Raw genomic sequence first — 110,669 nt, forward strand, 5'->3', positions numbered from 1 at the left:
TGGCAGGACATGCCGCTGACCGAGGCCGCCCAGACCGTGCAGGTCTCGGCCTACCCGGACGCCTACGCCCAGTGGGAGCAGCAGGCCGCCGACATCGTCGCCCACCACTGGAACAGCTGAGCCAACGCGCTGGCCGGCACCCCGAACATGGGGGTGCCGGCCAGCGGCGTCTCCGGATCTTGGCGAGTTGCCGTCCGTCACCAGCGAACGGCAACTTGCCAAGATCGCGACACGTCGGAAGCCCCATCCGGGTGAACGCGGCGGCGTACCCGCGGTGGGGGCGTCGCGGGCGGGGGTTGGATGCGGGCATGGACGAGGTGGACGCCGCGGCGTTGCGGCGGGCGTACGAAGAGGTGCTCGCGGAGGTGGACACGGGCGGGTTCGGGCCGCCCCCGGACGGGGAGTTGAGCGCCGAGCAGATCGTGGCGCACCTCGCCGCCAACGACGAGCTGATGAGCGAGGCGACCGAGGCGGTGCTGGTCGGCTCGCCGTTCGCCTACTACGACCTGGAGACCATCCACCGGCCGCAGCTCGACGCGCTGGTCTCCGAGTGCGGCGGCCTCGACGGGCTCGCTGCGCTGCTCCGGGCCACCAGCCAGAAGCTCTGCGCCCTCGCCGACCGGCTCGGCCCGGCCGCCGAAACCCCTGTCGACACCGTGCTGCGGGAGGGCTTCGACCTCGACGTGGACGATTCCCTGCCCTGGGGCCGGGCGCTCGACCTGCACACCCGCGTCCATCTCCCCATGCACCTGGCTCAGCTCCGCGCCCTCCGCCGCCAGCCCCACCTCGCCTGACCCGCCGAGCGGCCAACGAGGCAGCCCGCCGCCGCGCCTCGCCGCCACCGCGCCGTCCATCGCGCCGCGCCGTCCATCGCGCCGGGCCGCCACCGCACTGGGCCGCCACCCCGCTGGGCCGCCACCCCGCTGGGCCGCCACCGCGCTGGGCCGGCACCGCGCTGGGCCGGCACCGCGCTGGGCCCGGCACCGCGCTGGGCCCGGGCACCGCGCTGGGCCGGCACTCCGCCGCTGTCGCGCGGCGCCACCCCGCGGCCATCGTCGGCGCCGGTCCACCATCCGACCAGCCGCCGGGCGAGGCGCCGGGTCAGGCGGTGGGGCGGAAGGCGCGGCGATAGGCGCTCGGGGCCACCCCGACCCGGGAGTGGAAGTGCTGCCGCAGGGCCGCGGTGGTGCCGAAGCCCGCATGCCGGGCGATCTGGTCGACCGTGAGGTCCGTGGTCTCCAGCAGCACCCGGGCGTGCTCGGTGCGCTGCTGGAGCAGCCACTGCGCCGGGCTGAGCCCGGTCTCCGAGCGGAAGTGCCGGGTGAAGGTGCGCACGCTCATCCGCGCGTGCGCGGCCAGTTCGCGCAGCGCGACCGGTTCGTGCAGCCGCTGCCGCGCCCACTCCCGGGTGGCCGCCGTGCCGGTCTCCGCGGTCTGCGGCACGGGGCGCTCGATGTACTGGGCCTGGCCCCCGTCGCGCCACGGCGGCACGACGCAGCGCCGGGCCGACCGGTTGGCCACCGCGCTGCCGTGGTCGGTGCGGATGACGTGCAGGCAGAGGTCGATGCCGGCGGCCACCCCGGCCGAGGTGAGCACCCCGTGGTCGTCGATGAAGAGCACGTCCGGGTCGAGGTCCACCCGCGGGTGGAACCGGCGGAACCGGTCCGCGTACGCCCAGTGGGTGGTGGCCCGGCGGCCGTCGAGCAGGCCGGCGGCGGCCAGCACGAACGCGCCCGTGCAGATCGACATGATCCGGGCACCCCGGTCGTGGGCGGCGCGCAGCGCGGCCGCCACCGGAGCGTCCAGCGTCCCGTCGGTCAGTGGCGGGCCGTCGTGGATGCCGGGGACGATCACCGTGTCGGCGGAGTCCAGCAGCTCCAGGCCGTGATCGGGAACCACCTGGAAGCCGGCCGTGCTGCGGACGGGCCGGCCGCCCGGGGTGCAGGCCTCGACGCGGTAGAGCGGCGTCAGGTCCCCGGTGCGGGCGGTGCCGAAGACCTGGGACGGGGTGCCCAGGTCGAGGCCGACCACGTCGTCGAGGGCGAGCACCGCGATCCGGTGGGGCGCGACAGTCATGGCCCGATTATTGCGCATGATGGCTTTCCGGCCACTCGTCGCGCCGGCCCGGCCCGCCGAGACTCGGAACGTGACCCGATACCGTCTGCATCCGGCCTGGCTCGTGGCCGGCGTCTCGTTCGTCGCCCTGGTCGGCGCCGCCGGCTTCCGCGCCACCCCCGGGGTGCTGCTGCACCCGCTGCACGCCGAGTTCGGCTGGCCGCTGGCCACCATCTCCGCGGCGGTCTCGGTCAACCTCATGCTCTACGGGCTCACCGCCCCGTTCGCCGCCGCGCTGATGGACCGGTTCGGCATCCGCCGGGTGGTCGCCGGCGCGCTGCTGCTGGTGGCCCTGGGCAGCGCGCTGACCGTGGGCATGACGGCGAGCTGGCAGCTGATCCTCTGCTGGGGCGTACTGGTGGGGCTGGGCACCGGCTCGATGGCGCTGGCCTTCGTGGCGACGGTCACCGGACGCTGGTTCGTCAAGCGCCGGGGCCTGGTCACCGGCGTGCTCACCGCCGGCGGTGCCGCGGGCCAGCTGGTGTTCCTCCCGCTGGTCGCCGTGCTGGTGCGCGACCACGGCTGGCGGGTGGCGGCGCTGGTCGTGGCCGGCGCCGCGCTGGCGGTCGTACCCCTGGTGGTGTGGCTGCTCCGCGAGCACCCGGCGGATCTCGGCCTGCCCGCCTACGGCGCGACCGAGGTGGCGCCACCGACGCCGCCGGCCGGCGGGGCGGCGGCCCGGGCGATCGGCGCGCTCGCCGCCGCGGCGCGGACCCGGCCGTTCTGGCTGCTGGCCGGCGGCTTCGCGATCTGCGGCGCCACCACCAACGGCCTGGTCGGCACCCACTTCGTGCCCGCTGCCCACGACCACGGCCTGCCGGAGACCACCGCGGCCGGCCTGCTCGCCCTGGTCGGGCTCTTCGACATCGTCGGCACGGTCGCCTCCGGCTGGCTCACCGACCGGGTGGACAGCCGGCTGCTGCTCGGCGCCTACTACGCGCTGCGCGGCGCCTCGCTGCTGGTGCTGCCCAGCCTCTTCGCCGACTCCGCGCGGCCGAGCATGCTGGTCTTCATCGTCTTCTACGGCCTGGACTGGGTGGCCACCGTGCCGCCCACCGTGGCGCTGTGCCGGGAGTGGTTCGGCGCGTCCGGCGCGGTGGTCTTCGGCTGGGTGTTCGCCGCCCACCAGCTCGGCGCGGCGCTCGCCGCGACCGGGGCCGGGCTGGTCCGCGACCGGCTCGGCGACTACGCCCCGGCCTGGTACGTGGCCGGCGCCCTCTCGATCGGCGCGGCCGGGCTCTCCCTGCTGCTGCGCCGCCGGGGCGATGAGCCCGCGTTCGCCCTTCCCGTGGCGGTCGGCCGCCGGGCCTGGAGCTACCGGGGCTGACGGGTCAGCCGACCGCCCACTGCTGCTCGGGGGCGCCGTTGCAGGGGGCCTGTTCGAGCTTGCTCCCGGCCTCGGTGCCCGCGTCGTCGACCTGGCCGCACTTGCCGCTGTGCACGGCGACCAGCAGCACCGGGCCGGACCCGGTCGGGTGGAGCTTCCACTGCTGGTTGGCCTGGCCGTTGCAGGACCACTGCACCAGGTCCGTGCCGTCGTCGGTGCCCTGCCCGAACACGTCGAGGCACTTGCCGCTGCTCGCGTTGACGAGCACGTAGGTGTCGGCGGCCACCGGGGTGACCACCCACTGCTGCTCCGGCCCGCCGGTGCAGTCGGCCAGCGCCGCCTTCGCGCCCTCGGGGTCGTCGCCGGTCACCCCGAGGCAGAGGTTCGAGGGGATCCCGCGGATGACCCTCGGGGTGGCCGCGGGGGCCGCCGGTGTGGTCGGCGCGGCGCTCGGCGAGGGCGCCGCCGTCGTGGGGGCGGGCGCCGTCGTGGGCGCGGCCGCGCTCGACTCGCTCTCCGCCGGGGTCGGCACGGCCGCTGCCGGCACCACCGGCTCGTCACCACCGCCGCCGAGCACGCCGGTGGCGAAGAACACCCCCAGGAGTACGCCGACCACGGCGACGCCCAGCGCGATCCGCATCAGCGGGTCCTGCGGCAGCCCGCGGCGGGCCGGCCGGCGGCCGCCGTAGACGGTGCCGGACGGATCGGAGCGTGGGTCGGCCATGGGGGCATCCTGACCCACCGGGGCCGTCGAGGGCCAGTCGCCCCGGCGGCCGGGTGACTCAGTCGACGACCCGCACGTCCTTCCAGAACGCCACCCGGTCGCGCACCATCTCCGCCTCCGGCTTCGGGTCCGGGTAGTACCAGACGGCGTCCGGGCTGGTGGCCCCCGCGTGTTCGAGCGTGTAGTAGGAGGCGGTGCCCTTCCACGGGCAGACCGTGTGGGTGTCGGAGTCGCGGATCAGGTCGTCGCGCAGGGCCGAACGCGGGAAGTAGTGGTTGCCCTCGACCAGCACGGTGTCGTCACTCTCCGCGACGACCAGGTCGTTCCAGACGGCTTTCGGCATGCCCCCACGCTATGCCGGCGTCGGGGCGGCGGCCACCGCTCAGCGCGCCGGTTCCGGATCGGTGACGTCGGCGACCGTCGCGTCGAGCGCGGCGAGGGCGGCGTCGGCGTCGACCGCGACGGCCACCCCGTGCTCGCCCGCGCCGAGGGTGATCTCCCGGCCGCGCAGCCGCTCGTCGGCGACCACGGGCCAGGCCGTGCTGGCGCCGAACGGGGTGATGGTGCCCCGCTCGTAGCCGGTGGCCGCCCGCGCGGCGGCCGCGTCCGGCATGGACATCCGGCTCACCCCGAGCAGCTGGCGCAGCTTCGGCCAGGAGACGACCCGGTCGCCGGGGGTCAGCACGAACAGGTGGTCGTTATCGCCGCGCCGGACCACGATCGTCTTGACCACGTCGGGGACCGCGACGCCGCGCGCCTCCGCCGCCTCGGCCAGGCTGCGCACCGGGCCGTGCCGGATCACCCGGTAGGGCAGGCCGGCGGCGTCCAGGGCGGTGAGCGCGGGGGAGGACATGCCCGCCACGGTAACCCGTGGATCTCCGGGCGGCCTCCAAAAGGCCACCGTGGACATCCCACGAATTGTCGTACCCAGGCGTAAGGTGATCTCATGCACGCTGTCCGTGATCATGAGCGGGCGGTGGACGCGCTGCGACGGTCGTACGCCGCGGTGCCCGCCGGAGAACCCGTACGGCTGGCCAAGCAGACGTCCAACCTCTTCCGACCCCGATCCGCGCCGCGCACCCCCGGCCTGGATGTGAGCGGGCTGACCGGGGTGCTGTCGGTCGATCCGGATGCCCGGACCGCCGACGTGCAGGGCATGTGCACCTACGAGGACCTGGTCGACGCGACCCTGCCGCACAATCTCATGCCGCTGGTCGTGCCGCAGCTGCGCACGATCACCCTCGGCGGGGCGGTGACGGGGCTGGGCATCGAGTCCACCTCGTTCCGCAACGGCCTGCCGCACGAGTCGGTGACCGAGCTGGACATCCTCACCGGGGCCGGCGAGCTGGTCACGGCCCGGCCGGTGGGCGAGCACGCCGACCTGTTCCGGGCCTTCCCCAACTCGATGGGCAGCCTCGGCTACTCCACCCGCCTGCGCATCGAGCTGCAACCGGTCCGCCGCTACGTGGCGCTGCGCAACATCCGGTTCAGCCGGTTGGAGGAGCTGACCGACGCGATCGCCGAGGTGGTCGCGAAGGGCTCCTGGGAGGGTGAGCCGGTCGACGGGATGGACGGGGTGATGTTCAGCCCCGGCGAGGCCTACCTGCTGCTCGCCACGTTCACCGACGAGGCCGACGGCCCGCCGAGCGACTACACCGGGCAGGACATCTACTACCGCTCGCTGCGCCGGCGCACCCGCGACGTCCTCACCACCTACGACTACCTGTGGCGCTGGGACACCGACTGGTTCTGGTGCTCGGCGGCGTTCGGGGTGCAGCACCCGGTGATCCGCCGGCTCTGGCCGCAGCGCTACCGGCGCAGCGACTTCTACCACCGGCTGGTGCGGCTGGAGCACCGGCACCAGGTGGCCGCCCGGATCGACCGCTGGCGGGGCCGGCCGCCCCGGGAGCGGGTCGTGCAGGACGTGGAGATCCCGCTCGCCGGCACCCCGGACTTCCTGCGCTGGTTCGCCCGGACGGTGCAGATGACGCCGGTGTGGCTCTGCCCGCTGCGGCTGCGGGAGCCGGCCGGCCCGGGATCCGCCCGGGCCTGGCCGCTGTATCCCCTCCAACCGGGCGAAACCTATGTGAACATCGGTTTCTGGGGGAGCGTGCCGATCGCCGAGGGCGCCGCCGACGGCGACGTCAACCGGGAGATCGAACGCGCGGTGTCGGAGACGGGCGGGCACAAGTCGCTCTACTCCGACGCGTACTACGACCGGGCGGCGTTCGACCGGCTCTACGGCGGGGAGACCTGGCGCGCCGTGAAGGAACGCTACGACCCGGACCACCGGCTGACCGGACTGTACGAGAAGGCGGTAGCGCGAGCATGAGTCTGACCGACCGAACTCCCGGGGCGGCGAGTGCCCCGGCCGGCCCGCCGGCGGGGGGCCGGCGTGGCGGACCGACCGTGGCGGATGTGGTCCGCGCGGTCACCACGGGCGACCTGCCCGTGCGCATCACCGGATACGACGGCAGCGCGGTGGGCCCGGCCGACGCCGGGATGACCCTGGCGATCCGCACCGAGCGCGGGCTGTCCTACCTGCTCACCGCCCCGGGCGACCTGGGCATGGCCCGGGCCTACGTGAGCGGCGACCTCGGGCTGGAGGGCGTCCACCCGGGCGACCCGTACGAGGCGTTGCGGGTACTCAAGGACGAGATGCCCCTGCGGATGCCGCCGGTGGGCGAGGCGCTCGCCCTAGTCAAGGGCCTCGGCTGGGAGCGGCTGCTGCCTCCGCCGCCTCCGCCGCAGGAGGCCGCCCCGCGCTGGAAGCGGGTGGTCAACGGGCTGCGCCACTCCCGGACCCGGGACAGCAACGCCATCTCCCACCACTACGACGTCTCGAACGCCTTCTACGAGAAGGTGCTCGGCCCGTCGATGACGTACACCTGCGCGGTCTTCCACAGCCCCACCGACACGCTGGAGGAGGCGCAGCGGGCCAAGTACGACCTGGTCGCCGGCAAGCTGGCGCTGAAGCCCGGGATGCGGTTGCTCGACGTCGGCTGCGGCTGGGGCGGCATGGTCCGGCACGCGGCGCGCGAGTACGGCGTGAAGGCGCTCGGCGTCACCCTGTCGCGGGCGCAGGCCGAGTGGGCGCAGGCCGCCATCGAGCGGGAGGGGCTGGGTGAGCTGGCCGAGGTGCGCCACCTCGACTACCGGGACGCCCCGCGCGAGCAGTTCGACGCGATCTCCTCGATCGGGCTGACCGAGCACATCGGGGTGCGCAACTACCCGGCCTACTTCGGGGCGCTGCGCAGCCGGCTCAAGCCGGGCGGCCGGCTGCTCAACCACTGCATCACCCGGGCGGACAACCGGGCCCCGCACCGCTCCGGCGCGTTCATCGACCGGTACGTCTTCCCCGACGGCGAGCTCGCCGGCCCGGGCCGCCTGATCAGCGAGATCCACGACGCCGGGCTGGAGGTGCACCACGAGGAGAACCTGCGCCAGCACTACGCGCTGACGCTGGCCGGCTGGTGCCGCAACCTCGTCGAGCACTGGGACTTCTGCGTCGGCGAGGTGGGCGCGGGCACCGCCCGGGTCTGGGGGCTCTACATGGCCGGCTCCCGGATGGCCTTCGAGCGCAACGGCATCCAGCTGCACCAGGTGCTCGCCACGCACAACGGCCCGGAGGGCGTGAACGGCTACCCGCTGCGTCCCGACTGGACGCCCTGACGGTTCCCGTCCCACGAAAGGCCGCGCGATCCGCGCGGCCTTTCGTCGAACCTATTGACAAAGAAGTTTTGTACGTACAAACTGATTTTGCCATGAGAGACGTCCTGTACCTGGAAGAGCGCGAGCAGGCCGAAGCCCTGCTCAAGCCGCAGCGCATCGAGGTGCTGCGGCAACTCGCCGAGCCCCGCACCTGCACCGAGATCGCGGCCCGGCTGGAGCAGACGCCGCAGCGCGTCTACTACCACGTCAAGCAACTGGTTGCTGCCGGGCTGGCCGAGCAGGTCGCCGAGCGGCGGGTGCGCGGCATCAGCGAGGGCATCTACCAGGCCGTCGCGCGGTCCTACTGGCTCTCGCCGCGGCTGGTCGGCCGGATCGGCGGGGCACGCCGGGCGCAGGACGAGCTGAGCCTGGGCTACCTGCTCGATCTCATGGAGGAGGTCCAGGCGGACATCGCCGCGCTGGACCGCACCGCCCCCGAGTTGCCGTCGATCGGTGTCTCCGGCGAGATCCGGGTGCCCGCCGAGCGGCGGCAGGAGTTCCTGCACGACCTGCAGTCGACGCTGCAGGACCTTTTCACGCGCTACGGCGGCGCCGAAGGGGACGCCTTCAAGCTCGCCGTGGCCTGCTACCCGAAGGGCGACAACCATGAGTGACCTGCTGACCGTCCGGGCCCGCCTCGCCGCCCCGGTCGAGACCGTGCGCCGCGCGCTGACCGACCCGGCCGAGCTGCGCGTCTGGCTCGCCGAGCACGCCGAGGTCGAGCTGCCCCGGCGCTACGAGTTCTGGGGCCGCCACACGCCGGAGGGCGCCGAGCCGCACCAGCGCCTGCTGCACGCCGACGAGCGGACGCTGCGCTTCGCCTGGACGCTCGACGGGGTGGAGACCACCACCGAGTTCGAGCTGACGCCGGAGGACAAGGACACCCTGCTGACCCTGCGGCAGAGCCACTTCAGCTTCGAGGAGGCGATGAGCGGCAGCAGCATCCGCGGGGTCCTGCAGACCTTCTGGGCGCTCTCGATCGCCAACCTCAACGCCCACCTGGAGGGACGTCCGCTGCTGCCGCGCACCGACTTCACCTCCGCCGACCTGCGCGGCGAGGTGCTCATCGACGCGCCGATGGACAAGGTGTGGACCTCGCTCACCGACTCCGAGCAGGCCAGCGCCTGGTTCGGCTTCCCCATCGGCATCGAGCCCTGGGTCGGCGGCCGCTACGCCATGGGCGGCTTCGACGCCGGCTACGCGGCCAAGGTGGTCGACCTGACGCCGGGCAAGGCGCTCTCCGTCGACTGGGGACCGACCGGCGTCAGCACCTGGGAGCTGGCCGAGTCCGGCGGCCGGACGAAGCTGACCTTCGTGCAGTCCGGCTTCGACGCGAGCAACCCCCCGTACGCGGCCTGGACCGGGAGCGTGGCCGGCCTCGCCGAGCTGCGCCGCTTCCACGAGATGGCCGACTGGCAGCCGATCTGGCTGGCCGAGGAGATGCCCAGCAACGCCTGAGCCCCCCGGGTGCCCTGGTCCCGCCCGCTCCCGGCGGAACCAGGGCACACCGGAACTCCACAGGTAGGGCACAAGGCAGCCCCAGATCCCCGCGCCACGGTGGAGTCATCACCGAAGCGAGGAGGATCCATGCGCAGCACCGACCCGACCGCCCCCACCGTCACCGTGCTCGGCGACCCCGGCCGGATCGCCGGGCTCGCCCGCCGGCTGTCCACCGCCTGGCGGGTGCGTCACACCGCGAGCCTCGACCACGTACAGCCCGGCGAGCTGGTGCTGCTGGTCCACCCCGTGGTGGCGGCGGTCGCGCGGACCCGCCGGGCGTTGCCGGCCGGGTGCGCCCTGGCCGTCCTCGTTCCCGGCGACGCCGACACCGCCACCATCGCCGACGTGCTGCTCGCCGGCGCTGACGTCTGCGTCCGCGACGGCTCCACCGCCATCCTGGCCGGTCATCTCGTCGCCTGTCACCGGCGGCTGAGCCGGGCGCCGTCACCCGGGGTCGACCGCGACCCGGTCCCGGCCGGCGCCCGCCCGACGGCGGTGGCCCGATGACCGACACGATGGCCCGCCCCGCCGCTGCCGTCCCCGCGCCGGCCCCGGCCGAACCGCCGGAGCCCGGTTCCGGCGCCGGCTGGCCGCCCGTCGCGCCGCCGCCGGCGCCGGCCGATCCGGAGACGGTTCCGCCGCCCCGCACCCGGCGAACGGCCCGCCGGGTCGTCGCGGCCGGCGCCGCGCTGGCGCTCATGCTCGGCGGAGGCGCCTCCGGCGCGCTGGTCACCGACCGGCTGCTCGACGACGGGACGGTCGCCACGGCGGTCCGGGTCGTCCCCGCCTCGACCAGCACGATCGACAGCCTCTCGGCGGTGGTCGCCGGGGTGTCGCCGAGCATCGTCACGGTCACCGCCACCGGCACCGGCGGCACCAGCCTCGGCTCGGGCGTCGTCCTCGACGCCGACGGGCTGATCCTGACCAACGCGCACGTGATCTCCTCCGGCGGCAGCCTCGCCGTCGAGCTGGCCGACGGGCGTACCGCCCCGGCCACCCTCGTCGGCAGCGACACCGGCGCGGACATCGCGCTGCTGCGCGTCGACGGGCTCACCGGGCTCACCCCGGCGACGCTCGGCTCCGACGCCACCCTTCGCGTGGGCGACCCGGTGGTGGCCTTCGGCAGCCCGCTCGGGCTGGAGGGGACCGTGACCTCCGGCATCGTCTCCGCCCTGGACCGCTCGGTGGACGACATGAGCGGCCTCATCCAGACCGACGCCGCGATCAACCACGGCAACTCCGGCGGCGCGCTGGTCGACACCGCCGGCCGGGTGGTCGGCATCAACGTCGCCATCGCCACCACCGGCCAGGACGAGGGCAGCATCGGGCTCGGCTTCGCCATCCCGGTCGACACCGTCCGCGCCGTCGTCGAACGCCTCACCCAGCAGTAGGGAAGGGCCGCCTCCTGACGTCTCAGGAGGACAGTTCGGCGGCCCGGCGCAGCAGCGCCCGCCGTTCCGGATCGGAGCGGACCGCCTCGGCGGCGGCCCGGAACAGCGCGGCGGCGCGCACCGGGTCGCCGCGGCGGGCGGTCAACTCGGCCTCGGCGGCCACCGCCGGCGGGTAGCCGTCGAGCGCGCCGCCGGCCCGGGCCTCGGCGAGCAGGGCCAGCCCGGCGGCAGGCCCGTACGCGAACCCGTGTGCCACCGCCCGGTTGAGCCGGACCACCGGGGTCGGCTGGTGCGCGAGCAGCGCGTCGTAGCAGCCGGCGATGGCCGGCCAGTCGGTCTCGGCGGCGGTCGGTGCGGTGGCGTGCACGGCGGCGATGCGGGCCTGGAGGGCGTACGGGCCGTCGCCGGCCCGGTCCAGCAGCGCGACGCCCTCCGCGATGGCGGCCCGGTCCCACCGGGCGCGGTCCTGCTGGTCGAGGGTGCGCAGGTCGCCGGACGGGTCACGGCGGGCCGCCCGGCGGGAGTGGTGCAGCAGGAACAGGGCGAGCAGCCCGGCCGCCTCCGGCTGGTCCGGCAGGAGCGTGTGCAACAGCCGGGCCAGCCGGATCGCCTCGGCGGCGAACGCGGGCTCGCCGTCGGCGTCGTACCCCCGGGTGAAGAGCAGGTAGAGCACGCCCAGCACGCCCGGCAGGCGCTCGACCAGCGCGGGCCCGGTCGGCACCCGGTACGGGACACCGGCCGCGGCGATCCGGGCCTTGGCCCGGGTGAGCCGGCGGGTCATGGTCGACTCGGTGACCAGGAAGGCGCGGGCGATGTCGGCGGTCGGCACCCCGGCTACCGTGCGCAGGGTCAACGCCACCCGGGCCTCCAGCGCCAGCGCCGGGTGGCAGCAGGTGAAGATGAGCCGGAGCCGGTCGTCCACCACGTCTCCCTCCGGTCGTGCGGGCGCGGGATCGGTCAGCAGCGCCAGGTCGCGCAGCTTGCGGCGTTCCACGCTCGCCCGGCGCAGCACGTCCACGGCCCGGTTGCGGGCGGCGGTCATGAGCCACCCGCCCGGGTTGTCCGGCACGCCCTGCCGGGGCCAGCGCTCCAGCGCCGCCGCGAGGGCCTCCTGGGCGCAGTCCTCGGCGAGGGTCCAGTCGCCGGTGACGCGGATCAGGGCGGCCACGATCCGCGGGTACGCCTCAGCACCCGCGTCGGCGACCGCCCCGGCCGCGTCGGTCACGCGGATCAGTCCTCCACCAGCGGGCGCAGTTCGATGCGCCCGGCGTAGGCCATCGGGTGGGCGCGGGCCACCTCGACGGCCTCGTCCAGGTCGGCGCACTCCAGCAGGTCGAAGCCCACGATGACCTCCTTGGTCTCGGCGAACGGGCCGTCGCTGAGCAGCAGTTCGCCGTCGCGGACCCGGACCGTGGTGGCGGCCGAAGGGGGTGCGAACCGGCTGCCGGTCAGCCGCTGGCCGTTGGCGTCCCGCTCGGCCACCCACTTCTCGATGTCGGGCGCCGCGTCCGGGTTGCGGTCGGGCTGGGTGTCGGTGCAGACGAGCATCATGTACTTCATCGCTTCACTCCTGTCTGTCGTGCTTCCAACCACCCTGACGAACGGGCACCGCGCATCCGGACAGCCGTGGCAAAAATATCGGTGGTGATTTCCGGGGCCCGGCGGGGTAATGCCGGGCGATGTTCTTCATCTTCGGGCTCCGGACCAAGGTCGACCGGTCCGGCGTGGTCACCCAGGTCTGCCGCAACTGCGGCAACCGGGCCGCCCAGGTCATCACCCGGCGCGCCACGAAGTTCACCCTCTTCTTCATCCCGCTGATCCCCGTGCGCACCCGCTACGCGCAGCAGTGCACCTTCTGCGGCGCGGAGTACGAGGTCTCCCGGGCCGAGGCCGAGCGCCTCCCGGTCGGCTGACCGTGGCCCGTTTCCTCTGCTGGCTGATCGGCCGCCAGCCGGTCACCCCGCCGGCCGCGCCGGTGCACACCGTCTCCCGGCCGCCGTGCACGCCCGGTCGCCGGCACCACCGCCGCACCCGGCCCACGGCGGGCGCCCAGTCGCCCCGCTCACCCTGGAACCGGTCCGCCGGCCGCTAGCGGTGGGGCGCGGCGGCGGCCGTGGCGGCGGGCAGCGCCTATCCTGGCGGATCATGACGGACACCGCGCAGCGCCTGGCCGAGATCCGGGGTGGCGTGCCGCCCCGGCGGCACAACGCCCGCACCATCGCCGCGCTGACCGGCAACCCCGGCTGCACCCGCCGTGCCGTGCTGGACAGCGCCGGGGTCGACAAGCCGAAGCTGGCCGAGCGGGTCGGCTTCCCGGCCCGGTTCGGCCAGTCCCGCTTCGCCATCACCCGGGGCAACGCGTTCGAGGCCCAGGTGAAGGCCGACGGCGGCGCGGAGCTGCTGCGCCTGGTCGCGGAGCGGCTGGGCGTGCCGGTGCCGGACGGCGCCACCTGGACCGACCTGGGCGGTGACGAGGACCGGCCGGAACGGTCCCGCGCCGCGCTCACCGCGCCCGGGGACGGGCCGGCGCTGTTCGACCACCCGCTGCTCGGCCTGGACGTCGCCGGCCGCCGGGTGCACCTGGAGCCGGACCTGGTGGCCGCCCGGCTCGCCGGCCGCTTCCACGTCGTGGAGGTCAAGTCCTTCCCGGTCATCGACGGCCAGGCCGACCCGGCCAAGGTCGCGGCCGCGGCGATCCAGTCCGCCGTCTACGTGCTGGCGCTGCGCGACCTGCTCGCCGCCGACGGCCAGGACCCGGACCTCGTCTCGCACGAGGTGGTCCTGGTCTGCCCGCGCGACTTCGCCAACCGGCCGGTGGCCAGCCTCCTCGACGTGCGCAAGCAGTTGCTGGTGCTGCGCCGCCAGCTCGACCGGATGGCGCGGATCGACGACCTGCTCGCCGCCGTGCCGGCCGGGTTCACCGCCCAACTGACCGCCGACCCGGCCACGCTGGCCGGCGCGCTCACCGGCGTCCCGGCCAACTACGCGCCGGACTGCCTGGCCGCCTGCGAGCTGGCGTACTTCTGCCGGCACGAGGCGCGCGGCCACACCGGCGCGCTGGGCCGGCCGGTCCGCGAGGCGCTGGGCGGCGTCGCCGAGGTGGCCGAGGTGCTGGCGCTCGCCGAAGGCGTTCGCGCCCCCGAACCGGAGCAGGCGGAGGCCGCCGCGCTGCTGCGCGCCGCCGCGCGCCTGCGCGCCGACGCCCTCACGGGCCACCCCGCATGAGTACGCCCCGACGCCCCGCCCGGAGGATCCGGTGAGCACGCTGCGTGCCCTCGCTCAGGCGCAGGCGGTCGCCGCCGGGGTGGCCCAGCCGGTGGCCACGGTCCGGCACCTGCACCTGTCCGACCGCCCGCTGGTGCTGGTGCCGCTCGCCCTGGCCGGCGAGGCGAACGCCCCGCTCGCGGCCCTGGTCGGCGCCGCGCCCGACGAGGCGCGGCTGCTGGTCGTGCCGCAGCCCCGCAACCGGGACCAGCGCTTCGCGTTCGCGGCCGAACTGGCCGGGATCGTGCTGCCCTACCTCGACGAGTTCCGGGACCGGACCGAGGCGGTGCCGGTCGACCGGGGCAGGGACGTCCGGCACCGCTACGTCGACGCCCCGCAGGTGCTGGTGCCGAACCCGGCCGGGATCACCTTCCTGCGGCTGTTCGGCCGCTCCACCCGGTTCCGCCGGCCCGACGGCGAGCACCCGGTGCATCCGTCCGTGCCGCTGCTCGGCCGCTGGCTGACCTTCTTCGCCGAACGTGCCGAGCACCCCGGCTCGGCGGCGCTCGTGGCGCTGACCGAGGCGCTGACCCTGCACTGGGCGACCGGGCAGAGCGCCGTGGAGGACCTGCACCTGCCCGCGCTGCTGGGCTGGCTCGACCCGCCGCCCGGGCTGACCGGCGCCGAGGCGGCCGCCCGCGCCGAGGACCCGGCCCGCTGCCCGCCGGCCGGCCCGGCCACCGACCCGGACTTCGACAACCACCGGCTCGCGCCCGCCATCGAGGCGTACACCCGGGCGGAGGACGACCCGGCTGCCCGCGCGGCCGCGTACGCGGAGCTGGAACGGCTGCTGCGCGACCAGCTGACGCCCACCTGGGAGCTGATGTGGCGCGGCGTCGGGTTGCTCCGCGCGCTGCCGCCCGGCGCGCGGGTCGCCGGCCGCTGGGACGGCGACAAGGACGCCTTCACGGCGCACGCCGAGCACGTCGACGCGGGCGGCGGCCCGCAGCCCCGCCGGGACGGCGCGGTGGCCGCGGCCGCGCGCCTGCACCGGCTGGAGCGGGCGCTCGCCTCCTACGCGGTCCAGCGCGCCTACGACGACCCGCTGGTCATGGCCGAGCACCGGCTGACCGGGGAGGCGTTCGTGGGCGACGTGACCCTGGCCGACCCGAAGCGGGTGGACGACACCGGCAGACGGCCGGTGCTGCGCCCGCGGATCCAGGTGGTCACCACCGAGCCGGTGCTCGTGCCGGTCGGCGCGACGCTTCACTCGCCGGCCCGGCCGGGCCAGAAGGCGAAGGTCGTCTTCGTGACCCCGGCCGCGGACGGCAAGACCGAGGTGGTGCTGGAGCTGTCCGGCGGGATGGGCCGCGGGCTGACCGCCGCCCCCGGCAGCGTGCCGGAGGTGGGGGAGCGGCTCTGCCTCACCACCCTGTCGGACGGCTTCCTGCCGGCCGGCGCCTTCCCCGCCCCGGAGGAGACCCCGTGGACCCACGGCGGCCCCCCGGCCGGGGCGCCCGCGCCCGACGCCTCCGCCGAGGAGTGGTCCTGACGCGTCAGCCGAGGGCGGCCAGGGCGTCGCGCGCCTCGGCGGCCGCCGGCCCCTGACGGTCCGCCGCCAGCAGGGCCTCCAGCGCCCTCCGGTACGCGACGTCGCGCGCCGCCCCGGCCGGCGTCTCGACGTCGGGGACGACCCCGCAGCCCTCCCAGTTGGTGCCGCTGACCGCGTTGACCGGCCGGGCCACCGGCACGGTCAGCTCCAGGTGCGGGTGCAGCCGGTGCCCGATCCGCGGGTGCGCCCCGCCCCGGGTCCGCTCGCCGACGACGGTGCCCCGGCCGAGCTGCTGAAGGTCGTACGCCAGCTCCTCGCCGCCGGAGAACGTCTCCGGGCCGGTCAGCACGTGCACCGGCTTGTCCGGGGCGTAGCGGGGCACGGGCAGCCAGGCGGCGCTCCAGTACTGGTGGGTGGTGCCGGCCCGCTCGTGCATGGTGTGCAGGTGGGCCGGCTCGGCGAAGAACCAGCCGCAGACCAGGGCCACCATGTCCGGGCTGCCGCCCCGGTTGCCGCGCAGGTCGAGCAGGAGCGCGTCGGTGCCGGCGAGCAGCCGCAGCGCCGCGACCACGAGGTCACCGGCGAGCTGCGGCGGGAAGAGGTAGGGCGCGATCTCCAGCAGCCCCACGTTGCCGGGCAGCCGCTCCACCCGGGCCACACCGCCCATGGTGCGCGCGGCGAGCTGGACGAACTGCTCCTCGGCCGGGTCGCCGGCGATGTCGGCCAGGGGCGTCTCGTGGTGCTTGAGCCGCAGGTGCAGGTCGCCGTTGGCCTCCTGCAGGTCGGCGGTGACCAGCGCGCCGAGCGCCGCCGCGTCGGTCGCGGCGGCGTAGGCCCCCGCGCGGAGCCGGTCACCGAGGTGGGCGGCGATCCGGCCGGCGACCTCGGGAAAGACGTACTGCTCGGCGACCAGCTTCGCGGCCCGCTCGACGATTTCGGTGATCTCATCCTGCTGCATGTCCCGAGTAGAGCAGCCCGGTTGACAAAGCGTCAAGAGAATTGGACGCTTTGACGGTGAAGCACGAGACCGAGCTGGAGGTCCGCACCCCGGCCCACTTCAAGGCGCTGGCCCACCCGTTCCGGCACCGGCTGCTCTTCGCGCTCGGGTCCGGGCCGGCCACCATCAGCCAGCTCGCCGCCGCACTCGGTGCGGCCAAGGGCACCGTCGCCCACCACCTCAAGGTGCTCACCGAGGCCGGCATGGTCCGCACCGCGCACACCCGCCAGGTCCGCGGCGGCACCGAGCAGTACCACGAGCGCGCCTTCCGCCGCCTGACCGGCGAGACGGTCGACGCCGGTGCCACCAGCGCCCTGTTCGGCGCGGTCGCCGAGGAACTGGCCGGCGACCCCGACCCGCTGCTGCACCTGCGCCACCTGCGGCTCACCCCCGCCCAGGCGCAGCGGCTCCGGGCCACCCTCGACACGCTGGTCGGCGACGCCGAGGAGGCCGACGCGGACCAGCCCCGGTACGGCGTCCTGGTCTCCCTCTACCGCCACGGCGGCCCCACGCAGCCCGGCCCGTCGGGGCGCTGACCCACGCCGAACGGCCCTGGCGGCGGCACCGGGGCCTGACTAGGCTTGCGCCGTCCGCAACCCGGTCCTCACCGTCGAGGGTGCACGCCAGAGAGAGAGCCGGAGCGAATCCGTTGTACCGCAGCACGACGTGAGCCTCGCCGCCGTGGCGCCGGCCCGTCGCACGCTCTCCGGCCGTGTCGGGCTCGTCGCGGCCGCCCTCGTCGTACTCGGGGAAGCGGTGTGGCTGGTGGCCCGCCTGCCCGGCGGAGCCCTCGTCAGCGACCTCGGCGCCGTGGCGCTGTCGAGCTGGGCGGCGGTGGCCTGCACGCGCGCGGCCCGGCGGCACCCCGCCCCGCTGCGCCGGTTCTGGGTCCTGCTCGCGGCCACCATGGTCCTCGCGGCGCTCGGCCGGACGGTGTGGACGATCGAGCGGCTGGGCGGGCGCGAACTGCCGCACACCGCGCTGGTCGGCGGGCTGTTCACCGCCGGCATCGTCACCGGCACCGCCGCGCTGCTCTGCTCCACGGCCGCCCCCCGCAGCCTCGTCGGGCAGGCCCGCACCCTGCTCGACGGGGTGATCGTCGCGCTGGCCCTCATCCCGATCGCCTGGGTGGTGGTGTTCCGCGACCTCGCCGCCGCCGACCTGGCCGATCCGCTGCGCACCTTCGGGCTGCTCTACCCGATGCTCGACCTGATGCAGCTCACCATCCTGGTGGCGGTCGCCGGGCCGGGCCGTCCGATGTGGCGGGCGCTGACCGTCATCGGGATCGGCCTGGCCACCCGCGCCGCCGCCGACGCCGTCTACGTCTCGCTCGTGGCCCACGGCAGCTACGCCCCCGGCCACCCGATCGACGTCTGCTGGCCGCTGAGCTACCTGCTCGTGGGCCTCGCCACCCGCTACCCGCCGCCGCCCTCCTGCGAGGGGGAGGAGGAGACCGGCGAGTCGCCGCTGCCACCGTGGTGGCGGGTCGCGCTGCCCTACCTGCCGGTGGGCGGCGCGATCGTCGCCGTGGTCCTCGCCCGCCGGCCCACCGGGCAGACCCCGCACCTCATCTTCCTCGGCATGATGACGCTGCTCGGCGTCCTCGCGCTGCGCCAGGGGCTGGCCGCCAACGAGAACCTGCGGCTGGTCGCCCGGCTGCGCCGGCTCGCGTACTCCGACCAGCTCACCGGCCTGCCCAACCGGCTGACCTTCACCCGGCGGCTGCGCCGGGCGCTGCGCGACGGCGGGCCCGTCGCCGTGCTGCTGCTCGACCTGGACGGGTTCAAACAGGTCAACGACCGCTTCGGGCACGCCGCCGGCGACCGGCTGCTGAGCACCATCGCCGAGCGGATGCGGGACGCCATCGGCCCCGACGGCATGATCGCCCGCCTCGGCGGCGACGAGTTCGCCGTGCTGGTCGCCGGGGACCGGCCGGTGCCGCCCGAGCGGCTCGCCGTCCGGCTGCTCGCCGCCCTCGAACCGCTGCCCGGCGAGGAGGACCTGGGCGTGCACCCCTCGGCCAGCATCGGCATCGCCGAGTACGGCCCGCAGCACACCTCCCACACCGACCTGCTCCGCGACGCCGACATCGCCATGTACGCGGCCAAGGCCGCCGGCAAGTCCGCGTACCGGACCTGCACGCCGCAGCTGCGGGAGTCGGCCGTGACCCGGGCCGAGCTGATCGCCGACCTGCGCCGCGCGGTCGACGAACGGCAACTGCTCATGGAGTTCCAGCCCATCGTCGACCTGTCCACCGGCGCGGTCCGCAGCGCCGAGGCGCTGGTGCGCTGGCGGCACCCCCGGCTCGGCGTGCTCACCCCGGCGCGGTTCCTCCCGCTGGCCGAGGAGACCGGGCTGATCCTGGCCGTCGACCGGTGGGTCATCCACGAGGCGTGCCGTGCGGCGGCCACCTGGCGCGACCACGCCCCCGAGGTCACCGTGGCGGTCAACATCGCCGCCGCCCACCTGCGCCGGCCCGACCTCATCGCCACCGTCACCGAGGCGCTGGGCGCGGCCGGCCTGCCGCCCCGCGCGCTCACCCTGGAACTCACCGAGTCGGCGCTCATCGAGGGCAGCGAGGCCGTGCTCGACCGGCTGACCCAGCTCCGCGACCTCGGGGTCGGCATCGCCATCGACGACTTCGGCACCGGCTACTCCTCGCTGAGCTACCTGCACCGCATCCCGGCCACCGAGCTGAAGATCGACCGGTCCTTCGTGGCCCGCCTCGACGCCGACGACGCGCGGGCGTACGCCACCGTGGAGATGGTCAACCGGCTGGCCGGCGCCTTCGACCTGGCCGTGGTGGCCGAGGGCGTGGAGACCGGTGACCAGCACGCCGCGGTGGCTGCGATCGGCTGCCTGCACGGCCAGGGCTGGCGCTACGGCCGCCCGGTCGCCCTGCCCGACCTGCTCCACGCGCTCGCCCCGGTCGACGCGGCCCGCTGACCGGCCCGGCCCGCGGCGGGTCGAAGGTCCCGGGCAGGCGGGGGGTTCGGCCCTGCCGGCGGTGCCGCACCCGCCGCCACGATGGTGTCGCAACCAACGAGAGACACCATCCACACGGGAGCCAGAGATGAAGCGACGGACGCTCGACCTGTTGTTCAGCATCGGTGGGCTGGGCCTCGCGGTCCTGCTGCTCGTCGTGGGCGTCGTCCTGACGACGAACGCCAACTTCGCCAACCGCTACGTGCACGACCAGCTTGCCGCCCAGCACATCAGCTTCACCCCGGTCGACAAGCTCAGCAACGAGGAGAAGAAGGCGGACTGCCTGCGCGAGTACGCCGGCCAGCCGCTCACCACCGGCAAGCAGGCCGAGTGCTACGCCAACGAGTACATTGGCCTGCACCTGACGTCGATCGGCGGCGGCAAGACGTACGCCGACCTGGGCGCCCCGCAGACCGCGCTGCGCGAGCAGGTGGCGCAGGCCGAGCAGGCCAAGGCCGCCAACCTGGCCGACCTGCAGAAGCAGCTCGCCGACGTCACCGCCCAGCGGGAGACCGTGTTCAAGGGCGAGACGCTGCGCGGCCTGCTGCTCACGTCGTACGGGTTCAGTGAGTTCGGCCGCAAGGCCGAGCAGGGCGCCCTGGCCATGTACCTCGGCGCGGCGCTGCTCCTGCTGCTCTCGGTCGCCGGCCTGGTGCACGCCTTCCGGACCCCGGCCACCGCGACGTTCGCCGCCCCGGAGAGGGAGCGGGTCACCACCTGACCCGGCCCCCGATCGCCCCCGGCCTCCCGCACCCCCCGGCGGAGGCCGGGGGCGATCGCCGTTTCCCGCCGGCCGGGCCGCGCGGGCCGCAGAATCGGGCTTGACCCTCACGCAACGGGAGGCGGGAGCCTTGGTCGCGGAAGGGAGGAACCATGGCGTACACGGTGGGTCAGGTGGCGCGGGCGGCCCGGGTGACGGTCCGGACGCTGCACCACTACGACGAGATCGGGCTGCTCTCGCCGAGCGGCCGCACCGCGGCGGGCTACCGCCGCTATGACGACGCGGACCTGGAGCGGTTGCAGCTGATCCGTGCCTACCGGGAGCTGGGGTTCCCGTTGGAGGAGATCGCCGAGATCCTCGACGACCCGGGCGGCGACCCGTTGCCGCACTTGCGCCGGCAGCACGAGCTGCTGACCGGGCGGATCGGGAAGCTGCGGGACATGGTCGCGGCGATCGAACTCGCGATGGAGGCGAGAAAGTTGGACATTCAGCTCACCCCGGAGGAGCGGTTCGAGGTGTTCGGGGACTTCGACCCGGACGAGCACGCCGAGGAGGCCGAGCGGCGCTGGGGCGGCACCGAGGCGTACCGGCAGTCGACCGAGCGGGCCGCCCGCTACTCGAAGGAGGACTGGCTCCGGAACAAGGCCGAGAACGAGGAGTGGGGGCGGCGGATCACCGAGCTGATGGCGTCGGGCGCGCCGGCCGACTCGCCGGAGGCGATGGCGCTGGCCGAGGAGCACCGGCAGCTCATCAGCCGGTGGTTCTACGACTGCTCCTACGAGGTCCACACCGGCCTGGCCGACATGTACCTGGCCGACCCGCGGTTCACCGCGTACTACGAGAAGATCCGGCCGGGGCTGGCCGCGTACCTGAACGAGGCGATCCACGCCAACGCGATCAGCCGAGCCTGACCGGCCCCGGGTGCCAGGATGGGCCGGACGGCACACCCTCCGGGAGGTCACGTGATCATCGTCGCCGGCACCCTCTACGTCGACCCGGCCCAGCGGGACGCCTACCTGTCCTCCTGCACGGAGGTCGTCCGGGCGGCCCGCTCGGCGCCGGGTTGCGTGGACTTCGCGGTCAGCGCCGACCTGGTCGAGCCGGGCCGGATCAACGTCTACGAGCGGTGGGAGTCCGACGAGCAACTGCTCGACTTCCGCGGCTCCGGCCCGGACGGGCAGCAGGCGGCGATGATCCTCGGCGCCGAGGTGCACCGGTTCCGCATCTCCGGCGTCGAGGCGCCGTGACCGGTGGCGCCCGTTTCGACCAACATCCACACCAGCACGCCGAGGTGGGGCTGTTCTGGCCGCACGAATACCGCCTCATCGCCGAGCTTGTGTCGATCTCGATGCGTTCTGGGTGGGCGACGCTCACGCGTTCGCCGCTGCGGGCGTGAGTCACCCACATCATCAAGTTCCTAGGCGCTCACCGGGACATCCCCGGCCGGTTGGCGGCCGTCCGCACGGAGGGCGCGGCCCGTCGAGTCGTTCCCGACGCCAGCTCGACAGGCGGTGGGGAGCGGGTGCCCGACCAGCCTGGCCGGGCGCTCGCCCGCGACGAGTACCCGCTACAACACCAGGTCGAGCAGGAGGACGCCCGCGAAGCCGACCACCGAGATGATCGTCTCCATCACCGACCAGCTCTTGATGGTCTGCCCGACGGTCAACCCGAAGTACTCCTTCACGAGCCAGAAGCCGGCGTCGTTGACGTGCGAGAAGAACAGCGACCCGCAGCCGATGGCCAGCGCCAGCAGCGCCACCTCGGGACCCTGGAGGGTCGCCGCGAGCGGCGAGACGATGCCGGCCGCCGTGATGGTGGCGACGGTGGCCGAGCCGGTGGCCACCCGGATGCCGACGGCGACCAGCCAGCCCAGCAGCAGCGGCGACAGGTTCGCGCCCTCGGCGGCGTCCGCGACCAGGTTGCCGACGCCCGCGTCGACCAGCACCTGCTTGAAGCCGCCGCCGGCGGCGACGATCAGCAGGATGCCGGCGATCGCCGGCAGTGAGCCGCCCAGGAAGCCGGAGACCTGGCTGCGGCTGAACCCCGTCCGGTAGCCCAGGAAGATCATCGCGAAGATGACGCCGGCGAGCAGGGCGACGATCGGGGTGCCGATGATGTCGAGCGCCTTCCGGCCGCCGGTGTCCTCGGCCAGGGTCAGCTCGCCGATCGCGCGCAGCAGCATGAGCACGACCGGCAGCAGCACGGTGACCACGGCGGCCCAGAGCGCCGGCTCGCGGCGGGCACGCGGCCCGGCCGGCTCGTCGATCGGCGCGCCCGGGCGGCCGGCGCCCGGGTTGACCAGGTCGTCCTCGGTGACCAGGTCACCGTCGGCGTCGAGCCGGCCCTCGCCGGGGCGGGTCGGCCGTCGGTCCCCGCCGACGGCGAGTGGCCGCCGGGTCGGCAGCAGCGCCTCGGGGGCGGTGGCCGGCACGTAGCGGGCGATGAAGTTGCCGAAGACCGGGCCCGCGATGATCACCGTGGGGATCGCGACCAGCAGGCCCAGGGCCAGGGTCTGGCCGAGGTTGGCGCCGAGCGCGTCGATGGCGACCAGCGGGCCGGGGTGCGGCGGGACCAGACCGTGCAGCACGGACAGGCCGGCCAGCGCCGGGATGCCGATCTTCATGAGCGGGACGTCGACCCGGCGGGAGACCAGCAGCACGATCGGCACCAGCAGCACCACGCCGACCTCGAAGAAGAGCGGGAGGCCGATGAGCGCGGCCACGCCGGCCATGGCCCACGGCAGCGCGCCGCCGGAGACCCGGCCGACCACCCGTTCCACGATGCTGTCCGCGCCGCCGGACTCGGCGAGCAGGCCGCCGATCATCGCGCCGAGCGCGATCAGCAGGCCGACGCCGCCGACGGTGGATCCGACCCCGCCGCTGAACGAGGTGACGATCTTGTCGGCGCTGACCCCGGCGACCACGCCGAGCACGGCCGCGCCGAGGATCAGCGCCAGGAAGGGGTGCACCTTGCCCCAGGCGATGAGCACCACCACCACGGCGATGCCCAGCAGGGCGGCGATGACGAGCTGGGTGTCACCGGCGTTCGTGAGAGGTTCCGCCGGTGCGGCGAGCAGTGTGACCACGGCAATCACGACCTTCGGTAGTCGTCCGTGCCTCCGGGACGGGCGATCACTGGGGAGGAGCGGTGGGTGGTGGCTCCGGCGGCAGGCTCGGTGCCAGCCGCCGCAGCGACGCGAACGTCGGCACGAGCGCGTCGTACAGCTCGGAGAAGAGCGGCAGCAGGGCCGCGTACGTGGCGGCGGAGGCGGGGTTCGGGCGGACCGTCTCCTCGATCCGGACCAGGTCGGCGGCGACCTCGATCGACTCGATGAGGCCGAGCGCCTGCATGCCGAGCAGGGCAGCGCCGAAGCTCGATCCCTCGTGCCCGGCAGGGAAGCGCACCGGCATGCCGAGCGCGTCGGCGAGGATCTGCCGCCACAGCGGGCTGCGGGCGAAGCCGCCGCTGGCGCGGATCTCGCGCACCTCGTTGCCGGCCGCCCGGACCGAGGCGAGGACCAGGGCGAGCTGCTGGCAGACGCCCTCCAGCGCGGCCCGGACCAGGTGCGCCCGGCCGTGCCCGTGGGTCAGCCCCACGTACGCGCCGCGGGGCAGCGCGCTCCAGTGCGGGGCCCGCTCGCTGAGCAGGTACGGCAACATGATCAGCCCGCCGGAGCCGACGGGCGCCTGGGCGGCCAGGTCGAGCAGCTCCTCCTCGGCGTGCTCGCCCAGCTCGGGCGCGAGTGCCTCGTTGGCCCACTGGAGGACGATCCCGCCGTTGTTGATCGCCCCGCCGACCACCCAGCGGTGCTCGGTGAGCGCATAGCAGAAGACGCCGCCGAGCGGGTCGACGCCGGGGCGTTCCACCATCACGCGCATCGCCCCGCTGGTGCCGATCGAGCAGGCCACCTCGCCGGGGTGCACCGCGCCGAGGCCGAGGTTCGCCAGCGGCCCGTCGCCGGCGCCCACCACGATGGGGGTGTCCGCGGGCAGGCCGGTGGCCCGGGCCGCCGCGGCGGTCAGGCCGGGCAGCACGTGGGTGGTGGGGACGAGCTGCGGGAGCTGCTCCTCGGTGATCCCGGCGATGCGCAGCGCCTCGGCGTCCCAGACCAGCCGGTGGATGTCCATGAGGCCGGTGGCGGAGGCGACCGAGTGGTCGGTGACCAGCGCTTCGGCCAGCCGCAGCAGCACGTAGTCCTTGATGCTCACCCAGTGCGCGACCCGCTCGTGCAGCTTCGGTTGCTGCTCGGCGAACCAGACCAGCTTGGGCAGCGGCGCCATGGGGTGCACCGGGGTGCCGGTGCGGCGGTGGATGGCCAGCCCGGAGGGCACGGCGCGCAGCCGTTCGGCCTGCGCGCTGGCCCGGGAGTCGGCCCAGGTGACCGAGGGGGTGAGCGGGGTGCCGGCGGCGTCCAGCCCGATGAGGCTGTGCATCGCGGTGCTGAACGACAGGCCGGCGATGGGCCGGCGCAGCTCCTCGACCACCGCACGGATCGACCCGACCACCGCGTCGAAGATCCGGGCCGGGTCCTGCTCGGCGTACCCGGGGTGCGGCTCCTCGAGGGGATAACCGACCGAGTGGGTGGCGAGCTGCCGGCCACCGGTGTCGTACGCGACCGCCTTCGTGCTGGTGGTGCCGATGTCCACCCCCACCATGACGGCCGGGTCGCCCACCGGTGCACCTCCTCGCGTCCCGGGGTCGCGGCGCGTCCCGCCCTGCGGCTCACGTTACCGAGGGGCCGATCCCGCCGCATGGCGAAGCAGGGAAGGCCGTCATCGTCGGCGGTCGATCGTGGGAGCGCTCCGGTAGCGGTGGGCGTCGCGCTTCGCATCGATATCTTCGGCGGGGAGAGACAAGGCAAGACAAGGGAGCACGTGATGGCCGTCGTCGTCCTACCTGAGGTGCGCCAGGAGTTGCGCGTGTCGCAGAGCCTGCTGCTCGAGGTGCGGTCCGGCGACGGCCGGCTCCCCGCCGCGATGGTCGCCGTGCGGGACGTGCTGCTGCGGCTGGAGGCGCCGGGGGCCGACGGCGGCGCAGAGCGGGTTGCCTTCCTCCCCCCACCGGTGCCCCTGCCGGGCCGGCACCTCCTCGCGGTGGACTTCGGTTCGCTGCCGGACGATCAGGTGCTGGCCGTACCCGACCTGCTCCTCGCCGAACTGCGACGCGCCGGGGTGGGTGACGCCGAGGTCGGCGTGGCCCACCCCGGCGACCTGGACAACCGTCCAGGGCTCACCCCGGCCGTCCGGGCCTACCTGCGAGGGCCGGTGGCGGCACCGTTCGGTGACGTGCCGGCCGGGCCGCCGGTGGCGTTGCTCGACCTCGCCGCCGGCTGGGTCGCCAGGCACAGCGTCGGCCGGCTCAGCCTGGTCGTGTTCGGGGTGGAGACCGCCCTGCCGGCCGAGACGGCGCCGGGGGTGGCCCGCAGCGCGCTCGCCACCGCCGGCCAGACCACCACCGTGAGCCTGGTCGCCGACGGCGCTCCGGTCGCCGCGGCGACCGTCGGGACAGCCATGCGTGACGCGGCGCCGGCGGCAGCCCTCACGCTGGCGCCGGCCACCCCGGAGAGCATGCGCGAGCTGCGGGAGCTGCTGAGGGCGCACGCCGACACGGTCATCTGGGCCGGGGTGGCGGCCGAGCCCGACGCCCGCCGCCTGCTCGACCACGGCTGGGCCGCACGTGCGGAGCCCGGCCAGGCGCAGCCACCCGACGTGGCGATGCTCGCCGACCTGCTGGTGCCGGAGCCGATGTGGTACCAGGTTCTCTCGGCCGGCCACCTGGAGCGCCTCGGCGGCCCGCCGCCCGGGGCGCTGCCGCTGCCCGGGGGTCGGGTCGAGTTGACCGTCGGTGGGCCGGAGCAGTGGCTGCCCGGGCATCCGGACGCCACCGCGGTCCGCCGCCGGGCGCGCGACCTGCTGGCCGCCTGCCTGGTCGACCAGGGCCAGGCGGCCGGCATGATGGCGGCCCGGCTGCGCCGCTGAGCGGAGAGACCGACGTCCCGGCCTCCGCCGATGGTATGGGTCAATCACCCGATCGGTTGGATTCGCAACTTGCGCGTGTCTTGGCACCCCCGCGTCGCAGTTGACATGAATGACACCCCGATTGGTGGGCTCGCGCGGCGGAGGAGTCGGCGTGGCGATGACTGATTCGACGGGTTCCACATGGCGCTACCGGTGGGCGCACCGGCACAACGACCGGCGGCAGCGGGCGTTCCGCGCGGCCGATGAGGCGTGGCGACGCCGCGACGAGGAGCTGCGGCGGCTGCGTACCCTCGCCGGGTCCTTCCACGGCTCGACCGAGGCCGGCGCGGGCCTGCCCATCGAGCTGGCCCCCGGCGAGGTGGTCTTCTGGACGCTGCCGGCCGCGCAACTGGTCGAGGTGCGGCACACCGCGGTGCTGCCGGCCCCCGAGCTGACCGTCGACCCGGAACCGCCGGTGCTGCGCCCGCGCCGCCCCGAAGGGGTCAAGGTCGTCGACGCCGGGCTCGCCGTGCTCACCAACCGGCGTCTGGTCCTGCTCGGCGGGCGCGGCCGGCGCGACTGGACGTACGGGCGGATGACCGGCCTGTCCCACGACCCGGCGGCGCCGGTCACGCTGATCCAGGTTCTCGACCGGCGGCGTACCTCCGGCCTGCTGCTGCCCACCGGCGCGGTGGCCGACTTCCGGTTCAAGCTCACCCTGGCCTTCGCCGACGCGATCGAGCAGCGCGCCGCGGTCGTCGCCCAGCTCGACGAGCTGATCGCGGAGCACGAGGCGGAGCAGCCGGAACGGCCGGCCGTGCTCACCCCGGCCCAGGCCCGGCTCTCCGGGCTGCTGCCCGGCGGCCGGCGGACCGTCGCGGTCGCCCTGGCCCTCGCCCTGATCGTGCCGGCCATGCTCTTCGAGTCCGACCCGCCGGTGCGCCCCGGCTCGGACCGGGCCGCCGCGGCCACCCCGGAGGCCACCGCCACCCCGGAGGCCGCCGCCACGCCCGCGCCACCGCCGATCGCCCCCGCCGTCCAGGTCAAACCCCGCCCCGGACCGCAGCACACCAAGCCCGCGCCGGCCGCGCCCCCGGCCCGCGGCACCACGCCGCGGCCGGCCGCCGAACGCCGCTGCGGCGCCCCGGCCAACCCCTACGGGTACGACTTCTGCGGCGGCTCCCGCATCCGCAAACCGGCCCCGGGGATCTGCGACTGGTTCGAGTGCGTGCCCGGCTTCTGGTCCGGCCGCGGCTGGCTCGTGCAGTGCCGCGACGGCACGGTGAGCCTGACCGGCGGGCGGCGCGACGCGTGCGCCGGCAACGAGGGCTTCCGCCGGACCTTCTGGACCTGACCGTCGAGCCGGGACCCTAGCCGAGGCGCGGCGGCCGGGCGGTCGCCCGCAGCGGGAGCAGACCGGTGAGGACCAGGGCCGCGCCGACCGGCAGCAGGTCCAGGTTCACGGCGATCGCCACGAACCCGACCAGTGTCAGCACCGGCGCCCACACCGGCAGCAGCCGCGCCGCGGCGGCCCGGTACAGCAGCACCAGCAGGCCCACCTCGAACAGCGCCGGCCCGCCCAGCAACACCAGGTCCGGCGTGTCCACCGCGTCGGCGAAGCGCGGGAACAGGTCACCCAGGATCACCCACACGAATGCGGCCGCGCCGACCAGGCCGGCCAGCGCCGCCACGTCGTCCACCGCCCGCAGGCGGGTCGAGCGGGTACGCAGCACGCCGTGCAGGCCGACGACCAGCGCGGCGAACCCGAGGATGCCGAACAGGAACATGGTGTGCCCGGTGTTCCACGCCCAGGCGCCCTTGTCGCTGTGACCGTCCAGCCGGTCGATGAGGCGGAGCAGGCCGTAGCCGAGGAGCAGCAGCGACGCGGCCACGGCCACCGGCCGCAACCAGGGGTACGCGGGACGCGTCCGGATATCGGTGAGGGTCATGGCCTCAGCCTCGTCGCCGCGCCGGCCGGGGACATCCGGGCTCACCCCCCACCGGCCCCCCGGATTAACCGTTCGCGCCCCTCAGGGACGCGCGGCTAGCGTCCGGCACGTGTCCCGCACCGTGACCCTGGTCCTCGTCGACGCCGACGGCCGGCCCCTCGGCGCCCTGCCCCCGTACGACGTGCCCGAACCGTGGTGGCAGGAGGTCGGCTCGATCGTCGACGAGGCCCGCAGCCGGTACGGCGTCGACGTGGCCGTGCTGCGGCTGCTCACCGGCGACCGCCCCGAACCGCCCGGCGGCCACGTCGCCTACCTGGGCCAGGTCACCGGGCCGCCCGCCGTACCGCTGACCCCGGCGACGGTGGACCTCACGCCGCACCCGCTGCGCGCCCCGTACGCCGAGCCCGGCGGCCCGGCCCGCAGCGTCGCGTGGGCCACCGGCGAGCTGCGCCGGGTCGGCCGGGCGGTGACCGCCGTGGCGCAGCAGCGCACCTGGAACCTGTCGGCGATCTGGCGGCTCGACGGTCCGGGCGGCAGCGCCTGGCTCAAGCAGGTGCCCCCGTTCTTCCGCCACGAGGCCGCCGTGCTGCGCTGGCTCGGCGCCGCCGCGCCCACGACCGCCCCCACCCTGCTCGCCGCCGACGACACCGGCCGGACCCTGCTCGACCACGTGCCCGGCGAGGACCGCTACGGCGCCGACGAGGCCGAGCGGGCCGCCGTCGCCGCCGACCACCACACCGTCCAGCTGCGCGCCGTCGAAGCGGCCGACACACTGGTCGCGGCCGGCGTACCCGATCTGCGCGGCCCGGCCCTGGCCGGCTGGATCCGCGACCGGCTGGCCCCGCACGACCCGACCGTGGTCGCCGACCTGCTCGCCGGCCTCGACGACCGGCTCGACCGGGTCCGCGACTGCGGCCTGCCCGACACCCTCGTCCACGGCGACCTGCACCCCGGCAACGTGCGGGGCGACGGCACCCGGCGGACCGTCATCGACTGGGGCGACGCGTTCGTCGGCCACCCCGCCTTCGACATCCTGCGGCTCACCGAGACGCTCGCCCCGCCGGTCGCGGGCCGGCTGCGCGAGGCCTGGGCGGCGCGCTGGCGGGCCGACGTGCCGGGCAGCGACCCGCAGCGCGCCGTCGAACTGCTCCGCCCGGTCGCCGAGCTGCGACTGGCCGCCGTGTACGCGATGTTCCTGGCCGGCATCGAGCCGAGCGAGCACCCCTACCACCACGGCGACGTGCCGGCCTGCCTCGCCCGAGCCGCCGCGGCGACCTGACACACGGGGGTCGGCCGCTGGCGCGGGTGTCGCACCATGGCTTCGTGATCATGCGGAAGCGACGCCACAAGAAGAAGCACCGGGACTGGTGCAACTGCGACGTCCCCGACTGTGACGGCCCCGGCTGCTGCGACCTCGGCCTCTTCTCGCTGCTGCTGACCCTCGGCTCGGTCGCCGCCGGCGTGGTGCGCCGCCCGGCCGTGGACCGCGCCGGCCGTGCCGCCATCCTCGGGTACCGCCGCTGGCTGTCGCACCGCTGGCCCGCCCAGTGCCGCTACACGCCCACGTGCAGCGCCTACGGGCTGGCGGCGGTCGAGCGGTACGGCCTCGCGGCGGGCGGCCGGCTGGCCGCCGACCGGGTCCGCCGCTGCCGGCCCGACGTCCCGCGCGGCACCCACGACCCGCTGCCCTGACGGCTCAACCCAGTGGCGCCGGCCCGCCGAACACGACCGGGATGCCGGGGGAGTAGAGCACGCTCACCGGCGGCCCGGCCGGCGGCGCCAACCCGGCCGCGGCAACGAGGCCGTCGTCGAGGTGCAGCAGTTCGGCGCGGTGCAACGGCCACCGCGGATGCCAGTTCGGCAGGTGCAGGGTGCGCCCGTACGCCCGGGTGTGCAGGCCCCAGCGGGCGGTGAGGAAGTGCTCCAGCGGTGTCGGGTCGGCGATCGGCTCACCGATCCGCACCTCCATCCGGCTGGCCGCGCGGACCGGCCCGGGCCAGCGGCGCCGGCAGCGGTAGGTCAGGCGATCCCCGTCCCGGTCCAGCCGCATCGCCGACCACTTGTACGGCAGCCGCAGGCTCAGCTGCGCGACCAGCACCGGCACCAGCCGGGACGCGTCCAGCGAGCGGAACACCACGGCTCGCCGCCCGGTGCCGTCGACCGAGTAGAGCCGGACGTTGGTCTCCCAGAACGTGCCGAAGTACGGCACGCCCGGCCCCCTTCCGAAACCCAGCCCCACCATCCGGAAGCCGATCAGCCCGACGTAGCTGAGCCCGTCAAGGGTGTCGGGCCGGGTGCCGGCCGGCAGCAGCGGCGCGACCCGCTCCGGCTCGACCGCCCAGTGCAGGAAGGTGAGATCCTGCCAGCGCTGCCGCAGCCAGGCACGCGGGAACGCCCGCACGGGCGCGCAGTCGACCGGCTCGACGTCCACCTCCCCATCGTGCCCCTCGGCGTTCACTCGGGCCGGTGGCACACCGCCTCGACGTTGTTGCCGTCCGGGTCGCGGACGAACGCCCCGAAGTAGGTCGGGTGGTATTCCGGCCACACCCGCGGCGCGTGCAGCACCTCGGCGCCGGCCGCCACCGCGGCGTCGTGGAACGCCTGCACGGCGGCCCGGTCGGGGGCGGTGAAGGCGATGTGCGACTCCAGCGGCCCGCCGGCGTCGGCGGGCGCGGGAACCAGCCAGAAGTCGGGACTGTCGACGCCGTAGCCGATCGGGCCGGGCTCCATGATCCGGCGGCCGCCCAGCGGGGCGAGCACCGCGTCGTAGAAGGCGGCGCTGGCCGGCAGGTCGCGCACCATGACGGAGAAGTGGTCGAGCACGTCGCCTCCCTGCGATCGTCGATGACCGCGCCAGGCTACGAGCCGCCTACGACACTTCCCCGCCCGTGCAGTGCCGGACCACACAGAGGCTGGCGGAACGTCGGTCTGACCTGCTGTGATGTGGCCGTGGGGGAGTCCGAGGCGCGGCGCACCGTCGAAGCCGTGTGGCGCATGGAGGCCGCCCGGGTCGTCGCCGGCATCGCGGGCCTCGTCCGCGACGTCGGCCTGGCCGAGGAACTCGCCCAGGACGCGCTGGTCGCCGCGCTGGAGCAGTGGCCGCGCGACGGCATCCCGGCCAACCCGGGGGCGTGGCTGACCACCGTCGGCAAGCGCCGCGCCGTCGACACGCTGCGCCGCCGGCAGACCCAGCAGCGTACGCTCGCCGAGCTCGGCCGCGACCTCGACGAACAGGTCACCCCCGACTTCGACGCCGCCCTCGACGAGCACATCGAGGACGACCTGCTGCGGCTCATCTTCGTGGCCTGCCACCCGATCCTGTCGCCGATCGCCCGCGCCGCGCTCACCCTGCGACTCGTCGGCGGCCTCACCACCGGCGAGATCGCCCGCGCCTTCCTCACCACCGAACCCACCGTCGGCCAGCGCATCACCCGCGCCAAGCAGACCCTCGCCACCGCCCGGATCCCCTTCGAGGTGCCCGGCCCGGCCGAGCGCGCCGAACGCCTCGACTCGGTCCTCGAAGTCGTCTACCTCATCTTCAACGAGGGCTACTCCGCCACCGCCGGCGACGACTGGATGCGCCCCACCCTCTGCCAGGAGGCCCTGCGGCTGGCCCGGCTGCTCCAGGGCCTCATGCCCGGCGAACCCGAGGTGCACGGCCTCGCCGCGCTGCTGGAGATCCAGGCGTCCCGCACCCCCGCCCGCACCGGACCCGACGGCGCACCGATCCTCCTCAACGACCAGGACCGCGGCCGCTGGGACCAGTGGCTCATCCGGCGCGGCCTCGCCGCCCTCGACCGGGCCCGCACCGACCACCCCGGCCCGTACACCCTCCAGGCCGAGATCGCGGCCTGCCACGCGCGGGCGCGTACCCCCGAGGAGACGGACTGGGCGCGGATCGCCGCCCTCTACGCGGAACTCGCCCGGCTCGTGCCCTCGCCCGTGGTGGAGCTGAACCGGGCCGTCGCCGTCGCCCAGGCCGACGGGCCCGCCGCCGGGCTGACACTGGCCCGGGAGCTGGAGTCCGAGCCGGCGCTGGCCGGCTACCACCTGCTGCCCAGCGTGATCGGTGACCTGCTGTTCAAGCTCGGCCGGCTGCCCGAGGCCAGGGCCGAGTTCGAGCGGGCGGCCTCCCTGACTGGCAACGCGCGGGAGCGGGCGCTGCTGCTCGACCGGGCCGCCGCCTGCGGCTCGTAAAAAATCTTGAGAAGTCATGTCGGATCCGGGTCGGCCCGATCGACGCGTCAGCGAGAACCGATGACGAGGAGATCGAGATGACCAGCACGACGCTCACCCGGGCCGGCACGACCCGGGGTGTCCGGACCGCCACCCTGCTCGCCGCGGGCGCCGCCGCCGGGCCGCTGTTCCTCGGCCTGGGCCTCGCCCAGGCGTTCACCCGCGACGGCTTCGACCTGAGCCGGCAGCCGCTCAGCCTGCTCTCCCTCGGCGAGCACGGCTGGCTCCAGATCGCCAACTTCGTCGTCTCCGGGCTGCTGGCCCTCGCCGGTGCCGTCGGTTTTCGGCGGGCGCTGCGCGGCGAGCGGGCGGGGACGTGGGGGCCGGCGCTGGTCGCGGTGCTCGGCGTCGGGCTGATCGTCGCCGGGGTGCTCCGCGCCGATCCGAGCATGGGCTGGCCGGCGGGTGCGCCGGAGGGCAACCCCGAGACGATGAGCTGGCACTCCTACGGGCACGGGGTGGGGGCGATGCTCTCCTTCGGCGCGCTCACCGTCGCCTGCCTGGTCTTCGCGCGCCGCTTCGGACGGGCCGGGGCGCTGTCATCGGTCCTCGTCGCCCTGGCGACCGTCGTCGTCATGGCCTGGCCCGACCAGGGCAGCGTCAGCGTGCGGTTGGTGCTCGGCTCGGCCCTGGTCTTCGGCTGGCTCACCGCCGTTTCCCTGCACACGATCACGACCATCGAGAGGAAGCACTGAGATGCGATTCATGATGATGCACAAGCTGGACGAGGCCGTTCCGGGCAACTTCGAGCCCACCCCCGAGTTCATGAAGACGATGGGCGCCTACATGGAGGAGGTCGCCAAGGCCGGCATCCTGGTTGCCGCCGAAGGGCTGTGCAAGAGCAGCGAGGAGTCGGCGCGGATCACCGCCACCAAGGGCAAGAAGACCGTCACCGACGGGCCGTTCACCGAGACCAAGGAGCTGATCGCCGGGTTCGGCTTGGTCGAGGTGCGGTCGAAGGAGGAGGCGGTCGAGTGGGCGAAGCGGTTCGTCGACGTCTTCACCGAGCACGGCATCGACGTCGAGGTGGATGTGCGGCGGGTGAGTGAGGGACCTCACGAGGGCTGACGGCGACATCCGGGCGCCCGGCGGTCACACCGCCGGGCGCCCGGCCGTCTCCCGGGCATGACTGCACTGGTACGTGGTACGGCCGCCCTGCTCGGCGCGGCGTCACTGGTCGTCGGGGTGTGGGCGCTGGCCTGGGCCGACTCGTTCAGCTCGGCGGTGAACTTCCCGCCGCACGAGCACTTCGTGCACGACGTCGGGGCGTTCCAGTTGGGCATCGGCGCGACCCTGCTGCTGGCGCTCATCTGGGGGGACGCCCTGGCGGTCGCGCTGGCCGGTTACGTGGTCGGCGCGGCGGCGCACACCGTCTCGCACGTGGTCGACGCCGACCTGGGCGGCAGCGCGGGCCAGACCTGGTTGGTCCTGCTGTCGGCGCTGCTGGCCCTGGCCGCGCTGGTGGCCCGGCTGCGGCAGCTCGGCTGGGTGGTCGGGTACGTCGACCCGGCGCCGGCGCCCGGGTGGGCGCCGCTGGTGCGGCAGAAGACCGTGGTGCTGACGACGTTCAAGCGGGACGGGACCGCCGTGCCGACCGCCGTGAGCGTCGCGGTGGCGGGGGAGCGCGCGTACGTGCGCAGCTTCGAGAAGGCGTGGAAGACCCGGCGGATCCGCAACAACCCGCGGGTGACCCTGGCGCCGTCGACGGCGCTCGGCAAGCCGACCGGGGCGGCGGTGGAGGCGGTGGCGCGCCGGTTGAGCGGGGCGGAGTACCGGGCGGCGAGCCGGGCGCTGGTCCGGAAGCACCCGCTGCTGCACGGGGTGCTCGTGCCGCTGACGCACCGGCTCGGCCGGGCGCGGACCGGCCGTACCGTGCACTTCGAGCTCACTGCACGCTGAAGGTATATACGCGAGGTATACCCTCAGGGTATGGTGACGTCATGAGCGTTCCCATGACCCTCCTCGGCCTGCTCGACCGCGAGCCCAGCCACGGCTACGACCTCAAGCGCGACTACGACGCCTTCTTCAGCCGGGGCAAGCCCCTGCCGTTCGGTCAGGTCTACGCGACGCTGAGCCGGCTCGCCCGCGACGGAAAGATCGTGATCGGCGAGGTCGAGCCGGGCGTCGGCCCCGAGCGCAAGCGCTACGTCATCACCGAACGGGGCGCCACCGAGGTCGAGTCGTGGCTGACCGAGCCGGTCCCGGCCGAGCCCAACCTCCAGACGGTCCTGTTCACCAAGGTGGTGCTGGCGCTCATGCTCGGCCGCCCCGCCGAGGACTACCTCGACCGGCAGCGCGCCGCCCACCTGGGCCGGATGAAGGAGCTCACCGAGATCAAGCGCTCCGGCACGCTGGTCGACGCCATGCTGGCCGACCACGGCCTGTTCCACCTGGAGGCCGACCTGCACTGGATCGACACCACCGCCGCCCGGCTGGACGCGCTCGCGAAGGAGGTGCGGGGATGACGGCCGTCGAGGCGCGCGACGTGAAGCTGTCCTTCGGCGAGACCCCGGCGCTGCGCGGCGCCAGCGTCGCGGTGGAGCCGGGCGAGATCGTCGCCGTCATGGGCCCCAGCGGCTCCGGGAAATCCACCCTGCTGCACTGCCTGGCCGGGATCCTCGTGCCCGACGTCGGCGAGATCCACTTCGACGGCCGGCGGATCGACACCCTCAGCGAGACCCGGCGCAGCGTCCTGCGCCGGGACCGGTTCGGCTTCGTGTTCCAGTCCGGGCAGCTGGTGCCGGAGCTGACCGCCGAGGAGAACGTCGCGCTGCCGCTGCTGCTCAACGGCGTGAAGCGGGCCGCCGCGCTCAAGGAGGCGCGGCCCTGGTTCGAGCGGCTCGACCTGACCGGGCTGGAGCGGCGCCGCTCCGGCGAGCTGTCCGGCGGGCAGGCGCAGCGGGTCGCCCTCGCGCGCGGCCTCGTGGCGCGGCCCGGCGCGCTGTTCGCCGACGAGCCGACCGGCGCGCTCGACTCGCTGACCGGCGAGCAGGTCATGGACCTGCTGGTGTCCTCGGCCCGCGAGGAGGGCACCACCGTCGTCCTCGTCACCCACGACGCCCGCGTCGCCGCGTACGCCGACCGGCAGGTCATCGTGCGCGACGGCAAGGTGAACGCGCTGGTGGCGGCATGATCCGCTTCGCGGTCCGGCTGTCCCTGGCCGGCGGGCGGGAGGCCGCCGCCCGGCTCATAGTCATCGCCGCCGCCGTGGCGCTCGGCGTCGGCATGCTCCTGGCCACGCTCGCCGGCATGAACGCCGTCGACGCGCAGAACCAGCGGTACGCCTGGCTCAACACCGCCGTCGCCCCGTCCTCCACCGACCCGGCGGCCGAGCCGATGTGGTGGCTCATCCGGGAGGACTACCACGACGGCGACTCGATCGGCCGGGTCGAGGTCGCCGCGACCGGCCCCGGCGCGCCCGTCCCGCCGGGCATCCCGCGCCTGCCCGGCCCCGGCGAGTACTACGTCTCACCCGCCCTCGGCGAGCTGCTGCAGGCCACCCCGGCGGCGCAACTCGGCGACCGGTTCCCCGGCCACCAGGTCGGCACCATCGCACCGGCGGCGCTGCCGTCGCCCGACTCGCTGCTGATCGTCATCGGCCGCACCCCGGCCGACCTGGAACAGCTGGGCGCGCGCAAGGTCACCCAGATCATGACCACCTCGCCGGACGGCTGCCCCCGAGGCTGCTACGTCGGCATCAACCGCGACGGCATGGCCCTCGTGCTCTCCATCGTCGCGGCCGCGCTGCTGTTCCCCGTGCTCATCTTCATCGGCACCGCCACCCGGCTGGCCGCGACCCGCCGGGAGCAGCGCTTCGCCGCGATGCGCCTGGTCGGCGCCACGCCACGGCAGATCTCCGTCATCTCCGCCGTGGAGTCCGTGCTCGCCGCCGCCGTGGGCGCGGCCGTGGGGTTCGGCCTGTTCCTCGCGGCCCGCCCGGCCCTGGCTGCGATCCCGTTCACCGGCGAACGCTTCTTCACCGCCGACCTCTCCCTCACCCTCACCGACGTCCTGGCGGTCGCCCTCGGCATCCCGCTCGGCGCCGTCGTGGCCTCCTGGCTGGCGCTGCGCCGGGTGCAGATCTCCCCGCTGGGTGTCGCGCGCCGGGTCACCCCGAAACCGCCGCGCGCCTGGCGACTCATCCCGCTGGTCGCCGGGCTCGTCGAGCTGGCGTACTTCGTCGGCCGGCGACCGCCCACGACCAACGGGCAGCTCACCGCGTACCTCTCGGGGTTCCTGCTGATCCTGACCGGGCTGGTGCTGGCCGGGCCGTGGCTGACCATGGTCGGCGCGCGCCTGCTGGCCGGGCGGGCGAGCCGGCCGGCGGCGCTCATCGCCGGGCGGCGCCTCGCCGACAACCCCCGGGCCGGCTTCCGGTCCGTCAGCGGGCTGATCGTGGCGCTCTTCGTGACCAGCGTCGCTACCGGCATCATCACCACCTACGTGGCCAACCGGGGCGAGCCGCGCACCGACTCGGTGGCCGCCACGTCCCTGACCACGTGGTTCCCGCCCGAGGACGGCCCCGCACCGACCGCGGACCAGATCCCGGCCGGGCTCGCGACGATCCCCGGGGTACGCAGCGTGACCCTGGTCCACGCCAACCCCGTCACGGAGCCACCCCCGATCGAGGTGCACGGGCCGGCGGACGCCCCCGTCCAGCGGTGGTGGTGGCCGAGCGTCATCACGTGCGCCGAGCTGGACCGCCTGGCGGTGTTCGGCTCCTGCCCCGCCGGCGCGCGGGTCGCGGCCGTCGCTGACGACCTCATCGGCGAGCGCGCGTGGGACCTGACCAACGACAAATACGTCTGGCCCGCTGCTGACATGGATCCGGCCCAGGTCGCCGGGCGGCCGATCCGTTCGGTGGTCGTCAACACGACCAGCCGCGCGGCGTTCGAGCAGGCCCGGACCATGCTGATCAACGCGTTCCCGACGAATGGGTTCCCGTCCAGCGTCGCCGAGTGGGAGTCGGACTCCGCCCGGCTCCTGGTGCAGTTCCAGCAACTCGCGAATGTGATCATGCTGGCCAGCCTGCCGATCGCCGGGTGCAGCCTGGCGGTGAGCGTGGCCGGTGGGCTGAGCGACCGGAAGCGGCCGTTCAGCATGCTGCGCCTGACCGGGGTGCAACTGCGGACGCTGCGGCGGGTCGTGGCGCTGGAGACCGTCGTGCCGCTGCTGGCCGTCGCGGCGGTGGCCATCGGGATGGGGTTCCTGGCCGCGCACCTGTTCCTGCGCGCGCAGCTCGGCTACACGCTGCTGGCGCCGCACGGGTCGTTCTACCTCATGGTGGCCGGTGGGCTGGCGGTGTCGCTGGGGATCGTCGCCTCGACGCTGCCGCTGCTGCGCCGGATCACCGGCCCGGAGACCGCGCGCAACGACTAGGCCGGCTACCCGAGCGGGACCTGGACCGCCACGTCGTGCTTGGGGTAGTAGCTCTCCACCGTGTCGGCGCCGTACTTGGCCTTGAACAGCTCCACCACGTGATTGACCCGGTCGGCCTCGGTGATCGGGGTGGCACTCGAACTCAACGCCGTCCCGTTCGCCGACACCTCGATCATCGGGGTCTGCCGGACGTTCTTGTACCACTGGCTGTCGGAGCCGGTCACCGGGACGAGGAACACGCTGTCCTCGTCCAGCACGAACCACACCGGGTGGGTGATCTGCCGGCCGGTCCTGCGGCCGGTCACGGTGATCTCGACCTCGCGGACCCCGTCGAGGGCGTCCCAGACCGCGTTCGCCACGATTTCCCCCTTGCCCCTTTTCCGCCAGGCTAGGCCTTTGCGCGCCGGGCCGTCGTGGTTTCCGCGAGCCCGTCACCGCCCCGGTTCGCGGTCCACTGAGGAGACTTCGCCGCTGTTAAGGTTGGCGGGCGGAGCATGGGGGACCGGTCCGACCTCGCTCGGGGGATGGCACAGATGGATCAGCAGGCCAGGGAACAGTTGAAGCTTCTGCGCAGGCTCGAAAAAGTCATCTCGGAAACCGAGTTCTCGTGGTCGCTGTGCCTGGTCGGTGAGGACCAGTCCCGGAAGCTCAACGAACTGGCCGCCGAGCTGCAGCGCCCGTTCTCGGCCACCGGTGACGAGAAGCGGATCGTGTCCGGCTATTCCTACTGGGGCATCGAGCCGGCGGTCAACTGGCAGCGGGCCTGCACGGACCCCAACTACCCGGTCATGCGCGACGGGATCGAGACGTTCAGCCGGCGCTGGCGGAGCCTGCACTCCCGGCACAGCGACCGGCCCTACCACTACATCAGCCTCGGCCCCGGCACGGGCGAGAAGGACGCCGTGGTGCTGGCCGATCTCCAGCGGGCGAACCCGGAAATGTACTACGTGCCCGTCGACATGAGCGCGGAAATGCTGCGCCTGGGCCTGAGGCCGATAAAGTCCCTGCCGTTCTTCCGGCAGTTCCGCAATCAACTGCTGCCGGTGCAGCTCGACTTCTCCGTCGAGGAGAACGTGGCCGAGCTCAACGAACTGCGCGGCCGGCTGATCGGCGACGAGCCGGTGCTGTTCTCGCTGCTCGGCAACACGATGGCCAACTTCGACGAGGACGTCGAGCTGGTCGAGCGCCTGAGCAAGCAACTCCTCCGGCCGCAGGACCGGCTGCTGGTGGAGGTCGCCACCGCGTCCCACCTCGACGATCGGATGGCCCAGCAGGCCGCCCGGGAATACGAGACCAGCTGGGTGTTCCGCGAGTTCGTCATCAGCGCCCTGCGCCAGAACACCGACCTCTCGGTGAACATGAACTACGTCCGCTTCGAGGGGGTGGTCGAGGAGGGGCGGTCACTGGTCATCAAGGTGATCTACTGCAACCAGTCGGCCGAGGACCTCAAGATCGTGCTCCCGAACCGCAGCGAGGTCCACTTCCCGAGTGGCGACACCATCCGCCTGCTCATCACCCGGAAATACCAGCTCAAGGCCCTGGCGGGCGCGCTGGCCAAGGCGGGCCTCTTCGTCGAGAGCGAGGCGTTCACGCAGTTCCAGGCGTACGAGCGGGCCCGCCGGTTCGGCATGGACCTCATGCTGCTGTCGAGCAGCGAGGCCGGCAACGGCCACGACACGGCCGCCCGGGACGTCTTCCGCCGCCCCGGCACATGAGTCCGCGCCCGGCGCCCGTGCCGTCGTGGCTGACCGCGCCGCGCACCTGGATCATGCTGGTCACCGCCGGCAGTCTCACGGTGGCCTTCGTCGTCAGCGCCGTCTGGTGGAGCCGGTCGGCCGGCACGTCGCGCTTCGAACCGGCGGTGCAGATCCTGGGCCTGCTCGGCGGCATCACCGGCATCGTCGCCGAACGGTGGGCGGCGGGCCGGGAGCGGCGTGCGGAGGCTCTCCAGGCCATCGGCGAGGAGTTGCGGGACAACCGGAAGATCCTCGCGTCCCCGCCCTTCTCCGCGGGAGCGGCGCAGCCGGCCCGCCGGCAGGTCTATCCCCGGATGAACCTGTCGGCCGTGAACGCCGCCCTCTCCTCGGCCGTGCTGTCCCCACGCCGCGACGAGGCGCTCGCCGGCATGCTGCACGACTGGCGCAACGATGCGGAGATCTTCAACCACCAGCTCTCCCTGGCCGAGATCCTGGCCTTCACCAACGGATCCGACGAGGTGCTCCGGGATCTCCATCAGGGGCTGCACAGCGCGGACGGTCCACTGGAACGGATGCAGGAACACCTCACCGCCCTGCTGGCCACACCACCACTGACCGCGGCTCTCGCTCGTTAGGCGCTCGTGCGGCGGTGCGGCGTCCGAAAAGGATTGCACCGCGACGGTACGATCTACGGCGAGTAGTGAAGGCTGCCGTCATCGTGACGGGCGGGCCCATGTGCGCTCTGGGCTCCGGACAACAGTTGAGCCGAACACATCGGGGGAAACCATGTTCGAGCGGCTGGGCAGATTCGTCGTCGGCAAGGCGTGGTGGGTCATCGCCGGCTGGGTGGTGGCGGCCGCCGCCATCATCCTCACCACGCCGTCGCTGAGCGACATCACCTCCGCCGACCAGGAGAGCTTCCTGCCCCGCTCCTACGAGTCGGTGCAGGCCACCGAGCTCGGGCAGAAGGCGTTCCCGCAGCAGGCCACCGCCACGGCCACGATCGTGGTCAAGCGCGCCGACGGGCAGAAACTCACCCCCGCCGACGAGGCGAAGGTGGGCCAGGTCGCCCAGGCGCTCAAGGCCCGCAACATCCCGCGGACGTCCGGCTACCTGACCGGCCCGCCGGCCGTCGCGCCCGACAAGTCGGTGCAGGTGGTCAACGTCGGCCTCGACGCCACCACCCCCGACGACCCGGCGCTGCTCGACGCCGTACGCGACCTGCGCGCCGCCCTCGGACCCGAGCTGGCCGGCAGCGGCCTGACCGCCGGCGTGGCCGGCGACGTGGCCAGCTTCGTCGACAACGAGGACACCTTCAACAAGGCCTTCGCCGTGGTCGGCGTCGCGACGATCATCCTGATCATCGGACTGATCCTGATCATCTTCCGCAGCCCCATCGCCGCACTGCTGCCCGTCGTGGTCGTCAGCGCCGTCCTGACCATCACCACCGGGCTCGTCGCCGCCGCCGGCAAGGCGTTCGACCTCAACGTCAGCCAGGACCTACAGACGATCCTGCTGATCGTGCTGTTCGGCATCGGCACCGACTACATCCTGTTCCTGCTCTTCCGCTACCGCGAACGGCTGCGCGCCGGCGACGACAAGCGCACCGCGATGATCGTCTCCGTCCAGCGCGTCGGCGAGGTCATCACCTCCGCCGCCGGAGCCGTCATCGTCGCGTTCCTCGTGCTGCTGCTGGCCTCCCTGGGCTTCTTCGGCTCGCTCGGCCCGGCGCTCGCCATCGCCGTCGCCGTCATGCTGATCACCTCGCTCACCCTCATCCCGGCGGTCGTCTCGCTGCTCGGACGGTACGTCTTCTGGCCCTCCAAGGCCTGGCAGCGCGCCCCCAAGGCCACCCTGTCGCGCCGCCTCGGCACCACCGTCGGCCGCCGCCCCGCGATCGTCGCGGCAGCATCCGGCATCGTGCTGGTCGCGCTCGCCGCGGGCGTGCTTAGCTACAAGGCCGACTACGACTTCAGCGCCGGCTTCCCACAGGACACCGAGTCGGCGAAGGCAGCTGCGGACCTGCAGCGTGGGTTTGCGGCCGGTGCGCTCGCCCCCACCGAGGTCTACCTGACCACCGGCAACGGGACGCCGCTGAGCGAGCAGCAGGTCACCGACTTCGCGGCTGCCGTGGCGAAGGCGCCCGGCGTGGGCCAGGCGCAGCCGCCGGAGCGCAGCAGCGACCCGAGCGTGGCCCGGGTCAACCTGCTGCTCAACGAGAACCCGGTCTCGAATGAGGCGATCACTCTCGTCCGCGATGACCTGCGGGACGCCGTGCACGAGGCGGCCCCGCCGGGTACGCGGGCGCTTGTCGGTGGGACCACGGCGATCTTCGCGGACATCAACTCGGCGAACAACCGGGACCTGTCGGTGATCCTGCCGGTGGCTGCTGGGTTGATCGCGCTGATCCTTGCGCTGCTGCTGCGCAGTCTTGTCGCGCCTATCTATCTGGTGATCGCGGTGCTGCTGAACTTCGCGGCGACGCTGGGGGCGACGGTCTACGTGTTCCAGGGGTTGCAGGACAAACCCGGCGTGACGTTCCAGCTGCCGATCATCCTGTACCTGTTCGTGGTGGCGATCGGGACGGACTACAACATCCTGATGATCGCCCGGCTGCGGGAGGAGGCTCGGGAGGGGAACGAACCGCATGAGGCTGCCGCGATCGGGGTGGAGCATGCGGGGCCGACCGTTGCTGCGGCGGGCCTCATCCTGGCCGGGACGTTTGGGGTGTTGATGTTGGCGCCGATTTCGTTCCTGCAGCAGATGGGGTTTGCGGTGGCGATCGGGATTGTGTTGTCGGCGTTCGTCATGTCGATGTTCTTCGTGCCGGCGTTGACGGCGTTGATCGGGCACAAGGCCTGGTGGCCGGGGCATGGGGACGAGCGGCCGGCCAGGGGACGGCACGCATCGCCCGAGCCCGCGACCGTGACGGAGGCGTAGGGGCGCAGGACCGGCGTTACGGGGCTCCCACCGGGCCGACGCCGGTACACCGCGGTGAGGCGCAACCCGGACTAGCGTGCGGGCCTCTCAAGGAGGTGGAGACAGTGAGCACGCACCGACGCCGGGCACTGTCTTGGATCATGGTCGCGGCCCTACTCGGCGGTTGTGGGTCCACCGGGAACAGCCCCGCCGTCGACCTGCTCGACGGGCTGCGCGAGCAGGCAGGCGGCGCCCTGACCCGGTACGACCAGGCGGTTCGCGCCGCGGGAGGTGCGCCCTTCGTTCCGGTGGGGGAGTTGACCCGCCAACTGGGCGACTGGGAGCCGGCGCGCAACGAGGTTTGGCTGGTCGACACCTTCCCGAACTCAAGCTCTCGATGAACACCCACTCCTACGGCGGGTACTTCATGTGGCCGCCGGGGGCGTACAAGGCCGAGGGGCGCGAGGTGCTGCCGCGGGTGGACCAGGGCACCGAGGCGTACTTCTGGACCTCCTCCGACTACATCCTCTCGCGGGCGCAGGAGTACCGGGGCACGGCGATCTGGCCGGGCCGCACCGGGCCGGTGACCGACGTCCTGTACTCGGCGGCCGGCAACAGCGCCGACGAGCACTGGTACAACCGGGGCATCATCGGCTGGGACTTCGAGGTCGGCGCCGACATCTACGATCCGGCAACCGGGCGGTTCACCGCCGTCGGGTTCCAGCCGCCCTTTGCCGAGGGGCATGAGGAGGCCATGGAGTTCGCCAACGGGAACATCGGGATCCTCGAGGTGGCCCGGGCTATGCCACCGACAAGAGTCAGCCTCGGACATCGCTGGAGGTCGTCAAGCGGGAGCCTGGGGCTACGGCCTTCGCGTTCAGCACGAGTGAGCCGGCGAACGTGTACTACACGCTTGATGGCAGTCGGCCGACGTACAGCTCGGCGAAGCTGGCGCTGGCGGGGATGCGCGAGGGGGTTCAGAGCATCACGGTGAACAGCGACACAACGGTGAACTGGTTCTCGATCGATATCGCCGGGAACGTGGAGGGCAACTACAAGCCGGACGGTGAGGGCAAGAACTACAACAAGCAGCGGGTGAGTGTTCAGTAGCCTCGCCGCTTGAAGCCTAGTGGCCGCCGGCCGGTGGGTCGGCGGCCATCGTACTGTGGCGACGTCTCCTGCATCTGGTTGAGCGAGCCGAACGATGGCGGCGTGCCGCACGGGATCGATGCCAGTCTGTCCGGCCCGGCAGGGCCCGTCGACTACGCGCGCTGACACGACTAGCGGAGCTCGGGAAAGGACGGCGGAGGACATCCACCGACAGCTGCGGTCGGCGTTGGAGATCGAGCCTGCCTCCGCCGGACCGCAGAAGCAGGGCCGCAGGCTACTCCCGACACCCCTGCCACGTGTGGTCGCCGAGATCCTCGCCCGCGCGAATGTTGCGGCCACGGGTGGCCCGATGCCTGCCACACTGCCGCTGTCGGTCCTTAGGCTGCGGCCAGGGCTAAAATTGCGCAAACCACGCCGAATCTGAAGATCTGCGGTTCCGTCAGGCAGCTTTCCGGAATTGCTCATACCGAACTTCTAGCCTGTCTCGGTCTGGGCGCGCCGCACGGTCCCGAGGCAGCGAGATCAGTCGCCCATGCATCTCCTGAATACCATGACGCAACATGGGGCCATCGACTTCGGCGAGGATGTCTTTGCGTACTTCGACCACATGGTCAGGGCGAATGCCGAGGATGCCCTGGTCGAACGTTGCATGGTGGATCTTGCAAAGAGACAATCCATTCGGGACGATCGGTTCTCCGCGGGGTTGACCATCCGGAATAATGTGAGCAGCCTCAAGGAGGGATGAATGCCGGAGCTGGCACACGGAGCAGCTTGCACCGTACGCTTGCAATACGCGGGCGCGGAAAAGTGGTTGATGGAGCCGCAGTTTTGTTAACCTTTCGACGTAACGCCGCCGATCTGGCTCGAGGAAGGTGCCAGGTTCTATAAGCTTCTGGTCTTCGTCGAGCGCAACTGCAAACTGGAGTTCTTTACGCTCGTCGGCAACCAGCCATACCGGGTACCTTGGCAAATACACGCCGGGGGCAACCCCAACAAACCAGATCAGCGGAAGGTCGTGCTCGTACGCGCGGCGCAGTGCAATGTTTTCCGGATGATTAGGATTGTCGCCACGGTATTTATATCGCAGTAGCCCGTCTTGGCCCTCGCGGTCTTCATACGGCGGTGACTGACCAGGTGGCGTGAACGTCGTACGAAATGACAGGGCGGCGTCCAGTATGGCCGGCTTGCGGATGCCGCGTTGCCGGTCAAGTAGAGGGACTCGAATTCCTTCAAACGTGAATTTCGACAACTCGGCTTGTGTTGCCAACTCCCCGTGACTGTGTGCACGCTCCATAAGCCACTCACAGGCGGCTGCTCGCAACTTAGCGTCGAAGATTGCATCTACCATGATCCGTATAGTGTCAGCGGCGGCGGTCGCGGTCTGTCCATCGAACGGTCATGAAGTTTCCAGCCGGGGCTCGGGTTAGCTGGAAGGTGCCAGGCGATCACCTTCGGCAAGGGCTGCCGGATTTTAGACCCCGTTGGGACAAGCTCTCCAGACTCCTCCGTGGCCTTGAGGGCAGCGAGGCGGGGTGTGGAGCATCGTCCGTTTAGGTATCAAATCTACGAAATTCCTTGTCGTGTAGTCGACAGAAGATCGGCGGACTGAGGCTCTACCGCTACATTCCACAGTCTCGCGATCGAAGATCAACCTCGGTTGTCACAGATTGGGTTCCGGCGCTCGTATCGAAGGGGGGCCGACGGCTTGCCGTCGACTTGAAGGGTGGGGTCAACTGTCTACGGGGCGGCTGCCCTTCTTGTTTCGGCTGCCTGCGTCGTGCTCCTTGCAACGGTATTTTGGGTTGCTCTGCGCCGTTTGGGACGCCCTCCCCGCCGGGGTCAACCGTCGCGTATGTGCTTCCGTGACCATGCGCTCGACCTTCAGAAGTCACTCGATGAAGCAGTGAACGGGAACCGATTCCACACTGGTCGCAATGGTTCACAGCGATTTCAATTGGATGGCGTGATGAGAGTCTCGCCACTCGAGTACCAGACTGCGACGATCGACATCGTGGAGGCACTCAAACAAGGCAGAGTCGTGTCCATTGACTTCTCGGCGATGCAGGCTTACGAAGCCGCGCGCCTCGCTGACTTCTGCAATGGGCTGGCGGTGATTTCCGGATCATGGATATTCCGTATGGCCGAGAATGTCATTGTGATTACGCGCGAGTCGTAATTCGGAGGGCGATTTGTCGACGGCTGGCCAGCACGAACAGGTGCTTATCTATAACCACAAAATTCGTCAGACTGAGGCGGCGCTTAATACTGCCCGAAGGCGGCGCAAACTTTTCTATTGGTTTACTGCTTTCGGTCCGGTTCTGATCGCGGTAATTTATGCCCTGACTTGGATCCCATGGTGGACCTGGGAGCTCAAGCGCATTGTCCTAATACCAACCTTCCTCGTTGCGCTATCCTTCGGCGGCGCGGCCTATAAGCTTTGGAGGGATCCGGGAGGTCCCCTAGAGGTTGACGGCCAGCGCAGCTGGCGCCCGCAAGAGGATGATCTTGAGCTTCGCCTCGCGCGGCTTCGTGACGAGCGGAAGTTTTTGGTAGCAAGTGCGGAGGGGAGCCTTAAGGTCCGCCGTGTAGCCTACAAAGAGGACGCGTTTTCCGATATTGACCAACTGAGGGATGAGAGCAAGCGCTACAGGAGAGTGAACAACACTTTTCAAGGATTCCTAATCATCGGATCCCTGGCTGCCACCGGCATCGCCGGCATATCGGACAAAATGACATGGGATCGCTGGACCATCCTCTGCATCACTTTTCTTGTTGGTGTAGCGAGCGGATTTATGGGCTACTTCAAATATAAGGAGCGAAGCTTCTACCTCCAGCAGACGGCCGACGCAATTGAAGCAGAGTGGGAAGCGGTAGAAGTGGGGGTTGGGAGGTACAAGCGGATTCCGAGCGAGGAAGAACAGCTTGCTGAGTTCGTTGAAGAGGTTCACCGCCTCAAGACGGAGCAAAAGAAACGGCAGCAGAATCTTGAACAGCCGCCTGAGTCTCGCAACCAGGCTGAATGACTTATGTCTTGTCGTCCGGGGTCCTCACACCCGGGGCGTGCGACCGGACCTTCGCCGCCCGGCATCGCGAGGAGATGCAGCGAGCTGACCGATCCGGAGCCGCCGCAGCAAAGCAGGCTCGCGCCCGGCTTCGACGACGTCATCGCCCGGCTGGCCGAGGCGGAGCTACGGGGGCCGCGTACGACGCTGCGTGCCCGGCCCGCGGCCGCGCCGTGCACCGCGGCGATGACCGCCGCTGCATGCCTTCACCCCGGCTGTCCGGCGCGCGGTCTACGAGGCACTGCACGAGCGCGGTCCTGCGCCATGTCGGGCCCGCTCACCTCACAGTGGGGCTGCTCAGCGTGCCCGACGCTGCGGCCGTCCGGGTCCTGACCTTGGTGGCGGGCAGCCCGGCCGGGCCGGGCACCACGCTGTACGAGGAGGTGCGCCGCGCGGCCCGCCGGCTGCCGGTCACCCCGCGCAGCACTGCGGCCGATGAGCTGGCCTTCCTCCGGATGGTGCAGCCCCACCGAGCTCCCGGAGCCGCAGAGCCGTTGCGGCTGGCCCTCATCCGGCTCGTCACCGGGGTAGCCCTGCGCCGGCCGTACCGCCGGCACGGCGCCCGGTACGGCCATCCGATGCTCCTGCTCGTCGAGCAGCGGGCGAGACAGCTGGCGGTACGGGCCGGCCATGACGTGGTGACCGGCGCGCACGTCCTGGTAGCGGTGCTGGCCATGCACGACGAGCTGGTGCGCGACGGGCGCCCGGTCCGGCCGGACGTCCACCGGTGGAATCAGGCCGGCGAGATCCTCGCCCAGCATGGCGCCACAGCCTCGGCCGCCGTACGCGCTCTGGCCGGCCTGCCGCCAGCCGATGACGAGCGGCGGCTCGACGGCCTGCCCGACAAGGGCTGGCACCAGCCCAAGGCGCTGTTCGCCGCGCCCGCCCATGGCCGCACTGAGCTTGGCGCGCTGCGCGGCGCCAGCCTCGCCGCCTTCCGGCGCGGCGACCCGTACGCCGGCACCACCCACCTGCTCGTCGAGCTGCTGGCCGACCCCGCCGGCCCGGCAACCCGGCTGCTGCGTCTCCTCGACGTCGACCCGTCGACTGTCCGTGCCGACGCCCAGGGCTGCCTGACCGGGGATTGACACTCCGGATCATGTGGGATCGCGGGGGAGCGCTGACGCCGGTACCGTCCGGGGATGCTCGACGCCGAAGATCTCCTGGCCGGCTTCACGCCTCCCCAGCCGTACACGACGGAAGCCGCCGCCGACGCTCCCACCTCGCCCGGCGTGCACGTGGTCCTCGACCGCGGCACGGTGGTCTACGTCGGCTGGACCGGGAACCTGCGTAACCGCCTTCGGCAGCACCTGACCGGCAACCGGGAGTCGTCGGTGCTGCACGAGCAGGTCGGACAGCTCCTTGACACCCCAACCGAAGCGGCGGCCAGGCAGGACGTCGCCGACTGGCTGGGTCGGTGCGAGGTCCGCTGGCAGGAGACCGACAACCCAGAGGCCACGAAGCGAGCCCTCGTGCTGGCCCTCAACCCTCGCTTCAACCGCCAGGTGCCGAACCCCCGCCGATGAAGCAGGCCAGCAGGCTTACCGCTGAGAACCAGTGCCAGCCCCTGGCCCCAGCAACGAGCGCCGGCCCGAGCGAGACTTGCAAAGGCGCCGAGGATATCCCCGGCCCTTCGCAGCGATGGCAATAGCCGCGCCCTAGCCGACGGCGTCACCCTGACCCGGATCGAGCGGGGCGGCGAGCCGACGCGCGCCGACCAGGTCAACACCACCCGGGTCCATGGGTGGTCAACGTGCTCACCATCGACCCGAGCAAGGCCCGCAGAGTGGATGTTCCGGCAGGAAGGGCGACGGGGGAGCTCCGGTCAGTTCCTTCGTACGCAGAACTCGTTGCCGTCCGGATCGGCCAGCACGACGGTGCCGTCGTCACCGACCTCGAGCCGCGTGGCCCCGAGAGACAGCAGCCGGTCGACCTCCGCCTGCTGGTCGCCACCGGCCGGGGCGAGGTCGAAACGCTGCCGGTTCCGCCCCTGCTTCGGGGCCACGGGCGGGCCGCCCCACGCGACCTTCGTGCCGGCGTGCGGTGACTGGATCGCAGTCTCCTCGTCCTGGTCCCACACCAGCGGCCAGCCCAGCGCCTCGCTCCAGAAGAGGCCGACGTCCCGGGTGCCGTCGCAGCTGAGCTCCCCGAGGAAGCCGCACCCGGCGAGGTAGTTGTTGCCCGGCTCGATCACGTCGAACTCGTAGCCCTCGGGGTCGGCCAGGACGACATGCCCCTCCTCGGGGCGCTGCCCGACGTCGAGGTGACTTCCGCCGAGCCTCAGCGCCGTCGCCACCGTCTGCTGCTGGTCGTCAAGGCTGGCGCTGGTCAGGTGGAGGTGCATGCGGTTCGGCCGCACCATCTCTGCGGTGCTGCGGGCGAACCGGAGACTGAGCTGGGCTTCGTGTCCCGGCAGGAGCAGACCACCGGCGTCCTCGACAACCTCCCGGCCGAGCATGCCGGCCCAGAACTGCGCCACACGGTCCGGGTCGTGGGCATCGAACGTCACCGAGAGAAGTCGCGAGCTCATCGCCCCACGCTAGGCGCGGGCCGGCAGGGCGACAAAGCCATTTTGACCGGCACCAAACCTCGGCCGGCGCGCCCGTGCCGGGCCTGTCACCGGCTCCCGCCTCCCACGCGATGTAAAAGTTTCTAGACACCGTGTCAAAGACGCCTTACTCTAGGCGTGTCAAGGATTCTTTACATGAGGAGTCGATCATGACGCATGAGGAGAAACGCGCCTGGATCATGCTGGTGGTCAGCGTCGTCGGGTACGCGGTCTACGCGGCGGTCGTCCTGAGCCGCGTCGACGGTGCGCCCCTCTCCGCGACCCCATACGCCGGCATTCTCCTGTGGACGGTCGGCGGCGCCATCGTCGCGAACATCGTGGCCGAAACCGCGATGGGCGTGGTGAACCCGCGGGCGTCCCGCGTCAAGGACGATCGCGACCGGCAGATCGGGCGGCTCGGCGACCATGTTGGCCAGGCGTTCGTGGTCATCGGCGCGGTGTCGGCGATGCTCATGGCGTTGGCCGAGTGGGACTGGTTCTGGATCGCCAACGTCATCTACCTGTGCTTCGTCCTGTCGGCGGCGGTCGGCTCCCTGACGAAGGTGATCGTCTACCGCACGGGTGTCCCGCAGTGGTGAAGCCGACCCACGTCACGAACAACATCCGCGCACTGCGCTTCGCACATGACGAGATGACCCAGGCCGAACTCGCCGAGCGGATCGGCGTGACCCGGCAGACCGTCATCGCCATCGAGCAGGGCCGCTACTCGCCCTCGCTGGAGATGGCGTTCCGGATCGCCCGCGTGTTCGGCGTACGACTCGACGACGTGTTCCAGTATCCCGAGGAGGCGGCACCATGAAGGCCATCGTCCAGGACACCTACGGCCCGGCGGACGTGCTCCAGCTCCGCGACATCGATCGGCCGGCCATCGGCGACGACGATGTCCTCGTCCAGGTCCGCGCGGCCGGGGTCGACCCCGGAGTCTGGATCTTCATGGCCGGCCGCCCCTACCTGGCGCGGCTGGCGAGCGGGTTGCGCCGGCCCCGGGTGCCGGTGCGCGGCCGGGACCTGGCCGGGGTGGTGGCCGCGGTCGGCGCCCGGGTGACCCGGTTCCGGCCGGGCGACGAGGTGTACGGCACCTGCCTGCGCGGCTCGTACGCCGAGTTCGCGAGCGCACCGCAGCGGCGACTGGCCCGCAAGCCGGCCAACGTGTCGTTCACGCAGGCCGCCGCGGTGCCGGTCTCCGGGATGACGGCGCTGCGCGCCGTACGCGACAGCGGCGAGGTGCGCCCGGGGCACCGGGTGCTGGTGATCGGCGCATCGGGCGGTGTCGGGTCCCTGGCCGTGCAGATCGCCAAGGCGTACGGGGCGACGGTGACCGCAGTCTGCGCCCCGGCCAAGGCCGATTTCGTCCGCTCCCTCGGCGCCGAGGACGTCCTCGACTACACGAGCGCGGAGGTCGACCGCGACGGTCCGGTGTACGACGTGGTCATCGACACCGGCGGTGACCGGCCGTTGTCACTGCTGCGCCGTGCGCTCACCCCGCACGGGACGCTGGCGCTGGTCGGCGGCGCGTACGCCAAGGGCCCGATGCTCAGCGGTTACGACCGGCAGATGTTCCGCGCGCCGCTGCTGTCCCTGTTCGTCAGCCAACGGCTCCGCAGCGTGAGCGCCGTGGAGCGGGCCGAGGACCTGGGCGAGCTACGAGGTCTCGTCGAGTCCGGCGCGCTCACCTGGCGGTCGACCGCACCTACCCCCTTGCCGAGGCATCGGACGCGATCCGGCACCTCCGGGACGGGCACCCGGCAGGAAAGATCGTCCTCACCATCTGAACTGCTGGTCATCGCGGCGCACCAGCCTCGCCGCCGTCCAGCGCGGCGACCCGTACGCCGGCACCACCCACCTGCTCGTCGAGCTGCTGGCCGACCCCGCCGGCCCGGCAGTCCGGCTGCTGCGGTGTCGGCGGGGCTCGTGCTCGCTGCCCTGGCGCTGGCCGCCTGGGGGTCGCCGCCTCCGGCGCCCGGCACCGGGCCCACCGCCATCGCGGACTTCCCAGACGTCGACAAGCCGGCCCCGGAGCAGCAGTCGACTCCACCCAACCGACCACCAGGCACGGAACGCGCCGGTGGGCCGAGACGGCCCTGCATCGTCAGCGATGATCGACAGGTGACTTGAGCAACTTTCACTACTAGCGTCGGTCGGATCTGGACAGTCACTACTCGGGGAGGACGTCCAATGCTCCGCCCACACCACCACCAGAGCGCCCGATGAGGGCGCGTTTGTTCACGGCAGCAGCCGCCACCATCGGGCTGGTCGCCGCCGGCCTCACCATCAACGGCGGCACCGCCTCCGCCCACGGCAACGGCTACTCCGCCCTGATCCAGCGCGCCTCCTACGGCGTACCGCACATCACCGCACAGAACTTCGCCAGCCTCGGCTACGGCGTCGGCTACGCCCAGGCCGAGGACAACATCTGCCTGATCGCCGAGCAGATGGTCACCGTCCGCGCCGAGCGGTCCCGCCGGTTCGGTGCGACCACCAGCAACGTCACCAGCGACCTGTTCCAGCAGAAGGCCATCGACGCCCGCGCAGCCGACCACTGGCTCACCGGCCCGCGCGACGGCATCCACGCACCCTCCAACGAGGTACGCGACCAGATCCGCGGCTTCGTCGCCGGCTACAACGCCTACCTCCGCGACGCCAAGAACAAGATCACCGACCCGGCCTGCAAAGGGAAGGACTGGGTACGCCCGATCACCGAGCTGGACATGTGGCGGGCGAACTGGACGCGCATGATCCGGGCCAGCTCCGGCGCGCTCGCCGACGGCATCGTCGCCGCCGCGCCGCCCGGCGCCGGCGGAACCGCGAGCGCCCCGCAGGCCGAAGCCGTCGTCGCCGCCCGCGACGGCGCGCCGGCCGGGGTGGGCAGCAACGCGTACGGCCTGGGCCGCGACGCCACCGCCAGCGGCGCCGGCATCCTGCTCGCGAACCCGCACTTCCCGTGGGACGGCGGCGAGCGCTTCTACCGGATGCACCTCAAGGTGCCCGGCCGATACGACGTGGAGGGCGCGGCCCTGGTCGGCGACCCGATCGTCGAGATCGGCCACAACGGCCGGATCGCCTGGTCGCACACCGTCTCCACCGCCCGCCGCTTCGTCTGGCACCGGCTCACGCTGGTGCCCGGCGACCCGACCAGCTACCTCTACGACGGCCAGCCCCGGAAGATGACCTCCCGCACCGTCACCGTCCAGACGCCGGGCGGCCCGGTCACCCGTACCTTCTACGACACCCACTTCGGCCCGGTCGTCGTGGTGCCGGGCACCTTCGACTGGACGGCGCAGGCCGCGTACGCGATCACCGACGTCAACGCCGCCAACAACCGCGCACTCGACGGCTGGCTCGCCATGGGCCGGGCGAAGTCGGTGGGTGAGCTGCGGGCGGTGCTGGACCGGCGGCAGTTCCTGCCCTGGGTCAACGTCATCGCCGCCGACCGCGACGGCAATGCCCTCTACGCCGACCACTCCGTCGTGCCCCGGGTCACCGGATCCCTCGCGGCCGCCTGCATCCCGGCCCCCTTCCAAGCCCTGTACACGAGCAGTGGCCAGGCCGTCCTCGACGGCTCCCGCTCCGCCTGCGAGCTGGGCCGCGACCCGGACGCCGCGGTGCCCGGCATCCTCGGCCCGGGCAACCTGCCCGCGCTGGTCCGCGCCGACTACGTGACCAACTCCAACGACAGCTACTGGCTGGCCAACCCGGCCCACCCGATGGAGGGGTATCCGCGCATCATCGGCGACGAGCGGACGCCGCGTAGCCTGCGGACCCGGCTCGGCGTGCACCAGGTGCAGCAGCGGATCGCCGGGACCGACGGGCTCCCCGGCAAGGGCTTCACCACCGGCAAGCTGTGGGACGTGACGTTCGGCGACCGGGCGTACGGCGGTGAACTGGTCCGCGACGACCTGGTCCGGATCTGCGAGGCGCAGCCGACGGCCACCGCCTCCGACGGCACCACCGTCGACCTGACCGCGGCCTGCGCCGCCCTGCGCGGCTGGGACCTGAAGGTCAACCTCGACAGCCGGGGTGCGCACCTGTTCACCGAGTTCGCCCTGGCCGGCGGCCTGCGCTTCGCCGACCCGTTCGACCCGGCCGCCCCGCTCACCACGCCGAGCCGGCTCGCCGTCGACGACCCGAGGGTACGCACCGCCCTCGCCAACGCGGTCCGCAAGCTGAACGGCATCCCGCTCGACGCGCGCCTCGGCGACATCCAGACCGAGCCGCGCGGCGCCGCGCGCATCCCGATCCACGGCGGCCGCGCGGAAGCCGGCGTCTTCAACATGATCATCGGGGTGCTGCAGCCCGGCGTCGGCTACGCGAAGGTGCAGCACGGCTCGTCGTTCGTGATGGCCGTCGAGCTGGGCCGCAACGGGCCGTCGGGCCGGCAGATCCTGACCTACTCACAGTCGGCCAACCCGAACTCGCCCTGGTACGCCGACCAGACCCGGCTGTACTCGGACAAGGGCTGGGACACCATCAAGTACACCGAGAAGCAGCTGCGCACCGACCCGAACCTGGTCACGTACCGGGTGGGGGAGCGGCGTCACTGACCGCCCCGGCGGAGACTCCGAGCCCCGGCGGCCGGCCAACCGGCCGGCCGCCGGGCCGATTCTGAACCCGCTGTGCAGGGCGAGGATCGAAGCCCTGGACAAGAGGTTGTCGCTCAGCGGCTGGCCTTCGCCATCAGTTCCGCCGTGCTCGTGCGCGACGGCAGCCGCACCGGCGTAGGGTCGGCAGCGTGGTAGGGGCGGAGCGTCGATACCGCTACGTCGGCCCGGCGGACGTGCAGGCGTCCGTCGCCGGCGCGCCCGAGGGCTGGCCCGTCCGATCGCCGGGCGATCTCGACACCTACCTGGCGGCCGCGGATCCGCGCGACCGTGACGAGCCGTTCACCTACGTCGTCGACACCGCCGGTACGTTACGGCTCGCGCCGAGACGCAGCGAGCACGTCGCCTGCGCCGGCGGCGGGGAGGTCCTCGGTGCCGGGGAGATCGGCTTCGCCGGTGAGCGGGGCGGCTGGGTAGTCACCGAGGTCAGCAACCACTCCACCGGGTACTGCCCCGATCCCACCTCGTGGACGGCGGTGGCGGGCGCCCTCGACCGCGCGGACATCGACCGCCCGGACGGCTTCACCGTGGCCGTCGTCTTCCGGCGCTGCCTCGACTGCGGCGAGCGCAACCTGATCCGGGACGACGACTACGTCTGCGCGCTCTGCGGTGCCGAGCTGCCGGAGGATGTGGAACCCCGGCTGGCGGCACAGCCGTCGACCGACCAGCGTCCCCGGTGACGACCGAACTGGCTGATCGTCACCTCCGCCAGGCCTGCGCCATGCGCTCGGTCAGCAAAGTCCGCCCGTCTTGCCGGCGACCGCCGCGTGCGGGACGTGCCCATCCGGCGTAAGAACCCCTGAGGGTCCCTAAGAAACACTAGGGAGTCGGAACGCGTCGATCTTGCCGACGGGTTCCTGTCAGGTTGGGTTTTCGCAGCTCAGACAGCTGACAGGGCAGACCGGCAAGGCGCGTTTGGGGCCTCGAATCGCCGACGCTCCCAACCGAGGCCCCAATGCCGCACCCAGCCGAGCCCTCACACGCGCCGACACCCTGCGCTGATGCCCAACCCTCAGCGGCCGGTCCAGGTGGGCACCTGGACCAGGTGCCCTCGCGGTCGCACAGGCAGGCCGAGCGCACGGCCTACCCAGGCCCGGCCGGCGGTCGCGGCCACCACCACCTCGGCCTTACGGTGCCTCCCGCAACGGCCAAACCTCGACGACTCCCTGCGCGACCGCGCACGGCGTCCTCGACGCGATCTGGGTGGCTTCCTCCAGCGTCTCCGCCTCGATGATCGCGAATCCGGCCACCGGCAGATCGGAGGACAGGAACGAGCCGCTCTGCACGGTCATGCCGGCGCCGTTGAGGTTCCGTACCTGTACGGGGGAGTCAGCAATGCCCATCACGGTGCCGGCCTCGCGCAGGCGCATGTCATGGGCGTGCGCCTCGTCGAGTACCGCAGCGTCGGTGCTGTCGTAGCCCTTCTGGTCCCCGTATCCGATCGTCACGAATCTCGCCACCACAGGCTCCCTTCTGGTTGCCACGGAAATCGTCCCTCTTTCAGTGCCCATCGTGGCCACGGCGAACCAGAACCGCCGCCTCGCCCGCCACCACCACACCTGAAATCCCTTACCTACCAGGCCCTTAGATCCACAGACCTGTGATGGGGCGGCGGGCGAACGATCGTGGCGCGTACGGTGTGGGCCGACTCGAAGGAGACTCGGATGGCCGTCCGACCGCGGCGCAAGCCCAACAAGGTGCGCTTCTTCGCCATGTTCGCCGGGCTGATCGTCGTCGGCCTCGGCCTGGTCTACGGGCTTCACTTTGTGGCGAACCCGTGGGCCCTGGCGCTGCCGGGCAGGCCGGCGCTGACCGGCTACTGGCAGGGCGTGGTGCCGTACGGCCCCGGCGACGACCGGCGGATCGTGCTGCACCTGACCGACGACGAGCCCAGCGCGACCGACCGATGCGGCGACTGCCCCGATCTTCAGGGCGGCATCAAGGTCTGCCAAGCGGAGCGGGCCGAGACCTACGAGATCTGGGGGGACACGCTCAACTACCGCGGCACCCGCTTCTCGCTGCACACCCGCTCGCACGACGAGGGGCCGGGCCTGCGCCTGAACGAACTCGACGGCGACTGGGACGGCGACCTGCTCCGGATCCGGACGTCGTTCACCACGCTCGCCGCTGATGGCACGGTCGCCGCCGGATCCGGTTCACCGACGGCTTCGTTCGACATGACCCGGGCCGACGAGGCCGATTTCGACGACCCTTCGTGCCGGTGAGGGCGAGTCCACAGCGCCTCTTGCTCCTGTGAGCTGGTCCGTCCGCAAACCGGACGCAACGCATGGCGGGGCGGGCGGCGGCTGCCAACCGTCCGCGCGCGACCGGGGCGCTCCCCGGCCCCCGAGGGTTTGCTGGCTCCGTCGGCGGGAAGCTTGCGGATTTGCGGCAACAGGGAGGGATTCCCATGACACCGACCAGCCCGCCCGGCGGCACGTTCCGGATGGGGGATCTGACGGTCACCCGAATGGGGTACGGCGCGATGCAGTTGGCCGGCCCACACGTCTTCGGTCCACCGGCCGACCGCGACGCCGCCGTCGCCGTGCTGCGCGAGGTCGTCGAGCTGAACATCAACCACATCGACACGTCCGACTACTACGGCCCGTACGTCACCAATGAGATCATCCGGGAGGCCCTGCACCCGTACCCCGACGACCTGCACATCGTCACCAAGGTCGGGGCGCTGCGCGACGCCGAGGGCAACTGGCCGCCGGCCCTAGCTCCGGAACAGCTCCGCCAGGCCGTACACGACAACCTGCGCCGCCTCGGCCTCGACGTGATCGACGTGGTCAACCTGCGCGTCGGCGGGTTCGACCGGCCCACGCCCGGCTCGATCGAGGAGCCGTTCACGGTCCTCGCTGAGCTGCAACAGCAGGGGCTGATCCGGCACCTCGGGCTCAGCACCGTCAATGCCGAGCAGGTCGCCGAGGCGCAGTCCATCGCGCCGGTGGTGTGCGTGCAGAACTTCTACAACATCGCCAACCGCGACGACGACCCGCTCGTCGACTCCCTCGCGGCGCAGGGCATCGCCTACGTGCCCTACTTCCCGCTCGGCGGCTTCACTCAGCTGCAGTCCGAGGAACTGAACGCCGTCGCGGCCCGCCTGGAGGCCACCCCACTGGCGGTGGCGCTGGCGTGGCTGCTGCACCGGTCCCCGAACATCCTGCTCATCCCCGGCACCGCCTCCGTCGCGCACCTGCGCGAGAACGTCGCCGCCGCCGCGCTGGCCCTCCCCGACGACGCCCTGACCGAACTGAACGTCATCGACTGACGGGCCACGTCAGGTGCGCCACCGCCTCAGCGACGGCACCGGCTCAGCGGGCTGCTCTCGCGATCAGCGGGATGCCTTCGCGGTAGGTCGGCACCGCCGGAGCCCAGCCCAGCTCGCGCTTGGCCTTGGCGTTGGAGACGCGCATCGAGGTGGTCATCATGGCGTGCGCGTACGGGATGGGCCGCAGCATCCAGCTCGGCACCCGCCACGGCCGGCGCGCCCCGAACGCGGCAGCGAGGGTGTCCAGGTAGTCGCCCCACCGCACCGGCTCGTCGTCGACGATGTTGTACGCCTGCCCGGCCCGCCCCTTCTCCAGCGCGGCCACGGTCGCCGCGGCGGCGTCCTCCAGGTAGATGAAGTTGGCGTAGCCGCCCCCGGAGGGCACCGGCAGCCGGCGCTTGCGCACCAGGTTGACGATCATGTCGGTCATGCGGTCCTGCCCGTAGAAGAACCCGTAGCGCAGCGCGACGCCCTCCATCTCGTCGGCGGCGAACACCTGCTCCTCGGTGGCGCGGATCGCCGCCACCGCTTCGCCGAGCTTGCCGCCCACCGGCTCGGCGAACGGGTCGTCCTCGCTGATCACGCGCGGGCCGTGATCCCGGTAGCCGTAGCCGAGCACGATCGACTGGGTGAGAAAGCGGTGGGCGCCGACCGCCCGGGCCGCCGCGAGCAGGTTGGCCGTTCCAGTGGTACGCAGGGCGTTCGTACCCTGGAGCGCCTCACCCATCTTCGTGGTGCCCAGCGCCGTCAACTCGTGGACGACCGCATCGGCCCGCACGTCCCGTACGGCGGCGAGCAGGTTCTCCCGATCCATCACGTCGGCCACCACGGCCTCGGCCCCGGCGTTACGCAGCCGCTCGGCGTTGCTCTGGCTGCGGCTGATCCCCACCACCTGATGGCCGGCGGCGATGAGCTGGCGGGTGAGCGGCCGACCGACGGCGCCGGAGGCGCCCGCGAGTAGAACTCTCATGGCTGGGCTTCCCTTCTGGAGGTGTCACCCGGGTAGACGAGCGACCGGCCACGCATGTGATGACCCGTCGGTGTGTCGTCCGCCTCGTCGCCCTGACGATCGAGGCCGGTGCCCGGCCAGATCGATGGGCGCAGTCGGGCGCACCCTCAGCCGGCCGTCCAGGTTTGCACCTCGACCAGGTTGCCCTCCGGGTCGCGCAGGTAGGCCGAACGCACGCCCCACCCGGGGCGGTCCGTGGCCTCGGCCACCACCAGCTCGGTCTGAAGGGCGGCGATGGTGGCGTCCACATCGGGTACGGGGATCACCACGAGCACTCCACCGTCACCGCGGCCCACCGGCAGCACCGCCTCCGCCGCGCGGCGGCCGAGGATCGCGAGGACCGTCTCGCCGTCCTGGTCGAAGCTGGCGTACTCGAAGTCCCGGACAACCGTTTCCGGCTCACCGAGCAGGTCGGTGTAAAAGCGCAGGGTGGCCGGAAAATTGTCGGCGACGACCCGGGCGTGCACACTCAGGCAGCCGACCCTAGTCCTGCGGTGCCGACGCAACTCGACGCCGTCGACTGGGGCCGACTTCAGCAGGGTGGATGAGCCGAGTGGCTCGATGGTGGCGGGACAGCCAGGTGCCGAGCCGCGGCGAATATGGGCAGCCAGGCGACGTCCGCACCTGCACCCCCTCGGCCATCGACCAGGGCCGCTGACCGGCGTGCTCAGGCGACTCAGGGTCCCACCGGAACCGGTCGAGGTCGATCCGACGGCGCTGTGGCCGTAGTGCGCCACCAGCGGCATGACGCCAGCGCGGCCAGCCCGGCGCCGGCGGTGTTGAGCAGTATGTCGTCCACGGAGGACACGCGGTCGAGCCGCAGGACGTACTGCGCGGCCTCGACCAGGAACGAGCAGCCGGCCGCGAGTGCGAGGATCCGCGGAACCGACGCCAGCGCCGCGAACCGCAGCGGGGCAAAGAACCCCAGCGCCGCGAACACCAGCAGGTTGCCGACGATCTGGACGGTCACCGTCAGCGGCCCGCCGGCGAGGATCGTGTGCAGGTCCCGCAGCGGTACCAGACTCACCCGACCACGGACGTCGCCGGCCCGGTCGCCCGGCAACATGATCATCCATACCCACGGCACCGTCCCGTAGACGATGCCGACCTCGGCCAGCGACATCCGCCACGCCGTCCTGGTGCCGGTGACCCTCCGGCGGCGCGCCAGAGCCCACACCGCCAGCGCGGCCAACGGCAGTGCGGCCACCGTGATGAGCACGACGCCGTTGAACGTACCGAGCAAGCCGTGCCAGCCCCGGATCATGCCACCTCCGCTTCCGTCGAAGGCCGAGGCGCGGACGGCAGTTCAGCCGTCACGACACATGGATGAGCCGCGTGGCGCGAACGGGCCCCTGACCATCGTCATCAACCTACCGGCAGGGGCCGAGCTACAGCTTCAGCGCTTCGCTGATCATGTGGCGGCGAATCTGCCCGACGGCCAAATCGGAAAACACGTCACCTTTCGGTGGGCGGGTAGCTGGTCGCCTGAACCGAGCTTGCCGGGAGGGTTGAACCGAGGCGCGACGTGATACCGCCACCTGCCGGGTCGGGGGCGGCCACCGCCCGGGCGCCGCCAATAGCGTCGGGGCATCCCCACACAGCGAGGAGGACGCCGTGAGCCAGCCGCCCAGCCCCGCGCTGCCCGGCGAGCCGAAGCCCGTCACCATGCACCCGGACAGGTGGCGCGAGGCGCTTCCACCGGACGCCTGGCCCGACGGGTTCCCCGAGGCCGGCGAGGTGTGGCGGCGCGACGTCTTCGCCGTCGCCGAAGCCTGGCGTGCTGGCGAGGCGACTCCACGGCAGTTGCTGAGCGCGGTGCTGATGTGGGGCTACGGCCCGATCGGCTACGGCCCGTGGCGCACGCTGCGGTCACTGGAGGGCGATCCCGACGGCAAGCGGCTGGCACACGCCCTCGACGGCCTGCGCGCGCCCGCGCCGGACGAGGACGCCCTGCGGGCCGCCTACCAGCGCCTGCGTGATCCGAAGGGGTCCCGGCTGCCTCGGCTTGGTCCCGGGCTGTTCACCAAGCTGCTCTACTTCGCCGGTTACCGGCGCGGCGCGGGAGGTCGGCAGCCGCTCATCCTCGACCGCGTCGTTCGGAGCCGGCTACCCGTCGAGGCCGGCGTGCGACGCGAGTCCGGCTGGCTGTCGGAGGAGTGGCTCGCCTACCTGGGCTGGGCGGCCGATCAGGCGCACCGCCGGGGTGTCGAGCCCGACGAGGTGGAGATGGCGCTGTTCCACGACCGCTGGGGCTTCACGCCCGGCTGACTCATGGGAAAGCGCCGCCGCCCGGCTTGCGACGGCCGGACGCCGGGTGGGGAGGGCCGCTGCTGACAGACCCGGCTCGTAAGGTGGCGGGGCGTGGCAGGTGGCTAGGGGAGGGGAATCCGTGCTCACGGAGCTGACAGCTCCGCCGGCCGTCGAGGCCGAGCGGGTCATCACCGCTGTGCTGGCCGACCTGCGCTCCGGTGACCACCGGGGCGTGGTGGTCGACTCGCCGCCCGGCGCCGGCAAGTCCACCCTCGTGGTCCGCGCCGCCGTCGAGCTGGCCACCGCCGGCGAGCCGCTGATGATCGTGGCGCAGACCAACGAGCAGGTCGACGACCTCATCGACCGGCTCGCCCGCAAGGCTCCCGAGCTGCCCATCGGCCGGCTCTCCGCCACCGACTACCAGCCCACCGATCGGGTGAAGGGCCACGACACGGTCCGGGTCGCCGCGAAGGTCGCCGACCTCGGTGGTGCGGCCGTCATCATCGGTACGGCCGCGAAGTGGGCCACTGTCGCCGAGGGGGTCTGGCCGTGGGCGATCGTCGACGAGGCGTACCAGATGCGGTCGGACGCCCTGCTGCGCGTGGCCGGGCGCTTCGAGCGGGCGCTGTTCGTGGGCGACCCGGGGCAGCTCGACCCGTTCTCCACCGTCGAGACCGCGCGGTGGACCGGGTTGACCTGGGATCCGATGCAGTCGGCGGTGGCGACCCTGCTGCGGCACAACCCGGAGCTACCGGTGCACCGGCTGCCGGTGTCGTGGCGGCTGCCGGCCACGGCCGCGCCGGTGGTGGCCGCCGCGTTCTACCCGTTCACCGGGTTCCGCTCCGGCACCGGGCCGGCCGATCGGGCGCTGACCCTCACGGAGCTCGGGCCGGGTGACCGCTACGACGCGACGGTCGAGGTGGCGGCCGCCGCTGGTTGGGCGCTGCACGAGCTGCCCGCCCGGCACACGCTGCGTACCGATTCCGAGGCCGCGGCCGCCTGTGCCGCCCTCGCCCTGCGGTTCCTCGACCGGAAACCGGTCGGGTTCGACGAGCAGGCGCCCGGCGGCACGGCGGTGACCGCGGACCGGATCGCCGTGGGTGCCGCGCACCGCGACCAGGTGGCGGCCATCCGGTCACATCTGGGCGCGGCTGGCGCCGGCATCACGGTCGACACGGCCAACCGGCTCCAGGGGCGGGAGTACGACGTGACGATCGTCCTGCACCCGCTCTCCGGCCGGCGGGACGCGACCGCCTTCCACCTGGAGTCGGGGCGGCTCTGCGTGCTGGCGTCCCGGCACCGGCACGCGTGCGTGGTGGTGGCGCGGGCGGGAATCGCCGACCTGCTGGACGCGCACCCGTCGACCGAACGGGTGCACCTGGACGTGCCGATGAAGTTCCCGGACGGCTGGGAGGCCAACCACACGATGCTCGCCCACCTCGCCATGCACGGGACCTCCTGACCGGGGATCGGCGGCTGGGAGGCGGTCAACCACGCGATGCTCGCCCACCTCGCCATGCGCGGGACCTCCTGACCCAGGGATCGGCGACTCGTGGCCGGATGCACCGCGACGACCGTCGAATCGCGGTCATCGATAGCTGATCGGAGTGCAGACACGAACGGGTGGCCGAGTTGACGCTCGCGGAGCGTGTCCGTAGCCTCTACTCATAGGGGAGATGGTGGCTGGCGATGATGAGCTGAGACGTAGTCATCGTTCAATCTGTCTCAATACCCGGCCCCAGCCTCCGTGCTGGGGCTTTCACTTTTCCGGGATCCCCGGGATCCCCCTAAAGAAGCGCGGTCAGAGCGTGCCCGGCTCGTGTCCCTGCACGTAGTGCCAGGCGCCGATCCCTCGCGGGTCGAACAGTGCCGCCGTCCGGCGCGGGTTCGCGAAGACGTCGGCATAGTCGAGATCGAGCCAGTAGGCGGCGCTCATCCCGTCGTCCAGGGCGGCGCGGAACTCCTCCGGCAGCGGCCGCCCGTTCGCCCGGATGACGGCTGAGATCACCCCCGTTCGGCCCGCCCCCAGGGCCGGCACGCCGGCGACCGGGCCGTTGCGCCCGTCCGAGCACCACAGCGTCCCCCGGATGCGCAGCGCGGGTCCCTCGCCGACGTTCTCCACCGGGACGAGGAACCGGTCCTTCGCGACGGCGAGGAACGCGTACGCGGGGGCGGGGGCGGAGGTCAGGGCGAAGCGCTCCTCGGCGGGCGGGTGCTGGGCGAGCATGCCACCGGAGTCCGGGAACGCCACCGACTGGTGGACCGGCAGCAGGAGCGGGTACCGGCTCAGCACCAGGGACCGGCGGGTTTCGGTGAGTTGCCGGTCGGTCCGGGACAGCGCCTGCCGGGAGAGGTAGATCGCGGCAAGCACGCCGATGGTGGAGGCGACGGCGGCGAACGAGCCGGCGACCGCGGCCGCCCGCTGGGCCTTCCACGTGAAGGCCACCACGACGGCGGTTCCGGCGGCGCAGACCGCCAGCGTGCCGACGAGCGCCAGGCCGTACCGGCCGGCGAGAGCCAGCCCGTACCCGCCGGCGCCGCGCAGCCAGGTCCACGTCCGGCGCGCCACACGAGCCGTAGGCGAAGGACGCGGCACGAGGGCTCCTAGGCGAACGACGAGCCGGCGTCGCCCCATCGCGTCTGGGGGATGGTGACCTTCTCGCTCCGCCAGGTGATGGCCCGGGACTGGGCCAGGACGCGCAGGACGCGGTGCCGGTCGCGCTGGTCGTACCCGAAGACCGGCTCGGCCCGCGTGCGGTCCTTCACCGCCATGAACTCGAGGATCTCGCTCTCCGGGATCGGGCTGGGGGCCCGGCCGGCGAAGGCGCGGTAGAGCTCGTGATAGGCGTCCTCGATGGGGCGGGCGAACGGCGAGTTCGTGGCCAGCGCGTGGCGGGCGCCGGAGACCGCGACCGCGTCCACGACGCCGGCCGCGCTCGCGTACTTCAGGACCCGGTTGACCAGGCCGGCGCTGAACTTCTCCGGCCCCTGCCCGACGCCGCTGGCGCCGAGCAGGCCGGGAAGGCGGCGGAACGGGATGGTCCGGCTCTGGGTGCGGAAGCACTCCATGGTCAGGCCGGCGTGCACCCGCCACAGCGGTTCCAGGTAGCCGAGCGCGAGGTCGTTCGCGGTCACCGCGTACGTGTCGTCGGCGCCCTTGCGGACGAGCTGCACGCCGGTCAGCGCGTCGAGCGCGCGCAGCAGCCCGGAGCCGTTGTCCGCCTGGAGGGGACCGGTGCGCAGCTCCGTGACCGTGAGGCCCTTGGGTCGTGCGGCCAGCCGCCGGACCACGTAGTCGATGGCCAGGACGTCGGCGAACCGGCCGGAGCCGACGTCGACGTAGGTGCGGGTGGCGTTGCGGGGCAGGAACTGGTCCTTGGCCCGTACCGCCGCGTCGGTGCGGACGACCTTGCGGCCGAGCGACTCGATGAGCGCCCAGTACTGGCTCTCGTCCTCGTTCTCCAGGATGCCCCAGCGGGCCAGGGTCGCGGTGCGGTCGGCCTGTTCCCTGCCGCCCAGGATGATGCCCTGCCGTTGGAGTTCGAGCAGGCCGAGCAGCGCCCGGGAGGTCACCGGCGGCGGCTTCTTCAGGGTGTAGATGTCGTCGATGCAGATCGAGTCCAGCCCGGGCAGGTTGAGGATGCCGCGGAACTGGGAGGAGAGCCGGTCCTTGTCGCCGTAGACGACCGTCACCCGGCAGCCGTCGCGCAGCAGGCGCCGGATCAGCGGGATGAAGTCCTGGTCGCCGGTGACCAGGATGAACTGGCCGCAGCCCTGGTGGAGGTAGTCCATGGCCAGCACGGTCAGGTGGATGTCGGCCTGTTCCTTGGTGCTGCCCACCACCTCGTCGTCGATGAGGTGGTCCCTCATCGCCGTCGAGATGCTGCCGTCGAACTTCGCCGCCGCCATGTGCTTGTACTGCAGGTGGCCGCCGCACCGGGTCGTCGCGTCGCTCCAGAGGGCGTCGACGATGCCGCGCTCCACCACGTGGCCGCGGCCGATGATGGCGCCGGCCAGGTTGTCCCAGTCGACGAGCAGGACACCTTTGTTCCCGACGGCCATCTGCGGCTCCTCCGTGAGCTCATCGAGGCGCGATTGATTTCCGAATTCTGCCCCCGTGTCCCCAGGCTGCTTCTTCATCCGTTCGGCCACGATGTTCATCACTTGTGCGAGGTCGTCAGGGGGCGTTCGGTTCGCTGTGCGTGACCTTCAGATGACCGATCGTCCATAGAAGACCGCAAGTCCGGCGGAGCGCGACAGGTCGCAAGCGAGCGGACAATGTGGATTCCTGCGGCGTCACCACAGCCGTCCAACGGCCCGTGTTGCGGAGGCGGACTTGGCGCGCTTCTACCCGAAGAACCTGCGGGCGAATGCCACCCGCGGGGAGCGGATCGTCTTCGACAAGCTCCGGTCGCTCAACGACTCGTGGTTCGTGCTGCACAGCCTCGCGTACTTCGACCCCGGCCGGCCGCGGTGGCGGATGGGCGAGGCGGACTTCGTCCTGCTCCACCCCGGGCGCGGCCTGCTGATCATGGAGGTCAAGGACGGTTCCTACCGGGTCGCGGGCCGGCAGTGGTTCGCCCAGCGCCGCAGCGGGGACGTGCCGCTGAACGTCGACCCGTTCGACCAGGCCGTCCGGAACAAGTACGCCCTCGCCGGGTGGCTGCGCAGTGCCGCCGGCATCCGGCACGTGCCGGCCGGGCACTGCGTCGTGTTCGCCGACGGCCGGCCCTCGGGCAACCTCGGTCCGCACGCGCCGGACACCATCGTCCTGACGGCCGCGGCCCTGGAGCACGCGCCGGTGGTCGTGGAACGCGTCATGGCCCACTGGGACCAGCACGGCTGGGCCAGCCAGGCGGACTTCGAGAAGGCCCTGGCGGAGCTCGCGCCGACCGCGGTGGTCGCCCGCACCCTCCGCTACGACGTCGATCTGGCCTCCGACGACCTCACCCGGCTGACCCAGCGCCAGATCCGCCTGACGAACCGCCAGCTCGAGGTGCTGGAGGGCACCTCCAGGAAGCGCGCCTCACTGGTCCTCGGCGCGGCCGGGACCGGCAAGACGGTGCTCGCCCAGGAGCGGGCGCGCGAGTTGGCCGCGCGCGGGCTGCGGGTCGCGGTGATCGGGCAGCAGCGCAACCTCCGCCTGGAGATCCGCCGCAGGCTACGGGTGGAGGGCGTCAGCTCCGGCGACCCGGAGGACGTGCTGTGCGACCTGTACGGGGCGGATCGCCTGCGCGAGTACGAGGGCGAGCAGCTGTGGGTCACCGTGCTGGCCCTGGCCGAGGCCTACGGCAAGCCGCTGGACTGCCTCATCGTCGACGAGGCGCAGAGCCACGACGAGGACCTCCTGGAGGCCCTGCGGGAACTCGTCCGCCCCGACGGCTCGGTGGTGCTGTTCGCCGACCCGTACCAGCGGGACTCGTCGGGAACCTGGCGCCCCCGCCCCGACGGCTCGTTCAACGAGTTCTGGCTGACCGAGAACTGCCGCAACGTCCTGCCGATCGCGAAGCTCGTCGCGCGGATCTCGGGAGCCCACACGCCCGTCACCGGCCCGGCCGGGCGGTCGCCGCGCCTCAGCGGCGGCGCCGCGGACCTCGCCTCGGCGTGTGCGGACGCCGCCCTGGAGATCCTGAAGGACCTGCCGGCCTCCCAACTGGTGCTGCTGACGTCGACGCCCGCGAACCAGGCCGCGATCCGCCGGACCCTCGCCGACCGGGGCGTGCGGACGACCAGCGGGTTCCGTGGCGACGAACTGGCGGTCTGCACGGTGCGGCAGTTCCACGGCTGCGAGGCGCCGGCCGTGGTCTACGCGGACGACGGCGAGGAGGACTGGACCACCAGCTACATCGCCGTCAGCCGCGCCTGCGCCTACCTGCACGTGGTGGGCCGGCGGGACCGGTGGGAGCCCTTTCGATTCCTGATGGAGGACGCGTCATGAGCCTGTACGACGAGGCGGTCACTTTCCTGGAGTCGGAGGGCTGGTCGGTTCCCGGGGAACTGCGGGGCGAGGTCGTCCGGGCCAGGCGCGCGGCGTACGCGGACAACAGCGAGCACATGACGGTGTGGTGCCCCGCCGCACCGGACGCCGAGGAACTGCATCGCCGCGAGGCGACCCTCCTGCAACGCTTCGCCGAGGAGGCACGCACCCCGGGCGCGAAGTTCCTGCTGGTGGAGTCCACCCAGGGCCTGTCGACGGACTTCCGGCGGCTCGCAAAGCACGAGTACAACGTGGACATCCGCGTCCCGATCCAGTTCTTCGACGCCCGCTTCAAGTGGGACGACACGTCGGTGTCGGCCCTGGCGGGAACGGCCGCCCAGCAACTGCGCCGCGACGGCGAGCTGGCGGCGCGCCGGCGTACCCCGCAGCCCTTCGAGGCGGTGGGCACCGGGGTGGTGGGCAGCGACCTGCTCACCGACCTGGCCCGCCGGTTCGACAGCCCGGGCGCCTGGGACCGCCCGATCGTGCTGGTCACGGCGCCGGCGGGCTTCGGCAAGAGCGTCCTGTTCGAGTCGCTGTTCGAGACGCTGTACACGAACTTCCAGAAGGCGAAGAAGCAACTGCGGCGGGCCTACCGGCCGCTGCCGCTGCTGCCGGACTACGCGGCGCTGGCGAGCGCTCCCGCGCTGGGCCCCATGGTCGACGCGCTCCTGCAGACCGAGGTCGCGCGGCCGGTCAAGCAGCCGACGTTCCAGTGGATGCTCACGCGGGGCTTCGCGAGCTGGCTGCTCGACGGGCTGGACGAGGTCATCGCCCAGGACCCCGGCTTCTTCGAGTACATCCACGAGATCGTCGCCCGGCCGGACAACCCGACGACCCCGCGCATCCTGCTCTGCGTCCGGGACTCGCTGCTGAGTTCCAACCAGGCGCTGCGGGACTTCCTGGCGGTGGCCCACGAGTACGTCGAGGAGTTCCGCCTGCTGCCCTGGCGACCCGAGTCGATCAGGACCTTCGCGCGCATCCGCCTGCAGGACAAGGACCAGGAACTCCTCTCGATCCTCGACGCGAAGCCGCAGCTCATGAAGCTCTGCGGCACCCCCTACTACGCGGAGCTGCTGGCCGAGCGCGTCGCCGAGGGCAAGACCGACGGGATACCGGACGACTACTCGGAGATGGACCTGGTCTACGACGCCGTCGACGCGATCATGGACCGCGAGTACAAGAAGGAGCAGTTGCAGGAGAACGTCGTCTCCCGGCACGACCTGCTCGACGTCATCAGCCACGTGGCCGTCGCCGAGCTGGAGAACGACAACCGCGGCGTACCGACCGACGAGATCGGCCAGCTGGCCGAGTTCGTGCTGCCCTCGGACCTGTCCGATCCCGAGCGCGAACGGTGCACCGACGCCATCTGCCGCCTGCCGGTCTTCCGCGCCGCCTCGGAGCGGCAGCGGGTGCGCTTCGCCCAGGACGTGATCTTCGAGCACCAGATCGGGATCCGCGCCGCCCAGTACTTCGCCGTCAACCCGGTGCGCTTCGCGCAACTGCTGGACTGCCGGCCCTTCCCGCCGGACTCCTTCGCCCTGCGGGTGCTCTGCGCCCGGATCCGGGAACTCGCCGCCGGCGAGGAACTGCTCACCCGGCTGGCCAGCGCGACCGCGACACCGACGGCCTTCCGCAACATCCTCCAGGTGCTCCTCGGGCTGCCCGACTGCGCCCGGCTGCTGATCCACGCGCCGCTGGAACGCCAGGACCTGTCCGGGCTCACCTTCTCCGGCCTGCCGCTGGCCGGGGTCAGCTTCCGCGGGGCGAACCTGGAGTCGACCCGCTTCAACAGCTGCGTCATGACCGGTTGCGACCTGTCCGACGCCACGCTGCACGGCACCCGCTTCGACGCCTGCCTGCCCACCCTGGCCGAGGCCGACTTCGGGCACCTCACCGGCTTCGTGTCCGTGGAGATCGACTCCCGCACCGCCATCGAGGACGTCGCCGACTTCGTGAAGCTGCTGGGCACGGACGGGCGTCGGGAGCATCCCTTCGTCGGCCCGTGCCCCACCGCTCTGCAACTGCGGTTCCTGTTCCTGAAGTTCGTCCGGCCGGACGGTCACTACCGTCGCGACTCGCTCGACGAGAAGGGCCTGCTGTCGGGGCGGCGCATCGTCGATCCGGCCTCCGTGCTCAACGGTGCGGTCCGGGCCGGCTTCCTCACCGCCATCCCGAAGCGCCGCCGCTACGAGCGCACCCACAGCCAGCTCTACGCCGACATGGTGGGGTTCGCCCAGAACCTGCGGGTGACCCCGGCCATCCGGTCGCTCCTGGAGGACACCTGCCGGGTGGAGGGCTGCTCGCACGTCGTCCAGGAGAACCTGACCTCGGCGACCTTCGACTGAGCGGCCGGCCGGCGGCCCCCGAACCGCACCGGCTACTTGCCGTGCGGGTCGGCGTCGTTGAGAGTCGCCACGACCTGGTCGTAGTCGCCGCGCGCCTCCCCGTACCGGAGGAACTTCACCCGCTCGACCTGGATCTCCTTCGCGTCCGGCTGCGCCTCGATCAGCCCGACGACCTCCGTGACGAACTCGTCGAGCGGCATGGCGAACTCGCTGGTCTCCTGCCCGGGCATCAGGGCGGTACGCACCGACGGCGGTTCCAGCTCCACGACCTTCACCGACGTGCCGGCGAGCTGGAGCCGGAGCGACTCGCTGAGCATGTGGATCGCGGCCTTCGACGCGTTGTAGCTCGGGGTGACCTTGAGCGGCGTGAACGCCAGGCCCGAGGAGACCGTCATGATCGTGGCGTCCGGCTGCGCCTGGAGGTGCTCGACGAACGCCGCGATGAGGCGGATCGGGCCGAGCAGGTTGGTCGTCACGGTGGCCTCCGCCGTCGCGAGGAACGACTCGGGCCGGCGCCAGTCCTCGACGCGCATGATCCCGGCCATGGTCACCAGGACGTTGAGGTCGGGGTGCCGCGCCAGCACGTCCTTCGCGGCCGCGGTGATGCTCGCGGGATCCGCGGTGTCGATCTCCACGGTGTCGATGCCGGGGTGCTCGGCGGCGATCGTGTCGAGCAGGTCGGTACGCCGGCCGCCCACGATGACCGTGTTGCCCTTCGCCCGCAGGGCGAGGGCGAGGGCGAGGCCGATCCCGCTCGTGGCGCCGGGGATGAAGACGGTGTTTCCGGAGATGTTCATGCACCGAGCCTGGCCCGCCCGCCGCGGCGGATGAAGAGACCGGTTGTCGGGGGATCGGCAATCCCTGGTTGGCCCGGGCGGCGGGCGGATACTGGGATCATGGACCGCGCAGCCCTGGCCGACTTCCTCCGCCACCGCCGCGAGGCGCTGCAGCCCGCGGACGTCGGACTGGCCACCGGCGCCCGGCGCCGCGCGCCCGGGCTGCGGCGCGAGGAGGTGGCCGCCCTGGCCACCATGTCGACCGACTACTACACCCGGCTGGAGCAGCAGCGCGGGCCGCAGCCGAGCCCGCAGCTGCTGGCGTCGCTCGCGCGGGCGCTGCGGCTGACCCGCGACGAGCGCGACTACCTGTTCCGGGTGGCGGGGCACAACGCCCCGGCGTCGGTGTCCACGGCCACGCACGTCGCCCCGGCGCTGCTGCGGGTCATGGACCGGCTGGCGGACACCCCGGCGCTGATCCTGTCCAACCTCGGCGAGGTCCTCGTGCAGAACCGGATGGCCGAGGCCCTGTTCGGGGACCGGTCGGGCCACACGGGGCTGGCCCGCAGCGAGATCTACCGGTGGTTCACCGACCCCACTGAGCGGTCCCGGTACCCGGAGGAGGACCGGGACCGGCAGAGCCGCGCCCAGGTCGCCAACCTGCGCGCCGCGTACGGGTCGATGGGCCCGCAGTCGCGGGCCGGCGAGCTGGTGCGGGCGCTGCAGAAGATCAGCCCCGAGTTCGCCGAGCTGTGGGAGCGGCACGAGGTCGCCCAGCGCTTCGCCGACCACAAGACGCTGATCCACCCCGAGCTCGGCCCGATCGAGCTGGACTGCCAGGTGCTGTTCACCGAGGACCAGTCCCAGGCCCTGCTCGTGCTCACCGCGCCGCCACGCAGCGAGGGGTACGAGAAGCTGCGGCTGCTCGCCGTGCTGGGCACCGAACGCTTCCCCGCCGACACGACACCCCGCTGAGCCCGCCGACACAAGCCGCCCACGTGAATCCGGCACAGGAGCGGTCATTCACGCCGCCGGGGATTCCCGGCTTTCCTGTCGACCTCCCGTCACGCACGGTGTTCATCTGATCCGTCTCGGTCGATAGCGTCGATGCACTGCCGTCGACGAAAGGCCGACGATGAACGACAACCCGTACCCGTTCTCGCGCCGGCGGCTGCTCGCCGGCGCGGCGGCGGCCTCGGCGGTCACCGTGACCGGCGTGGCCGCCGCCCCGACCGCCGCCGCCGCGGCGACCCCCGTCCGCGCCACCACGCCGCTGGTCACCCGGGACCGGATCGCCACCGCGGCGCTGCGCGCACCCGACAACACCGCCGCGCCGGTCACCCTCCAGGCCGACTTCCACGCCCGGCTGGCCGCCTGGCTGGCCTTCTGGTCGGCGAACTCACCCCGCGCCTGGAGCGCCCCGGTCCAGGTGGTCGGGCGGGTCGCCCCGGGCGGCGACGCCCTCACCCTGCACGCGATCCGCTACCGGCGCGACGACGAGCTGCACGCCGGCTTCGCCGCGGCGCGGCGGGACGCGGGCCACCTGGCGACCGTGGCCAGCCTGCACCACCACTTCCCGAGCGTGCGCGTCCGGCCGAACGGCACGGTCCGGGTCGGCGACGGGCCCGCCGGGTTCACCGGCGCGCCGGGGCAGGTCGCCTTCGCGGTCGCCGCCTGCCGGGAGCTGTGGGGCGACCGCGCCGCCACCGCCGCCGGCTGGGCGGAGCACGCCGGCCGGGTGCTCGCCCGGGCCGGGCAGCCGAGCGACGCCGCCTCGCACGCCGGATGGGCGGCCTTCACCCGGATCAGCCTGCGCCGCGGGCTGGGCACCGAATCGTACGAGTGACCGGAGGTACCACATGTCCCGCAACGAGTTCCGGTTCGTGGTCGACGGCGTCGACCTGACCCCCGAGCAGCAGACCCTCATCGCCGGCGAGATCCAGAAGGCCGGCCTGGCCGCCCTCGGCACCGCCAACGCCAAGCTGACCAACCCGCTCACCCTCGGCCACGGCAACCTCAAGCTGCGCCCCGAGTGGTACGGGCTCTGGGTGCTCGACGGCCCGTTCGCCCAGGACCTCGGCCAGAAGATCAACGACATCGGCTTCTGGATGCAGCGGTGACCGACGTCGCCGGACGTACCGGCCCGCCGGAGCGGATGTGTCCGAGCACGCCGGCGGCGAACGCCACCGTGTTCCTCGGCATGATCACTCCGGCGGGACGGGTCGCCTACGTCACGCCGGCCGTGCCGGCCGAGGTGGCTCTCGCCGCGGCCGGCGACTCCGGCGCCCCGGTCGAGTCCCGCTTCCGGCTGGCCGGCCCGTGCGTCACCTCGTCCTGCGGCTTCTGGACCGGTGAGCACTGCGGCCTGGGCGCGCGGATGGCCGCCTCCTACGCGGAGACCGCCGAGCCGGCCGAGGAGCAGTTGCCGAAGTGCGCGATCCGGCGTACCTGCCGGTGGTTCGCCGAGCAGGGCCCGGCGGCCTGCCCGGCCTGCTCGCACGTGGTCACCGACGCGCGCTGAGGCTCAGTCGCCCGGCGGCGTGTAGTCGGTCGGCGTCCGGGTCGCCTCGTCGACCTCGGCCGGGGTCAGCAGCGGGGTGACCCGGGTCCGCAACCCGCGGGCCGCGCCGATGCGGATCGCCAGCGCGGCGGCGGTGCGGTGGTCGGGCAGGTCGCAGAGCACGTAGGTGTCGTCGTCGGCGAAGGCGAAGTGCATCGACAGCAACTGCCCGCCGGCGTCCTCGACCAGTTTCCGGACCACCTCGGCGCGTTTGGTGCCGCCGTCACGCGTCAGCCCGCCGATGCCGTCCGGGGTGTAGACGGAGCGCAGCAGGAAGGCGGGCATTGTCAGCCGCCGCCCTGCCGCTGCACCCGCTGGGCGCCCTGCACCTTGGCCCGGCCCTGGTCCCGTTCCGAGCCTGCGGCGCCGGTGGCGGTGTGCAACTGGTGCCGCTTCCCGGTGCGTTCCATCTCGCCGCCCTGGCGGCCCGGCGCGCCGCTGCCCGGGTTTCGCCCCGCCCGCGCCGACTGGCCGCCCGGATCGTGCTTGTTCTGCTTGTGGCTACCCATGGGCCGCGGTTACCCGCTGCCTCCACCGCTAGTCCTGACCCTTGACCCGGGCTGCGCACACTGGGGGACAGGCAACTCACCTCCGGGGAGGCCGACATGCGCTGGCTCATCGTTCCCATCGTCGTACTCGTGGCCCTCGCGGCCCTGGCACTGTGGCGCCGCAGCCGCCGGACGGCGGCCGACGGGGACCGCCAGGTCCACGACCTCGCGGCGTCGGCCGAGGCCCGCCGCCGGCTGGACGACCACCGGAATCCCACGGACGGCAGCAACCTCCGCAGCAGCGGAGGCGGAGTCCTCTGACCCCGGCCGCCGCGAGCGCCGCCGACAACCCCGGGCGGCGCCGCGGCAAGGGCCTCGAACCTCTCGGGTACGCGGGGAAGCGTGCCGCCACCCGTCGGGTCGCCGGTGGACAGCGAGTTGACGTGCTGCTGCGCCGACGCGCGGGTTCTCCCCGTTGTCGGACCGGTCGACTACCGTCGGGAAGTCATGGAGCCGCGGTTCGGCGAGGCCATCATCGGGCGGGAGCACCCCGCGGCCCTGCTGCGCGCCGAAGTCGACCGGGTGACCACCAGCCACGGCGGTCTCGTCCTGGTCACCGGCGAGCCTGGCATCGGCAAGACCACGCTGGTGAGCGCCGCCGCCGACGAGGCCCGGCGGCGCGGGGCGCTCGTGCTGGGCGCCGCCTGCTGGGACTCCGACAGCGCCCCCGGCTACTGGCCGTGGGTGCAGGTGCTGCGCCGCCTGGGCCGCTGGCCCGACGACTGGGCCCGGGCACAGGAGGCCGCCGGGCCGGGGCTCGCGGCGCTGCTCGGCGAGGGCACCGGCGCCGACCCGGCCGGTGACGAGCCGGGCGACGACGGCGGCCGGGCCGAGTTCGCCCTGCACGACGCCGTGACCACCGCGCTCGTGGCCGTCGCCCAGCACCGCCCGGTCGTGGTCGTCCTCGACGACCTGCACTGGGCCGACCCGGCCTCGATGCGGCTGCTCCAGTTCGCCACCCAGCACACCTGGTTCGAACGGCTGCTGCTGGTCGGCACCTACCGCGACGCCGAGGTCGAGTCCGGCGAGCACCGGCTCCGGCCACTGCTGGCGCCGCTGACCGTCAAGGCCACCACCATCACCCTCACCGGCCTGACCCGCGACGAGGTGGCGGCGCTCATCCGCCGTACCGCCGGCCGGGAACCGGGGAGTGACCTCGCCGACGAGGTCCACCGGCGCACCGGCGGCAACCCGTTCTTCGTCGAGCAGACCGCCCGGCTCTGGCACACCGACGGGCTGACCACCACCATCGCCCCCGGCGTCCGGGAGGCGGTGCGCCGCCGGCTCGACCAGCTGCCCGCCCCGGTGGTCGAGGCGCTCACCGTCGCCGCCGTGCTCGGGCGGGACTTCCACCGGCAGGTTCTCGCGGCGTGCGTGCCCGGCCCGGTCGCGCAGGTGGACCGGCTGCTCGACCGCGCGGCCACCGCCCGGCTCGTGCTGGCCCGGGGCGGCGGCCGGTTCGCCTTCGCCCACGACCTGGTCCGGGAGACCCTCTACGACGGGTTGGCCGACGCCGAGCGGCGGGCCCGGCACACCGCCGTGGTGCGCGCCGTCGAGCGGTCGGCGGCGCTCACCGAGCGGCTCATCCCGGCCGACCTGGCCCGGCACGCCTGGCTGGCCGGCGGCGACCTCGACGCGGCGCGCGCCGTCGAGCTGCTGGTCGCCGCCGCGCGGGACGCCGGCGGCCGGCTGGCCGTGGAGGAGTCCGTGCAGCACTTCCGCCGCGCGCTGGAGGTCGCCGAGGAGCCGGCCGGCCGGGTCAAGGTGATGCTCGAACTCGCCCAGCTGCTGCAGCACGTCGGCACGCAGGCCGAGGCCGAGCGCCTGCTCGTGGACGCCGCGGCGCTGGCCCGCACGCTCGACGAGCCGGCCGTGCTGGCCCGCGTGGCGCTCACCGCCCACCGGCAGGACGCGCCCGCGCGCCGCCGCACCGGATCCGGTGAGCTGGTGCGCGAGGCGTACGCGCGGTTGATCGGTGAACCCGAGCCGGGCCGGGAGACCAGCGCCCTGGTCACCGACCTGATCACCGCCACCGAGACCCTCGCCCGGCGCGGCCGCGACGACGAGGCGCTCACCTTCAGCCTCTGGGCCCGGCACGACACCACCTGGGGGCTCGGCACCGCCGAGGACCGGGCGGTGATCACCGCCGAGATCCGGGAGGTGGCCCGCCGCACCGGCGACCGGGAGACCGAGCTGTGGGCCACCTCGCTGCGCTGGGTCGCGCTGCTGGAACTCGGCGATCCGCGCTACCACGACGAGCTCACCGCCTTCGTGACCGGCTGCCGGCAGGGTGAGGTGGCCCGGCGGCGGATGGCGGCGGCCATCGACAGCGGCATCATCGCCGGCTTCCGCGGCGACTTCGCCGCCGCCGACGCGCACTTCGCCGAGATGGACGGCTACGGCGAGTGGGAGCAGTCCGACCACATGTTCATGGGCCCGCACCTGCGCTGGTGCCTGCTGCTGCTCCGGGGCCGCCACGCCGAGGCCCAGGCCCTTCTCGACGCGCCGGAGGCGGCCGGCCACCCCCAGCTGGAGCTGCTCCGGGCGATCACCGCCGCCGAGCGCGGCGACGCCGGGACCGCCCTGCGGCTCACCGGCGGCATCGAGGCGGCCGGTGAGACCTATGCGCGGCCGGTGTCGCCGTTGTGGCTGCGGCTGCGGGCACAGGCGGCGGCCGCCAGCGCCGATCCCCGCCGCTGCGCGGAGGCGCGGGCCGCGCTGGAGCCGCACCGGGGCCGGTGGATGGCCGCGTTCTTCGGCTGCGACATCTGCGGCCCCGTCGACCTCTGGCTGGCCGCCGTCGACGCCGCCGAGCAGCGCTGGGACGACGCGGTCGCCGGCTACGAATCCGCTCGCGACGCCGCCGACCGGATGGGCGCCCGGCCGTGGTCACTGCTGAGCCGGGCCGGGCTGGTGGCCGCCCTGACGGCACGCGGCCGGCCCGGCGACGCGGCCACGGCCGCCCGGCTGCGCGCCGACACGGCGGCCGAGGCGCGGGCGCTCGGCATGACCCAGGTCCTGCACCGGCTCGGCGAGGAGGAGATGACGGCCACCGTCCCTGGTGGGCTCGCTGCGCCACCAGCGGGTGCGGGCCTCTCCGTCGCAGTGCCGGCACCAGCGGGAGGCGGTCACACCGTCGGGGCGCCGGCCGCCAGTTACGCCGTCGAGGTGTCGGCGACCGCTGGAACCGCCTACACCGCCGCCGGAGTCGGCCGGGCCCGCGCGCTGCCACCGGCGGGAGCGGCCCATGCGGCCGGTCCCGGCATCGGGGGCGGTGACCGGACGAGTGAGAGCCAGCCCGTCCAGCCGGAGTTCCGGCGGGACGGGGCCGTGTGGCGGCTCGCCTACCGCGGCACGGTGGTGCACCTGCCCGATGCCAAGGGCCTGCACGACCTGCGCCTGCTGCTGAGCCGGCCCGGCGTCCACGTGCCCGCGGTCGAGCTGCTCGACCCCGCCGCCGGGCCGGAGCTGGTCGCCGCCCGGCGGCTCGGTGGCGACCCGGTCCTCGACGACGAGGCCAAGGCCCGCTACCGGCGCCACCTGCAACGGCTCGACGACGAGATCGACCGGGCCGCGGCCCGCGGCGACGACCGGAAGGTGGCCGCCCTGGACGTCGAGCGCACCGCGTTGCTGGCCGAGTTGCGGGCCGCGGCCGGGCTGGCCGGGCGCACCCGACGGCTCGGCGACGAGGCCGAGCGGGCCCGCAAGGCGGTGACGGCCCGGATCCGTGACACGTTGCGCCGGCTGGACGATCGGCATCCGGCGCTCGCCGCGCATCTGCGGGCCGCCGTCTCCACCGGGAGCTTCTGCCGCTACCTGCCCGAGGAGCCCGTGCCCTGGCGCCTCTCCGAGCCCGGCGAGGCAGCTGGCCGCTGAGCCCACGGCCGGCGATCGACGATGATCATCTAGCGGACCGGCCGGCCGCCACGACCGGTCCGAGGGGCATATGCTGCCTCGATGTTCCGGAACCTCTTCAGCCGGGGTCAGCGGCCGGTCGAGCCGGCCGTCGACCTGGACCGAGCCCTCGACGACCTGGAGCTGCGCGCCGCGCGGGACAAGGCGTCCGCCGACTGGCGAGCCGCCCGCGACGTGATCGAGGCCGCCGGCTCCGACTGGGAGCGCCGCGCCCGCCGGGTCTCCGTCCTCAGCGACGCCGCCGCCGACGACACCTGGCTGGACGCCTGGCTGGTGTCCGCTCCCGACGACCCGACCGCCGCCGTCCTCCTCGCCGCTACGCTCGCGGAACGAGCGGGCCGGGCGCGAGGTTCAGCCCCGGCCAGCGAGACGACCCAGGAGCAGTTCCAGGGGTTCGCCGAGCTGTCGGCCCAGGCCGCGGCCGCCGGGCGCCGGGCCATCGCCCTCGCGCCCCACGATCCCGTGCCGTGGATCGACGTGCTGTGGGCGATGTTCTCCGACGGCCGCTCGCGGCAGGCGGAGTTCCACGAGGCGTTCACCGAGGCGCGGCGCCGTGACCCGTTCAACTTCGGGGTCCACCTGGCGGCGGTGAGCTTCCTCTGCGAGAAGTGGTACGGCTCACACGAGGAGATGTTCGGCCTTGCCCGGGCCGCTGCGGCCGCCGCACCGCCCGGCACGGCGGCCACCCTGCTTCCCCTCTTCGCGCACTTCGAGTACGCGATGCGCGAGTTCAACTGGGGCACCCCCACCCCGGAAGGGGTGCTGGCCTGCCGCCGGTACTTCCAGCGCCCCGAGGTGCGGCAGGAGTACGACGCCTGCGCGGCGAAGTGGCGAGCGGCCGGCGCGCCCCGGCACGGCGACGCGATGGTGTGCCGCAACTGGCTCGCCCTCGCCTACTCGCTGTCCGACCGCCGGGACGAGGCGAAGGCCATGTTCGACGAGATCGGCCCCTACGCCACGAGCCCGGTGTGGGCGTACTTCTTCGGCGGCGTCAAGCACGGCTTCGTGCACAACTGGCGGTGGGCGAACGGCGTCCGGTAGAGGCCGGACGACGACGGGGGCGTCGCAGCGGCGGCACCCCCGTCGCCCCGTCGGGTCAGCGGCGGTTGTAGCGGTACATGGTCAGGGTGCCGAAGACGACCACGAACCCGGCGCTCCACAGCAGCAGCCACATGGTGTTCGTGGCGTCCGCCGACCCGGCCATGGCGGCGCGTACGGCCGCGACCAGGTGGGTGATGGGGTTGGCCTTCACGAACGCCTGGAGCCAGCCCGGCATGGTGGCCGGGTCGACGAAGACGTTGCTCAGGAACGTCAGCGGGAACAGCACCATCATGCTGACCCCCATCACCGACTTCTCGCTGCGCAGCACCAGGCCGAAGAACGTCCACACCCACGAGAACGCGAACGAGAAGATCACGAGCAGGCCGATGCCGGCGAGCACGCCCACCGGTCCGCCGGCGGGACGGAACCCGAGCGCCAGCCCCACGCCGAGGATGACCACGGCGGCGAGCACGTAGCGCAGCACGTCGCCGAAGATCATGCCGACCAGCGCGGCCGGCCGCCACACCGGCAGGGTGCGGATCCGGTCGAAGACGCCCTTCTCGATGTCGTTGTTCAGGCCGACACCGGTGTACATGGTGATCATCACGACGCTGGTCACCATGATGCCGGGCAGGAAGAACTGCAGGTAGTCACGAGGGCTGTCGGCGAGGGCTCCGCCGAACAGGTACGTGAACATCAGCACCATGATGATCGGGAACGCGGTCACGTCGAACAGCTGCTCCGGCACGTGCTTGATCTTCAGCAGCGCCCGCCAGCCGAACGTCAGCGACGCGGACAGCGCCCCCGGCCTCGGTGGCCGCTCGCCCGGGGCGAGCACCGTCGCCAGCGCCTCGGCGGACGGCACGTAGACGGACGGCGGCCGCCCGGTCGTGGTCGCGGTGTCGCTCATCGGGCCGCCTCCAGTTCGTCGTCCCGCTCGTCGGCCCCGACGGCGGGGTGGTCGGTCAGGGCCAGGAACACCTCGTCCAGGCTGGGCTGGCCGAGGGAGAAGTCGTCCACCACGATGCCGGCCCGGGCCAGCTCACCCAGGGCGCGCGCGGCCTGCTCGCCGGCCTCCAGGTCGGTGCCGTCCTCGCCGACCCGGGCGGTGAGCGCCACCGGGTCGGCCTCCAACTGCACGGGAACGCCCAGCGCCGTCCGCAGCACCTGCTCGGCCCGGGTTCGCTCCCCGGCGTCACGCAGTCGCACGTGGACGGTGCCGGAGCCGACCGACGACTTCAACTCGCCCGGGGTGCCCTCCGCGATCACCCGGCCGTGGTCGACCACCGCGATCCGGCCGGCGAGCTGGTCGGCCTCGTCCAGGTACTGCGTGGTCAGCAGCACCGTCGTGCCGTGCGCGACCACCGCCCGGATGATCTCCCACACCTGGTTGCGGCTGCGCGGGTCCAGCCCCGTCGTCGGCTCGTCCAGGAACAGCAGGTCCGGGGTGTTGAGGATGCTCGCCGCGATGTCGATGCGCCGCCGCATGCCGCCCGAGTACTTCTTCACCTGCCGCCCGGCCGCCTCGGTCAGCCCGAACGCGGCGAGGAGCTGGTCGGCCCGCTGCCGGGCCGCCGGCCGGCCCAGGCCGAGCAACCGGCCCAGCAGGACCAGGTTCTCCGCCCCGGTCAGGTCCTCGTCGAGCGACGCGTACTGGCCGGTGAGGCTGACCCGGGCCCGCACGGCGTCCGCCTCGGCGACCACGTCGTGGCCGAAGACGCGGGCCTGCCCGCCGTCCGGGCGCAGCAGCGTGGCCAGCACCCGTACCGCGGTGGTCTTGCCGGCGCCGTTCGGCCCGAGCAGGCCGTAGACGGTGCCGGCGGGGACCTGGAGGTCCAGGCCGTCGAGCGCGCGGGTCGAGCCGAACGACCGGACCAGGCCGTCGGCCTCGACGGCCAGGCCGGTGTTCCGGTTACTCATGATCACTACCTCTCTTCATCGGTGTCCTCAGGAGACGTACGGGCGCGCCGCGCGACCCTCGCGCAGCGCCAGGCCCCACCAGCAGAGCTCGTCGAGGAGCACCCGGGCGTCCTGCCGCAGCTGCTCCTCGACCCGCCCCGTCGGCTCGCCGTCGAGCAGGTCGACGCCGACGGTGTCGCGCACGGTCGTCGCGTGCAGGGCGGTGAACACGGTGCGCAGCTGGTCGACCGCGTGCAGGCCGACCGACCGGCAGCCGTACGACACGAAGCCGACCGGCTTGGCCTGCCACTCGTCGTAGGCGTAGTCGATCGCCTGTTTCAACGACGCCGGGAAGCTGTGGTTGTACTCCGGGGTGACCACCACGAACGCCTCCGCGCGGTTCACCTCCCGGGCGAACGACCGCATCGCCGCCGTGGGCTCGGCCGGCAGGCTGGCCGGGAAGTCGTACCCCGCGAGGTCGAGCACGGTCACCGCCAGCCCGTCCCGGCGGCGTGCCTGCGCGACGAACCAGCGACCGATCCGGTCGCCGATCCGTCCCTCCCGGGTGCTGCCGATGATCACGGCGAGCCGCAACGGCGTCATGCTCCCCTCCCGCTGGTGTGGGCCTCACCCCGCAGGCGCCAGAAGACGACCGGCGGCCCGCCAGATCGGATCTGGCGGGCCGGTGTCGGGGGCGGCTGCTTCAATCGGCGCCGGAGGAGAGGGGACGGCATGACCGAGGTACGCCTCGCGCGGTGGAGCGCCGACGACCTGGCGCTGCTGCGGCAGCTCAACGCGCCGGAGGTGCGGGCGCACACCGGCGGCCCGGAGACCGACGAGCAGGTGCTCGCCCGGCACGAGCGCTACCTGCGCGGCCCCGGCCCGCGCAGCGGGCACATGTTCACCGTCGCGCTGCCCGACGGGACGAAGGTGGGCAGCGTCGGCTACTGGGCGCGGGAGTGGCGCGGCGAGCCGGTCTACGAGATGGGCTGGGCGGTGCTGCCGGCGTACCAGGGGCGAGGGCTGGCGAGCGCGGCGGTGCGCGCGCTGATCGCGGAGGCCACGGCGCACGGCGACCGGCGTTTCGCGCACGCCTACCCGTCGGTGGACCACCCGGCGTCGAACGCGGTGTGCCGCAAGGCCGGGTTCACGCTGCTCGGCGAGACGGAGTTCGAGTACCCGCCGGGGCACCTCATGCGGTCGAACGACTGGCGGATCGAGCTGACGAGAGAAGGGTGAATCGGGCACGACCGATATGCCTCTTCGCGCGGGGGGTGCGGCACCGCTGCCGGATGCCGGATCGCGGACAGTGCGCGACGGACCGATCGCCCTACGCTTCCGGCGGCACATGACGCACGGGGGGTGTCTCGTCAGCTGCCACGCGGGTCCCCGTGCACTCACCGGAGAGGGGATCCCTGTGTCCGTCGCACGTCGAAGTCTCGCCACGTTCACCGCCGCGGTTCTGGCCGCCGCGTTACCGGCCACCGCCGCCTCCGCCGCGCAGGAGCCGGACGCCGGGCTCCTGCGGCTCACCGTGACCCAGCCCGACGGCGCCGCCGCACGGGGCAGCGTCAACCTGGTGGCCACCGACGACAGCCACTCCGAGTTCCTGCAACTCGACGAGTCCGGGCAGCTCAGCGTGGAGGTGCCGGCCAACGACTACAAGATTCTGATCACCCCGGCGTACGTCGACCCCGACCTGCCCGACGACGGGCTGCGACAGTGGGTGCACGGGAAGACGAGTTACGCCCGGGCCGAGGCGTTCCGCGTGACCGCGGGGGACACGACGGACGTCACCGAGCGGCTGCTCCCGCCGAGCCCGCTCACCGTGCGGGCCCGGGACGCGATCACCGGCGCGCCGATCAGCCGGGTCTGCGCGTACGCCGACGGCCGCGGCGGCAACTGCGACGACACCGAGCTGACCATTCCCCGGCTCGTCCCCGGCCCCCAGACGATCCGGGTCTACACCGAGGACGGCAACCACCTGGCCGCCGACGCGACGGTGAACGTGACCGAGGGCGACACCGCCACCGCGGTCGTCGACCTGACACCCGCGGCCCACGTCGAGACGACGGTGGTCGACGCCGCCACCGGGGCGCCGGTCGCGGGAGCGTGCGCGACGGTCGCTCCGGCCGGCACCGGAGAACTGCCCAGCGTCGGCCCGCTGGCCTGCTCCGACGGCACCGGGCGCCTGCGGCTCGACAACGTCGGGGCCGGCTCCTGGAACCTCTTCGTCCGGCCGACCGGCGGCTCGCCGTACGGGGCGCAGTGGGTCGGCGCCACCGGTGGCACGGGCGACCCGGCCCGGGCCCGGAGGCTCAACCTCGCCGCCGGGCGGACCGTCACCGTCCCGCCGGTCCGCCTCGACCGGGCCGGGACCATCACCGGCACGGTGACCAGCGCCGCCACCGGTGCGCCGGTCACCTCGGGCGAGGTCTCGCTCGCCCACTCCTCGGGCCTGTCCTACCTCAGCTGGGGCACCTACCTGGACGGTCAGGGCACCTACCGGATCGACTGGCTCGGCCCCTACCGCTGGCCGCTGCTGTTCACCACACCCGACCACGCCCTCCAGTGGTCGGGCGGGGTCCCGGTCCGGGGCCAGGCGAAGCCGGTCACCGTCCGGGCGGGCCAGAGCACCACCTACAGCCCGGCGCTGAAGCGCGGCACCCTGGTGACCGGCGGGCTCACGAACCCCGCGGGACACCCGGTCAGCGCCGTGCTGACGTTCCACAACGCCGCCACCGGTGAGGTCGTCGGGTCGACGTGGGACTACGACGGCCGGTACGAGGCGCGGGTGCTCGGCCGGCAGACCGTCACCGTCGGCTGGCAGTGGGGCGGGTTCGCCGACTACGCGGGCTGGTACGACGGCGTCGCCGAGGCCTCCGACGCGAAGCCGGTCACCGTCCCGTCCACCGGCACGCTGACGGTCGACATCGGGCTGCGCCCGTTTCCGGCGAGCTGAGCAGGCGCACCCCTGGTCGGGCGTGCGGGGCACGCCCGACCAGGGCCGTCGTCAGCGGGCCGCGTCCAGCCGGACCCGCTGCTCCACGGTCAGCTCCAGCTCGACCGCCGCGAGGCTCTCCTCCAGCTGCGCCACGGAGGAGAAGCCGACCAGCGGGATCGCCGGCACGTCGCCGCCCAGCAACCAGGCCAGCACCACCTGGTTGACCGTCGCCCCGGTCTCGTCGGCGACCGCCCGCAGCGCCGCCAGCCGGGCCGGGGTGCTCGGCAGGGCGTACTCCTCGCCGAGGCGTTCCGGCTTCGCGTAGGCGCCCTTGAGCAGCGGCGAGTACGCCACCAGGGTGAGCTGCGGCTCGGCTCGCAGGTAGCTCGCCAGGTCGGGGCCGACCCAGCCGACGTCGCCGTCCGGGTCCAGGTCGCCCGGCAGGTCGAGCCGCCGGGGCAGGTAGCTGCGGTGGTACTGGAGCACCTCGTACCCGGGCAGGCCGGCCGACGCGGCGAGCGCCCGGGCCCGCTCGACCCGCCAGGCGCGGTGGTTGCTCGCGCCCAGCAGGCCGACGGTGCCCTCGGCGACCAGGTCCGCGAAGCCCTGGACCGTCTCCTCCAGCGGCACGGTGCGGTCCTCGATGTGCGCGTAGAGCAGGTCGAGCCGGTCCACGCCGAGCCGTTCCCGGCTGCGCTCGGCCGACTCGCGGATCACCTTGGCGGACAGGCCCTCGGCGTTGTCCACGTAGCTGGTGCCCGGGGCGAGCGGGCGGGCGCCGAGCTTCGTGGCGATGAACACCTCGCCCCCGATGCCGCGGCTGCGCCGCCAGCGGCCGAGCAGCTCCTCGCTCTCCCCGCCCTGGCCCCCGTTCTGCCAGAACGCGTAGTTGTCGGAGGTGTCGATGAAGGTGCCGCCGGCCTCGACGTACCGGTCGAGGATGGCGTACGAGGTGGCCTCGTCGGTGGCGGTGCCGAAGAGCATCGCGCCGAGGCTGAGCACGCTGACCTCGCGCCGGGTGGCCGGGTCGGTGCCGATGGTGCGGTATCGCATGGTGTCCTCCCCGTCGGTGCGGTGCCACCACCCTCCACCTTCGAGTGCGCGCGAAGTCAAACTCTCACCAGGGCAGCACCCCGTAGCCGCCGCCGGCGTCCATCTGGTAGCCCCAGAGCAGGCCGGTCGGCCCGTCCGCCGGCAGGGTGGCGAGGTGCACGCTCACCTCCGCCCCCTCCTCCGGGGTGCGGAACCCGCTGTGGTGGTTGAGGTCGGTGGCGCAGTAGCCGGGGTTCGCGGCGTTCACCTTGATCGGGGTGTCCCGCAGTTCCTTGGCGTACATGGCCGTGACCATGTTCAGCGCCGTCTTCGAGGACGGGTAGGGGATCGAGGTGAGCGCGAACAGGGCGCCCTCGGGGTCGGTCATCACCGCGATCGAGCCGACCTCGCTGGAGACGTTCACGATCCGGGCGGCCGGCGCGCGGCGCAGCAGCGGCAGCAGCGCGTTGGTCACCGCGACCACGCCGAACACGTTCGTCTCGTACACCTCCCGCAGCGAGTCGAGCGTGGTCTCGCTGGGCAGCCCGGCGCCGTCGGCCCGGATGATGCCGGCGTTGTTGACCAGCACGTCCAGGTGGCCGTACTCCCGCTCGACCAGCCCGGCCACGGCGGCGACCGACGCCGCGTCGGTGACGTCCAGCGGCACGGAGCGGGCCTCGGCCCCCTCGGCGCGCAGCTTGTCCGCGGCGTCCCGGCCGCGCGCGGCGTCCCGCGCGCCGACCAGCACGGTCATCCCGCGCGCGCCGAGCTGCCGGGCCGTGGCCAGGCCGATTCCCTTGTTGGCCCCGGTGACCAGGGCGATCGTCGTCGTCATGCGGTCGAGGCTGCCGCCCGGCACGGGCCGGCGGGAGAGGCCCGCCGAACCTGGTACCGGTGGTACCAGCCTGGACGGCCGGTGGTGCGGCAGGCTTGGGGACATGAGCACCTTGCGCCGCGCGGAACTGGCGAACTTCCTGCGCACCCGCCGCGCCCGGTTGCGCCCCGCCGAGGTCGGCCTCCCCGAGGGGGTACGCCGCCGCACGCCGGGCCTGCGCCGCCAGGAGGTCGCGCAGCTCGCCGGCATGGCCATCGACTACTACATCCGGCTGGAGCAGGGGCGCGGCCCGCACCCGTCCCGGCAGGTGCTCGCGGCGCTGGCCCGGGCGTTGCTGCTCAGCCGGGACGAGCGGGTGTACCTGTTCCAGGTCGCCGGGGACTGCCCACCGGACGCGACCGGGCCGGGCCGGGAGGTGTCGCCGGGGACGCGGCACCTGCTCGACGCGATGTCGGAGACACCCGCGTACCTGGTCGACGCCGCCTACGAGATCCTGGCCTGGAACCGGCTGGCCGCCTGGTTCGTCGGCGACCTGTCGGCGGTGCCGCCCGGCGGGCGCAGCATGGTGCGCTGGATGTTCGGCGCGACGGTGCCCGAGTCGCACTGGGCCGACCCGGAGGTGCTGCGGTTCGCTCGCACCACCGTGGCCGACCTGCGGGCCGCGTACGGCCGCTACCCGGCCGACCCGGCGCTGGCCGCGCTGGTCACCGAACTGCTCGGGCTGTCCCCGCGGTTCGCCGCCCTCTGGGCCGAGCACGAGGTGGGGGAGCGGCGCCCGACCGTCAAGCGGGTCGCCCACCCGGAGCTGGGCCCGCTGGAGTTCGAGTGCCGGGTGCTGCACGTGCCGGAGACCGACCAGCGGTTGATCGTCTACGTCCCGGCGCCGGGGTCGCCGACGCAGGCCGCGTTCCGCCGGCTCGCGGAGCGGATCAGCTCCTGAGCCCCCGAGCGGGGGCCGGTCAGCCCGGCACCCGGTCGGGATGGCGGTTCACTCGGGCAGGTAGTCGAAGGTGTCCGGGTTCGGGCCCTGCCGGCCGGCCTCGCCCTTGTCCAGGCCGTTGATCCGGTCCATGGCCGCGTCGTCCAGCGCGAAGTCGAAGATCTGGAAGTTCTCCTCGATCCGGCTCGGCGTGGTCGACTTCGGGAACACGATGTCGCCGCGCTGCACGTGCCAGCGCAGCACCACCTGGGCCGGGGTCCGCCCGACTTCCTCGGCGATGTCGACGACGGTCGGGTCGTCCAGCACCTTGCCCTGGGCGATCGGCGACCACGCCTCGGTGAGGATGTTGTGCGCCTTGCCGTAGGCGCGCACCTCCTCGTTGGCGAAGTACGGGTGCACCTCGATCTGGTTCACCGCCGGCGTGACCTCCGCCTCGGTGGCCAGCCGCTCCAGGTGGGCGACCTGGAAGTTGGAGACGCCGATCGACCTGACCCGGCCGTCGCGCTGGAGTTCCTCCAGCACCCGCCAGGTCGAGACGAAGTCGCCGTCGTAGCGGGTCGGCAGCGGCCAGTGGATGAGGAACAGGTCGAGGTAGTCGAACTTCAGTTCCGCGAGGGTCGACTCGAACGCCTTGCGGGCGTCGTCCGGGCGGTGGAAGGCGTTGCTCAGCTTGCTCGTGACGAAGACCTCGCCCCGGTCCAGGCCGGAGGTGCGCACGGCCTGGCCGACCTCGGCCTCGTTGCCGTACATCTCGGCCGTGTCGATGTGCCGGTAGCCGATCTCAAGCGCCCTGCTGACGGCCTGTGCGGTGTCCTTCGGCTCGATCTGGAAGACCCCGAAGCCGAGCTGCGGGATGGTGTTGCCGTCGTTGAGCGAGATGTCGGGAACGCTGTTCGGGGCCATGGGAGCCTCATCTCCGATCGTCCGAGTGCCCGGGAACGCTTCCACGCGCCGTGCCGGGCCTTGCCAACCGGGTTCTCTACCCGCTCGACCCGGCTCGTCACGGCCGCCACCGGGTGATCTGCGCCGCCACCATGCTCGCCCCCGTAGCAAGGTCTGGGACACACATCAATCGGAATCGATCCTGTGTGTCCCGGCCACGTATTCGCGGGCATCGATGGTTGATAGGAATCCTGCAACCTCGTCAGCACGGGAACGGAGCATCATGTCGTCCATCCGAACCGGTCTCCGTCGGCGCCTGCTCACCCTGCTCGCCGCCACCGCCGTCACCGTCGGCGCCGCCCTCGGCCTGAGCGCCCCAGCCTGGGCGATCAGCCACTCCAGCGCCACCTCGCAGCTCCGCGCCGCCGGCATCTCCTGGACATCCAGCGGCAACTGCAGCGACCGCTACGTCGCCACCTGCACCTCCTTCGAGGGCATCCGCCAGGCCACCATCGACGGGATCATCACCTTCAAGCGCGCCAGCGGCTGCGCCGTCACCATCACGGCCGGCACCGAGGTCGGCCACACCAGCGGCACCTACAGCCACTGGAACGGCTACAAGGTCGACATCGCCCCGAGCACATGCATCCAGAACTACATCTCGGCCGCCTACACCTACGTCGGCTACATCTCCGGCTTCGGCTACCAGTACCGCGCGCCCTCCGGCAACCTCTACACCAAGGAGGGCAACCACTGGGACATCCTCTACTACACCTGCGGCTGCTGATCCGGGCTCGTCCCGCCCTGGCCGGCCTCGAAGAGCACCGGCCAGGGCCGGGCGGCCGACGCGAGCGCCGCGGTCGCCGGCGGCGGCTCCGCGACGGCCAGCACCTCGGCCGCGAGCTGCCCGAACATCGGGGCCGCCGGATGCCCGGCCCGCGCCGGCCAGGCCGCCGAGGTTCGCTTCACAAGCGGCGCGCCGACGAGCGGCCGCCAGGCCACCCGCGGCTCGCGGCGGGCCACCGCCTCCGGTTCCAGGGCGACCGCGCCACCGGCCAGCAGCAGCCCGAACAGGAACTCCGGGTTGCGGGCGGGCCGGACCCGGGCCGGCACGAAGCCGTGCCGGCGACAGACCGCCAGCAGGTGCCCGTGCCAGCCGGGCGCGGTGGCCGGCGGCGCGGTGATCAGATCCAGGCCGGCCAGGTCGGCCAGCGTCACCTCACGGGCCCGCGCCGCTGGAGCGGCCCGGGGCAGCAGCACACCGACCGGGGTGTCCACGGCCGGGCCGAAGCGCAGCCCGGCCTCCTCCACCGGATGGTGCAGCAGGCCCACGTCGAGCCGCCCCTCGGCCAGCATCCGCCGCTGCTCCGCGCTGGTCAGCTCGTGCAGGTCCAGGTCGAGCCCGGGCGCCCGGGCCGCGAGCCCGTCGAGCAGCGCGCGCAGCGTCACGGCCGGGGTCTCCGGGGGTACGCCGGCGCGCAGCACGCCGAGCGCGCCCCGGCGCACCTGGTCGACCAGGTTGCGCAGCCGGCGCTCCCCGGCGAGCAGCTCGTCGGCCTCGCCCAGCAGGAGCTGGCCGGCCGTGGTGAGCCGGACCTGCCGCTGCGACCGGTCGAAGAGGGTGGCGCCCAGCTCGCGCTCCAGCCGCTGGATCGACTGGCTCAGCGGCGGCTGCGCCATGCCCAGCGCCTCGGCGGCCCGCCCGAAGTGCAGCTCGCGGGCGACCACCACGAAGTGCCGCAGGTGTCGCAGCAGGTCCACGACGGGCACCCTACGCCCGCCCCGACCGCCGCTGGTTAGCGTGTCGGGGTGAGCGGGGAGCGGATCGGGGAGATCTTCGAGCGGGCCGGGATCAGCGGCTGCGTGCACGTCGAGGACGTCGACACGCCGGGGCGGGCGGTGGCGCTGCGGGCCGACGAGCAGGTGGTGATCGCCTCCGTGTTCAAGATCCTGCTGGCGCTGGAGTTCGCCCGGCAGGTCGTCGCCGGTCAGCTCGACCCGGTCGAGCGGGTGCTGGTCGGCGCCGCCGACCGGCTCGGCGGCTGGGGCGTCGCCGGCTGCGCCGACGACGTCGAGGTGTCCCTGCGCGACCTGGCCTACTTCGCCATGTCGGTCAGCGACAACACGGCCGCCGACCTGCTGCTGCGCCGGGTAGGCCCGGACGTGCTGCCGATGCTCGCCGCCGAGCTGGACCTGCCGCGTACCCGGATCGTCGGCGGTCCCCGGCAGCTGGTCGAGACGATGCTCGCCGACGTGGGCGCCCGCACGGAGGCCGACTTCGCCCGGATCTTCCCCACCCTGCCGCCGGAGCGGGTCCGGGCCATGCGGGTCTTCGACCCGGCGCACACCACGTCCAGCACGGCCCGGGAGATGACCCGGCTGCTCCGCCTGATCTGGCGGGACGAGGCGGGACCGCCGGCCGCGTGCGCCATGGTCCGCGAGCTGATGGCCCGGCAGCTCTTCTGGACCCGGCTCGCCGCCGGCTTCCCGCCCGGCGTACGGGTCGCCGGGAAGACCGGCACCCTGCCCGGCCTGCACCTGGAGGCCGGGGTCGTCGAGTATCCCGACGGCGGCCGGTACGCGGTGGCGGTGTTCGCCCGCACCGAGCGGCTGAGCACCCGCCGGATCGACGTGGACCTGGCCATGGGCGAGGCCGCCCGGACCGCCGTCGAGGCGTTGCGCACGGGTTGATTTCCCGGCCGCCCCGGCCCGGCGGCAGGGCGGTGACCTGCGGTGATATCCGGGCGCGTATCGGTCGTGCCGCCGGACGATCTTGGACACGGGCGGGCCGCCGATGGTGGGGTGGGCCCACCGATCAACCGGTCCCGCACGGGGAGGACGCTCCATGTTCGACAAACGCTCCTACGACCGCCGCCGTTTCCTGCGTGATGCCGCCGTCGGCACCGCCGCCGTGTCGACGGGTGGCCTGGTCGCCGGCGTGCCGGCCGCGCCGGCCCGGGCCGCCGCCGACCCCGTCCCCGCCGGCACCCGCCGCGGCGGCGCCGTCAGCTTCCGCTGGTGGGGCACGTCCGGCTGGCGGATCGACATCGGCGACCGCACGGTGCTGGTCGACCCGTACCTGAGCCGCTTCGACACCGGCCTGTTCCGGGGCGCGTTCGACGAGAACACCCCGCTGACGGTGCGGCCCACCGTGATCGACCCGCTGGTGGACCGGGCCGAGAACATCCTGGTCACGCACACCCACTGGGACCACTTCAACGACGTCCCCTACATCGCGGAGCGGACCGGCGCCCGGGTCGTCGGCACCCTGACCGCGTACCACCTCGGGCTGGCCCAGGGGCTGCCGAGCGGGCAGCTCGCCCCGGTCAAGGGCGGCGAGGTGCTCGACTTCGGCGCGTACACGGTCGAGGTGATCAGCTCGCTGCACAGCCGCAACGGCGCCTGGTCGATGGCCTTCCCGGGGGTGCGGGTGAGCCGGCCGCCGAAGCCGGCGACGATCGCCGACCTGCCCGAGGGGGACACCCTGGCGTACCAGATCCGGGTCGACGGCGGGCCGTCGGTGTTCTTCATGGGGGCGAGCGACTTCGCCGAGCGCAACCTGGTCGGGCTGGCTCCCGACGTGGCGATGGTGGCCTCGGCCGCGACCACCGCCACGGCCGACTACGTGCCCCGGCTCATGGCCGCCCTCGATCACCCGAAGGTCGTGGTGCCGGTGCACTGGGACAACTTCGAGACCCCGCTGACGAACCCGCCGGCGGTGGCGCCGACCGACCGTAAGCGCCTCGACGACCTGATCGCCGCCGTGCGGAAGGCCTCGCCGCGCAGCCGCGTGCTGGTGCCGGAATACCACACGGCGTACCACTTCTGAGCTCGCGCGCGCGGAGGGGCCGGGTCACGGGGGCCGGTCCCTCCGCTCAGCCGGCGGTCAGGTCGCGCAGGGCCAGCACCGACTTCCAGTTCCGGGTGGTCGCCACCACGCCCAGCTTCTTCTCCAGGTGGGCGTTGGTGAACTTCGTCCGCCCGTAGCCGCCGTCGGGGAAGTGCAGGTGGACCTCGCGGCCGTCGACCGCGAACTCCAGGTTCTCGCCGGCCGGCGCGGCCAGCTCCCGGACCCGGGCCGGGCTCGGCGCGGCAGCCAGGAAGGCCACCAGCACGCGGGTCGGGTCGTCCTGCTTGCCGGCGTACGGGCTGGCCGCCACGACCGCCGCGAGCTCGTCACCGCTGCGCACCAGCACGGGCACGCGCAGGTCCAGCTCGTCGGCGAGCTTGCGCGCGATGCCCTCGGCCAGGAGGTCGTCCTTCGTGGGCGGACTGCTGAAGACGACGTTGCCGCTCTGCAGGTAGGTCTTGACGTCCTCGTGCCCCAGGTCGCCGACGAGGCGGCGCAGGTCGGCCATGGCGAGCCGCGTGGTGCCGACGTTGACGCCCCGCAGCAGGGCGGCGTAGCGGGTCATGGGGCCTCCTCGCGCCGGCGTCACTCGACCACCCAGCCTAGAACGGGCGCCGGCTCCGGACCCGAACGGTGGCCGGCTCCGGCCCGGTCGGTACGAGATGGACGGCCGGGCGGACGCCGGCCCCTCGGACGATCCGCCGGCCGGGGTTGCACGTGCGGTCAGGTGACTCGCGGTCGTGACACATTTGTGACCTGGCTCGCCTCCCCGGCCACCGTCGCAAGTGGTTGCCTAAAGCAAATTCCCCTGGTCAGCCGCCGCCGCGGCGGCACGGCCGGGGGCATCTGCACACCCGACGGCGGTGGCCGGAGCTGATCACCGCCTCACGGCAGGAGGCACCACGTGCGAATGCGACGACCGAGCCGGATCGCGGCCGCGGTGGCGGGCGTGACGGCGCTCGCCTTCACGGTCTCGGCCCCGGCCCAGGCCAACGACCACGAGAACCTTCCCGGTGAACCGACCATCACGCTGCCGATCAACGACAGCGCGGCGGGCGGCACCTACAACCAGGACTTCACCCGGGTCTACGCCAACACCACGCCGGACGGCACCCCGGTCTACATCTACGTCCCGAAGGGCACCCCGCTCGACGGCAGCGCGCCGGCCGGCGTGGCCAGCCTCGACCCGCAGTTCGACCACAACCCGGGCGACGCGTTCACCCCCTGCGCCACCGCCACGGCGGCGCAGTTCGCCCTCACCCAGGCGCAGATCGACTACGTCGGCGACAAGCTCGCCGACCAGATCGTCGCCGTGGACGAGGAGCACTTCGGGCCGATGGACGCGGCCGACCCGGACGAGCCGGCCAGCGACTCGCTGGTCATGGTGCTCTACAACATCCAGGACGACGCCTACTACGACTGCGCCCAGACGTCGTACACGGCCGGCTACTTCGCGCCGGACTTCATCGACAGCAACGGCATGAACGTCATCGTCGTGGACGCCCTCGACTGGGCGAACCGGGTCGGCCCGAACGACTCGCCGTGGCGCGACGCCAACCCGGCCAACGACCGCCCCGAGCTGTACGAGGGCACGGTCGCGCACGAGCTGCAGCACCTCCTGCACAACTACAGCGACCCGGGCGAGCTGTCCTGGGTCGACGAGGGCCTGGCCGACTTCGCCATCTTCCTCAACGGCCTGGACGCCGGGGGCTCGCACCTGACCAACCACCAGGTCCTGTACGAGGAGACGTCGCTGACCCGGTGGGGCGGCACCCTCGCCAACTACGGTGCCTCGTTCACCTACTTCCAGTACCTGTGGGAGCAGGCCGGAGGCAACGGCGACGGCACCTGGACGCCGGACAAGCAGTACGACGGCAAGGCCGGTGACCTGCTCATCAAGACGATCTTCGAGGAGCAGGCGGACGGCATGACCGGCGTGCAGAACGCCATCGACGACTTCAACGCGGCGACCGGCGCCCACCTGCGCAGCGCGGCCGACCTGTTCCGCGACTGGTCGGTGGCGGTCTACCTGGACGACGAGGGCTCGCCGATCTACGACATCAAGGCGTTCAACTTCGGCGACCCCGCCGACACCTCCTGGACCATGGACATCGCCGACGACGTCTTCTGGGCGGGCCGGGGCAGCTACCACGGCTCCACCCCGGAGGCCAAGTGGGCGCGGCTGAAGAACCGCCCCGACACCACCGCCGTGCCGTTCGGCATGTCGGTCGAGCGGTTCCGCAACCCCGGCCCGACGGTGTCGCTGGCCTTCGACGGCGACGACGAGACGGCGGTCCCGCCGCACACCGGCGCCACCCACTGGTACGCCGGGTACGAGAGCCAGAACGACAACATCCTCGACGTCACCACCTCCGGCGCGGTCACCTCGCTCGACTTCTGGAGCTGGTACTTCATCGAGGAGGGCTGGGACTACGGCTTCGTCGAGGCCCTGGTCAACGGCAGCTGGGTCACGGTGCCGGTGCGCACCGACGCCGGGCAGGTGGTCACCACCAACGACGACCCGCACGGCAACAACGAGGAGGGCAACGGCCTGACCGGCACCTCCGGCGGCGAGTACTTCGTCGACGACCCGGTCTACCAGCACCTCACCGCCGACCTGCCGGCCGGCACCACGGACGTGCGCTTCCGGTACTCCACCGACGCCGCGTACATGGACACCGGCTGGTTCGTGGACGACGTGAAGGTCAATGGCGCCGACGCGAGCCTCACCTCGGCGGCGGGCAACTGGTTCGCCACCAACGGCGTCCAGGACAACAACTGGACGGTCCAGGTGGTCAGCCACTGCGACCTCACCCCGGGCGTCACCTCGCCGGGTGAGACCACCGACGGCGCGGGCAACTGGGTCTACCGGTCCACCGGCGACCAGTTCACCGCCGGCGGCCTGCGGACGAAGTGCGCCAACGGCAACCAGGACGACTTCGCCGTCCTGATCTCCAACCTGCCGACCGGTGACCTCACCTACCTGGACGCGGACTACAGCTTCCGGGTGAACAACACGGGCAACGGCAAGTAGCTCGCCCACCCCGTTCGGGCCCGCGCCGCACCTCGGCGCGGGCCCGACGCCGTCCGGAGGGGCAGGCGGGCAGCGGTACCGCGGTCAGGAGTCCCGGTAGACCGGCAGGCCGAGGCTGCCGCGTACCTTGTCGGCCTGCGCACCGCCGTCGTGGGCGGCCGCGGCCCGGATCTCCCGCATCAGCGCCGCGGCGCTCCCGGCCCCGGCGGCGAGCTTCCAGTGCCGCAGGGCCACGTCGTTCTCCTTGAGCAGCGCGGCGAGGGGAGCCCGCGTCGCGGCCGGCCAGTCGGTGGCGCGGAGCTGCTCGGCGTGCGCGGCGCTGGTGGTGGCGACCGTGCCGGCCAACTTCCGGACCGTCTGCCACGGCCGGCGCGCCGCCAGCGCCTCCTCCAGTTCCTCCAGCGCGGTGTTGTACGGCGCCACGATGGCCAGGTAGCGGCCCTTCGCCTCCTTCACGGTCAGCGGGGCGGGCGCGGTCGGCGACGGGGCCTCCCAGGCCGGCAGGACAGTCGTCCCGGTGTCGCCGCCGCCGCAGCCGGCGAGCAGCAGCACCAGGACCAGGGCGGCGGGCCAGCGGCGCACGGGAGGTCTCCCATCCGGTGGGGCAGCAGCGGGTCCCCGAGTCTAGGGGTGCCCCCGGGCGACCGTGCCGGCCGCCGACTATTCGGCGACCGGGAGCACGACCTCGTTACGGCGTAGGAACCAGGGCCGCCACGGGGGGTCGAAGCGCGCGTACCGGACGGCTCCGGTCGGGCGCAGCCCGGCGGCGGTGACCGCGCGGCCGAGCGCCGTGGCCCGGCGCTCGAACGTCCGCGCGGTCCACCGCCCGGAGAACCGCATCGCGGCCGCGAGCTGCGCGGGGATCTCCCGGGTGGTGACCAGCGGGTCCGTCGGCTCGGGCAGCGTGGCCGGGGTGAAGCCTGCCGGCATGACGAACCGCACGAGCCAGCTTCCCGGCCGGTCGCCCTCCTCCTGCAGTACGGGGGCCGTCATGGCGATCCGCTCCGAGCCGGCGAGCTGCGGCGTCGCCGGCGCGGCCACCGGGACCGCCCGGCGCGACCGGTTCGCCCCGGAGAGATACCGGGCCAGCGGCCGGAACGCCGCGCTGCCGGCGGACTCGAACGACCCCTCGGCGCGGACCTCGGCGACCAGGTGCGCGGGGTAGCGGCGCAGCTCGAAACCCGGGTGACGGGCCACCACCCGGTACGGCTGCCGCTCGGTCATCGCGCGCCCTCCCCGCACTCGGTGGTCCCACCGCCGACGCTACCGCCGCGCGCCGTCCCGGTCCGGCGGACCGGGGACCAGCCGCCAGTACTGCCGCTTCCCCTCGTCCCGGACCACCACCCCGAGCCGGGCCAGCTCACCGCGCAGCTCGACCGCCTCGCCGCCCCGGTCGGCGTCGACGGCCCGCTGCCGCGCCCGCAGCAGCGCGTCCGCCCCGGCCGGCAGCCCCGGCAGGCCCTCGACCCACCGCCGGTACGCCGCCTCGTACGGGTCCCGGTCGACCCACGGCCAGCCCTGCCCGGTGAACGCGGCCCGCAGCCGTTCCGCGCCGAGGTCCGAGCGCTCCCGGGCCAGCTCACCGCCGGCGGCGTCCAGCAGCACCAGCGCCTTCCCGTCGCGGAAGACCCCGGCGACCTCCGCCCGGGCGACGTCGCGGCCGTGACCGTCCCGGTGCAGCCGGACCGAGGTGCGCCCCACCGTCACGGTCAGCCGTTCCCGGGTGCCCAGGAACGCGAGCACCAGACCGGCCAGGGCCACCACGGCCGCGCCCACCGGGAACGACCGCTCCGCCGGCCACCGGTCCAGCAGCGCGAACCAGCCCTGGAAGGGGAACCAGGGCAGGTCGGCCACCCAGCCGGACATGGCGGTCAGCCCCGCGCCCAGCCCCGCCCCGAGCAGCGGGAACCCCGCCCACATGACCACCAGCTCGCCGGCCCCGCCGCTGACCACGACGGCCTCGCCGGGCCCCCGCGCCGCCACGGTCAGGACACCTCCCGCCGCAGGGTACGGACCAGCCCGGCGACGAGCGGGACGAGCAGCCAGACGGCCAGCGACACCCCGAGCCGGCCCCACTGCCCGGCGGTCATGTCCGGGCCGAGCAGGGGTTCCATGGTGACCGAGGTGTCCAGCCACCGTGCCGGCTCGCGCAGCGCCCGGATCATCGCGGCGAGGACGCTCCACACGGTCGGCAGCAGCAGGTAGGTGACGATCGCCAGCGGGGTGTTCAGCAGCAGCAGGCCGAAGCCCGCCCCCATCAGCACGTTCACCACCTGGAACACCGCCGCGTACGGCAGCAGGTGCCAGTCGAAGGTCCAGGTGCCCGCGCCACCGGTGGCCCCGGCGGCCAGCGTGCCGGCGGCCGCGACGGCCAGGCTGACCAGCACCGAGGCCAGCGCCGCGAGCACCACCGCGGCGAGCTTCGCGGTGACCACCCGCTCCCGGCGGGGCACCAGCGCGAAGGTGGTCAGCGCGGTGCGCTGCGACCACTCCCCGGTGATGGAGAGGATGCCGAGCACCGGCAGCAGCAACCCCACCGGGAACAGCGACGGGGTGAAGAAGGCGGTGAACGTCTGCGCCGCGTCCTGCAGCACGAAGACCTGCACCGTCACGATGACGGCCGCGACCAGCCCGATGGTGATCAGCAGCCAGCGGCCGGCCCGCGTGTCGGCGAGCTTGCGCAGCTCCACCCCGGTCAGCCGGGCCAGCGAGGGGCCGGTCGCCGCCGGGCGGCTCAGCGTGGGGGCGGGGGCGGTGACGGCGGTCATCGGACGGCCTCCTTCGTGGACGCGCCGGCGGTGAGGGTGAGGAAGAGCTGTTCGAGGCCGCCGCTGCCGGCCGGGCGCAGCTCGGTGAGGACCAGCCCGGCGTCGGCCGCGGCCTGGCCGACCGCCTCCGGTTCGGCCCGGACCACGTAGCCGCCGTCGGTGCCGGCGCTCGCCGGCAGGCCGGCCCGGTCCAGCGTGAGCCGCAGGGTGTGCTGGTCCCGGGCGCGGACCAGGGTCCCGGCACCGGCCAGCAGCTCGTCCTTGCCGCCCTGGGCGACCACCCGGCCGCCGCCGATCACCACGAGCCGGTCGGCCACCGCCTCCACCTCGCGCAGCAGGTGCGAGGAGAGCAGCACCGTGCCGCCCCGGTCGGCGAAGCCGCGCAGCACGCCGCGCATCCAGAAGATGCCCTCCGGGTCGAGGCCGTTGGCCGGCTCGTCCAGGATCAGCACCCGCGGGTCACCCAGCAGCGCCAGCGCCAGGCCGAGCCGCTGCCGCATGCCCAGGGAGTACGCGCCGACCCGCCGCCGCGCCGCCGTCTCGTTCAGCCCGACCAGGTCGAGCTTCGCGGCGACCTGCCCGCGCGCCACGCCCATGGTCCGGGCGGCCAGCGTCAGCGCCTCCCGACCGGTCCGGCCCGCGTGCTGCGCGGAGGCGTCGAGCAGGACGCCGATCTCCCGCCCCGGGTTGGGCAGCTCCCGGTAGGGCCGCCCGGCGACCGTGGCCCCACCCGCGGTGGGCGCCGTCATCCCGCAGATCATCCGCATGGTGGTGGACTTGCCGGCGCCGTTCGGGCCGAGGAACCCGGTCACCGTGCCCGGTTCGCAGCGGAACGAGACATCCTCGACGGCGGTGTGCGGGCCGTACCGCTTGGTGAGGTGGTCGACTTCGATCATGCCGTCGAGCCTGCCGGGGCCACCCGGTCGCCCGCTGCGGCCGGCGGTCGGGAGCTGCCGATACCTCGGTCTACCGGCAGGCGTCGACTTTGGTAGCTGGTCGGGCCCGGAACGGGCTTCCTAGCATGGGTGGATGAGCAGCGCCGTCGTACCCGATCACCCCTGGCTGCTGCCGGGCTCCCTGGTGCCCGCCGCCCGGGTCCGGCGCACGCCCCGGGACTGGCTCGTCGACAGCCTGGCCTTCCTGTTCTCGGTGGCCTGGGTGCTGCTCGCCTACGGCGACTCGCTGCAGCCGAAGCCGGAGTTCGCGGTGAACCTCGGGCCGGCCTGGCTCAACCACCTGGACCTGGCCGTCGGGTTGCTGGCCAGCGCCGCGCTCTGGCTGCGCCGGCGCTGGCCGGTCGGGCTGGCCGTGGCCGCCGCGCCGCTGGCCCTCTTCTCCGTCACCTCCGGCATCGCCCTGTTGATCATCCTGTTCACGGTCGTGGTGCACCGGCGGCTGACGGTGGCCCTGGCGCTGGTCGGCTGGCACCTCGTGACGACCCCGCTCTACCTGGCCGTCCGCCCCGACCCGGTGCTGCCGTTCTGGGCCGCCGTGGCCTGGACCCTGCTCTTCATCGGCGGCACGGTGGCCTGGGCGCTGTTCGTCCGGGCCCGCCGCCAGCTCGTGCTGTCGCTGCGCGACCGGGCCGAGCGGGCCGAGGCCGAGCAGCAGCTCCGGCTGGACCAGGCCCGCCAGCTCGAACGCACCCGGATCGCCCGCGAGATGCACGACGTGCTCGCCCACCGGATCTCCCTGCTCAGCCTGCACGCCGGCGCCCTGGAGTTCCGTCCGGACGCGCCGCCGGCGGAGGTCGCCCGGGCGGCCGGGGTGATCCGGGCCAGCGCGCACGCCGCGCTGCAGGACCTGCGCGAGGTGATCGGCGTGCTCCGCGCCGAGCCGGCCGCCGGGGCCACCCCGGAACGCCCGCAACCCACCCTCGGCGACGTGCCCGCCCTGGTCGCCGAGTCCCGGGCCGCCGGCGTACGGGTCGGCGTGGTGGACGAGGTCGCCGACCCGGCGGCGGTGCCGGCGGCGGTCGGGCGCAGCGCGTACCGGATCGTGCAGGAGGGGCTCACCAACGCCCGCAAGCACGCGCCCGGCGCGCTGGTGACCGTCCGGCTGGCCGGCGGTCCCGGCGACGGCCTGGCCGTGGAGATCCGCAACCCGTGGCCGGTCGGCGAGGCCGGCTCGCCGATCCCGGGCACCGGGACCGGGCTGGTGGGGGTCGCGGAGCGCGTCACCCTGGCCGGCGGGCGGCTCGACCACGGGCGGGACGCCGACGGCGACTTCCGGCTCGTCGCCTGGCTGCCCTGGGCGCCCGCGTGACCGCCGGGCCGCCCGTCCGGGTGCTGATCGTCGACGACGACCCGCTGGTCCGGGCCGCGCTGTCGATGATCCTCGGCGGGGCGCCGGACGTCCGGGTGGTCGGCGAGGCCACCGACGGCGCGGAGGTGCCCGCCGCGGTCACCGCGTACGCCCCGGACGTGGTGCTCATGGACATCCGGATGCCGCGGGTCGACGGGCTGGCCGCCACCGAGGCGCTGCGGGCCGCGCCGGACCCGCCCGAGGTGCTGGTGCTGACCACCTTCGACGCCGACGAGCAGGTGCTGCGGGCGCTGCGGGCCGGGGCGAGCGGCTTCCTGCTCAAGGACACCCCGCCCGCCGAGATCGTGGCGGCGGTGCGCCGGGTCGCGGCCGGCGAGGCGACCCTGTCCCCGGCGGTGACCCGCAAGCTCATCGCGCACGTGACCGCGCCGGCGCCGGCCCGGGAACCGGACACGAGGCGGGCGCGGGCGCTGCGGCTGCTCGACGACCTGACCGGGCGGGAGCGGGAGGTCGCCGTCGCGCTGGGGCGGGGCCGGAGCAACGCGGAGATCTCCGCGGAGCTGTTCATGAGCGTGGCGACCGTGAAGGCGTACGTCTCGCGCCTGCTCACGAAGCTCGACCTGAACAACCGCGTGCAGGTGGCGCTGCTCGTCCAGGACGCCGGGTTGGTCTGACCGCCGGGCGGGATTGAACTGCTGCCGGTGCGGGGCCGTACCAGTGGTCGAGGATGTGGTGCGGCCGGTCCGCCGCACCGCTGCCGAGCTGCGGGAGGCCTGCCGTGCGAGTTGGTGAGCAGTCGACGGATCCCATCGATCAGATCCTGGGCGAGGTGCCGGTGCCGGCGCCGCTGACCCCCGAGGATGTCCGCCTCGCGGTCCGGGCGGTGGTGGTGCACGCCGCCGAGGAGTGGCCCGCCGGACCGAAGTGCCGCAACGACGGCGCCTCGTACCCCTGCCGCCTGCACCGGTGGGGGCGGCGCGTGCTGGAGGCCCACGGCCTCAACGAGCGTCAGATCGACGCCCTGGTGCGGCACGGGAACCCGTTCGTGCACGTGCCCTTCCCGTTCGTGCTGACCGGGCCGTCGGCCGGCCGGCCGGCGGCGGCCCCGTCCCCGCGCGGCCCGGCCGGCCGGGTCGCCGCACCTCCGGTGCGGCCCGCTCTCCGGCCCGGCGGTACCGGCCGGCCCGTGGCACCCCCCGCCACCCGGCCGCGCTGGCCCCGGGCGAGCTGACGACCGTTCAGCGCCCCCGGGGCTGCCGACGGCGGCCCGGCACAGGGAGCCCCCACCCCTGCTGCCGGGCCGCCCTCGATCATCGGTTCAGCTCACCCCGCAGTTCGGGGCGGACCAGGTGGTGGTGTTCGCCGACCGGTCCCGGTTGTTCTCCCGGCGGGAGTCGACGTGGACGTGGTCGCTGTGGCCCGGGTAACCGGGGCCGAAGATGCCGCTGAAGCCGTGGCTGCGGGCCGACTGAGCCACCTGGCACAGCGTCCTGCTGCGGGAGACCACGTCGGCCGCGGTGCCGTAGAGGTGCTGGCTGTCCGAGGCACCGCCGACCTGCTGGTTGCAGGCGATGCTGCGGAAGGCGCTGTTGACGTAGAGCGGCGTGTCGCCGAGGCTGCGCCGCAGCGCCTCCAGCTTCCACATGGTGCGCACGGCGTTCTCCCGGGTCGCGGTCGACGAGAGCGGGCCCCCGCTCCACCCGCCCTTGCCGCAGCCGTTGTCCAGTTCGGCATAGCTGAAGTGCTTCGGCGTGCAGTCGTTGTCCTGGAGTTCGTAGATCTTGGCGAAGGTCTGCGGGCCGGCGACGCCGTCGACGCTCAGCCCGTACGCGGACTGGAAGCGCCGGACCGCGGCCGCCGTCTCGGGCCCGTAGCTGCCGTCGACCCGGACGATGTCCCGGTAGGCGGCCCAGCCGGCCACACGGATCTGGAGTTGCCGGACGTCCTCCCCGGAGCGCCCCTGGTAGAGGTTCCGGTTCCAGGTGTAGCAGCCGTCGGCGTGAGCCGCCGGCGCGGCGACGACCGTGGCGATCGCGGCCCCGGGCAGGGCCAGCGCGAACGCGACGGCCGTCCGCTTGAGCATGTTGACGCGCACAGAATTCCTCCCGGTTAGAGAGTGATGTGGGGTTGGGACGGGACATCGACCGGGAAGTCCCGTACTCCCACCGTGACAGCACTCCGGGTGGTTCGTGGCGGATAACGGGAATTGCTCTCGCATTAGCGGACTGCTGGTATTAACGGTGAATTGGGGTGAATGTGAAACGCCCATTCCCGCCCGGAACCGCGCTCCGGTGACGGAATCCACCAGTCGGTGACACCGAGGGTGATGTCGCGTCGTCGCCCCGGCCCGGTAACGTCTGCCTGCGTAGGCGGGGGAGGTGGGCGTTGGCACGGGGTGGCGTCTTCTGCATCGAGGGCCAGTGGCACCGGGACCTCAACGAGCGCGGTTCCGTCCTGCCCACCCTCGAACTGCTCGAACGGCTGGGCCGGATCCGTTTCATCCACAAGGACGCCGCCACCCGCGACGAGCTCTTCTACTTCCTCGACCGCTGGCTGCTCAAGCAGTACGCCGACTACCGGGTCGGATTCTTCGCCATGCACGGCGAGCCGAGCCGGCTCTGCCTCACCGACTGGGACTCGGTCGAGCTGGCCGACGTCGCCGAGCGGATGGCCGGCCGCTGCGAGGGGCGCCGCCTCTACTTCGGCAGCTGCTCGGTGCTGCGCGCGTCCGACGCCGCGCTGCGTGACTTCCTCGACGTCACGGGCGCCGCGCTGGTCTGCGGCTTCACCCGCGAGGTGGACTGGGTCGAGTCCGCCGCCTTCGAGACCGTGCTCCTCGACGTGCTGGCCAACGGGCAGCGGCACAACGCCGCCGAGCTGCGGATGGGCTCGGCGCACTGGGCGCCGCTCGCCTCCTACCTCGGCTTCCGGGTGATCTACGCCAACGGCCGCGCCTGGCGAGCGAGCGCGCCACCGCGGGTGCCCGCGCAGGCCTCGCCGCGCCGGGCCGCCGGCCGTCCCCGCTGAGGCTGCCCGGCCCGCCTGGTAGAACCGAGGCATGGCACGCAGCATCGCGACCAACACCCGGGTCGACCGGGACGCCCTCGTCGAGTTCCTCCGCCCCCGGCACCGGGTCGTGCTCATGACGACCCGCGCCGACGGCCGGCCCCAGTCCTCCCCGGTCTCCTGCGGGGTCGACGGCGAGGGACGGCTGGTGATCTCCACCTACCCCGAGCGGGCCAAGGTCACCAACATCCGCCGCGACCCCCGGGTCTCCGCGTGCGTGCTCTCCGACGACTGGAACGGGCCGTGGGTCCAGGTCGACGGCACCGCCGAGGTGCTCGACCTGCCGGAGGCGCTCGAACCGCTGGTCGACTACTTCCGCAGCATCTCCGGTGAGCACCCGGACTGGGACGAGTACCGCGAGGCGATGGTCAAGCAGGGCAAGTCGCTGATCCGGGTGACCATCGACGGCTGGGGGCCGATCGCCACCGGCGGCTTCCCCGCCCGGCTGGCCGACTGACCTCAGTACGCGGCCGTGAAGCGGGCGTTGCCGAACCGCGGGTTCTCGATCTCGTCGACGATCGCCACGGCCAGGTCCTCGTAGGTGAGCACCGACCGGCCCTGCGCGTCGGTGACCGGATGGTCGGTGCCGGTCCGGTAGTGGCCGGTCCGCTCGCCCGGGTGGAACTCCAGCGGCGGCGGCGAGACGTACGTCCAGGTCACCCCGTCGGCCGAGGAGCGGTAGATCTCCAGGGCGTCGGCCTGGCCCTCGGCCGAGTCCCGGTACTCCTCCGGGAAGTCCGGCTCGTCCAGGTACCGGGTGCCCTTCGGGGTCAGCAACGTCGCCCCGCCACCCACGTGGATCACCCGCGGCGGGTCGGGCAGGTCGCGCAGCGTGTCGACAACGGTCCGGGCCGCGTCGCGCCACAGGTCCCGCTCCCCGCCGCCGATGGCCACCACGAACACGTCGGCCTCCTCGGCCAGCTCCCGCACGCTGCGGGCCGAGGTCGCGTCACCGGTCACCGTGCGGACCCCGGGCGGCAGGTAGCTGGTCGCCTCCGGGCGGCGTACCGCCGCCGTGACCCGGTGCCCCCGCTCGACCGCCTCGGCGGCGATCCGCGAGCCCGCGGTGCCACCGGCGCCGAACACGACGATGTCGCTCATGCTCCCCAGGCTAGGGAGCGGGCCGCCCGGCCGGTGCCGTTCCGACGAACCGGCCGGGCGTTGGGGCAGCGGGCAGCCCGACGGCGCCTGTCGACGGACCTGGCGCCGTTGAGGCAGCGGGCAGCCCGACGGCGCCTGTCGACGGACCTGGCGCCGTTGGGGCAGCGGGCAGCCCGACGGCGCCTGTCGACGGACCTGGCGGTGTCAGTCGACCAGCGCCGAGTAGACGAGCTGGCGCAGCTGGGGGCGGAGCGGGTGGGTGCTCGACGGCATGAGCTGGGTGAAGAGCAGCGCCGTGACCTCCTCCACCGGGTCCACCCAGAACGCGGTGCTGGCCAGGCCACCCCAGTAGTACTCGCCCACGCTGCTCGGCACCCGGGACGGCACCGGGTCGAGCACGACGGCGAAGCCCAGCCCGAAGCCGACCCCGTCGAGGATGGTCTCGGCGAAGCCCTCCGGGGAGAACAAGCCCAGGTCCCGGTTGCCGGGCAGGTGGTTGCGGGTCATGAAGCGCACGGTGCGAGGGCCGAGCAGGCGGACGCCGTCCAGCTCGCCGCCGCGCAGCAGGAACTGGGTGAACCGGTGGTAGTCGGCGGCCGTGGAGACCAGCCCGCCGCCACCGGAGAGGCAGTCCGGCGCGCTGAGCGCGTAGCGGCCGAGCGCGTCGGCGCGGACCGCCTGGCCGGTGGCGGGGTGCGGCACGTAGAGCGCGGCGAGGCGCTTCGCGTCCGGCTCGTCGACCCACCAGCGGGTGTCGGTCATGCCCAGCGGCCGGAAGATCCGCTCCGCGAAGAACGCGTCCAGCGATTGCCCGGAGACCACCTCGACGAGCCGGCCCAGCACGTCGGTGGAGACCCCGTAGTTCCAGCTCGTGCCCGGCTGGAAGAGCAGCGGCAGGCGGGCCATCCCGCGGGTCGCCTCGGCCAGGTCCGCCCCGGCCGGCACACCCAGGTCGAAGCCCGCCGCCCGGTAGAGCCCGTCGACCACGCTGACCTGGGCGAAGCCGTAGGTCAGGCCGGCGGTGTGGGTGAGCAGGTGCCAGACCCGGATCGGCTCGACGGCCGGCACCGTGAACGGCTTGAGCACCGAGCCCCGGTCGTAGACCCGCACGTCGGCGAACTCCGGCAGCCAGCGGCTGACCGGGTCGTTCAGTTCGAGCCGGCCCTCCTCCCACAGCATCATGGCGGCGACCGAGGTGATCGGCTTGGTCATCGAGTAGATGCGCCAGAGGGTGTCCGGCTCGACCGGCACGCCGGCCTCCCGGTCCCGCAGCCCGTACGTCGAGGAGTGGGCGATCTCGCCCCGGCGGGTCACCACGATCTGCCAGCCGGCGAGCCGGCCGTCGTCGACGTACCTGCCGAAGTGCTCGTCGATCCGCGCCAGCCGGGCGGGGTCGAAGCCGATACGGTCCGGGTCGGTGCTCACTGCGACGCTCACGAAGCCGAACCTACCGGCCGGTACGGCGAGCGGGAAGTGTCGGCCGGCGACACTAGTCTCGGCCGCATGCCCGAAGCCGTCGAGGACGCCACCTACCGCCACCAGGACTGGTACGCCGAGGAGCTGGTCGACCGGCATTTCGTCCGGTGCGAGTTCTTCCACGTCGACCTCACCGAGGCGGTCAGCCAGGGCGCCACCTTCACCGAGTGCGTCTTCGGCAACGTGGCCTTCAACGCCTCCCGGCACACCGACTCGGCCTTCACCCGCTGCACCTTCAAGCGGTGCAACCTCTTCGAGGCCGAGTTCACCGGTTGCAAGCTGGTCGGCAGCAGCTTCGACCAGTGCGACCTGCGCCCGCTGCGGGTCGACGGCGGCGACTGGTCCTTCGTCGCCCTGCCCGGCGCCGACCTGCGCGGCGTACGCATCACCGACGCGCGCCTGCGCGAGGTCGACCTGACCGGCGCCGACCTGACCGGCGCGGTGCTCACCGGCCTCGACCTCTCCGGCGCCCAGCTGCACGCCGCCAAGCTGATCCGGGCCGACCTGCGCGGCAGTGACCTGACCTCGCTCGATCCGACGGCGGTGGAGCGCGCCGGGGCGATCGTCGACGCCGAGCAGGCGGTCGTGCTCGCGCAGGCGCTGGGCTTCGAGGTCCGCTGACCCGCCCGGAAAGGCGCCGCGGGTTGTCAGGTTTTCCGGCCAGACTGGCCGCATGACATGGTGGTCCGACCTGGTGACGTCCGAACCCGACTTCGCGGCGCGGGTGCGCGCCCGCTTCGCCGTCCGCAAGCACGGCACGATGGCGACCCTGCGGCGGGACGGCTCGCCGCGGATCAGCGGCACGGAGTTCGACTTCGGCGACGACGGGCAACTCCGGCTGGGCAGCATGGCCGGCGCACTGAAAGCGCTCGACCTGCGCCGCGACCCGCGGGTGGCGCTGCACTGCCCGACCGAGGACGCCCCGGAGGACGACCCGACCGCCTGGCCCGGCGATGCGAAGATCTCCGGCCGGGCGCACGAGGAGCCGGCCGGCGAGGACGGCTCGCACCGGTTCCGCATCGAGCTGACCGAGGTGGTGCTGACCCGGGTCGGCGACCCGCCGGACCACCTGGTGATCGAGAGCTGGCACCCGGACCGTGGCCTGCGGCGGCGGTCACGGTGAGTTGAGTCGCCGTCGCTACCGATTGGTAACGAAGTGGAAACTGCCCCCCGCCGACATATGGCGCACCGACGCCCATGATGGAAACGTGAACCGGCGGCCGGAGCGCGGCGGTGAGCGGAGGTTCGGTGGGGCAGCAGGACCACGGTCGGGTCGGTGACCGGACGTCGTACCCGCACGGGCAGACCCGGTCGGCGCTCCGCCGGCTCGCGCGGGCCCGGCAACGGCGGCGCTGGCTGCTGGAGGTGCTGGTCGCATTCGCCTGCCTGGCCGCGCTGGTGGCCTACCTGGGCAGCGAGCGGCACGACACGCCCCGCGAGGAGAACGCCGTGCTGCCGGTCGCGCCGACCCGCCGCCCCGTGCTGCCGCCTCCGGGCGGCGCGCAGGCCGGTGCCGTCACGCCGGGGCTGAACCCCCGTCAGCATCCACCCTCGCCCAGCCCGTCGCCGTCCCGGCCGGCGGTGCCGCCGACGCTGACCGTGAGCCAGTCCGACGTGCCAACGCGCGTCGACCTCAGCGCGGTGGGCACCGTCGACTGGGTCCAGTGGGGACAGCTCGGCGCCCGGACGCCGGTGCGCAAGCGGCACGGCTCCGGCGACATCCGCGACGAGGGCGGCCGGGGCGAGCGGCAGAGCTACCAGAACAACCCCGAGGAGTACGCCTGGCGCGACGGCGCCCCGACCGGGTCGGTGAGCGGCACGATGTCCGCGGTGTACACCTGCGACCGTGGCAGCGGCTTCACCCTGGCCGTGGCCGCCAACGGGCAGCTCCGCACCGTGCACCTCTACGCCGGGCTGTGGATGGCCCGGGCCCGCCTCGACCTGCGGATCTCCGGCGGTGGGCCGGCCAGCACGCTTCGCCTGGAGGACCCGCACACCGTGCGGACCGCCGACTTCACCATCCGGTTCCGCGCCGCGCCGGGCGCGAAGCTGCTGATGAACTGGACGGTGGAGGAGTCGCTGGGGGACTGCGGCAACGTCAGCCTCCAGGCGGTGGCGCTGCGCTGACCGCCGATCGTCCGGCGCCCGGGGCCGGCCGGGAGTAGCGTGGGCCCGGCGGCCGACCGAGGATCCGGGAGGAACACCATGACCACGAGCGAGCAGGTGCTGGACAGCCCCGAGGGTTGGGTCGCCGCGCACATCCGGCGATACGTGGAGACCGGTGGCGCGGAGGGCCACGAGTGGCGCCCCGGTGTCTTCACGCTGCTGCTGACCACCCGCGGCCGGCGCTCCGGCAAGCTGCGGCGCACCGCGCTGATCTACGGCCGGGACGGCGACGCCTATCTCGTGGTGGCCTCGCAGGGCGGCGCCCCGCAGCATCCCGCCTGGTACCTCAACCTGCTCGCCGACCCGGAGGCGCAGGTGCAGGTCGGCCCGGACACCTTCCCGGTCCGGGCGCGCACCGCGACGGCGGAGGAGAAGCCGCGGATGTGGCGGACCATGACGGCGGCCTGGCCGGCGTACGACGAGTACCAGACGAAGACCGACCGGGAGATCCCGGTGGTGGTGCTGGAACGGGTCTGACGACCGGGACAGTTTGTCCGTCGCGGCCGTCGCGGGGGGTCGTAGGTTTCCGATGTTCCCGTCCGACCATCCGCTGTGGAGGCTCGACCGATGAGCAGCAGTGCCCGCGTCGTCCGTTCCGTCCCGCCGTCCGACGGCGACGTGCTGCGGGAGATCCCGCTGCCGCCGTACGTGACCGGCGAGGACGCCCAGTTCGCGGTGCGGGCGGTGGTGGTGCACGCGCCACGGCGGTGGTCCGGCGGGACGATCTGCCGCAACGACGCGAGCCCGCACCCGTGCCGGCTGCACCGCTGGGGCCGGCGGGTGCTGGCGCTGCGTGGCCTGCCGCCGGCCGAGATCGACGCGCTCATCGAGCAGGGCGACCCCGCCGCCGAGCCGCGTCCACCCCGGCCCGGCGCCTGAACCGGCCCGCGCCCCGCCCCCGGGCCACGGGGGCGGGGCCACCGCAGCTCAGCAGACCGCCGGCTTCACCCAGGAACACTCCAGGCCCTCGGGCACCCGCGGCGACTCCGGCGCCGCCGGCACCGACAGGCGCGCCGTGGCCGTCGCCTTCTCGCTGTACGAGGCCAGCGCGATCGCGATCTGGTCCTCCAGTCCCTTGACCGACGAGGTCAGGTAGTTGTTGAGCACGACGGAGAAGGCCAGCACGTGCCCGTCGGCGTCGGTGGCGTAGCCGGAGAGGCTGGACGCCCCGGTCAGGCTTCCGGTCTTGGCGTGCACGTTGTTGGCCGCGGCGGTGCCGCCCATCCGGCTGCGCAGCGTGCCACCGACGAACCGCTCCGGGTTGCCGGCCACCGGCAGGGCCGCGTACCAGGTGTCGAACCAGGGTTCGGCGCGGACCGCCGCGAGCAGCGCGGCGAACTGGGCGGGCGGGATCATGTTGCGCCGGGAGAGCCCGGAACCGTCGCGCTGGCGCAGCGTGCCGGTGTCCATGCCGGAGTCGCCGACGTACTCGCTGATCGCCGACAGCCCGGCGGCCCAGGTGCCGGAGCCGGACAGCACCCGGCCCAGCTCCTTGGTGAGCACCTCGGCGTGGCCGTTGTTGGAGAGCTTGAGGAACGGCACCATGAGCTCGGCCAGCGGCATCGAGTCGTGCCGGGCGACCGGCTTGGCGTCCTCGGGGGTGGCCTGGCCGAGCACGGTCCGGCCGAGGACCCGCACCCCGTGCCGGCGCAGGGCCGACCGGAAGACGTCGGCGGCGTACCCGGTCGGTTCCCAGACCGTCATCCAGTCGCTCTCCTCGGCCTGGCCGACCGCGATCTGGCCGGTGACCACGATGGTGTTGCCGCCGTGCTCGCGCTCGAAGGAGATCGTCGTCTCGCCGGTGGCGACCGTCTCGGCCCGGTTGTCGATCCGCAGCCAGCCGTTGGCCGGCGTCATGGTGACCTTCGGCCGCGCGCCGGCCTGTGCGCCCGGCGCCGCGTGCACGATGACCGTGCCGGCGTCGTAGTCGGTGTTCGGGGCGACGGTCAGCGCGGAGACCTGCGCCGCGTAGTAGTAGGACTCGTCGTCCCAGGTCCAGTCCGGGCCGAGCCGGGTGCGGTCGTAGCGGGTGTCGTCGGCGACCAGGTTGCCGGTCACCACCCGTACGCCCGCGGCGGCCACGTCGGCGGCCAGCCGGTCGTAGTCCTCGGCCAGCATGGTCGGGTCGCCTCCGCCGCGCAGGTAGAGGTTGCCGGAGAGCAGCCCGGCCCGGCGTACGCCGTCGCCGGTCACATCCGTGGTGAAGCGGTGCCCGGGCCCGAGCAGTTCCATGGCCGCCGTCGAGGTGAGCAGCTTGGTGTTCGAGGCGGGGATCAGTCGCCGGTCCCCGTTGCGGTCGTAGAGGGTCTGCCCCGTGGTGGTGTCGACGACGACCACGCCCGCCTGCGCCCCGGCCAGCCGGGAGTCGGCGAGGATCGCGTCGATGGTCGCGTGCAGCCGGGTCTGCGCGGGGGTGGGCGCTTCGGCCGTGGCCGTGGGTGCGCCGGCGGTGGCCGCGGTGGCGACCAGCGCCAGCACCGCGAGCGCCCGGGGGAAGAGACGACGATGCATGTGTCGATGCTGCCATGAAGCTTTCCTCCGGAGAAGACTCCACAGCGAAAGTTATTGACAGAACCCGGTGGATTACCCGCTCGGCGGCGGAACAAACATTCCCGTCGCCGCCCCCGCCGGTCCGGTGTCGACTGACCCGGCTCTATTTGACGGATGCCCGGGCAGGGGGCACCGTAGGCCGTGAGGGGCGTTCGACCTGCCCTGGTTTGCACGGCGAAGCCTGATTCGCCTTCCCGGGGTCCCGACCGGCCGCGTGGGCCGCATCGACCCGCCCGCGATTCCCGAACCAGCCAGAGGAGTTCCGCCATGCTGACCATGACCGACAACGCCGTCCTGGTGATCCGCGATCTCGCCAACCAGCAGGACGTCGCCGAGGCGGGTGGCCTGCGCATCGCCGCCGACACCGACGCCGGCTCGCTCTCGATCGAGCTGGTCGAGCAGCCGACCCAGGGCGACCAGGTGATCGACGACCAGGGTGCCCGCATCTTCCTCGACGCCGACGCCGCCGAGCTGCTCAACGACACCTCGGTGGACGCCACCGTCGACGACGAGGGCATCGTGCAGTTCGGGTTCACCGAGAAGGAGTGACTCACCCGGCGCGGCGGGTCTCACCACCGCGCTGCGGCCGGCCGGCGCGCCCCCGCTCGGGGACGTCCTGGTCGGCCCGCCACGGCCCGCCGCGCTGCTCCCGCTCCGGCCGGAGCAGCGTGGCCAGCACGTGTGCCAGGTGGTGCGACGTGCTCCAGGCGATCCAGTTCGCCGGCGAGCCGGCGCCCGCGCCGCGCCGTGCCCGGCGGACGATCTCGTGGTCGCCCCAGGAGAAGCTGGCGCCCGCGGCCGGCCAGTGCGGGGCCGCGACGAGCGTGCGGCACAGGTCGGCGAAGCGGTCGTCGCCGCGGCCGCCCCGGCGTGACCACCGGTAGACCCACCACCCCCCGCTCGTGGTGTAGCGCAGGGTCGGCAGCCGGTCGCCGGGCCCGTCCGTTCCGGGCACCGGGCAGCTCACGCCGTAGTCGCCGTAGCCGACGCCGAGGTCGGCCAGGCGCTGCCCGAGCTGCCAGTCGAAACGGTCCAGGCGCGCCGGCTCGTCCGTGGGAAGCCGGCTCAGCGTCGGCGGCATCCCGCCGGCCGCCACCGTCACCGAGCGCCAGGCGTGCCGCCGGGCCCACTCGGCCAGCCGCCGGACCCTGGGCTCGGCCAGCCGCACGTCGGCCGGGCAGCACACGTCTCCCGCGTCGATGAGCAGGTCGCACTGCTCCGGTACCAGCCGGGCGAGCCGCCAGATCCGTTCCACGGCCGCGGTGGTCGCATCCGGGCCGGCCCGGTCCTGCGCGGTCCGCAGGCGGACAACCGCCCGCCGCCCGTACTCCCGGGCGGCCGCGCCGTGCGCCACCAACCGCCGGTCGCCCTCCGCGAGCCCGATCACCGGCACCAGCGGTACGCCCCAGCGGACCAGTTCGCTCGCCGCCGACTCGGGCAGCACCGACACGTCGACGGCGGGGAGGAGACCGGCCGGCAGCCGGCCGATCAGGTCCACAGTGCACGGATCCACCGCGTGGACGTCGATGACCGGGGCGAGCAGCGGAGCGGTGGCCTCGTCGAGATGGGCCAGCGCCTCCAGCTCACCTCGGCGACCGGCCAGTACAGGGCGGTAGACCGGTTCCGCCGCCCGACCCCCGTGGGCGGGCACCATACTTCAATGTAGCGACCCGATCGCGTTCCGCCACAGGCTTTCCGGACCTCGTCAGCCGTCCATCCGTCCTGGTGACAGCCGGGCGCACGGTCGGGTCCGGGCGGCATCCCGCCCGGACCCGTGCACCGGCACTCAGTCGTCGTCGCCGGACCGGTCCCCGCCGTGGTCGTCGTACCGGTCGTCGCCGCCGTGGTCGTCGTACCGGTCGTGGGTGCGGCCCCCGTCGTCCGTGCGGCGGGCGCCGTCCTCCGCCCGCCACTCGACCTCGAGCACGGCGCCGTCGCCCCGGTCGACCTTGACCTCGTACGTGGCGCCGGCGCGGGCCACCTTGACGCTCCACACCGGACGCTCGTGCTCGGTCTCCGCCTCGATCTCCACGATCCGGCCGCCGCCGAGGCGGGCCAGCGCGACCCGGCCGGCCCGCTGCGCGTCCACGGTGCCACTCTCCGGCGCACCGCGGCTGGGCGTCGTGCCGGCGGTCGGGGAGTCGTCCGCTGCGGGGCTGTCGTCGACCGTCCCGGGGTTGTCGTCGGCGGTTCCGGGATCGTCGTCGGCCGGGCCGGTGACGTCGGTCGTGACCGCGACCGGCGCGCTGGCCGGTCCCGGCCCGTCCGCCGCCGTCGCGCCGATCGCCGCGCCGGCGACCGCGAGCGCCGCGGCCCCGCCGATCGCCGCCAGGACCAGGGAAGTTCGTCGCATCGTCTCCACCTCTCCTCGTTGTGGATCGAGGATCGGTCCGCGGCGGCTAGCGGCGCGCTACCCGAGGTCTAAGGCCCGGTTAAGGCCGAGCCGGAGCGTCACCACCG

116 protein-coding genes and 1 pseudogene (1 of these 117 running past the window's edge) are annotated in these 110,669 nt (G+C 73.2%); 73 read left to right on the forward strand and 44 right to left on the reverse strand.

Features of this window, described 5'->3' with window-relative positions; genetic code table 11:
• The first annotated feature begins 317 nt into the window (after nt 1-317).
• Complete coding sequence (locus GA0070214_RS27650) at nt 318-794, forward strand: hypothetical protein (protein ID WP_091269611.1); 477 nt, start codon at nt 318-320, stop codon at nt 792-794.
• 307 nt (nt 795-1,101) lie between these two features.
• On the opposite strand, the gene GA0070214_RS27655 is transcribed toward GA0070214_RS27650, so the two are convergent.
• On the reverse strand, nt 1,102-2,076 hold the full coding sequence (locus GA0070214_RS27655; RefSeq protein ID WP_244167881.1) for a GlxA family transcriptional regulator: 975 nt from the start codon (nt 2,074-2,076) through the stop codon (nt 1,102-1,104).
• Between the two features lie 70 nt (nt 2,077-2,146).
• Between GA0070214_RS27655 and GA0070214_RS27660 the strand changes: the two genes are divergently transcribed.
• The gene (locus tag GA0070214_RS27660; protein WP_091269612.1) at nt 2,147-3,442 is read left to right on the forward strand and encodes an MFS transporter; all 1,296 of its coding nucleotides are present in this window, start codon (nt 2,147-2,149) and stop codon (nt 3,440-3,442) included.
• A gap of 4 nt (nt 3,443-3,446) precedes the next feature.
• On the opposite strand, the gene GA0070214_RS27665 is transcribed toward GA0070214_RS27660, so the two are convergent.
• From GA0070214_RS27665 to GA0070214_RS27675, 3 genes are read right to left on the reverse strand one after another with little or no spacing between them, the layout of a single operon-like run.
• On the reverse strand, nt 3,447-4,166 hold the full coding sequence (locus GA0070214_RS27665) for an RICIN domain-containing protein (RefSeq protein ID WP_091269457.1): 720 nt from the start codon (nt 4,164-4,166) through the stop codon (nt 3,447-3,449).
• Nucleotides 4,167-4,224: 58 nt separating this feature from the next.
• On the reverse strand, nt 4,225-4,509 hold the full coding sequence (locus GA0070214_RS27670; protein WP_091269458.1) for a DUF427 domain-containing protein: 285 nt from the start codon (nt 4,507-4,509) through the stop codon (nt 4,225-4,227).
• Between the two features lie 39 nt (nt 4,510-4,548).
• Nucleotides 4,549-5,019 (reverse strand): aminoacyl-tRNA deacylase, encoded by a 471-nt coding sequence (locus GA0070214_RS27675; protein ID WP_244167882.1) that lies wholly within the window; start codon nt 5,017-5,019, stop codon nt 4,549-4,551.
• A gap of 93 nt (nt 5,020-5,112) precedes the next feature.
• Here GA0070214_RS27675 and GA0070214_RS27680 point away from each other — a divergent pair, with 93 nt between their 5' ends.
• From GA0070214_RS27680 to GA0070214_RS27705, 6 genes are all read left to right on the forward strand, one after another.
• Complete coding sequence (locus GA0070214_RS27680) at nt 5,113-6,498, forward strand: FAD-binding oxidoreductase (RefSeq protein ID WP_091269460.1); 1,386 nt, start codon at nt 5,113-5,115, stop codon at nt 6,496-6,498.
• Nucleotides 6,495-7,838, forward strand: a complete 1,344-nt coding sequence (locus tag GA0070214_RS27685; protein WP_091269461.1) for a class I SAM-dependent methyltransferase — start codon at nt 6,495-6,497, stop codon at nt 7,836-7,838. Before GA0070214_RS27680 ends, GA0070214_RS27685 begins: the two co-directional genes overlap by 4 nt.
• 92 nt (nt 7,839-7,930) lie before the next feature.
• A complete protein-coding gene (locus tag GA0070214_RS27690) occupies nt 7,931-8,491 on the forward strand; it encodes a winged helix-turn-helix domain-containing protein (RefSeq protein ID WP_091269462.1) in 561 nt (186 codons plus the stop codon).
• Nucleotides 8,484-9,335, forward strand: coding sequence for an SRPBCC family protein (locus tag GA0070214_RS27695; protein ID WP_091269463.1), 852 nt, complete (start codon nt 8,484-8,486; stop codon nt 9,333-9,335). Before GA0070214_RS27690 ends, GA0070214_RS27695 begins: the two co-directional genes overlap by 8 nt.
• Nucleotides 9,336-9,464: 129 nt before the next feature.
• Complete coding sequence (locus tag GA0070214_RS27700; protein WP_091269464.1) at nt 9,465-9,884, forward strand: hypothetical protein; 420 nt, start codon at nt 9,465-9,467, stop codon at nt 9,882-9,884.
• On the forward strand, nt 9,881-10,768 hold the full coding sequence (locus tag GA0070214_RS27705; protein ID WP_279615676.1) for a S1C family serine protease: 888 nt from the start codon (nt 9,881-9,883) through the stop codon (nt 10,766-10,768). The genes GA0070214_RS27700 and GA0070214_RS27705 overlap by 4 nt, the downstream gene beginning before the upstream one ends.
• A 22-nt stretch (nt 10,769-10,790) precedes the next feature.
• Here GA0070214_RS27705 and GA0070214_RS27710 read toward each other — a convergent pair whose 3' ends face one another.
• On the reverse strand, nt 10,791-11,993 hold the full coding sequence (locus GA0070214_RS27710; protein ID WP_091269465.1) for an RNA polymerase sigma factor: 1,203 nt from the start codon (nt 11,991-11,993) through the stop codon (nt 10,791-10,793).
• 5 nt (nt 11,994-11,998) lie between these two features.
• Nucleotides 11,999-12,328 (reverse strand): YciI family protein, encoded by a 330-nt coding sequence (locus GA0070214_RS27715; RefSeq protein WP_091269466.1) that lies wholly within the window; start codon nt 12,326-12,328, stop codon nt 11,999-12,001.
• A 119-nt stretch (nt 12,329-12,447) separates the two neighbouring features.
• Here GA0070214_RS27715 and GA0070214_RS27720 point away from each other — a divergent pair, with 119 nt between their 5' ends.
• The 3 genes from GA0070214_RS27720 to GA0070214_RS27730 all read left to right on the forward strand — a co-directional run bounded on the left by GA0070214_RS27720 (nt 12,448) and on the right by GA0070214_RS27730 (nt 15,524).
• Nucleotides 12,448-12,681 (forward strand): zinc-ribbon domain-containing protein, encoded by a 234-nt coding sequence (locus tag GA0070214_RS27720; RefSeq protein ID WP_091269467.1) that lies wholly within the window; start codon nt 12,448-12,450, stop codon nt 12,679-12,681.
• Nucleotides 12,682-12,913: 232 nt separating this feature from the next.
• Entirely contained in the window at nt 12,914-13,993 is a 1,080-nt protein-coding gene (locus GA0070214_RS27725) for a hypothetical protein (protein ID WP_091269468.1), read from the forward strand.
• 31 nt (nt 13,994-14,024) lie between these two features.
• Nucleotides 14,025-15,524, forward strand: a complete 1,500-nt coding sequence (locus tag GA0070214_RS27730) for a hypothetical protein (RefSeq protein ID WP_091269469.1) — start codon at nt 14,025-14,027, stop codon at nt 15,522-15,524.
• Nucleotides 15,525-15,528: 4 nt separating this feature from the next.
• Here GA0070214_RS27730 and GA0070214_RS27735 read toward each other — a convergent pair whose 3' ends face one another.
• Nucleotides 15,529-16,482 (reverse strand): S41 family peptidase, encoded by a 954-nt coding sequence (locus GA0070214_RS27735; protein ID WP_091269470.1) that lies wholly within the window; start codon nt 16,480-16,482, stop codon nt 15,529-15,531.
• Between the two features lie 56 nt (nt 16,483-16,538).
• On the opposite strand from GA0070214_RS27735, the gene GA0070214_RS27740 reads away from it, so the two are divergent.
• From GA0070214_RS27740 to GA0070214_RS27760, 5 genes are all read left to right on the forward strand, one after another.
• Nucleotides 16,539-17,057 (forward strand): ArsR family transcriptional regulator, encoded by a 519-nt coding sequence (locus GA0070214_RS27740; RefSeq protein WP_208602937.1) that lies wholly within the window; start codon nt 16,539-16,541, stop codon nt 17,055-17,057.
• 130 nt (nt 17,058-17,187) lie between these two features.
• Nucleotides 17,188-19,467, forward strand: coding sequence for a putative bifunctional diguanylate cyclase/phosphodiesterase (locus GA0070214_RS27745; RefSeq protein WP_208602938.1), 2,280 nt, complete (start codon nt 17,188-17,190; stop codon nt 19,465-19,467).
• 127 nt (nt 19,468-19,594) lie between these two features.
• Nucleotides 19,595-20,227 (forward strand): hypothetical protein, encoded by a 633-nt coding sequence (locus tag GA0070214_RS27750; RefSeq protein WP_091269471.1) that lies wholly within the window; start codon nt 19,595-19,597, stop codon nt 20,225-20,227.
• Nucleotides 20,228-20,379: 152 nt separating this feature from the next.
• A complete protein-coding gene (locus tag GA0070214_RS27755) occupies nt 20,380-21,138 on the forward strand; it encodes a MerR family transcriptional regulator (RefSeq protein ID WP_091269472.1) in 759 nt (252 codons plus the stop codon).
• Nucleotides 21,139-21,156: 18 nt separating this feature from the next.
• A complete protein-coding gene (locus GA0070214_RS27760; protein WP_208602939.1) occupies nt 21,157-21,474 on the forward strand; it encodes a putative quinol monooxygenase in 318 nt (105 codons plus the stop codon).
• Between the two features lie 320 nt (nt 21,475-21,794).
• On the opposite strand, the gene GA0070214_RS27765 is transcribed toward GA0070214_RS27760, so the two are convergent.
• Together GA0070214_RS27765 and GA0070214_RS27770 are read right to left on the reverse strand one after the other, a co-directional pair.
• The gene (locus tag GA0070214_RS27765; RefSeq protein ID WP_091269474.1) at nt 21,795-23,312 is read right to left on the reverse strand and encodes a GntP family permease; all 1,518 of its coding nucleotides are present in this window, start codon (nt 23,310-23,312) and stop codon (nt 21,795-21,797) included.
• A 46-nt stretch (nt 23,313-23,358) separates the two neighbouring features.
• Nucleotides 23,359-24,900 (reverse strand): gluconokinase, encoded by a 1,542-nt coding sequence (locus GA0070214_RS27770; protein WP_091269475.1) that lies wholly within the window; start codon nt 24,898-24,900, stop codon nt 23,359-23,361.
• Between the two features lie 204 nt (nt 24,901-25,104).
• Here GA0070214_RS27770 and GA0070214_RS31995 point away from each other — a divergent pair, with 204 nt between their 5' ends.
• Both GA0070214_RS31995 and GA0070214_RS27780 read left to right on the forward strand, forming a co-directional pair.
• A complete protein-coding gene (locus GA0070214_RS31995; protein WP_167364343.1) occupies nt 25,105-26,205 on the forward strand; it encodes a hypothetical protein in 1,101 nt (366 codons plus the stop codon).
• 151 nt (nt 26,206-26,356) lie between these two features.
• Nucleotides 26,357-27,538, forward strand: a complete 1,182-nt coding sequence (locus GA0070214_RS27780) for a hypothetical protein (RefSeq protein ID WP_091269477.1) — start codon at nt 26,357-26,359, stop codon at nt 27,536-27,538.
• A 16-nt stretch (nt 27,539-27,554) separates the two neighbouring features.
• Here GA0070214_RS27780 and GA0070214_RS27785 read toward each other — a convergent pair whose 3' ends face one another.
• Nucleotides 27,555-28,133, reverse strand: a complete 579-nt coding sequence (locus GA0070214_RS27785; protein WP_091269478.1) for a hypothetical protein — start codon at nt 28,131-28,133, stop codon at nt 27,555-27,557.
• A gap of 109 nt (nt 28,134-28,242) precedes the next feature.
• Between GA0070214_RS27785 and GA0070214_RS27790 the strand changes: the two genes are divergently transcribed.
• The gene (locus tag GA0070214_RS27790) at nt 28,243-29,412 is read left to right on the forward strand and encodes a phosphotransferase family protein (protein ID WP_091269479.1); all 1,170 of its coding nucleotides are present in this window, start codon (nt 28,243-28,245) and stop codon (nt 29,410-29,412) included.
• Nucleotides 29,413-29,462: 50 nt separating this feature from the next.
• Entirely contained in the window at nt 29,463-29,825 is a 363-nt protein-coding gene (gene yidD / locus GA0070214_RS27795) for a membrane protein insertion efficiency factor YidD (protein WP_244167891.1), read from the forward strand.
• Between the two features lie 4 nt (nt 29,826-29,829).
• Here yidD and GA0070214_RS27800 read toward each other — a convergent pair whose 3' ends face one another.
• Together GA0070214_RS27800 and GA0070214_RS27805 are read right to left on the reverse strand one after the other, a co-directional pair.
• Nucleotides 29,830-30,564: a YqjF family protein gene (locus GA0070214_RS27800; RefSeq protein ID WP_091269480.1), complete on the reverse strand. Its 735-nt coding sequence runs from the start codon at nt 30,562-30,564 to the stop codon at nt 29,830-29,832.
• A 23-nt stretch (nt 30,565-30,587) separates the two neighbouring features.
• Nucleotides 30,588-30,956: a VOC family protein gene (locus tag GA0070214_RS27805; RefSeq protein WP_091269481.1), complete on the reverse strand. Its 369-nt coding sequence runs from the start codon at nt 30,954-30,956 to the stop codon at nt 30,588-30,590.
• 126 nt (nt 30,957-31,082) lie between these two features.
• Here GA0070214_RS27805 and GA0070214_RS27810 point away from each other — a divergent pair, with 126 nt between their 5' ends.
• The 7 genes from GA0070214_RS27810 (at nt 31,083) to GA0070214_RS27840 (ending at nt 37,748) form a co-directional block, all read left to right on the forward strand.
• Nucleotides 31,083-32,330 (forward strand): RNA polymerase sigma factor, encoded by a 1,248-nt coding sequence (locus GA0070214_RS27810; RefSeq protein ID WP_244167883.1) that lies wholly within the window; start codon nt 31,083-31,085, stop codon nt 32,328-32,330.
• Between the two features lie 77 nt (nt 32,331-32,407).
• Nucleotides 32,408-33,064 (forward strand): DUF998 domain-containing protein, encoded by a 657-nt coding sequence (locus GA0070214_RS27815; protein ID WP_091269482.1) that lies wholly within the window; start codon nt 32,408-32,410, stop codon nt 33,062-33,064.
• A gap of 1 nt (nt 33,065) precedes the next feature.
• Nucleotides 33,066-33,437, forward strand: a complete 372-nt coding sequence (locus GA0070214_RS27820; RefSeq protein WP_091269483.1) for a YciI family protein — start codon at nt 33,066-33,068, stop codon at nt 33,435-33,437.
• 57 nt (nt 33,438-33,494) lie between these two features.
• Entirely contained in the window at nt 33,495-34,268 is a 774-nt protein-coding gene (locus GA0070214_RS27825; RefSeq protein WP_091269484.1) for a PPOX class F420-dependent oxidoreductase, read from the forward strand.
• Nucleotides 34,269-34,309: 41 nt separating this feature from the next.
• The gene (locus GA0070214_RS27830; protein ID WP_091269485.1) at nt 34,310-34,834 is read left to right on the forward strand and encodes a PadR family transcriptional regulator; all 525 of its coding nucleotides are present in this window, start codon (nt 34,310-34,312) and stop codon (nt 34,832-34,834) included.
• The gene (locus tag GA0070214_RS27835; RefSeq protein ID WP_091269486.1) at nt 34,831-35,502 is read left to right on the forward strand and encodes an ABC transporter ATP-binding protein; all 672 of its coding nucleotides are present in this window, start codon (nt 34,831-34,833) and stop codon (nt 35,500-35,502) included. Before GA0070214_RS27830 ends, GA0070214_RS27835 begins: the two co-directional genes overlap by 4 nt.
• Nucleotides 35,499-37,748 carry an FtsX-like permease family protein gene (locus GA0070214_RS27840; protein ID WP_091269487.1) on the forward strand — a complete coding sequence of 750 codons (2,250 nt, stop codon included), beginning with the start codon at nt 35,499-35,501 and terminating at the stop codon, nt 37,746-37,748. Before GA0070214_RS27835 ends, GA0070214_RS27840 begins: the two co-directional genes overlap by 4 nt.
• Before the next feature lie 5 nt (nt 37,749-37,753).
• Here GA0070214_RS27840 and GA0070214_RS27845 read toward each other — a convergent pair whose 3' ends face one another.
• Nucleotides 37,754-38,107: a nitroreductase/quinone reductase family protein gene (locus tag GA0070214_RS27845; RefSeq protein WP_091269488.1), complete on the reverse strand. Its 354-nt coding sequence runs from the start codon at nt 38,105-38,107 to the stop codon at nt 37,754-37,756.
• A gap of 174 nt (nt 38,108-38,281) precedes the next feature.
• On the opposite strand from GA0070214_RS27845, the gene GA0070214_RS27850 reads away from it, so the two are divergent.
• From GA0070214_RS27850 to GA0070214_RS33075, 6 genes are all read left to right on the forward strand, one after another.
• Nucleotides 38,282-39,463, forward strand: a complete 1,182-nt coding sequence (locus tag GA0070214_RS27850) for an L-histidine N(alpha)-methyltransferase (RefSeq protein WP_167364344.1) — start codon at nt 38,282-38,284, stop codon at nt 39,461-39,463.
• Nucleotides 39,460-40,080, forward strand: coding sequence for a hypothetical protein (locus GA0070214_RS27855; protein ID WP_139141917.1), 621 nt, complete (start codon nt 39,460-39,462; stop codon nt 40,078-40,080). Before GA0070214_RS27850 ends, GA0070214_RS27855 begins: the two co-directional genes overlap by 4 nt.
• A 151-nt stretch (nt 40,081-40,231) precedes the next feature.
• The gene (locus GA0070214_RS27860) at nt 40,232-42,385 is read left to right on the forward strand and encodes an MMPL family transporter (protein WP_091269491.1); all 2,154 of its coding nucleotides are present in this window, start codon (nt 40,232-40,234) and stop codon (nt 42,383-42,385) included.
• A 140-nt stretch (nt 42,386-42,525) separates the two neighbouring features.
• Nucleotides 42,526-42,765, forward strand: coding sequence for a hypothetical protein (locus GA0070214_RS27865; RefSeq protein ID WP_167364345.1), 240 nt, complete (start codon nt 42,526-42,528; stop codon nt 42,763-42,765).
• Nucleotides 42,762-43,358 carry a M14 family metallopeptidase gene (locus GA0070214_RS32150; RefSeq protein ID WP_208602943.1) on the forward strand — a complete coding sequence of 199 codons (597 nt, stop codon included), beginning with the start codon at nt 42,762-42,764 and terminating at the stop codon, nt 43,356-43,358. The genes GA0070214_RS27865 and GA0070214_RS32150 overlap by 4 nt, the downstream gene beginning before the upstream one ends.
• Complete coding sequence (locus GA0070214_RS33075) at nt 43,265-43,474, forward strand: chitobiase/beta-hexosaminidase C-terminal domain-containing protein (protein WP_208602940.1); 210 nt, start codon at nt 43,265-43,267, stop codon at nt 43,472-43,474. Before GA0070214_RS32150 ends, GA0070214_RS33075 begins: the two co-directional genes overlap by 94 nt.
• A 439-nt stretch (nt 43,475-43,913) precedes the next feature.
• On the opposite strand, the gene GA0070214_RS27875 is transcribed toward GA0070214_RS33075, so the two are convergent.
• Nucleotides 43,914-44,822: an HNH endonuclease gene (locus GA0070214_RS27875; RefSeq protein WP_204343009.1), complete on the reverse strand. Its 909-nt coding sequence runs from the start codon at nt 44,820-44,822 to the stop codon at nt 43,914-43,916.
• 618 nt (nt 44,823-45,440) lie between these two features.
• On the opposite strand from GA0070214_RS27875, the gene sepF reads away from it, so the two are divergent.
• From sepF to GA0070214_RS27895, 4 genes are all read left to right on the forward strand, one after another.
• Nucleotides 45,441-45,650: a cell division protein SepF gene (gene sepF / locus GA0070214_RS32000; protein ID WP_163636920.1), complete on the forward strand. Its 210-nt coding sequence runs from the start codon at nt 45,441-45,443 to the stop codon at nt 45,648-45,650.
• Nucleotides 45,651-45,690: 40 nt separating this feature from the next.
• Complete coding sequence (locus GA0070214_RS32155; RefSeq protein WP_204343010.1) at nt 45,691-46,497, forward strand: SLATT domain-containing protein; 807 nt, start codon at nt 45,691-45,693, stop codon at nt 46,495-46,497.
• A gap of 341 nt (nt 46,498-46,838) precedes the next feature.
• On the forward strand, nt 46,839-47,624 hold the full coding sequence (locus GA0070214_RS27890) for a Clp protease N-terminal domain-containing protein (RefSeq protein ID WP_139141919.1): 786 nt from the start codon (nt 46,839-46,841) through the stop codon (nt 47,622-47,624).
• A gap of 54 nt (nt 47,625-47,678) precedes the next feature.
• Entirely contained in the window at nt 47,679-48,062 is a 384-nt protein-coding gene (locus GA0070214_RS27895; protein WP_091269496.1) for a GIY-YIG nuclease family protein, read from the forward strand.
• Nucleotides 48,063-48,361: 299 nt separating this feature from the next.
• Here GA0070214_RS27895 and GA0070214_RS27900 read toward each other — a convergent pair whose 3' ends face one another.
• Complete coding sequence (locus GA0070214_RS27900; RefSeq protein WP_091269497.1) at nt 48,362-49,066, reverse strand: VOC family protein; 705 nt, start codon at nt 49,064-49,066, stop codon at nt 48,362-48,364.
• 188 nt (nt 49,067-49,254) lie between these two features.
• Between GA0070214_RS27900 and GA0070214_RS27905 the strand changes: the two genes are divergently transcribed.
• The 5 genes and pseudogenes from GA0070214_RS27905 to GA0070214_RS27925 all read left to right on the forward strand — a co-directional run bounded on the left by GA0070214_RS27905 (nt 49,255) and on the right by GA0070214_RS27925 (nt 54,383).
• On the forward strand, nt 49,255-49,683 hold the full coding sequence (locus GA0070214_RS27905) for a hypothetical protein (protein WP_091269498.1): 429 nt from the start codon (nt 49,255-49,257) through the stop codon (nt 49,681-49,683).
• Entirely contained in the window at nt 49,677-49,904 is a 228-nt protein-coding gene (locus GA0070214_RS27910) for a helix-turn-helix transcriptional regulator (protein ID WP_091269499.1), read from the forward strand. The genes GA0070214_RS27905 and GA0070214_RS27910 overlap by 7 nt, the downstream gene beginning before the upstream one ends.
• A pseudogene (locus tag GA0070214_RS27915) lies at nt 49,901-50,877 on the forward strand (NAD(P)-dependent alcohol dehydrogenase). The gene GA0070214_RS27910 and the pseudogene GA0070214_RS27915 overlap by 4 nt, the downstream one beginning before the upstream one ends.
• Nucleotides 50,878-51,324: 447 nt before the next feature.
• A complete protein-coding gene (locus GA0070214_RS27920) occupies nt 51,325-53,646 on the forward strand; it encodes an acylase (protein ID WP_244167885.1) in 2,322 nt (773 codons plus the stop codon).
• A 188-nt stretch (nt 53,647-53,834) separates the two neighbouring features.
• Complete coding sequence (locus tag GA0070214_RS27925; RefSeq protein WP_091269501.1) at nt 53,835-54,383, forward strand: TFIIB-type zinc ribbon-containing protein; 549 nt, start codon at nt 53,835-53,837, stop codon at nt 54,381-54,383.
• A gap of 447 nt (nt 54,384-54,830) precedes the next feature.
• Here GA0070214_RS27925 and GA0070214_RS27930 read toward each other — a convergent pair whose 3' ends face one another.
• Nucleotides 54,831-55,163 (reverse strand): YciI family protein, encoded by a 333-nt coding sequence (locus GA0070214_RS27930; RefSeq protein ID WP_091269620.1) that lies wholly within the window; start codon nt 55,161-55,163, stop codon nt 54,831-54,833.
• A 204-nt stretch (nt 55,164-55,367) separates the two neighbouring features.
• Between GA0070214_RS27930 and GA0070214_RS27935 the strand changes: the two genes are divergently transcribed.
• On the forward strand, nt 55,368-55,928 hold the full coding sequence (locus GA0070214_RS27935) for a hypothetical protein (RefSeq protein WP_091269502.1): 561 nt from the start codon (nt 55,368-55,370) through the stop codon (nt 55,926-55,928).
• 185 nt (nt 55,929-56,113) lie between these two features.
• Nucleotides 56,114-56,977: an aldo/keto reductase family oxidoreductase gene (locus GA0070214_RS27940; RefSeq protein ID WP_091269503.1), complete on the forward strand. Its 864-nt coding sequence runs from the start codon at nt 56,114-56,116 to the stop codon at nt 56,975-56,977.
• Nucleotides 56,978-57,020: 43 nt separating this feature from the next.
• Here the strand turns inward: GA0070214_RS27940 and GA0070214_RS27945 are convergent, their stop codons facing one another.
• The 3 genes from GA0070214_RS27945 to GA0070214_RS27955 all read right to left on the reverse strand — a co-directional run bounded on the left by GA0070214_RS27945 (nt 57,021) and on the right by GA0070214_RS27955 (nt 59,250).
• Complete coding sequence (locus GA0070214_RS27945; protein WP_091269504.1) at nt 57,021-57,947, reverse strand: NAD-dependent epimerase/dehydratase family protein; 927 nt, start codon at nt 57,945-57,947, stop codon at nt 57,021-57,023.
• A 146-nt stretch (nt 57,948-58,093) separates the two neighbouring features.
• Complete coding sequence (locus tag GA0070214_RS32005; RefSeq protein ID WP_167364346.1) at nt 58,094-58,453, reverse strand: VOC family protein; 360 nt, start codon at nt 58,451-58,453, stop codon at nt 58,094-58,096.
• Between the two features lie 209 nt (nt 58,454-58,662).
• Complete coding sequence (locus GA0070214_RS27955; protein ID WP_091269506.1) at nt 58,663-59,250, reverse strand: VanZ family protein; 588 nt, start codon at nt 59,248-59,250, stop codon at nt 58,663-58,665.
• 350 nt (nt 59,251-59,600) lie between these two features.
• On the opposite strand from GA0070214_RS27955, the gene GA0070214_RS27960 reads away from it, so the two are divergent.
• Both GA0070214_RS27960 and GA0070214_RS27965 read left to right on the forward strand, forming a co-directional pair.
• A complete protein-coding gene (locus GA0070214_RS27960; protein ID WP_091269507.1) occupies nt 59,601-60,254 on the forward strand; it encodes an 8-oxoguanine DNA glycosylase OGG fold protein in 654 nt (217 codons plus the stop codon).
• Nucleotides 60,255-60,375: 121 nt separating this feature from the next.
• Nucleotides 60,376-61,698: an AAA domain-containing protein gene (locus GA0070214_RS27965; protein ID WP_244167886.1), complete on the forward strand. Its 1,323-nt coding sequence runs from the start codon at nt 60,376-60,378 to the stop codon at nt 61,696-61,698.
• A 339-nt stretch (nt 61,699-62,037) separates the two neighbouring features.
• Here the strand turns inward: GA0070214_RS27965 and GA0070214_RS27970 are convergent, their stop codons facing one another.
• Together GA0070214_RS27970 and GA0070214_RS27975 are read right to left on the reverse strand one after the other, a co-directional pair.
• Nucleotides 62,038-62,805, reverse strand: a complete 768-nt coding sequence (locus tag GA0070214_RS27970) for a hypothetical protein (protein WP_244167887.1) — start codon at nt 62,803-62,805, stop codon at nt 62,038-62,040.
• Between the two features lie 35 nt (nt 62,806-62,840).
• Nucleotides 62,841-64,298: an NYN domain-containing protein gene (locus GA0070214_RS27975; protein ID WP_091269508.1), complete on the reverse strand. Its 1,458-nt coding sequence runs from the start codon at nt 64,296-64,298 to the stop codon at nt 62,841-62,843.
• A 274-nt stretch (nt 64,299-64,572) separates the two neighbouring features.
• Here GA0070214_RS27975 and GA0070214_RS27980 point away from each other — a divergent pair, with 274 nt between their 5' ends.
• A complete protein-coding gene (locus GA0070214_RS27980) occupies nt 64,573-66,174 on the forward strand; it encodes a nuclease-related domain-containing DEAD/DEAH box helicase (RefSeq protein WP_091269509.1) in 1,602 nt (533 codons plus the stop codon).
• Complete coding sequence (locus GA0070214_RS27985) at nt 66,171-68,561, forward strand: pentapeptide repeat-containing protein (RefSeq protein WP_091269510.1); 2,391 nt, start codon at nt 66,171-66,173, stop codon at nt 68,559-68,561. Before GA0070214_RS27980 ends, GA0070214_RS27985 begins: the two co-directional genes overlap by 4 nt.
• Nucleotides 68,562-68,593: 32 nt before the next feature.
• Here GA0070214_RS27985 and GA0070214_RS27990 read toward each other — a convergent pair whose 3' ends face one another.
• Nucleotides 68,594-69,358 (reverse strand): SDR family oxidoreductase, encoded by a 765-nt coding sequence (locus tag GA0070214_RS27990; RefSeq protein ID WP_091269511.1) that lies wholly within the window; start codon nt 69,356-69,358, stop codon nt 68,594-68,596.
• A 99-nt stretch (nt 69,359-69,457) separates the two neighbouring features.
• Here GA0070214_RS27990 and GA0070214_RS27995 point away from each other — a divergent pair, with 99 nt between their 5' ends.
• The 4 genes from GA0070214_RS27995 to GA0070214_RS28010 all read left to right on the forward strand — a co-directional run bounded on the left by GA0070214_RS27995 (nt 69,458) and on the right by GA0070214_RS28010 (nt 71,858).
• Complete coding sequence (locus GA0070214_RS27995) at nt 69,458-70,312, forward strand: helix-turn-helix transcriptional regulator (RefSeq protein WP_091269512.1); 855 nt, start codon at nt 69,458-69,460, stop codon at nt 70,310-70,312.
• 160 nt (nt 70,313-70,472) lie between these two features.
• Complete coding sequence (locus GA0070214_RS28000; protein ID WP_091269513.1) at nt 70,473-71,183, forward strand: hypothetical protein; 711 nt, start codon at nt 70,473-70,475, stop codon at nt 71,181-71,183.
• A gap of 13 nt (nt 71,184-71,196) precedes the next feature.
• Entirely contained in the window at nt 71,197-71,457 is a 261-nt protein-coding gene (locus GA0070214_RS28005) for a hypothetical protein (RefSeq protein ID WP_091269514.1), read from the forward strand.
• Entirely contained in the window at nt 71,454-71,858 is a 405-nt protein-coding gene (locus GA0070214_RS28010) for a hypothetical protein (protein ID WP_091269515.1), read from the forward strand. The genes GA0070214_RS28005 and GA0070214_RS28010 overlap by 4 nt, the downstream gene beginning before the upstream one ends.
• A 3-nt stretch (nt 71,859-71,861) precedes the next feature.
• On the opposite strand, the gene GA0070214_RS28015 is transcribed toward GA0070214_RS28010, so the two are convergent.
• Together GA0070214_RS28015 and GA0070214_RS28020 are read right to left on the reverse strand one after the other, a co-directional pair.
• Entirely contained in the window at nt 71,862-72,182 is a 321-nt protein-coding gene (locus GA0070214_RS28015) for a GYD domain-containing protein (protein ID WP_091269516.1), read from the reverse strand.
• Nucleotides 72,183-72,184: 2 nt separating this feature from the next.
• The gene (locus GA0070214_RS28020) at nt 72,185-72,406 is read right to left on the reverse strand and encodes a hypothetical protein (RefSeq protein WP_091269517.1); all 222 of its coding nucleotides are present in this window, start codon (nt 72,404-72,406) and stop codon (nt 72,185-72,187) included.
• Nucleotides 72,407-72,502: 96 nt separating this feature from the next.
• Here GA0070214_RS28020 and GA0070214_RS28025 point away from each other — a divergent pair, with 96 nt between their 5' ends.
• The 3 genes from GA0070214_RS28025 (at nt 72,503) to GA0070214_RS28035 (ending at nt 77,401) form a co-directional block, all read left to right on the forward strand.
• Entirely contained in the window at nt 72,503-72,706 is a 204-nt protein-coding gene (locus GA0070214_RS28025) for a hypothetical protein (RefSeq protein ID WP_091269518.1), read from the forward strand.
• A gap of 186 nt (nt 72,707-72,892) precedes the next feature.
• A complete protein-coding gene (locus GA0070214_RS28030) occupies nt 72,893-76,321 on the forward strand; it encodes an ATP-binding protein (protein WP_091269519.1) in 3,429 nt (1,142 codons plus the stop codon).
• 81 nt (nt 76,322-76,402) lie between these two features.
• Nucleotides 76,403-77,401, forward strand: coding sequence for a hypothetical protein (locus GA0070214_RS28035; RefSeq protein WP_091269520.1), 999 nt, complete (start codon nt 76,403-76,405; stop codon nt 77,399-77,401).
• A gap of 55 nt (nt 77,402-77,456) precedes the next feature.
• Here GA0070214_RS28035 and GA0070214_RS28040 read toward each other — a convergent pair whose 3' ends face one another.
• From GA0070214_RS28040 to GA0070214_RS28050, 3 genes are read right to left on the reverse strand one after another with little or no spacing between them, the layout of a single operon-like run.
• Entirely contained in the window at nt 77,457-78,311 is an 855-nt protein-coding gene (locus tag GA0070214_RS28040; protein ID WP_091269521.1) for an ABC transporter permease, read from the reverse strand.
• Complete coding sequence (locus GA0070214_RS28045; RefSeq protein ID WP_091269623.1) at nt 78,308-79,321, reverse strand: ATP-binding cassette domain-containing protein; 1,014 nt, start codon at nt 79,319-79,321, stop codon at nt 78,308-78,310. The genes GA0070214_RS28040 and GA0070214_RS28045 overlap by 4 nt, the downstream gene beginning before the upstream one ends.
• 27 nt (nt 79,322-79,348) lie before the next feature.
• A complete protein-coding gene (locus GA0070214_RS28050; protein WP_091269522.1) occupies nt 79,349-79,903 on the reverse strand; it encodes an NADPH-dependent FMN reductase in 555 nt (184 codons plus the stop codon).
• Nucleotides 79,904-80,032: 129 nt separating this feature from the next.
• Between GA0070214_RS28050 and GA0070214_RS28055 the strand changes: the two genes are divergently transcribed.
• Nucleotides 80,033-80,539 (forward strand): GNAT family N-acetyltransferase, encoded by a 507-nt coding sequence (locus GA0070214_RS28055; RefSeq protein ID WP_091269523.1) that lies wholly within the window; start codon nt 80,033-80,035, stop codon nt 80,537-80,539.
• Between the two features lie 178 nt (nt 80,540-80,717).
• Nucleotides 80,718-82,262, forward strand: a complete 1,545-nt coding sequence (locus tag GA0070214_RS28060; RefSeq protein ID WP_091269524.1) for a DUF1190 domain-containing protein — start codon at nt 80,718-80,720, stop codon at nt 82,260-82,262.
• 51 nt (nt 82,263-82,313) lie between these two features.
• Here GA0070214_RS28060 and GA0070214_RS28065 read toward each other — a convergent pair whose 3' ends face one another.
• Complete coding sequence (locus tag GA0070214_RS28065; protein ID WP_091269525.1) at nt 82,314-83,297, reverse strand: aldo/keto reductase; 984 nt, start codon at nt 83,295-83,297, stop codon at nt 82,314-82,316.
• Between the two features lie 64 nt (nt 83,298-83,361).
• On the reverse strand, nt 83,362-84,111 hold the full coding sequence (locus tag GA0070214_RS28070) for an SDR family oxidoreductase (RefSeq protein WP_091269624.1): 750 nt from the start codon (nt 84,109-84,111) through the stop codon (nt 83,362-83,364).
• 103 nt (nt 84,112-84,214) lie between these two features.
• On the opposite strand from GA0070214_RS28070, the gene GA0070214_RS32875 reads away from it, so the two are divergent.
• A complete protein-coding gene (locus GA0070214_RS32875; RefSeq protein WP_091269526.1) occupies nt 84,215-85,051 on the forward strand; it encodes a helix-turn-helix transcriptional regulator in 837 nt (278 codons plus the stop codon).
• Nucleotides 85,052-85,099: 48 nt separating this feature from the next.
• Here the strand turns inward: GA0070214_RS32875 and GA0070214_RS28080 are convergent, their stop codons facing one another.
• On the reverse strand, nt 85,100-85,954 hold the full coding sequence (locus GA0070214_RS28080; protein WP_091269527.1) for an aldo/keto reductase: 855 nt from the start codon (nt 85,952-85,954) through the stop codon (nt 85,100-85,102).
• 262 nt (nt 85,955-86,216) lie between these two features.
• Between GA0070214_RS28080 and GA0070214_RS28085 the strand changes: the two genes are divergently transcribed.
• A complete protein-coding gene (locus tag GA0070214_RS28085; RefSeq protein ID WP_091269528.1) occupies nt 86,217-86,720 on the forward strand; it encodes a hypothetical protein in 504 nt (167 codons plus the stop codon).
• On the opposite strand, the gene GA0070214_RS28090 is transcribed toward GA0070214_RS28085, so the two are convergent.
• Nucleotides 86,702-87,694 (reverse strand): LysR family transcriptional regulator, encoded by a 993-nt coding sequence (locus tag GA0070214_RS28090; RefSeq protein ID WP_091269625.1) that lies wholly within the window; start codon nt 87,692-87,694, stop codon nt 86,702-86,704. The genes GA0070214_RS28085 and GA0070214_RS28090 overlap by 19 nt on opposite strands.
• Before the next feature lie 48 nt (nt 87,695-87,742).
• Here GA0070214_RS28090 and GA0070214_RS28095 point away from each other — a divergent pair, with 48 nt between their 5' ends.
• On the forward strand, nt 87,743-88,624 hold the full coding sequence (locus tag GA0070214_RS28095) for a serine hydrolase (protein ID WP_091269529.1): 882 nt from the start codon (nt 87,743-87,745) through the stop codon (nt 88,622-88,624).
• Nucleotides 88,625-88,778: 154 nt separating this feature from the next.
• Nucleotides 88,779-89,762 (forward strand): MBL fold metallo-hydrolase, encoded by a 984-nt coding sequence (locus GA0070214_RS28100; protein ID WP_091269530.1) that lies wholly within the window; start codon nt 88,779-88,781, stop codon nt 89,760-89,762.
• 46 nt (nt 89,763-89,808) lie between these two features.
• Here GA0070214_RS28100 and GA0070214_RS28105 read toward each other — a convergent pair whose 3' ends face one another.
• Entirely contained in the window at nt 89,809-90,348 is a 540-nt protein-coding gene (locus GA0070214_RS28105) for a DUF1697 domain-containing protein (protein ID WP_091269531.1), read from the reverse strand.
• Between the two features lie 345 nt (nt 90,349-90,693).
• On the opposite strand from GA0070214_RS28105, the gene GA0070214_RS28110 reads away from it, so the two are divergent.
• A complete protein-coding gene (locus GA0070214_RS28110; RefSeq protein ID WP_091269532.1) occupies nt 90,694-92,817 on the forward strand; it encodes a hypothetical protein in 2,124 nt (707 codons plus the stop codon).
• A gap of 84 nt (nt 92,818-92,901) precedes the next feature.
• On the opposite strand, the gene GA0070214_RS28115 is transcribed toward GA0070214_RS28110, so the two are convergent.
• The 5 genes from GA0070214_RS28115 to GA0070214_RS28135 form a co-directional block, all read right to left on the reverse strand.
• On the reverse strand, nt 92,902-93,399 hold the full coding sequence (locus tag GA0070214_RS28115; RefSeq protein WP_091269533.1) for a hypothetical protein: 498 nt from the start codon (nt 93,397-93,399) through the stop codon (nt 92,902-92,904).
• 78 nt (nt 93,400-93,477) lie between these two features.
• Complete coding sequence (locus GA0070214_RS28120) at nt 93,478-94,041, reverse strand: SOUL family heme-binding protein (protein ID WP_091269534.1); 564 nt, start codon at nt 94,039-94,041, stop codon at nt 93,478-93,480.
• 39 nt (nt 94,042-94,080) lie between these two features.
• Entirely contained in the window at nt 94,081-94,800 is a 720-nt protein-coding gene (locus GA0070214_RS28125; RefSeq protein ID WP_091269535.1) for a YqeB family protein, read from the reverse strand.
• A 2-nt stretch (nt 94,801-94,802) separates the two neighbouring features.
• Nucleotides 94,803-95,585 carry an ABC transporter permease gene (locus GA0070214_RS28130; RefSeq protein WP_091269536.1) on the reverse strand — a complete coding sequence of 261 codons (783 nt, stop codon included), beginning with the start codon at nt 95,583-95,585 and terminating at the stop codon, nt 94,803-94,805.
• Complete coding sequence (locus tag GA0070214_RS28135; protein ID WP_091269537.1) at nt 95,582-96,481, reverse strand: ABC transporter ATP-binding protein; 900 nt, start codon at nt 96,479-96,481, stop codon at nt 95,582-95,584. The genes GA0070214_RS28130 and GA0070214_RS28135 overlap by 4 nt, the downstream gene beginning before the upstream one ends.
• Before the next feature lie 133 nt (nt 96,482-96,614).
• On the opposite strand from GA0070214_RS28135, the gene GA0070214_RS28140 reads away from it, so the two are divergent.
• The 3 genes from GA0070214_RS28140 to GA0070214_RS28150 all read left to right on the forward strand — a co-directional run bounded on the left by GA0070214_RS28140 (nt 96,615) and on the right by GA0070214_RS28150 (nt 99,081).
• Nucleotides 96,615-97,850, forward strand: a complete 1,236-nt coding sequence (locus tag GA0070214_RS28140) for a sensor histidine kinase (RefSeq protein ID WP_091269538.1) — start codon at nt 96,615-96,617, stop codon at nt 97,848-97,850.
• Entirely contained in the window at nt 97,847-98,524 is a 678-nt protein-coding gene (locus GA0070214_RS28145; RefSeq protein WP_091269539.1) for a response regulator, read from the forward strand. Before GA0070214_RS28140 ends, GA0070214_RS28145 begins: the two co-directional genes overlap by 4 nt.
• A 104-nt stretch (nt 98,525-98,628) precedes the next feature.
• Nucleotides 98,629-99,081 (forward strand): hypothetical protein, encoded by a 453-nt coding sequence (locus GA0070214_RS28150; RefSeq protein ID WP_091269540.1) that lies wholly within the window; start codon nt 98,629-98,631, stop codon nt 99,079-99,081.
• Nucleotides 99,082-99,168: 87 nt separating this feature from the next.
• On the opposite strand, the gene GA0070214_RS28155 is transcribed toward GA0070214_RS28150, so the two are convergent.
• Complete coding sequence (locus GA0070214_RS28155; RefSeq protein ID WP_091269541.1) at nt 99,169-99,945, reverse strand: D-Ala-D-Ala carboxypeptidase family metallohydrolase; 777 nt, start codon at nt 99,943-99,945, stop codon at nt 99,169-99,171.
• A 290-nt stretch (nt 99,946-100,235) separates the two neighbouring features.
• Between GA0070214_RS28155 and GA0070214_RS28160 the strand changes: the two genes are divergently transcribed.
• A complete protein-coding gene (locus GA0070214_RS28160; protein ID WP_091269542.1) occupies nt 100,236-100,877 on the forward strand; it encodes a DUF6642 family protein in 642 nt (213 codons plus the stop codon).
• A gap of 31 nt (nt 100,878-100,908) precedes the next feature.
• Nucleotides 100,909-101,373, forward strand: a complete 465-nt coding sequence (locus GA0070214_RS28165) for a PPOX class F420-dependent oxidoreductase (RefSeq protein ID WP_091269543.1) — start codon at nt 100,909-100,911, stop codon at nt 101,371-101,373.
• Between the two features lie 2 nt (nt 101,374-101,375).
• Here the strand turns inward: GA0070214_RS28165 and GA0070214_RS28170 are convergent, their stop codons facing one another.
• Both GA0070214_RS28170 and GA0070214_RS28175 read right to left on the reverse strand, forming a co-directional pair.
• A complete protein-coding gene (locus GA0070214_RS28170; protein ID WP_091269544.1) occupies nt 101,376-102,017 on the reverse strand; it encodes an NAD(P)-dependent oxidoreductase in 642 nt (213 codons plus the stop codon).
• A 204-nt stretch (nt 102,018-102,221) separates the two neighbouring features.
• On the reverse strand, nt 102,222-103,454 hold the full coding sequence (locus GA0070214_RS28175) for a serine hydrolase domain-containing protein (protein WP_091269545.1): 1,233 nt from the start codon (nt 103,452-103,454) through the stop codon (nt 102,222-102,224).
• 66 nt (nt 103,455-103,520) lie between these two features.
• Here GA0070214_RS28175 and GA0070214_RS28180 point away from each other — a divergent pair, with 66 nt between their 5' ends.
• The 5 genes from GA0070214_RS28180 (at nt 103,521) to GA0070214_RS28200 (ending at nt 106,538) form a co-directional block, all read left to right on the forward strand.
• On the forward strand, nt 103,521-104,114 hold the full coding sequence (locus GA0070214_RS28180) for a pentapeptide repeat-containing protein (RefSeq protein ID WP_091269546.1): 594 nt from the start codon (nt 103,521-103,523) through the stop codon (nt 104,112-104,114).
• 52 nt (nt 104,115-104,166) lie between these two features.
• A complete protein-coding gene (locus GA0070214_RS28185) occupies nt 104,167-104,616 on the forward strand; it encodes a pyridoxamine 5'-phosphate oxidase family protein (RefSeq protein WP_091269547.1) in 450 nt (149 codons plus the stop codon).
• A gap of 110 nt (nt 104,617-104,726) precedes the next feature.
• Nucleotides 104,727-105,620: a hypothetical protein gene (locus GA0070214_RS28190; protein ID WP_244167888.1), complete on the forward strand. Its 894-nt coding sequence runs from the start codon at nt 104,727-104,729 to the stop codon at nt 105,618-105,620.
• Nucleotides 105,621-105,698: 78 nt separating this feature from the next.
• Nucleotides 105,699-106,136 carry a nitroreductase family deazaflavin-dependent oxidoreductase gene (locus GA0070214_RS28195; RefSeq protein WP_091269548.1) on the forward strand — a complete coding sequence of 146 codons (438 nt, stop codon included), beginning with the start codon at nt 105,699-105,701 and terminating at the stop codon, nt 106,134-106,136.
• Between the two features lie 90 nt (nt 106,137-106,226).
• Nucleotides 106,227-106,538, forward strand: coding sequence for a hypothetical protein (locus GA0070214_RS28200; protein WP_091269549.1), 312 nt, complete (start codon nt 106,227-106,229; stop codon nt 106,536-106,538).
• A gap of 48 nt (nt 106,539-106,586) precedes the next feature.
• On the opposite strand, the gene dacB is transcribed toward GA0070214_RS28200, so the two are convergent.
• Nucleotides 106,587-108,170, reverse strand: coding sequence for a D-alanyl-D-alanine carboxypeptidase/D-alanyl-D-alanine endopeptidase (dacB, locus tag GA0070214_RS28205; protein WP_091269550.1), 1,584 nt, complete (start codon nt 108,168-108,170; stop codon nt 106,587-106,589).
• Between the two features lie 306 nt (nt 108,171-108,476).
• Between dacB and GA0070214_RS28210 the strand changes: the two genes are divergently transcribed.
• Nucleotides 108,477-108,758, forward strand: coding sequence for a HesB/IscA family protein (locus GA0070214_RS28210; RefSeq protein WP_091269551.1), 282 nt, complete (start codon nt 108,477-108,479; stop codon nt 108,756-108,758).
• A 1-nt stretch (nt 108,759) separates the two neighbouring features.
• On the opposite strand, the gene GA0070214_RS28215 is transcribed toward GA0070214_RS28210, so the two are convergent.
• The 3 genes from GA0070214_RS28215 to GA0070214_RS28225 form a co-directional block, all read right to left on the reverse strand.
• Complete coding sequence (locus GA0070214_RS28215; protein ID WP_091269552.1) at nt 108,760-109,863, reverse strand: beta family protein; 1,104 nt, start codon at nt 109,861-109,863, stop codon at nt 108,760-108,762.
• 132 nt (nt 109,864-109,995) lie between these two features.
• Nucleotides 109,996-110,562 (reverse strand): PepSY domain-containing protein, encoded by a 567-nt coding sequence (locus GA0070214_RS28220; protein ID WP_139141921.1) that lies wholly within the window; start codon nt 110,560-110,562, stop codon nt 109,996-109,998.
• Nucleotides 110,563-110,619: 57 nt separating this feature from the next.
• Nucleotides 110,620-110,669, reverse strand: partial view of a HAMP domain-containing sensor histidine kinase gene (locus GA0070214_RS28225; RefSeq protein ID WP_091269554.1) — the end only. 1,237 nt of this gene lie beyond the right edge of the window; 50 of the gene's 1,287 nt are visible here — the last part of the coding sequence; the start codon falls outside the window, past its right edge; it ends in the stop codon at nt 110,620-110,622.

The organism is Micromonospora chaiyaphumensis (assembly GCF_900091435.1).
GTDB classification, from domain to species: domain Bacteria; phylum Actinomycetota; class Actinomycetes; order Mycobacteriales; family Micromonosporaceae; genus Micromonospora; species Micromonospora chaiyaphumensis.

Coding starts and splice junctions, on each gene's coding strand:
- GA0070214_RS27995 (WP_091269512.1), top strand. CDS start 69,458: ATGGACCGCGCAGCCCTGGCCGACTTCCTCCGCCACCGCCGCGAGGCG.
- GA0070214_RS28105 (WP_091269531.1), bottom strand. CDS start 90,348: ATGACCCGCTACGCCGCCCTGCTGCGGGGCGTCAACGTCGGCACCACG.
- GA0070214_RS27840 (WP_091269487.1), top strand. CDS start 35,499: ATGATCCGCTTCGCGGTCCGGCTGTCCCTGGCCGGCGGGCGGGAGGCC.
- GA0070214_RS27735 (WP_091269470.1), bottom strand. CDS start 16,482: ATGCAGCAGGATGAGATCACCGAAATCGTCGAGCGGGCCGCGAAGCTG.
- GA0070214_RS28050 (WP_091269522.1), bottom strand. CDS start 79,903: ATGACGCCGTTGCGGCTCGCCGTGATCATCGGCAGCACCCGGGAGGGA.
- GA0070214_RS32875 (WP_091269526.1), top strand. CDS start 84,215: ATGAGCACCTTGCGCCGCGCGGAACTGGCGAACTTCCTGCGCACCCGC.
- GA0070214_RS27860 (WP_091269491.1), top strand. CDS start 40,232: ATGTTCGAGCGGCTGGGCAGATTCGTCGTCGGCAAGGCGTGGTGGGTC.
- GA0070214_RS27680 (WP_091269460.1), top strand. CDS start 5,113: ATGCACGCTGTCCGTGATCATGAGCGGGCGGTGGACGCGCTGCGACGG.
- GA0070214_RS28020 (WP_091269517.1), bottom strand. CDS start 72,406: ATGGGTAGCCACAAGCAGAACAAGCACGATCCGGGCGGCCAGTCGGCG.
- GA0070214_RS27715 (WP_091269466.1), bottom strand. CDS start 12,328: ATGAAGTACATGATGCTCGTCTGCACCGACACCCAGCCCGACCGCAAC.
- GA0070214_RS28065 (WP_091269525.1), bottom strand. CDS start 83,297: ATGCGATACCGCACCATCGGCACCGACCCGGCCACCCGGCGCGAGGTC.
- yidD (WP_244167891.1), top strand. CDS start 29,463: ATGCGGAAGCGACGCCACAAGAAGAAGCACCGGGACTGGTGCAACTGC.
- GA0070214_RS28180 (WP_091269546.1), top strand. CDS start 103,521: ATGCCCGAAGCCGTCGAGGACGCCACCTACCGCCACCAGGACTGGTAC.
- GA0070214_RS28185 (WP_091269547.1), top strand. CDS start 104,167: ATGACATGGTGGTCCGACCTGGTGACGTCCGAACCCGACTTCGCGGCG.
- GA0070214_RS27665 (WP_091269457.1), bottom strand. CDS start 4,166: ATGGCCGACCCACGCTCCGATCCGTCCGGCACCGTCTACGGCGGCCGC.
- GA0070214_RS27940 (WP_091269503.1), top strand. CDS start 56,114: ATGACACCGACCAGCCCGCCCGGCGGCACGTTCCGGATGGGGGATCTG.
- GA0070214_RS28130 (WP_091269536.1), bottom strand. CDS start 95,585: ATGACCGCCGTCACCGCCCCCGCCCCCACGCTGAGCCGCCCGGCGGCG.
- GA0070214_RS27855 (WP_139141917.1), top strand. CDS start 39,460: ATGAGTCCGCGCCCGGCGCCCGTGCCGTCGTGGCTGACCGCGCCGCGC.
- GA0070214_RS28110 (WP_091269532.1), top strand. CDS start 90,694: ATGCGACGACCGAGCCGGATCGCGGCCGCGGTGGCGGGCGTGACGGCG.
- GA0070214_RS27685 (WP_091269461.1), top strand. CDS start 6,495: ATGAGTCTGACCGACCGAACTCCCGGGGCGGCGAGTGCCCCGGCCGGC.
- GA0070214_RS27895 (WP_091269496.1), top strand. CDS start 47,679: ATGCTCGACGCCGAAGATCTCCTGGCCGGCTTCACGCCTCCCCAGCCG.
- GA0070214_RS27720 (WP_091269467.1), top strand. CDS start 12,448: ATGTTCTTCATCTTCGGGCTCCGGACCAAGGTCGACCGGTCCGGCGTG.
- GA0070214_RS27835 (WP_091269486.1), top strand. CDS start 34,831: ATGACGGCCGTCGAGGCGCGCGACGTGAAGCTGTCCTTCGGCGAGACC.
- GA0070214_RS28015 (WP_091269516.1), bottom strand. CDS start 72,182: ATGCCCGCCTTCCTGCTGCGCTCCGTCTACACCCCGGACGGCATCGGC.
- GA0070214_RS28195 (WP_091269548.1), top strand. CDS start 105,699: ATGACCACGAGCGAGCAGGTGCTGGACAGCCCCGAGGGTTGGGTCGCC.
- GA0070214_RS28085 (WP_091269528.1), top strand. CDS start 86,217: ATGTCGTCCATCCGAACCGGTCTCCGTCGGCGCCTGCTCACCCTGCTC.
- GA0070214_RS27750 (WP_091269471.1), top strand. CDS start 19,595: ATGAAGCGACGGACGCTCGACCTGTTGTTCAGCATCGGTGGGCTGGGC.
- GA0070214_RS28140 (WP_091269538.1), top strand. CDS start 96,615: ATGAGCAGCGCCGTCGTACCCGATCACCCCTGGCTGCTGCCGGGCTCC.
- GA0070214_RS28025 (WP_091269518.1), top strand. CDS start 72,503: ATGCGCTGGCTCATCGTTCCCATCGTCGTACTCGTGGCCCTCGCGGCC.
- GA0070214_RS27655 (WP_244167881.1), bottom strand. CDS start 2,076: ATGACTGTCGCGCCCCACCGGATCGCGGTGCTCGCCCTCGACGACGTG.
- GA0070214_RS27690 (WP_091269462.1), top strand. CDS start 7,931: ATGAGAGACGTCCTGTACCTGGAAGAGCGCGAGCAGGCCGAAGCCCTG.
- GA0070214_RS28070 (WP_091269624.1), bottom strand. CDS start 84,111: ATGACGACGACGATCGCCCTGGTCACCGGGGCCAACAAGGGAATCGGC.
- GA0070214_RS28030 (WP_091269519.1), top strand. CDS start 72,893: ATGGAGCCGCGGTTCGGCGAGGCCATCATCGGGCGGGAGCACCCCGCG.
- GA0070214_RS27905 (WP_091269498.1), top strand. CDS start 49,255: ATGACGCATGAGGAGAAACGCGCCTGGATCATGCTGGTGGTCAGCGTC.
- GA0070214_RS27830 (WP_091269485.1), top strand. CDS start 34,310: ATGAGCGTTCCCATGACCCTCCTCGGCCTGCTCGACCGCGAGCCCAGC.
- dacB (WP_091269550.1), bottom strand. CDS start 108,170: ATGCATCGTCGTCTCTTCCCCCGGGCGCTCGCGGTGCTGGCGCTGGTC.
- GA0070214_RS28220 (WP_139141921.1), bottom strand. CDS start 110,562: ATGCGACGAACTTCCCTGGTCCTGGCGGCGATCGGCGGGGCCGCGGCG.
- GA0070214_RS27785 (WP_091269478.1), bottom strand. CDS start 28,133: ATGACCCTCACCGATATCCGGACGCGTCCCGCGTACCCCTGGTTGCGG.
- GA0070214_RS28165 (WP_091269543.1), top strand. CDS start 100,909: ATGGCACGCAGCATCGCGACCAACACCCGGGTCGACCGGGACGCCCTC.
- GA0070214_RS27865 (WP_167364345.1), top strand. CDS start 42,526: ATGGTCGCGGCCCTACTCGGCGGTTGTGGGTCCACCGGGAACAGCCCC.
- GA0070214_RS28200 (WP_091269549.1), top strand. CDS start 106,227: ATGAGCAGCAGTGCCCGCGTCGTCCGTTCCGTCCCGCCGTCCGACGGC.
- GA0070214_RS32150 (WP_208602943.1), top strand. CDS start 42,762: ATGAACACCCACTCCTACGGCGGGTACTTCATGTGGCCGCCGGGGGCG.
- GA0070214_RS27985 (WP_091269510.1), top strand. CDS start 66,171: ATGAGCCTGTACGACGAGGCGGTCACTTTCCTGGAGTCGGAGGGCTGG.
- GA0070214_RS28100 (WP_091269530.1), top strand. CDS start 88,779: ATGTTCGACAAACGCTCCTACGACCGCCGCCGTTTCCTGCGTGATGCC.
- GA0070214_RS27935 (WP_091269502.1), top strand. CDS start 55,368: ATGGCCGTCCGACCGCGGCGCAAGCCCAACAAGGTGCGCTTCTTCGCC.
- GA0070214_RS31995 (WP_167364343.1), top strand. CDS start 25,105: ATGGCCGTCGTCGTCCTACCTGAGGTGCGCCAGGAGTTGCGCGTGTCG.
- GA0070214_RS28040 (WP_091269521.1), bottom strand. CDS start 78,311: ATGAGCGACACCGCGACCACGACCGGGCGGCCGCCGTCCGTCTACGTG.
- GA0070214_RS27820 (WP_091269483.1), top strand. CDS start 33,066: ATGCGATTCATGATGATGCACAAGCTGGACGAGGCCGTTCCGGGCAAC.
- GA0070214_RS27760 (WP_208602939.1), top strand. CDS start 21,157: ATGGGCCGGACGGCACACCCTCCGGGAGGTCACGTGATCATCGTCGCC.
- GA0070214_RS28210 (WP_091269551.1), top strand. CDS start 108,477: ATGCTGACCATGACCGACAACGCCGTCCTGGTGATCCGCGATCTCGCC.
- GA0070214_RS27955 (WP_091269506.1), bottom strand. CDS start 59,250: ATGATCCGGGGCTGGCACGGCTTGCTCGGTACGTTCAACGGCGTCGTG.
- GA0070214_RS27675 (WP_244167882.1), bottom strand. CDS start 5,019: ATGTCCTCCCCCGCGCTCACCGCCCTGGACGCCGCCGGCCTGCCCTAC.
- GA0070214_RS27815 (WP_091269482.1), top strand. CDS start 32,408: ATGACCAGCACGACGCTCACCCGGGCCGGCACGACCCGGGGTGTCCGG.
- GA0070214_RS28170 (WP_091269544.1), bottom strand. CDS start 102,017: ATGAGCGACATCGTCGTGTTCGGCGCCGGTGGCACCGCGGGCTCGCGG.
- GA0070214_RS28080 (WP_091269527.1), bottom strand. CDS start 85,954: ATGGCCCCGAACAGCGTTCCCGACATCTCGCTCAACGACGGCAACACC.
- GA0070214_RS28000 (WP_091269513.1), top strand. CDS start 70,473: ATGAACGACAACCCGTACCCGTTCTCGCGCCGGCGGCTGCTCGCCGGC.
- GA0070214_RS28120 (WP_091269534.1), bottom strand. CDS start 94,041: ATGACCGAGCGGCAGCCGTACCGGGTGGTGGCCCGTCACCCGGGTTTC.
- GA0070214_RS28045 (WP_091269623.1), bottom strand. CDS start 79,321: ATGAGTAACCGGAACACCGGCCTGGCCGTCGAGGCCGACGGCCTGGTC.
- GA0070214_RS28005 (WP_091269514.1), top strand. CDS start 71,197: ATGTCCCGCAACGAGTTCCGGTTCGTGGTCGACGGCGTCGACCTGACC.
- GA0070214_RS28215 (WP_091269552.1), bottom strand. CDS start 109,863: ATGGTGCCCGCCCACGGGGGTCGGGCGGCGGAACCGGTCTACCGCCCT.
- sepF (WP_163636920.1), top strand. CDS start 45,441: ATGAGAGTCTCGCCACTCGAGTACCAGACTGCGACGATCGACATCGTG.
- GA0070214_RS27695 (WP_091269463.1), top strand. CDS start 8,484: ATGAGTGACCTGCTGACCGTCCGGGCCCGCCTCGCCGCCCCGGTCGAG.
- GA0070214_RS28135 (WP_091269537.1), bottom strand. CDS start 96,481: ATGATCGAAGTCGACCACCTCACCAAGCGGTACGGCCCGCACACCGCC.
- GA0070214_RS27975 (WP_091269508.1), bottom strand. CDS start 64,298: ATGGCCGTCGGGAACAAAGGTGTCCTGCTCGTCGACTGGGACAACCTG.
- GA0070214_RS27725 (WP_091269468.1), top strand. CDS start 12,914: ATGACGGACACCGCGCAGCGCCTGGCCGAGATCCGGGGTGGCGTGCCG.
- GA0070214_RS27705 (WP_279615676.1), top strand. CDS start 9,881: ATGACCGACACGATGGCCCGCCCCGCCGCTGCCGTCCCCGCGCCGGCC.
- GA0070214_RS27875 (WP_204343009.1), bottom strand. CDS start 44,822: ATGGTAGATGCAATCTTCGACGCTAAGTTGCGAGCAGCCGCCTGTGAG.
- GA0070214_RS27755 (WP_091269472.1), top strand. CDS start 20,380: ATGGCGTACACGGTGGGTCAGGTGGCGCGGGCGGCCCGGGTGACGGTC.
- GA0070214_RS27700 (WP_091269464.1), top strand. CDS start 9,465: ATGCGCAGCACCGACCCGACCGCCCCCACCGTCACCGTGCTCGGCGAC.
- GA0070214_RS27825 (WP_091269484.1), top strand. CDS start 33,495: ATGACTGCACTGGTACGTGGTACGGCCGCCCTGCTCGGCGCGGCGTCA.
- GA0070214_RS27670 (WP_091269458.1), bottom strand. CDS start 4,509: ATGCCGAAAGCCGTCTGGAACGACCTGGTCGTCGCGGAGAGTGACGAC.
- GA0070214_RS27990 (WP_091269511.1), bottom strand. CDS start 69,358: ATGAACATCTCCGGAAACACCGTCTTCATCCCCGGCGCCACGAGCGGG.
- GA0070214_RS28055 (WP_091269523.1), top strand. CDS start 80,033: ATGACCGAGGTACGCCTCGCGCGGTGGAGCGCCGACGACCTGGCGCTG.
- GA0070214_RS27900 (WP_091269497.1), bottom strand. CDS start 49,066: ATGAGCTCGCGACTTCTCTCGGTGACGTTCGATGCCCACGACCCGGAC.
- GA0070214_RS27850 (WP_167364344.1), top strand. CDS start 38,282: ATGGATCAGCAGGCCAGGGAACAGTTGAAGCTTCTGCGCAGGCTCGAA.
- GA0070214_RS28035 (WP_091269520.1), top strand. CDS start 76,403: ATGTTCCGGAACCTCTTCAGCCGGGGTCAGCGGCCGGTCGAGCCGGCC.
- GA0070214_RS27945 (WP_091269504.1), bottom strand. CDS start 57,947: ATGAGAGTTCTACTCGCGGGCGCCTCCGGCGCCGTCGGTCGGCCGCTC.